Raw genomic sequence first — 105,662 nt, forward strand, 5'->3', positions numbered from 1 at the left:
AGACGCCGGCCGCGCAGCCTGCGACGCCGCGATCGCCGGCACGCCCGACTCAGCCCCAGCGCATGGGTGCAACGGCTGATGCCGATTTCCTGGCCGCAGCCCGCGAACGCACGCGCGCAGACCTGCCCGGCCAGTCCCATGACGCGGGCGACCGCCGCGCGCCGCAATCCAAACTCGGCCGCACCCTGCTCTACACATTGCCGGTCGTGGCGTTGGTCATGCTCTCCGGAGCTGGGGCGCTCCTGATCTGGGAGGCCCTGCAAGGCAATGACGAGCGCGTGGCCGCGGAAGCCGAGGCCGAACGCAGCTTCATCGCCCAGGTCGAGGCCGATCTGTCGGGCTCGGACCCGGCAGCAGCCACGACCGCCGACCCGATCCAGCTTGCGGCCCGCGAACCCGATCCCGCAGGCAGCGCGGGTGAGCCTGCCGCCAGGGCGAGCGGACCTGCGGCGCAGGATGACGGTCCCGGCACCAGCGAGACACAGGCGCCCGTCGCCGAACCGGACCCGGTTCGTCCGCCGACCAACCAGGTCGCCGATGCCACCGGCACCAGCCTGCCGGCCAGCGATCCGGTCGAGCCTGTTCCCGCACCGACCCGCCGACCGGTTGAGACGGCGTCCAATAATCCCGGCCGTATGACGCTCGAAAGCGCGGCAGCCGAGGGCAATCCGGTTGCGCGATACCAACTCGGCATTCGGGCCCTGGAAAACGGCGACGCCGAAACCGCCGCCATCCTGTTGCGCCGCGCCGCTGAACAAGGCGTTCCGGCGGCTCAATATCGCTTCGGCAAGCTTCTGGAGACCGGCGAGGGCGTCGAGATCAATCTCGAGGATGCCCGCCGCTGGACCGAACGCGCCGCCAATGCCGGTCATCGCCGCGCCATGCACAATCTCGGTGTGATGTACTATTATGGCACCGGTGCCGCGCAGAACATGGACACGGCGGCACGCTGGTTCCAGGAGGCCGCCTTGCTTGGTCTGCGCGATTCCCAGTTCAATCTGGCGCTGCTCTACGAGACCGGCGACGGCGTGCCATTGAGCCTGCCCGATGCCTATGCCTGGTTCACCATTGCCGCCAGCGACAGCGATCCGACCGCATCCGAGCGCGCCGCGACCCTGGCCGAAATGATCGAACCCGAAGCCCTTGCGGCAGCCCGTGCCACGGCCGCCGGCTTCACGCCACGGCCGCTCGATGGCGAGGCCAATGGCATTTATGCTGATCTGCCCTGGGAGCGCGTCGCGACAACGGACATGGCGATGGTTCGCCGGGCCCAGGGCTTCCTCTCTGTTCTCGGCTATGGCCCGGGACCGCTTGACGGCGAGATCGGGGATCGAACCCGCAACGCCATCATGGCCTTCGAGGCTGATCAGGGCCTTCCCCGCACCGGACGTGTTGACACCGTTCTCCTTGAACGGCTCGAACGCGCCGCGGCGGGCTGATCCGCGGTGCAGATCTATCTCCCAATCGCGGAAATCTCGGTCAACATCTTCCTTTTGCTCGGATTGGGCCTCGGCGTTGGCTTTCTGTCCGGCATGTTCGGGGTCGGCGGCGGCTTCCTGATGACCCCGCTTCTGATTTTCATCGGTGTGCCACCCGCCGTCGCCGTGTCCACCGGCGCCAACCAGATCATTGCCTCCTCGACATCGGGTGTCTTTCCGCACTGGAAGCGAAAAACCCTGGATCTGAAGATGGGAGTCTTGCTGTTGATCGGCGGCTCCTCGGGCTCGATTGCTGGCGTGCAGCTGTTTGCCCTGCTTCGCGGCATGGGCCAGATCGACCTGATCATCTCACTGAGTTATGTCGGCTTTCTCGGCATCGTCGGCGGGCTGATGATGATCGAAAGCGTTCGCGCGATCATCCGGGCCGCCAATCCTGACAAGTCCGGCGGCCGGCGATCACTGCGCAAACGGGGCTGGATCGACCGCCTGCCCTTCAAGATGCGTTTCCCGGCATCCGGCCTCTACATCTCGGTGATCCCGCCGGTCGCCATCGGCTTCTTTGTCGGCACGCTGGTCGCCATCATGGGCGTGGCCGGCGGCTTCATCATGGTCCCGGCCATGATCTATATGCTGCGCATGCCCACCAATGTGGTCGTCGGCACCTCACTCTTCCAGATTCTCTTCGTCACGGCGCTGACCACCTTCCTGCAAGCGGCCCAGAACCAGACGGTCGACATTCTTCTTGCCCTCCTCCTGACGGTCGGCGGCGTGATCGGCGCCCAGTTCGGAGCCCGGGCCGGACGCAATGTGAAGGCCGAGGAATTGCGGGCCCTGCTCGCCGCACTGGTCCTCGCCGTCTGCCTGAAAATGGGCTGGGACCTGGTCGTGACCCCGTCCGACCTGTTCACCATCCTGCCGCGCGGCGCCGGGGAGGGCTTTTGAGATGATCGCAGCCCTCCTGCTCGCGCTCGGTCTTCAAGGCCAGCCCCAGATCGCCACCGAAGCGCCTGGCATTGTCGCCGCCCTGACCCAGGAAACCGTCGAGATCCGCGAAGATTTCGACGGGGCTGAACTTGTGCTCTACGGGGCCACGCGCGGCCTCACCATCCAGGACGAGATCGTCGTCGTCTTGCGCGGGCCGGGCCGTGATTTGCGGGTGATGCAGAAATCCCGCAGCTTCGGGATCTGGGTCAATTCGGCACCGCTGGAATTCGATGATGTGCCCAGTTATTACGCCATCGCCACATCCCTGCCGCTGGAAACCATTGCGCATCCGGACGAACTGGAACGCAGCGGTATCGGCCTGCAAGCCATGCTGGAAGCCAATGCGAGGGCCATGGAAGCAAGCTGGTTGCTGCGCGCCTCGACCGTGGTTGACGGCGCCGGCGAAACCAACCCGCCCGCAGAGCCCGGCGAGCAGGCCGAACCCCCGGCCCTGATCCGGCAGGACCGCGTCAGTGAGTATCTGGACGCGATCGCCCGGGCCGGGCGGCGCGACGATGTCTTCGCGGAAGCGCAGCGCGGTGTGGAGATTCTTGATGGCGGCCTGTTCCGGGCGACAATCGCGCTGCCGCCGCTGACTCCGGTGGGAAACTATGTGGCCGAAGTCTATCTGTTCCGCGGTGGCCGTCCGATCGCCAGCCGCTCCGCCAGCCTGCGGGTCGAGAAGGCCGGGATTGAGCGCTTCTTCTTCGAATTCGCCCATGACCTGCCCGTGCTGTACGGGCTGTTTTGCGTGCTGATGGCCATGATCGCCGGCTATATCGCAAATCTGGCATTCAATCGGCGGTAGGACCTTTCCGTGGTCTTCCGCGCGCCTAGTTTTGCGGTATGGCCAAGACATTGTCCCTTCCGCTCACGCCGCTCTGGCTCGGCCTCGCCGGCTGGATCCCCTTCTGGATTCCGGTCGCCCTGACCCTGCACGCGGTTCTCACCAACCGCTCGGCGGCGGCGGAGGGCGTTCTCTTCGTCGTCTATGCGGCGATCATTCTCGGTTTTCTGGGCGGGGTCCGGTGGGGGCGGGCCCTCGCGCCGGACCAGGACCCAGCTCAGGATCAGCTAAGGCCGGTCTTCATCCTGTCTGTTCTGCCAAGCCTGGCGGGCCTGGCTGCAGCGCTTCTGCTCTGGCTCGGCCTGCCCCTGGCCGGATTTGCCCTGATCCTTGTCGGCCTCGTGATCCACTGGCGCTGGGATCGCGCCGCCAGCCAACGCGGCGACCTGCCGAGCTGGTATGGCCGATTGCGGGCCATCCTGACGGGTGGCGCGGTCGGCGCGAGCATCCTGATGCTCGCCCTCTACCCGCTGACCTCGTAATTGGTCGCCCTGAAGGCCCGACCGCAGGAAAATGACGCCAGCAAATGGGATTGATCAGCCGGGTCGGGTCCGGGGGCGGTCAGGATGCTGACGCATAGCGATCCGGCACGCAGGACTTTGCGGCGACCGGATAGACCCGCGCCCGCCCCATGACGAGTGCACCGGGTGTTGCACCGAAGCAGCGCGCGAAGGCCGGATCACAGATATTCAGCCCACCTGTATAAGCGCCAAAGGCCGGCATGATCAGCCTTTGACCATCGGTCGCGAAGCAGCGCGCCCTGACCGAGCGCCCCTGCCCGCGCACCTTGGCACAGGGATGAAGATGGCCCGCGATTTCGCCCGGCGCGGCCCCCTCGGTCGGCTCATGACGCAAGACCAGCCCATTGATTTCGAGCGTGTGCCTGACCTCGCCGCCGAATTGCGGTGGTGGCGCGGGATCATGATTGCCCTCAATCCAGACCCAGCGCGAGACACTCGCCACCAGATCGGCCAGGCGTTCGGCATCGGCCCCGTCCATGCGCCGATCGGCCAGACGATCGTGAAAACTATCCCCCAGCGCGATCAGGGATTGCGGCCGGTGGCGACTGATCGCGTCAGCGAGACGGCGCAGAGTGGTGCGGGTGTCATAGGGCGGCAGCATCTGGCCGCCCATGCCGAAGGACGAGCCCTTCTCGAAATGCAGGTCCGAGACAATCAGGGTGTCGCTGTCGGGCAGGATGAGGACACCGTCCGGATCGGCGATGGCACGCGCGCCGGCAAGACTGAAGGCGTGGTCGGTGAGCGCATCAGTCAAGCCGGACGGCCTCCGCAATCAAATCCTCGGCAGCGTCCTCCAGGATGCTGTCATGCCCCTCGCCATAGACCGGTTCCTTGCCGATCTCCAGCATGACCGGCACGGCCAGCGGCGAGATCCGGTCCAGCGGCACATGGGTGACCCGGCCGCGAATGCGCGACAAGGCTTCGCCCAGCCGGCGGATATCCAGCAAGCCGGCCGCCGCATCCTGCCAAGCCGCGCGCAGAAGAATGTGGTCGGGTTCGTGCTCGCGCAACACGTCATAGATGAGGTCGGTCGAGAAGGTGACCTGGCGCCCGGTCTTCTCCTGGCCTGGGAAGCGGCGCTCGATCAGGCCGGCAATCACCGCGCAATTACGGAAAGTGCGTTTCATCAACTGGCTCTCGGCCAGCCAGGCATCAAGGTCATCCCCCATCATGTCTTCGTCAAACAGGGCATCAAAATCGAGGCCGGAGAGGTCACGCAGCCCCCAGACCGAGACGGCGTATTCATTGGCGACAAAGCCCATGGGGCGCAGGCCCAGACGCTCCAGACGCCGGGTCAGCAACATGCCGAGCGTCTGATGGGCCAGGCGTCCCTCGAAGGGGTAGCAGACCAGATGATAGCGGGCCGCACGCGGGAAGGTTTCAACCAGAAGCCCGTCGGCCGCCGGAAGGCGCGAGCGTGCAGCCTGCAGCCTGAGCCAGTCGCCGACCTGGTCCGGCAAACTGTCCCATTGGTCCGGAGTCTGGACCAGCTCCCGCACCCGCGCTGCGAGATAGGTGGAAAGCGGGAACTTGCCCCCCTGGTAGGAGGGAATCTTCGGGTCGGCGTCAGCCGCCCGCACCACGCGCGCCGACATTTCCTCGATGCCGACAAAGCGCAGGACCTGACCGGCAAAGATGAAGGTGTCGCCGGGCGTGAGCTGCTCGACGAACCATTCCTCGATCTGTCCTAGCCGGTGCCCGCCTCGCCCGCGCGCCGACACGACCACGTCCAGCATCGGCGCCTCGACAATCGTGCCGACATTCATGCGATAACGCTGGGCGATTTGCGGCGTACGGGCCAGCCAGCGCCCGTCCTTGCGCTGCACCAGACGACGGAAGCGCTCATAGGTGTTCAGCGCATAGCCGCCGGTCGCGGTGAAATCGAGCACACGATCAAAGGTCTCGCGGTCGAGATGGGCATAGGGCGTGGCGCTGCGCACTTCGTCGAACAGCGCATCCGCGATGAAACCATCACCACAGCCACGTCCCATGATGTGTTGGGCCAGCACGTCAAAGGCTCCCGCACCCAAGGGTTCGCCATCCAGCGCGTTCTCGGCCACGGCCTCGCGCGCGGCCTGGCACTCAAGATGCTCGAAGCGGTTGGTCGGCGCCAGCAGCGCCTTGGAGGGCGCATCAAGCCGGTGATTGGAGCGGCCCAGCCGCTGGATGAGCCGGGAGGAGCCTTTCGGTGCCCCCATCTGCACGACCAGATCGACATCACCCCAGTCAATGCCGAGATCGAGCGTGGAGGTACACACAACCGCCTTGAGCCGCCCCTCGGCCATCGCCTTTTCCACCTTGCGCCGCTGCTCCGGCGACAGCGATCCGTGATGCAGGGCGATCGGAAGATTGTCGGAATTATGCGCCCATAACTCCTGGAAGGTCAGCTCGGCCTGGGAGCGCGTATTGACGAAGACCAGCGCCATTTTCGCGCCCTTGATCCGCTCATAGACGTCAGCCAGGGCATGGCGACCGGAATGACCGGCCCAGGGAATGCGGTCGGACGGATCGAGAATCTCGACCTCCGGCCTGGCCCCCGCCGAACCGCGCACGATGCGGGCGAAGCGGTCCTCGTCGGGTGACTGTGCGACCAGCCAGCGGGCCAGCCCGCCTTCGTCAGCGACAGTGGCAGAGAGTCCGGCCCGCCTTGCTTGCGGCGCCCACTGGCGGATGGTCGCCAGGTCGAGCGAGAGCAGATCTCCGCGCTTTTGCGGCGCGATGGCATGAATCTCGTCAATAATGATGCGTTTGAGATCGCGGAAAAAGGCTTCGGCATTGGCTGTGGCACAGAACAGGGCGAGCTGTTCCGGCGTGGTCAGGAGAATGTCCGGCGGGTGGGCACGCTGGCGCTGCCGCTTGCTGGCGGACGTATCACCGGTGCGGGTCTCGATCCGCAAATCCAGTCCCATTTCTTCGACCGGCATCATGAGATTGCGGGCGACATCCACGGAAAGCGCCTTGAGCGGAGAGATATAGAGGGTGTGAAGCGCGTGCGGTCGATTGCGCCCTGGCTCCAAAGTCGTCGTCGCGAGATCAATCAGGCTGGGCAGGAAGCCGCCCAGCGTCTTGCCGCCCCCGGTCGGCGCAATCAGAAGCGCGTCCTCACCGGCCTCGGCCGCGGCGATCATCTCAAGCTGATGGGGCCGCGCCGCCCAGCCGCGCGTGGCAAACCAGTCGACAAACTGCGGTGGCAGACAGGCAGGGGCAGTCACTGGCGGCATCAACTCTCTTTAGCGGCCCCATGGCGAGGCGCCCCATCTTCATAGGGGGAAGACAGCCCTGAGCGTCCCCCTGCCGGTTATGCCCCGTTTTCGCCATGCTCGCAGGCAAGAGTAGTATTAGCGAGGGAAATTGGGTCATGGTCAACGCCGTCATTGAACGGTTTCAACGGCTTGATGCGGCGTTCAGTGAACGCGCCAGCAAGGGTGAGCGCCTGTATGGCCGCTTCTCCGCACTGGCCTGCATCTCGTCGAGCGAGAGCGCTGAGACCCTGACCGAACGCAGCTTCCAGATTCGCGATCGCATGAATGAAGGCCTGGGCACCTGGCGATCTCCCGGGCGAGCCATGCGCCTTGTCTTCTCCGCCGCCCTCGCCGCCTCCAATCGGTCGGCCGACAACTTCTTTACCGCCCGCGCGGCACTCAATGAACGGCGACGCGAACGGGGTTGCCGCTCGCTAAGCCATGGCGGATCCTGTGCCGCACTCGCATTGGTCGTGGCCGGCGGCGAGGCCAACCAGATCGATAACTTCTTCGACATTCTGGACGAAATCACCCTGCCCTGGTGGCGACGCGTGCCGGCGCGCGAAGATGTATTGGCGGCCGCATTCGCAGCGCTGGGCGACACGCCGGAATATGCGCGCGCCAAGCTGGACAAAGCTCGCCAGGCACTGCGCTCGGCCGGTGTGCCGGGGCATCATGTTGAAGGCGCCGCGCAGGAAATCTGCCTCGGCCCCATCGATCCGGGCGAGCTCGCCGCGGCCTGGACCAGTCTCAACACCGCGGTTCGCGGACGCCCCGTGCTGCGCAACGGCGTTGGCAAGACCGGACTGGCCGTACTCGCTTCGCGTGGCCGCGGGCCGGAAATTGCCGACAAGCTGGTCACCAGTTTCGAAGCCGTTCGCGCCCTGAGACCGCGCCCGTCCGGCCAGGTCGCTGCCCGCCTTGCCATGCGCCTGGCGCAGGCTCAGACCGGCACCAGTCAGCCGCATGCCGCCGCGCGTGATCTTGCCGCCATCCTGGCCGCCCAGGCCGCCGTGATCGCTGCCGTGGCCGGCTCGACTGCCGCTGTCGCGGCCGCGACCTGACGCCAGGCGCGGCTTCCGGCGTGACAGGTGTCGGGGGGGCGCGTTAAGACAGACGAGGCCTGTTTTGAGGCCAGACCGTGTCCGGGGGGGTAGCGGTGCCATTCACGCAATTGAATTCGGACCATATCGTCACCACGCTGGAGCGCCTCGCCGCGCGATCGCGTGACCGGTTCCCGACCGCCAGCTTCAACAATGTCGTCGACGAATTGATCGGCCTGGCCAAGCGCGACCGTCGCCGCAGCCAGCGCCTCTCCCGGCCCTATCTCTTTTTGCGCAGCGGCACGATCATCGCCATCCTGCTCGCCATGGCCGGCCTCGCCTATGTCGGCGAACGCGTCTTCAACTGGGCCCGGGACACCGGGACAGCGGCCGATGTCTTTACCGTGTTCGAGGGGGTCGAGGCCGGTCTGAACATCGTGATCCTGGCTGCGGTGGCGATTTTCACCCTCAGCCGGGTCGAAGAGCGGCTGAAACGATCGCTGGCGCTCGACGACCTGCACGAGCTGCGCTCGGTCGCCCACGTCATCGACATGCACCAGCTGACCAAGGACCCGACAGCGCTCTTGCGGCTGGGCCCGCGCACGACGGCGTCACCGGAACGGGCGATGAGCGAGTTCGAGCTGGGGCGCTATCTCGACTATTGCGCCGAAGCCCTGAGCCTCGCCGGAAAGATCGCGGCGCTTTACGCGCAAAGCTCCCGCGACCCGGTGGTAATCGCCGCGGTCAATGATATCGAAAGCCTGACGTCGAACATGTCGGCCAAGATCTGGCAGAAGATCAATATCGTGCGCGACGCCCAGCCCGCCGCTGTCGAGGCCCCGGCGGAATAGCCGGATAGCCCTTCCCCTTTCACGAAGAAGGGGCTAGGAGCATTTCAGAACTGAATGCCCAGGGGGAAATCCATGAATCCCGAAGATCTCATGAATCCGGAAACGCTCGCCACGCTGGTCGAAACCGCAATCGCGGCCAGCACGAATGTCGTGCTCGCGGCCATTATTCTCATTATCGGCCTCGCGATTGCCGGCTCGGTACGCAAGGCCATCCGCAATGCCGCGCAAAAGAGCGAGCGGATGGACAATACGCTGGGCGCCTTCTTCGGTTCGCTCGCCTATTACGGCATCATGGCGATGGTCGTCATCGCCATGCTCGGCACGTTCGGCATCCCAACGACCAGCTTCGTCGCGACGCTCGGCGCCGCCTCCCTGGCCATTGGTCTCGCCCTGCAGGGCACACTGTCCAACCTGGCTGCCGGCGTCATGATCATTCTTTTCCGCCCCTACCGCCTTGGCGACTGGGTCGAGCTGGCGGGTGTGTCTGGCGCAGTCAAGGAAATCACCCTGTTCACCACAGTCCTGGCCACCGGCGACAACAAGCGGATCATCCTCCCCAATGGCAAGTCCTGGGGCGATACGATCACGAATTACTCGGCCAATCCGACCCGCCGCGTCGATCTCGTCTTCTCGATCGATTATGGCGACGACATCACCAAGGCCCAAGCGGTCATTACGGACGTGTTGTCGGCCGACGCACGGGTGCTCGATGATCCGGCGGTCTTTACAGCCGTCTCGGCACACGGCGAATCCTCGGTCGATATTCTCGCGCGGGCCTGGTGCAATACCGATGACTATTGGGGCGTGCACTTCGACGCGATGAAGAACGTCAAGGAAGCCTTCGACAAGAACGGCATCTCCATTCCCTATCCGCACCGCGTCAATATCGCCCGCAAGGGCTGACGGGGCAGGCAGCGGGGCTTCGGCCCCGATTGCGCCTCATTTGAAGGTAAGCTGGCCTGATGACAGATCGCGACACATCCGCCGGCGGCACACCCGAGCGCAGCACCTTCGTCCAGCGCCTGATCCGTATCGGCTCGACCGACATCATCCGGGTCATCGTCCTGTGTGTGCTGGCCGGCTTTGTACTGGCAGCTTTCCACGTCAACCCGCGCCGCCTCTGGGTCGACTTCTTCGGTACCATTGCCGAGTCCTGGGGGCGTTTCATCGAATTCCTGACCCACTCGGTGGGTTGGGCGATCGAGTATTTCCTGCTCGGCGCTGTTCTGGTCATACCGATCTGGATCGTCTTCCGCGTCCTCGGGGCCTTGCGCAACCGCTAAGCCTTTCAGTTGGTTCTGTTTTGTTAACCAACTTCCTTTGCCGGATAGCAAGAAAGCCTTGCTAGACGGAGGGCGTGAACGCGCTCGCCCCAACCCTGTCCGCCGCCTCGCTGGCGTCGCCTCTCGAGGCCGATCTCGCCTGCAGTGAAGCCCCGCTGCTGCTGGAATCGAACGGGTTTCTCCGCAACATGCTGATCGGCTTGCTGCGCGATGCCGGGGCAAATGACGTCATGCTCGCCAAGCGTGGCGACATGGTGATCGAGCAGATCAGCGAGCGGACGCCCAGCGTGATCATCGCCGGCTGGCATACTCATGACGACCCGAATGAAGATCGGTTGAAGCTGGTACGCGCAATCCGCGAGACCGAGAATGCCGCGTTTCGGGCGACGCCCATCGTCTTCATCTCGCCGCCCCGCTCACGGCGCGAGATTGAACAGGCCCGCGACGCCGGCGTGTCCGAATTCCTGGTCACGCCAATTGCGCCGATCACGCTGCAAGACCGATTGCGTTCGCTTGACGCGAGGCCGCGTCCCTTCGTTGATGTCGCCCGTTTTACCGGACCGGACCGGCGGCGTCGGCCGCGCCGGGCGCATGGCCCCGCCTGCAAGCGCACAGCCGATGTCGAAGCAGAGCTGACCACACCGATGGCGGCCGCCCGGGCTGCTGCCGTCGCATTGGTCAACGAAACCCAGTTGACCGGAGACCGTCTGGCCATGCGCGTCGGTCGATCACTCCAACGCTTTCTCACCATGGTCAGCGACTACACGGAGAGCGAGGCTGAAGTCGTGGAGATGCACCGCGCTGCGCTCGCGCAACTGGTCCGGATGGCGGAGGATGGCAATCCCTTGCGCGAACCGGTGGTCACCGGCCTTGAACAGGTCGTCGCCAAGCGTATGGGTCGCCGCTAAGCCCCCTTCCGGCGAAGCACGCCCTGCCCTATCATGGCGGGAAACCTGTTCAGGACCGCCATGACCGACGATATCCAGTCCCGCCTCGATTCCATCGCTCCGCTGATTGTCACCGGTTCGCCGCATGCGGTCGCGCTTGGCCTGTCGCTGGTCTCGCTGACCCCGGGAGAGGCCGTGATGCAGGCTCGCTATGACGACAGCCTCGTCGGCGATCCGGACGCCGGGACACTGCATGGGGGTGTAATCACGGCATTGCTGGATCACGCCTGCGGCATGGCCGCCTTCGCGGGCTTCGGTGCACGGGACACACCCGCGACACTGGACTTGCGGATCGACTATCTGCGACCGGCGAAACCGGGGCTTGATGTTACCGCCCAGGCCCGGTCCCTGAAATCCCACGGGCTAGTCGCCTTTGTCCGCGCCACCGCCCATGACGGCGACCCCGACGACCCCGTCGCCATCGCCCAGGCCGCCTTCATGATCACCAAGGCCTCCAAAGCTGCCCAGGAACGCGCACGCCGCGCCTATACCGAAGGGCGCATGTCATGAGCCGTGAACTGATCGAAACACTGATGGCTGCGCCCTATGTGGCCCGCTTTGGCGTCCGTCTGGACCAACGTGGCAATGAACTAACCGGCGTGCTGCCCTTCGCGGACCATCTGGTCGGCAACCCCCTCATCCCGGCCCTGCATGGCGGGGCGGTCGGGGCCTTCCTGGAGATTGTCGCGTCCGCGTCGCTGCTGGCCAGCCAACCGCTGGATCGCCTGCCCAAGCCGATCGATGTCGCGATTGATTATCTGCGACCGGCGCGCGCCCAGGACGTCTATGCCCGCGCCATCCTCGCCCGCTCCGGTCGACGCGTCGCCAATGTCCGCGTCGAAGCCTGGCAGAACCGCATCGATGCCCCGGTCGCCACCCTGCACGGACATTTCCTGATTACACCGGCCCGAAGCGAGACCACGGACGCCCCGGCCTGAGCGGTGTCATTCGTCGCACCCATGCTCCCATTGGGCGCACTTTCCTGAACCGGGCTTACACCGGACTTACAAAGCGGACAGTTTCTAAACGCTATCTCTCAAAGGTTTAGGTTAGCGGTCAGAGCGCGGAGAGCTTGCACCAGGCAATCTTCCAATCGTGGTGACGGGTCACAGAGGGGTGACCGGCCACATTGAGGAGACAAGCCCCATGCTTATCACGACACTTGCCGCGCTCACCACGAGCCTGACCTTGACACCCCTGGCGGTGGCCGCCGACGAAACGGTTCCGACCCAGACCGTCCACTTCCACACCGATGAACTCACCAGCGAAGCCGGCTGGGACGCCATCGAGAACCGCATCCGCGTCGCCACCGAGCGGGTCTGCCGTCCGCACGGACTGCGAGGCCTGGTCGCCCAACGCATCCGCCAGGAATGTGTCAACGCGACCTATGCGGACGCCATCGACCAACTCAACCGCGAATATGCCGAAGCCAACAGCCGCTCGGTGGCGGTGGTCATTACCGCGCAATAGACGTGATCCCGGTGAAGCGGGCGACCGCCCTCGGGGCTGGTGCGGTCGCCTGTGACGCCTTGCCCCATCGCCGGAAGCGGCGGTGGGTGCCACACTCTTCCCATGACACAATCCAACGCCATTACGGCTTACTATGATGATCTCTGCCCGATCTGCCGGCATGAGATGAACGCGTATGTGAGCCGGGCTCCGGAGCTGATCCGGCTGCATGGCTGCAATGGCGATCTCCCTGATGACATTGATCGGGACGCGGCCCTGGCCAGCCTGCATGTGCGACTGCCCGATGGGCGCGTCGTGACCGGCTGGTCGGCCTTCCTGGCGATCTGGGACCGGATGCCGACCGAGTGCCGCGGGCTGCGCTGGCTGGCCCGCCTGACCCGGCCCGCCCCGATCCGCATCGTGCTCAACCAGATCTATCTCTGGCTGATCCCGCTTCGACCGCGCGACCGATGCCGCGACGATGTTTGCGAGCGCTCGAGCTAGCATCAATTGCTTCGGCTGACGGGCGGGGACAGCACCACGCTCCAATGCACGGGCGAGCGGCTATTGCGCGGCTTGCCGGGCCGGGCTAGGTGCGGATCATGTCCATTCCGTCCCTCACCCGGCTCGACGTCATCAAACGGGCCTGGCCGCTGGTTTTTGCCAATGCCGCCGTCCCCCTCGCCGGTGTTGCCGACACGTTTGTGCTTGGCCTGTCGGGCGACAAGGCGGATCTTGGCGGCGTGGCCCTGGGCGGCGCGCTCTTCTCGGTCTTTTACTGGAGTTTCTACTTTCTGCGCATGGGGACGACCGGGCTGACAGCCCAGGCCGATGGTGCCGGTGATCGGGCCGAGACCCAGCGCATCCTGCTGCGCGCGCTGGCCATTGCCGGCGCGCTCGGCCTGCTGGTCTTCCTGCTGCGCGACCTCATCGCCCTGGCCGGTTTTGCCATCCTGCAGGGTGAGGCCCGCGTCGAGGACAAGGGGGCCGATTACCTGCTCGCGCGGGCCTGGGGCACACCCGCCGCGCTCGCCTGCTTTGCCCTGTCGGGCTGGTTGATCGGGCTGGGTCGCAATGCCGCGACCCTGGCCATCTATGTCGCATTCAGCGTGATCAATATCGCGCTGGATTTATGGTTCGTGCTCGGCCTCGGTTACGGTCCGGGCGGCGTCGGCGCCGCAACCGCGATCGCGGAATGGGTTGCCCTGCTGATCGGCCTGGCCTTCATGGCCTTCGTGCTGAAACGGCAGTCCGGCTGGGCCCGCGGCGTGCTGGATCGCGCCAAACTGCTCGACCCCGCCGCCATTCGCGAGCTCTTCCAGGTCAATGTGAATTTGATGATCCGGACCTGGTCCCTGGTCATCGGTTTCACCTGGTTCGCCAATGCCGGCGCCCGCCAGGGCACAGCCGCACTGGCCGGCAATCACGTCCTGCTACAGGTCATCTCGGTCTGGGCCTTCGTCCTCGACGCCTTCGCCTTCGTGGCCGAGACCGAGGCCGGCCGCGCTTTTGGTCGTCGATCCGTGCGCGACCTGCGGCGCTCTGTCCAGCTGACCGGGGAGCCCATGCTGATCGCCGGCGGCGCCTTCGCCATCGCGACCTGGCTATTCGGTGAAGCAGCCCTGACCGCCCTGATCGAAGACCCCGAGGCGCGAGCCGCGGCGATCACCTACCTGCCCTGGTGTGCCGTAGTGCCCTTCCTTGGCGCACCGGCCTGGCTGATGGATGGCATTTTCATTGGCACGACGAGCGGCAAGATCCTGCGCAATGCCGGTCTCGCCGCTGTCGTCGTCTATCTGATCGCGGATGCCCTATTGGCGCCGACTTTCGGCAATCACGGTGTCTGGGCGGCCTTCCTGGTCTTCTACCTGGCCCGTGCGGGTGCCCTGATGAGCGCCTATCCGGCCCTCGAGCGCCGACTTCACTCGGCGCCGACAGCCTCGGCCACGGATGCAAACCCGTCGGCCTGAAGGCGTTCCGCCAGGCCGCGCTTGATACGCTGGACCAGACCGGGCCCCTCATAGATCAAACCGGTATAGAGCTGGATCGCATTCGCCCCGGCCCGGATCTTGGCATAGGCCGTCTCGGCGCAGGAGACGCCGCCGACCCCGATAATCGCCATCTCCGGTCCGGCCACCTTGCGGAAGACCCGGACAAGCTCGGTCGAGCGGGCAAAGACCGGGGGTCCGGACAGACCGCCGCCTTCCCCCATCTTGTCGCTGACCAGGCTTTCCGGCCGGGTGATCGTGGTGTTGGCGATGATGATGCCATCCAGCTTGTGACGCCGGATCGCTGCGACCATGACATCGGCTTCGCTGTCATCAATATCCGGCGCAATCTTGAGGAAGACCGGCGCCTTTGCACCCACCGCGGCGACGGCCGCCAGAAGGTCATCCAGCGCACCGGAGGATTGCAGCGTGCGCAGGCCCGGCGTGTTGGGGGACGACACATTGACGGTGAAGAATTGCGCCAGGTCCTGCAGCGCGGTCAGACAGGCCACATAATCCGCGACCCGGTCCTCACTATCGAGATTGGCCCCCAGATTGACCCCGACCACGCCCTTGCGACCGGCGCGTCGCGCCAGGCGCGCCTGGAATAGATCCAGCCCCTGATTGGGAAAGCCCATGCGATTGATGACGGCCTTGTCCTCGTCCAGGCGGAAGATGCGCGGCTTGGGTTTGCCGTCCTGGGCGCGCGGCGTCACCGCGCCGCACTCGACGAAGCCGAAACCGGCCGCCAGCAGCGCGTCAGGCGCTTCAGCATTCTTGTCGAAGCCGGCGGCCAGACCGACCGGATTGGGCAGGTCGAGCCCGGCCAGGCGCGTGTGCAGAATGTCCGGATCCCGGCTGAACTGGCGCGGGCCGAGGCCAAGCTTGAGCCCCTGAACCCCCAGTCGGTGTGCGGTCTCCGGATCGAAACCGTGCAGCAGGCGCGTGGCGAGATCATGGATCATGAACGGCTCTCCAGATCGGCAGGCAGGACCCAGTCCCCCTCCTCATTGCGGCGGACATGGCGCAGGCCGCGTACGGCGCTGGCCGGGATCTCGCCATAGACATGCGGGAACAAGGCCCCGCCGCGCGACTTTTCCCATTTCACCGTCTCACCAAGCGCGGTGAGATCAATCTCGACCAGCAGCAAGCGCTCATGATCATTATAATGCTTGATCAGCGTGCCTTCGACCTGGTCGGCCGCCGACAGATGGATGAAGCCATCGGCGACATCATGCGGGTCACCGGTGAAGCGACCTTCGGCCATCACCTGTGACCAGCGGTCCGGTGTGGCGAGGCGGAATGCGGTTTTCATGGTCATGGGGAGGGCCTAGCGCCCGGGGCGGATTCGGGCAAGCGCGACTCGCGCATGGGACAATTTTCCTATAGCGTTTGGCGCCCATGCTGACCCATGATGACATCTGGCGCGGGATTGATCGCCTGGCCCGGCATGCCCAGACCAGCCCGTCCGGACTGGCCCGACGGGCCGGCCTTGACTCGACCACTTTCAATCCGTCCAAACGTGTCTCTGCAGACGGCAAGAAACCGCGCTGGCCGTCCACCGAAAGCATCGCCAAGGCGTTGGCCGCGGCGCATCTGGACTTTGATGATTTTGCCGGACTGATTTCGGGCAAACCGCGCGGCGGCGCGTTGCCGTCTCGCGGGCTGGCCGATGGCGAGGCCGAGGCGCCCTTCGATGCAGCGGGGTTTCCCGCCGGACCGGACTGGGAGGCCATTCCCTTTCCCGGATTGGGTCCGGACGAGGCGTTCGCCCTGACGGTCGAGGACAGCCGCATGCTGCCGGTCTACCGGCCGGGTGATCGCCTGGTGGTCTCACACACGGCCCCCACGCGGGTGGGCGACCGGGTTGTGGTGCAAAGACGGGATGGGACGCGTTCGGCCTGGACCTTGTCGGAAAAGCTCGTGCAGTCCGTGCGCCTGACGCCGCTCGACCCGATGCAACCCAGTCTGACCCTGCCACTGTCGCAGATCGCGTGGCTGTCGCGGATCGTCTGGGTCAGCCAGTAGCGCCCGTCAACGTTCGAGTCGGGCGTCGGCCCAGGCCGCAGCCGCGCGACGGTTTTCCAGCTGCGCGGCAAATTCTTCCAACTCACCGAGTATGGCGGCATCGAAGGCGTCCCGCGCTTGCAGCTGCCGGGCGCCCTCCACCAATTCGCGGATACGGGCCGTATAGGCCGGCTCGTCGAGAGCCGCGAGCCCGAGCGCCAGGAAGTAGCGCGGCGCCGGGCTTTCCGGGTCCAGCGCGATCGCCTGGGAGTAATAGCCCATGCCGGCCTCAACCGACGCATCGAGCGCGCTCAGGCCGCGCGAACCGCCGCGGCGCGCGACCTCAAGATGCCAGGCGCCCAGCATGCCCAGCGCCCAGGCATTATCCGGCTGGCGGGTCACGACCTCTTCCAGAAGCGAACGCCCGCGCTGCGGCAGGCGCGTCAGATAGGCGCGCCAGCCGCTCATATAGCGGCCGCGAAAACCGAGCGCGCTGGCCAGCCGAAGCCGGGCCTCGACATGATCTTCATCCAGATGCAGCGCATACTCCGCCAGATCGATGGCGCGCTCCGCGAGGGCTTCACGGCCGTCTCCGACATCCTCGACCATCAGCCTGGCGACCAGGGCGCCCGCGGCGAAGGCATAGCCGTCCGCCGTCTCCAGCCGTTGGGCCTCATTGGCAGCCACTTCCCAGGCGCCTTGCTGGTAAGCCGCTTCCGCGTCCGCCTGGTCGGCGCGGGCGGGCGTGGCGATGATGAAAACAAGCAGGAGCGGCGCGAGGAGGAAACGGTTCATGTCTTCACGATAGTGCAGGACTGAAGCCGGGAAAACTGGCAAGCGCGACCATTCGCGCGCTGGCGCTGCTGCCGGATCGGTCTAGGCTTGCCATGATATGGAAGACCTTGCCCGCACAGCCTTCGTCCCGCCCAAGCCGCCCTATGCCAGCTATAGCGGCGTCGGCAAGCTCGAACTGTCTGATTACTGGACCTATTTCCGGGCCATGCAGCGCAATCCGCTGGAGATCTGGGGGGAGCATCATTTCTCCATTCGCCTCGCGCCTTTCCGTTTTCTCGGCCGCTCCAGCCTGATCGTCAGCGACCCGGAGGCGATCCATCACTGCTTCGTCTCCAATGCCGGCAATTACGGTATGAACCCGCTGCGCCAGGCCGTGCTGCGCCCCTTCCTGCGCGACGGCCTTTTGACCGCGGAAGGCGATATCTGGAAGACCGCCCGCAAAGCTGTCTCGCCGGTTTTCACCCCGCGCAAGGTGAACGGGTTCGCGCCGCAGATCCAGGCCGTGTGCGAGAGCGCCATGGCAGCCCTCGCGGCGCGCGACGGCGAGACGATCAGCGTTTCCGACCTGATGGTCGATCTGACGCTGGACGTCTTGATGGAAACGCTTTTCTCGGGCGATGAGGCACTGGACAAGGCCCGCTTCACGCGCGGCATATGTGACTTGCTGGAGATATCCGGCATCCCCCACCCCTTCGACCTGATGCACTTGCCCGGCTGGCTTCCACGGATCGGCCAGGGTCGATCGCGTTCCGTGATCAAGGATTTGCGTGACCAGGTCGGCGCGGTGGCCGCCGCCCGCCGTGCCGCGCCCGCGCCGGAAGAAAGCGGCCGCAGCGCCGACTTCCTGGACCTGCTCCTCAGCGCCGGTCTCGACGATACCGCCGTCATCGACAATCTCCTGACCTTCCTCGCGGCCGGCCACGAGACCACCGCCCGGTCGCTGGCCTGGACGCTCTATCTGCTCTCGCGCGATCCGGCCTCGCTGGCGCGTCTGGAAGCGGAGATCGACGCAGCTCCGCTCGACACCACCGAACCGGCGGATTGGTCACGCCACCTGCCCTTCACCGAAGCCGTGCTGAAGGAGAGCCTGCGCCTCTACCCGTCAGCGCCCATGCTGGCGCGAACATCCAGGGAATGGGATCTGGTGACCGGCCTGCCCGTCCCGGCGGGAACCGATGTCCTGGTCTCGACCTGGCTGTTGCATCGCCAGCGCGATATCTGGGACCAGCCCGATGCCTTCGTGCCGGACCGTTTCATGGGTGAAGCAGCCACCACCATCCCGCGCGATGCCTATCTGCCCTTCGGGCTCGGTCCGCGCGTGTGTATCGGCGCGCGCTTTGCGATGATGGAAATGGTCATCGTCATGGCCTGCTTGGTCCGGCGCCTGCGCTTCGAGTTTGCCGGCGATCGCGACCCGGTTCCGGTCATGCGCATCACCCTGCAGCCGGATACCGACATGCCGATGACGATCCGCCGTCGCTAGCGCTGGAAGCGCAGCCGGATATTCAGGGTCGGCACATTATCGGCACTGCGCGAAAGCTGGTCCAGGAACACACCCTGCGGCGTGTCGACCCGGCTGGTGCCGGACCGGTCACGGCCCGAGCGCAGCGACACACGGAAGAAGGCGGCCTGTCGCACCTCCCATTCCGACCACAAATTCGCATAGACGCCTTCCGACCGGGTCAGCGTATTCACGAGGACCGGGCCAGAGCCCGGCTCACGAACTCCGTCAAAGACATAGATCGTATCGGTCCGGTCCTGCTGCCAACGTGTCGACAGACCGGTACGCCAGGCCGCGGAATGCCGCCACTCACCATTCAGCTCGGCATTCAAGCCATTGTCTTCCTTACGGATCTCGGTGAGCCAGTAATGCATGGCCGGTGCCCGCTCTTCGAGCCGCGCGGACACGACATAGCGCCCATCGGCCCATTCCTGGCGAAGGCCGATCCTGTAATGATAGTCGCGATGCCCGGACGTGGTGCGGGCAAAGCCCTGCAGCGGGTCGAGCCGGTCCGACCAGCGATGCGTGGCCATCCCGTCCAGGCTCAGACCGTCAAAGCCGAAACGGTCGAGCTCGATCTCGAATTCCGCGGTCGCGCGGGCGACATTCTCCGGGCCGATATTGGCCGGGCGAACCTCGCCATCCGCGTCCAGAATGCTGGACACCGGATTATCCGAACGGCGTGTCACGCCCTCGAAGCGCACAAGATCACGCTCGCCGAAACGGCGCTCCAGCGTGACCCGGTTGATCCAGTCACGCGGCGGCTCCAGAGTCGATGCCCCGGCCGTGCTGAGGGCATTGTCCAGATCGGTCGAGGCCAGGAAGAGGCCGAGATCGAGCTGTCCTACCCGCCGCTCGGTGCTCAGGCGCAAGGTCCAGTCGTCTGGCAGGGCCCAGTTAAGATCGGCCCGCGGGGCGATATCGGTGAGGCTCAAGGAGGCCCCGCCCTCGTTGGAACTGTCGAGCGAAAACTGCTCGACGCGACCGCCAAAGGTCGCCGAGACCCGTGAATTGGGAGTCCAGGTCGCCGAGGCGAGGATGGCGGAGCGGGTCTCCTCGACCGCGGCATCATCGCCATCAACCGTCTGGCTCACACCGTCGATCGACGCCGAGGACGACCCTTCCAGCGTATTGCTGGCCCAGGTCAGGCCGGTCTCGACAGCGAGCGCGTCCGTCGGACGCCAGCGCATGTCCGCCCGCGCCGCCGTCTCGCCGGTTTCACGACTGGAAGCCGACTCGCTGACCGACCCGCCGGACACCAGGCTGTCACTGGACACCGCCTCGCCCTGGCGCTGTGTCACCAGACCCGTCAGATCGATCCGGTCGGTCAAGGCATGGCGCCAGCGCGCCGAACCGAAACGCTCAATCGCGTCATAGCGGCCGGCCTCAATGGCGCCGACTTCTGCCGCCGATGCGGGGATCGGCCGGCTGAAATCGTTATTGCGCTCGCTCGACAGGGTCAGTTCGAGATCATTCCGCGGGTCGATCGCGAGGCGGGCCAGGGCCTGCCAGTCGCGGCGCGTCCGGCCTTCCAACTCATCGACCGTGGCCCGGGCAAAGGGCTCGTCCGCCGTCGAGCTGCGGATCTCGGCATAGTCGGTCAGCGTCTCGTCATAGAGGTCGATCCGCGCTTCCAGCTCCAGCGGACCGGTCGACCAGGCGGTGGTCAGCTCGCCCTGGTATTCCTCGCCGCCATCCTCGCGCGGCTCGATCTCGATCCGGCCATCAACACGAGCGGCGCTTGTGCTGCGCGTGACGATGTTGAGCAGTAGCGGATAACCCTGCATGTCGACATCGCGGGCGCCGGGTTCGATCAGCTCGAGCCGGACCACATCCTCGACCCGGATGGCACGGATGCGACCCTCCAGCGATCCGCTGCCCCGGGGCGGGCGTCGGCCATTGATCAGGACATTGCCCTGGGCGCCTGACAGGCCGCGAACATTATCGCCGCCATTGAGGCCGAAGCCGGGCAATTGCCAGACCAGGTCGAGCGCGGTGCGCGGCAGGAATTCGGCGAAAGCGTCGGGCGTGTAGACGGCGACGCCGGTCTCGGCCTCGCTCGCCTGGACTGCCCCGCACGCCAGCGCGGCCAGGCAGACCCCGGCCGCGACGACGCGCCTCGTGCGCTTCACGCTGGTCACTTCATGCTCCTCCGGAACCGTTTGACGCCCGTTTAGGCCTATTTGGTTAGGGAAGTGCGATGAATGACCGGAAATTCCAGTCCAACGTAGAGAAAATTGCAGCGTGTCCTTGCCTCGAAAAACCAGACGCTGCTCAATCCTCGGGATACTGGAAGACGGCGTCGAGACCGACCTTGAAGGCTCGCGCAATCTTGAAGGCCACTTCCAGCGAAGGCGAGTACTTGCCCTGCTCGATGGCGATAATGGTCTGCCGGGTCACGCCAACCTGACGGGCCAGTTCGGCCTGGGTCATCTCGCCGGCATGAAAGCGCAGGGTGCGGATCTCATTGGTGATGGGGGTGGACTTGGCCATGGTCAGACACTCCCGCGATAGGTCAGGAATTTGACAAGACTACTGACGAGGCCGGCCAGCATGGCTCCGACGAACAAGGCATTTGCCGCCCAGAACGGTTCGAATTCCAGGACCAGCAGCATCAGGGCGATGAAGGCCGCGCCATGCATGACATGCCCGCCCCAGGCGTCACCGCGTCGCTCGGCCGCATGGTCACGCTCGTCATCCACGACACCTGCTTCTTCCAGCTCGTTCCGGTTGGAAATGGCAGCGCGGACGATGTCGGCAATCAGGGTGCCCACGAAGACTACGACCGCGATCGCCATCTCGACCTTCCAGGAGACCTCATCGAGAGGTCGACTGAAGACCTGGGGGACGACCCGGATTAGATACCAGCCCAGGGCCAGGATCGTCCCGAGCGCGACGGCGCGGTTCATTCTTTCAAGGAAAGCGGGCATCACACGCCCCTCCGATAATCGATGAACTTGGACACACCCTTGGCCAACTCGCTAGCAACCAGTCCGGCCAAGGCGATATTGGCGATCAGGTGGAAGGGCTGGGCCGTCATGGCCGATCCCATGGCCAGCAGGGTGAAGAGCGCCAGCACGAAACCGCCGCGCTTGTCGCCCCGCATGTCGATCATCCTGTCACGCTCGTCCGCCGCTTCGTCGGCCTCGGACGGCGCCGAGATGGCGATGGCGATGTGCGCGATGATGGAGGCGATGATGATCGCACCGACCGTCATCAGCATTTTCGAATTTGTCAGGTCCAGCGCGACCTCCGGATCCATCGACCGGCTGAACAGGACGTCGGCGGAGCTGGCAAAATACCAGGCATAGACACCCCCGGTCAGGACCAGCATGGCCACATTGCTTTTCTCTCGGAAACCCATGTCAAACACTCCATTCCTTGTGTTTAATATTTTTTACATTGCCACCTATGTAAGCGCCTGCAGACACGGTGTCAAACTTTTCGGACATCATGTCATAGAAAAAGGACCCGAAACTTCGGGCCCTTTCGTATATTCTTTTGAAAATCAGACCCTTGCGAGTACGCCCGCGAGCCCCTGCTCGATCAGTTTGATCGTCTCGGCAACGCCGTAAATGGCGACGAATGACCCGAAACGCGGGCCCTGGGACTGACCCAGCAGGACCTCATAGAGAGCCTGGAACCAATCGCGCAGGTTTTCGAAATCCTGGGTTTTGCCGGCGGCATAGACCTCATCCTGGATCTTCACCGCATCGCGCTCATCACGGTCCATCGCCTTCAGGCGGGTCAGCAGATCCTCCATCGCGGCCCGCTCCATGTCGGAGGGCGCGCGGAATGATTTGGTGGGCTTCACGAAGTCCTGGAAATACTGGACGGCAAATCCGGCGAGCTGGTCGAGCAGCGGATGGCTGGCCGGCGTGGCGCCGTCGACATAGCGCCCGATAAAGCCCCACATCACGTCCGTATTATGCGCCGAAGCGGCCGAGGCGAGATTGAGCATAAGGGCGAAGGAGATCGGCGAGGTATCCGTTGGCGGATTGCCGTCATGAATATGCCAGACCGGGTTTTCCAGCTGCTTGGCCGTGTCCTGGCCAGCATAGGCCGCCAGATGCTGCATATACTCGTCAACCGCCTTGGGAATGACGTCGAAATACAAGCGCTTGGCCGTCTTCGGCTTGACGAAGTTATAATAGGACAGGCTTTCCGCCGGTGCATATTTCAGCCAGTCCTCGACCGAGAGACCATTGCCCTTGGACTTGGAAATCTTCTCGCCCTTCTGGTCCAGGAATAGCTCGTAGACGAATTGCGTCGGCGGCTCGGCGCCAAGGATCTTGCAGATGCGCGAATAGATCGGCGCATTGGTCTGGTGATCCTTGCCGAACATCTCGAAATCGACGCCCAGCGCCGCCCAGCGCATGCCGAAATCCGGCTTCCACTGCAGCTTCACATGACCGCCAGTGACCGGAAGCGTCGTCTCGGTCCCGTCTTCATCGTCAAAGGTGATCGTGCCGGCTGTCGCGTCGACCGCCTTCATCGGCACATAGAGGACCCGACCCGTCTTCGGCGAGATCGGCAGGAAGGGCGAATAGGTCGCCTGGCGTTCCGCCCCCAGCGTCGGCAGCATCACCGCCATGATGTCATCATAGCGTTCCGCAGCCCGGCGGAGCATGGCGTCATAGGCGCCGGACTTGTAGAGCTCGGTCGCCGACTGGAAGCTGTAGGTAAAGCCGAACCCGTCGAGAAAGCCGCGCAGGCGGGCATTCATGTGCGCACCGAAGCTCTCATGCGTGCCGAACGGATCGGGCACCACGGTCAGCGGTTCCTGCAGGTGCTGGTTCAGCATGTCCTGCTGCGGCAGGTTGTCGGGCACTTTGCGCATGCCGTCCATGTCGTCAGAGACACAGATCAGCTGCGGCTCATAGGCGCCGCCGGTCAGCGCGTCGAAGGCGCGCAGCACCATGGTCGTGCGCACAACCTCGCCAAACGTCCCCATATGCGGAAGCCCCGACGGGCCATAGCCGGTCTCGAACACGACCGGCCCGGATTTTCGCCCCAGCTTGTCCAGACGCTTCTTGAGCAGGCGCGCTTGTTCAAACGGCCAGGCTTTCGCGTTTTGGGCAAGATCGGAGACAGACATCCCGGGCAACTTTCTCATCACTGTGAACAGGAGCTCGCGAGGTAGAGGGGAAGCGCAGGATGGTCAAGCGGGCGGGGCTTGGTGGGGGCCTATTCCCTCTCCCTTGGGAGAGGGTCAGGGTGAGGGGGAAATCCCGGTGGCGGTGAGCTGATCCCCCTCATCCGCCCTTCGGGCACCTTCTCCCGGGGGAGAAGGTGTGGGAGCGGCACCCCACACGACGAGCCCGTGACCCAAAAGCCACACCAAGACCCGATCCAACCCCACCGTGTCGATTTCGCCTTGAACGCGAACTCGGACGGCGTCATAAGCCGCCTCCCGTTAACCCCGCCCCGGACCGAGCCCATCGGTTCTGCGCACATGAAGAGACGATCATGAACCCAGTTCAGACCCGATATCGCCTCTCCCGCCCGGTCTATTGGCCGGCAGCGGTTGTGCGCGCGGAGGAAGACGCTTTCACCCGGTAGACTGGCCCCACAGTCCCGGTTGTTGGCCCTCCCGAGCGCCCGCTCGAGGAGGGTTTTTTGTATTCTGCGCTGCCCCTCTCCCCCCGAAAGGCAGCCGGAATGCAAATCCCAGGGAGGGAGTGCGACCCCCGACGCACTCCCTCCCGTCAGGGGCCAACCCGTCGGCGCTAGCGCGCGACCTCGTCGAGCGACCAGCCCGCCTTGCCGCTGAGCTTGCGAGCGAGGAGGTGGATGAGCAGACCGACCGGCCCGAACAGGAAGGTCAGGAGGAGGGCCGGTGTCACGACCCAGCGGCTCAGCCCGATGCGGCGGGCATCGCGGGCAATCCACGCACCGACGAAGAGGTCAAAGACCAGGAAATGCACCCAGCCGGTCAACAGACCGACCGGATGCGAGAACAAGGCCTGCACCGCAGCGAGGCTGGACATGCCGGCTTGAGGGTCAGACTGGCCTGAAATCCCCAGCGTCAGGAAGGTCAGATAGATCGCCGACAGGGTCAGCGGGACCAGGGCCGCATGCACCAATCGCTGGGTCCACACCCAGCCGGGCGCCAGGATGAGCAGGAGCCAGGCCGGCACCACCGAAACATTCAGGACCGTAAACATGGTGTCGTACATGGCGCCTCGCCCTTCTGCTTGATCGCCCGACATCACCCCGATTCGCCCGAAGCACGGATATGGCTTGTTACTGACTGACTGGTCAGTTATAAACACGGTATGATCACACGCCCTGCCCGTCGCCGTCGTCCGGAAGACCGCCCGGACGAGATCCTTGATGCCGCCCTCGCTGTTTTCTCGGCCAAGGGGTTTGCGGCCGCGCGGGTGGAGGACATCGCCCGCGAGGCCGGCCTCTCCAAAGGGGCGGTCTATCTCTACTTCCCGTCCAAGGAAGCGATGCTGAACGGGCTGGTGGAACAATCCGCTGGCCAGCTCGCCAAGGCGGCCGAGCAATTGGTGGCGCTGGGTGCACCCCGGGATGCCGAGGCTGCTTTTCGCAGCCTTCTGCGCATGCTTTTCACGGCCATGAGCGATCCGGACATCAATGCTGCGCCCCGCCTGGTCTTTGCCGAGGCCGGACGTTTTCCGGAGATTGCCGCCCATTATCGCAGCCAGGTCCTCGACGTGGCCCGACGCGCCTTGCGGTCCCTTTTGGCAGCAGGTGTCGAGAGCGGCGCCTTCCGCGATGTCGACGCCGATGCCTTCATGCGCATCACCGCCGGGCCGGGCATCGCGCATATGGCGCTGACCTCGATCTTTCACTTCCCGCCGGACCGGCTGAGTGATCCGGCCGAGATGGCCGACGCCCTCGCCGATATTCTCCTCAATGGCCTCAAGCCGCGAGTTCCCGCCTCATGACCCGTTTTCCCGTGATCGCCGCATGCCTCGCCCTTCCCCTTTGCCTGGCCGCCTGCTCGTCAGAACCGGACGCCACGCTGCACGGCTATGTGGAGGGCGACTTCATCCGCATCGCGCCGCAACAGCCCGGCCTGATCATCAGTACCGCCGCGCAGGAAGGCGGTCCGGTAGCGGCCGGCGATGAGCTCCTGCGCCAGGACGCGACCGCGGAAGTGGCTGCCCTCGCCGCAGCCTCGGCGCGCATCGATGCGGCGACAGCCCGCTATGATGATGCCCTGGCGGGCGCCCGCGATCCGGAGATTGAGGCGGCGCGTGACCAATTGCGCCAGGCCCTCGCCGCCCAAAGCGATGCCGCCCAGGCGCTCGAGCGGAACCAGGCCCTGTTCAGCGACGGCCATATCTCCCAGGCGCGCCTCGACACGGCGCGCGCCGCCGCCGAGACCGCAGATGCGCGGGTCGACGAAATGCGCGCCCGCCTCAATATCGTGCGACTGCCGGCCCGCGCCGACCAGCTACGCGCGCTGCAGGCGGAAATTGCCGCGGCCGAAGCGGAGCGCGACACCGCGCTCCACCGGCTCGACCTGCGCACAATCAGCGCGCCATCAGACGGCCGGATCCATCGACAGCTTCGCTTCGCCGGCGAACAGGCGGGGCCCAGTGCTCCGGTCTATGAAATCCTGCCCACCGATGCCGTGCACGCGCTCGTCTTCATCCCCGAACCGCAATTGGCCAGCCTGCCGGTGGGGACGCGTCTGGCCGTCAACTGTGATGGCTGCGCGGCGGGAATGCGGGTCACCATCGCCACGATTGCCGACGAGGCGGAATTCACCCCGCCCATCCTCTATTCCGACGATGAGCGCGCCCGTCTCGTCTTCCGCGCCGAAGCCCGGTTTGACGGCACGCCGCCACCGCCCGGCACGCCGCTCTTCTTCGAGCCTTTGCCATGAGCGAGGCGCTCGCCATTGATGTGAGCGGGTTGAGCAAGTCCTTCGGCGGCACCAAGGTCGTGGACGGTTTCGACATGCAGGTCCCGCCGGGCAAGATTTATGGGTTTCTGGGCCCCAACGGGTCCGGAAAGACGACCACGATCCGCATGATGTGCGGCCTGTTGCGGCCCGATGAAGGCGGCGGCACGGCGCTGGGCCTCGACATCCTCCGTCAGAGCCGGGAGATCAAGGCGCGGGTGGGCTATATGACCCAGCGCTTCTCGCTCTATGGCGATCTCACAGTGCGCGAAAACCTGACCTTTATGGCGCGCCTGCACGCCCTGCCAAAGGTCCGCGATGTGGTCGAACAGGCGCTCGAGACCTACGACCTCGCCCCGCGCGCCAAACAGCTCGCCGCCAATCTGTCCGGCGGCTGGAAACAGCGCCTCGCGCTTGCCGCCGCCTCGCTGCACGAGCCGGGCCTGCTCCTGCTGGACGAGCCGACCGCGGGGGTCGATCCGAAGGCCCGACGCGATTTCTGGGATCGCATCCGGCGTCTGGCGCGGCAAGGTGTGACCGTGCTGGTCTCGACCCATTACATGGATGAGGCGGTCCAGTGTGACAACATCACCTTCATCGCCTATGGCCGCAAACTGATCGATGCGCCCGCCAGCGAAATTCCCGACCGCATCGGCCTCAAGACAATCCGCATTGAAGGCCAGGGCCTGCAACCCGTCTATGACGCGCTGGAGCATGCGGAGGGGGTGGATCAGATCGCCCGCTTCGGCGCCGCGCTGCATGTCTCGGGGCGCGATGAATCCGCGCTGGACGCCGCCATCGCCTGCTATCGCGATCAGGACGGGCTGACAGTCACTACCGCCAAGACCGGGCTGGAAGAGGCCTTTATCTGGTTGATGACCGGCGCCGAGGACAATTTCAGATGAAGGGCCTCTCCCGCATCCTCGCCATTCTGGGCAAGGAATTCATCCAAATGCTGCGCGACCGGCTGACCTTCGGCATGATGGTCGGCATTCCGGTCATGCAGCTCCTCCTGTTCGGCTATGCCATCAACACCGATCCGCGCCATCTGCCGACCCTGGTCGAGATGGGCGATAATGGCCCGGCCAGCCGCGCCATCCTGCAAGCGATGGAGACCTCGGACTATTTCGACCTGATCGGGACGGTCGCGTCGGGTGCCGCGGTGGAGAATGCCATGCGTGATGGCGAGGCGGTCTTCATCGTGACTATTCCGCCCGGTTTCGAACGCGCCCTGGCGCGCGGGGAGCGGCCGCAAATCCTGCTCGATGTCGACGCCACCGACCCGGTGGCCGCCGGGGCTGGCAGCAGCGCCTTCCCGACCATCGTCCAGCAGGCGCTCGCCCCTCTGCTGGGCGAGATGGCGCCGCCCGTCGAGACGATCATCCACCGGCGCTATAATCCGGCCGGACGGACGGCGCTCAATATCGTGCCCGGTCTGCTCGGCATCATCCTGACCATGACCATGGCGATGATGACGTCGATGGCGCTGACCCGCGAAGCCGAGCGCGGCACGCTGGAGGCCCTGCTATCGACCCCGACCCGGCCGCATGAAGTGATGATCGGCAAGATCACGCCCTATGTCGTGGCCGGCTTCATCCAGGTGGCGATCATGCTGGCGGGAGCGCGCTTCCTGTTCAGCGTGCCCTTTCTCGGCTCGCCGCCAGCCTTCCTCATTGCCGTCTCGCTCTTCATCCTGGTCAATCTGGCGCTGGGCTTTTTGTTCTCGACCGTGGCGCGCAGTCAGATGCAGGCCATGCAGCTGACCTTCTTCGCCTTCCTGCCCTCCATCCTCCTGTCCGGCTTCATGTTCCCCTTCGCCGCCATGCCGCACTGGGCCCAGATGATCGGCCAGGCCATCCCGGCCACGCATTTCATCCGGGCGGTACGCGCGATCATGCTGAAAGGGGCCGGGCTGGATCATGTCTGGCCACAAATCTGGCCGCTGATGATCATCTTCGCCGTGATCGCGACGGTGGCGATGCTGCGCTACCGACAGACACTGGATTGAGGAAGAGATCAGTCCGCCCACTCATCATCGAAAATGCTCTCAATGGGTTCGCCGAACAGGCGAGCCAGTTTGAAGGCGAGCGGCAGGGACGGGTCGTACTTGCCGGTCTCCAGCGCGTTGACGGTCTGGCGGGAGACATCGAGCCGTTCGGCCAGGGCCTGCTGACTCCACCCCTTCTCGCCGCGCAAGTCCTTGAGCCGGTTCTTCATCGCACCTGGACCTGCTGGACGGCGGCCGCAAGCGAGTGCACGACGGCCGCCAATGGAAACAGCATGGTCATGTTGAGCGGTTCCATGATGCCGTAGATCTCGGCCACCCCGAAGATCGCGCTGAACAGGAGCATTGCCAGCATCGCAATCGCCGCGGCGCGGACCTGCATGCGGGCCAGCATCTCGTCGATCGAGCGGACATAGCGAATAACTTCATAGCCATAGATGAGGAGCGGGAGACAGGTCAGCGCCACCAGCGGCCAGGCCGAAACCGCATCCCATCCATTCAGGGACGGGTTCACCAGCTTGTCGATCGCAACCAGGATCGCGGTGAAGGCGATCATCGCCACAAAAGTGCGCAAGAAATAGCGCCGGGCTACCGAGTTCTGTTTTTCACTCGCACTCATGACACATCCTTGTCGCGGCCGCTGAACAGAAGGGTGAAGATCCGGGCGATCGCCATCACGCCGAGAATGAAAACCGTCAGGCCGGCCATTTTCATTTCCGGGGACAGGCCCGCAATCACATCCCGCACCATGTCAATCGAGGGCCCGATCATGCCGGCCAGGAATATGGTCGGCAGGAAGACCACGGCGAACAGGGCCAGGGAGACCAGGCTGGGCGGATCTCCGGCATCGCCGAAATCCTTCATCCACTCGCGCATTGTCATGAGAACCTCCTTCAGGTCTGTAAAGTGACCTTGACTATATGGAGTAAAGGAAACTTGTCGTCAAGGGTGCTTTACAAAAACAGGCATAAAGAAAGGCGCCCGGTCGCCCCGAGCGCCTTTCCCAATTCGTGTCAGATGCGCCTACTCGGCAGGCTCATCCACCTTGTTCGGCTGCTTGGTCACCCGCAGATAGGGCTTGATCTTGTTGTAGCCAGCCGGAAAAAGCGCGTCGGCTTCGGCGTCCGAGATGGACGGGACCACGATCACGTCCTGGCCGTCTTCCCAATTGACCGGCGTCGCCACCTTGTAGCCGTCGGTCAGTTGCAGGCTGTCGATCAGGCGCAGCACTTCATTGAAGTTCCGGCCGGCGCTAGGCGGATAGGTGAAGGTGGCGCGGATCTTCTTGTTCGGGTCGATGATATAGACCGAACGCACCGTCAGCTTGGGATCGGCATTGGGGTGGATCATCGAATAGAGCCCGGACACGGAGCGATCCGTGTCGGCGATGATCGGGAAATTCATGCGGACATTCTGGGTTTCCTCGATGTCCTTGATCCAGCCCTTATGGTCCTCGACGCTGTCGACCGAAAGCGCAATCGCCTTGGCGCCACGCCTGGCGAACTCATCCTTCAGTCTGGCGGTGAAACCCAGCTCGGTGGTGCAGACCGGCGTGTAGTCAGCCGGATGGGAGAAGAAGATCACCCAATCATCACCGATCCAGTCGTGGAAACTGATCGGACCGTCACTTGTCTCGGCTTGGAAATTCGGGGCGATATCGCCCAACAGCAGACCCATGTCTTTCTCCTCGGTTCAAAACGCGATGAAACTGGCCTAGGAGTAGGTGCGCCTTGTCCGCCGGGAGTTCAAGTCCCGCTCCGGCCGGTGCAACCGAATGTGAACCAGCCGGCCACGGATCCAGCGAGCGGACACCATGACTGCCACCCTCATCCTGATGCGACATGCCAAGGCCGTGGACCGGCTCGAAGCCGAGGACGATTTTCAGCGCGGCCTGACCGCGCGGGGACGCAGCGATGCGGCCGATGCGGCGGACGCCCTGAGCGCAGCCGGGCTGAAAGCCGACATCGCCCTCGTCTCGCCGGCCTGGCGCACCCGCCAGACCTATGACCAGCTCCTGCCGCAACTCGGCGCTCCACAATTGGAGGACCCGATGGTCCTCTATCACGCCTCCACCGATATGCTGGAGCGCGCCACCCGCGATGTGCTGGCGCCCAACCGCACCATTCTTCTGGTCGGGCATAATCCGGGCATTGGCGGATTTTCACACAAGCTGGCCCAACGGTGCAACGCGACACGCCGATTGCCCGCCGGTTACCCCACCGCGACCGCCTGCGTCTTCGAACTGGCCGATTGCGACCTGGAGCAGCCCAGCCTGGTGACCTGCATCAATCCCAGGGCGTAGAGCGTCGCGACTCGCCTTATAAGTGCATTCATGCTTTCCTGCCCGCAATACGGGTGACGGGGGAGGTGCGTGATGGCCTTGCTGGACGGCGAGACGGAACTGGCGCGACAGGCGGAGAATGCCGGGCGACCACGTTGGCGGCCCCTCGGCGGGCGGGCCTTTCGGCCGACCCGGGTCGCAGCGCCACCGCCTAGCCTGGCCCGGATATGGAGCGAAACCGCCGCCCTTGGCTTGCCCCGGCGCGCGCCCGAGATGAGCGCCTTTGGGCCGGTCTCTCGCAAGGCCGGGCGGATCGGTCTGGCCGCACTCGCGGTCTCGGCGGTGATTGGCGCCTTGCTGCCCGGCCCTGCGCTGGCTGTGGCAAGCCTGGCTTGCTGCAGCCTGTTCACAGCCCTCATCGTCCTGCGCATCGGCGCGATAAGTCTGGCACCGGAATGGATGCAGGGCCCCGCCTGTGCGGACCAGGACCTCCCGACAGCCACTGTCATGGTCGCGCTCTATCGGGAAGCCGCGGTCCTGCCGCAACTGGCCGCCTCGCTCGCTGCCATTGATTATCCGCGCGATCGCATCGCCTTCAAGCTGGTACTCGAGGCCGATGACAAGGCCACGATCGACACGGCGCGCGGACTGGCCCTGGATGACCGCTTCGAGATCGTCATTGTCCCGCCAGGCGAACCCCGGACCAAGCCGCGCGCCCTCAATTACGCCCTGCGCCTGTGCCGCAGCGAGCTGGTCACCGTGCATGATGCCGAGGACCACCCGCATCCCGACCAGTTGCGGCGGGCGGCGGAAGTCTTCCGCGTCGCCGATCCGCGCCTGGCCTGCCTGCAGGCGCCGCTGAACTGGTATAATCGCCACGAAACCTGGCTGACGCGGCAATTCGCGCTGGAATACGCCGCCCATTTCCACGCTCTCCTGCCGCTCTATCAGCGACTGGGCTGGCCACTGCCCCTGGGCGGGACCAGCAATCATTTCCGGCGCGACGCCCTGCTGGCCCTGGGTGGCTGGGACGCCTGGAATGTCACCGAGGACGCCGATCTCGGCCTGCGTCTGCACGCGGCCGGTTGTCATTGCGGCCTGATCGAGCCCCTGACCGAGGAGGAAGCACCGCTTCGTCTGTCACCCTGGATCAAACAACGGACACGCTGGATCAAGGGCTACGCCCAGACCATCGCCGTTCTGCTCGCCAATCCTCGGACACCCTGGCGCCGCGTCTGGCCTGGCGTGCTGGTGCTGGGCGGCGCTGCAGCCTCGGCCCTTTTACACGCCCCGCTCAGCCTGATCTGTCTGGGTGCCCTGCTTCTCAACCCGTCCGCGACCGTGGCAGCCCTGCCCGCACTCGCCTTCATGGCGGTCGGTTATGCCAGCGCAATCGCCTGTGCCGCGGTCGCCGTGCGCCGCGCCGGTTTGCCTTTGAGGCGCCGCGACCTCGCCGCCATGCCGGCCTATTGGCTGCTGCAGACACTTGCAGCCTTGCGTGCGCTGCGCCAACTCATCCTCGATCCGCATCACTGGGAGAAGACGGAGCACGGCGTCAGCGCCTTGACCGGACCATCATGTATCTCGGCCTCACCTCGACCCTTGTCGGACTCGCCCTGTGCGTCGGTCTCTTCCTGCTCGCGCGCTGGCGGGCCGGTCAGCCCGTCCGCCCGGAAAAGGGCCCCCGCCTCATCCCCTGGACCCTGATCGCGATCATCACGGCCGCGCTCTTTATTGCCCTGCTGGTCCACCTGGTCGAACTCGCCGGCGTCGATCCGTCCGAGCTGCGTCCGCGACGCTTCTAGCCCTCCCCCGAACAGGGGGTGCCGCTGCGAGGCGGAGCGGGTATCCTGACCATCAGGGCAGGCCCGCTGCGAAAGGGAGAGCTCGCCATGGCCAAGAAGGGACAAATCAGTCGCCGTTCATTCCTGACCCGCATTGGCGGTATCGGCCTGACCAGCGGCGCGGCAGCCCTGGTCAGCGGTTGTGTGACACAGGGCCCCGGCTATACCGGCTTCACCGACACCGATTACGGACGCTATGCCGACCGGGCCGGCTATGGCCGCGGCGTGCGCCGGGCTCCGACACCCGCGTCGTCAAATCGCCGCATCACGGATGCTGATACCGGTGATCGCGTCGGCCAGGGCCAGGGCGGGCGTCGCGGCAGTTGCACAGACAGCGATACACGGGCCAACAGCAACCGAGCCGACCCCACAGGCGGCGGACGCCGTTGCTGACATCAATCTCGTTCATCTGGCGACTGGAGCGGGTGAAGGGAATCGAACCCTCGTCGTAAGCTTGGGAAGCTTCTGCTCTACCATTGAGCTACACCCGCCTTGAACTCATTCTACACGGAGCGGTGCATCGGGCGGAAGCGCGCATTTGCAGTCGTGCGCCACAAAAAAGGGCCGGCAATTGCCGGCCCTTCCTCGCGGGTTTCAAGCCATCCGTCAGTTCGCGTCCGGCGGATTATGCTCGAACAGGAAACGTTCGAGATTGGTGTAGAGCTCGCGCACATTGTCCACCGTCATCCGGTAGGACTGGTGCGGCCCATCCTCGATTGCCACCAGCTCGTAAGGCTTGCCGGCAGCATCCATGGCTTCGGCCATGATCTCAGCCTGTTCGAACGGAACGATCAGGTCGTCCGTACCATGCACCAGCATGAGCGGGGCCTGGACATCCTCGGCATTCAGCGCCGGCGAGATCCGGGTGATGTACTCGGTCTCACTGCGCCAGTCGCCGATATACTCCGCCCAATAGGTCACGGACGCGCCACCGAAACGGCCCGTCTCGTAATTCATCATGGAGAAGACATCCGACACCGGTGCGCCGGCGATGATGCAGCGATAGAGTTCCGGCGTCAGTGTAGCGCCGGCCAGGGCCGCGTACCCGCCATAGGACCAACCAAAGAGGCAAACGCGGTCTCGATCCGCGACTCCGCTCTCCACCAAGTGGTGCACGGCATCGGAGACATCGTCCTGCATGGACCGACCCCATTCGCCATGCGCCATGGTGATGAAGTTGCGACCGAAGCCGTCAGACCCGCGGAATTGCGGCTGGAAGACCGCATAGCCGCGCGACGCCAGGAATTGCGCCCACGGATCGAAGCCGTAGAAGTCCCGCGCCTGCGGACCACCATGCGGCAGCATCACCAGCGGCAGGTCACTCGCTTCGCGGCCCGGCGGCAGAGTGAGATAGCCGAACAGCTCCAGGCCATCGCGGGCTTCGAAATGCACAATCTCGACCGGCGCGACCGATTCATCCGGGATTCGGTCATAGGCGCCGGCGAGGAAAGCCATTTCCCCACTTTGGCGATCGAGCAGATAATAGCTCCGGCTGGTCTGGCCACCGCTGATGGAAATGATCACGCGGCGGAACTCCTGGTCCCAGCTCGAGATCGAGACATTGGAATCCGGAAAGAAACCTTCCAGTTGCGACTGGATGCCGGCGAAGGTCTCGTCGAAATACTCGACGTGCTGGCGTTCCTCATTCCAGCTTACCCCGATGATGGCATTGGTGCGCCAATCACGAATGAAGCTGCCGACATCGGCCAGATCAGATTGCACGACCGGGCCTTCAATCTCATTGGTCTCGAAGTTGAAGCGGAATACCGCCGAGCGATCTTCATTCACGCGCGAGGTGAAATAGCCGTACTGGCCGGTCGCATCGAGACCCGCCATATTGGTCATGCGCCCGGTCCACCGGTCAGACCGGCGCGCACCGAAGCGGAAACGCTCGCGGGTCAGGTTTTCGTTATAGACACGCTCCCAACCGGATCCATCAAGATTGGCCCAGAGCTCAAACTCGCCATCATCATTCGTGTAGCGAACGACAGGTTCATTGTCCGCGTTCAGGATATAATTATATCCACCCTCGCCGATGAAAATGCGGCGACGGGCGCGATCACGCGAAAACTCCTGGCGGAACAGGCCAACCGCCTGCTCCACACTGTCGCCACCGACGCGCGAGCCCCGATTGTCCTGCAGGACTGCCAGCCAGACGAGCATCGAATCCGGATCGGAGATGTCGCGATTTGCCAGGGAGGCGTACTGGTTCAGCTCCCAGTTCCGGCTACCGTCAGCGCGAATGATATAAGTGCGGAAGACATCCGCCCGCTCACCCATGGATGCGATATCCCGGCGCTCGGAATAGGTCGCCAGCAAATTCTCGTCATTCGCCCAGGAGACAGCCGCCAAAACCTGATCGTCACCGCCATCAATGACCTGCGGCGCTTCACCGACCAGGGAATAGACAACGATGGAGCGCTCGGCGCGGCTCTCACCGGAAATGAAGACAATGCGCTCGCCATTCGGCGAGAGGCTGACCGACGTCATGTTCGACATCGCCGCATAATCATCGATTGATGGCACCTGCGGCTGCGCATGCGCGGTCCCGACCGCCATGAGCAGCATTGTCACGAGGCCTAACAAACGGGCCATACTCCCCTCCCTTACCAAAACCCCACCAAAGGGTAACAGAAGGGTAAGATTTAGCCTCGCGACGCCACAATCAAGGGGAAAACCCAGAAACCCGCCGCTATTCGCTTGTGAAGAATTTCGACAGCTTCAGACTCTGGGCCTGGTAATTCGACGCGACCTGCCCATAGGCGGTCTTCGGCATGGCCAGCATGGGCTCGTAGACCAGACGGGCAATCGGCTGGCCATGCTCCAGGATGAAGGGCACATCGCGACCGCGCACTTCCAGAACCGCACGGGCGCCGACGCCACCCGCCTCGGCCGTGCCGAAGCCCGGATCGAAGAAACCGGCATAATGGGCGCGGAACTCACCGATTTCCGTGGCGATGGGCGCCATTTCTGCCGCCTCGCCGCGTCCGATCTCGACCGCCTCGCGTGAGGCCAGGATGTAGAACTCGCCCGGATCCAGGATCAGGCGACGATCCGGTGCGCGCAGGGGTTCCCAGAACCGGCTGGCCGCATGGCCGCCGATTTTCGCCAGATCAACGAGACCGGAATGACGCCGGGCGCGATAGCCGACAATCCCGTCATTGAAGCCCGCCAGATCAACGCTCACCGTCACTTCGCGCAGCGTCTCGTGGGCACCCTGGCGGAAGCGGATCTGGCTCAGCCGGTCACCCTCGCGGGCCAGGATGGAGAAGGTGCACGGCGAGATTTCCGCATAGAGCGGACCGTCATATCCGACCGGCGCCTGGTCGAAGGCGATGCCATGATCGGTGATGACGCGGGTAAAGACATCGATCCGCCCGGTCGAACTCTTCGGATTCATTGCCGCTGTCAGGCCCGCGGGCAATTTGAGCCCTTCCTGCAGCGGCGCGAGATAGACACAGCCGGTCTCGAGTACGGCACCGGCGCGCAGATCAACCGTGTGCATAACGAGATCATCATCAAGACGCTCCGCCACAGTCCGGTCAGGTCCAGGCAGGAAACTCGCCCGCAGACGCCAGGCCTTGCTGCCCAGGCGCAGATCGATACTGGCCGGCTGGACCTGTCCCTCGGCCAGCGGCGCGTCCGACGTCAGGATGCCACGCCGGACAAGGGCGGCGAGGTGATGATCGGGGAGGATTCCGGTGTCAGCCATGGGTCACGCTCAGCCTGTCTTGGAGAGGCAGATGTCCAACATCCCGCGCGCCCTGTCCAGCGATGCTGACCGTGGGGGTTGAGCCGCCCTGCGCGCAGGTTGATGATAGCCAGCTTGAATTGGCGGCCGGACCCGGACTTGCGGGAAGGCCACAGGGGCATCCCATGTATGAGCACGAAAGTGGCGGAGTGCGGATCAGTGTCAGCCCGGATTATCTCGAAGACGAGAGCACGCCGGAAGAAGGCCGCTATGTCTGGGCCTATACGATCGAGATCGAAAATACCGGCGAACAGCCGGTCCAGCTGATCGCCCGCAAATGGGTCATTACCGATGCCAATGGACACACAGAACATGTCCAGGGCATGGGCGTGATCGGCGAGCAGCCGGTAATCGAGCCGGGCGAGCGTTTCCGCTATACATCCGGCGCGCCTCTGCCGACCCCGTCCGGCTTCATGAGTGGCAGTTATGAGATGCGCCGCGGCGATGGCGAGAGCTTTGCCGCCACCATTCCCGGCTTCTCGCTGGACCGCCCTTCGGACCGTCTCTGGTTGCACTGATCGCGTGACTGCGTCCAAATGACGGCCCCCATTCAGGAAATCATGCGCCCGTGACCCAGGCCCTGCGGCAAGTCCTCTTCATGATCGGCATGATGATCACCGTCCTCGCGGTGACCATGCTGGCGCCCGCCCTGGTCGATTTTGCCGCGGGTGAGCATGAGAGCGCGACCGCCTTCATCCTGTCCGCTGTGATCGGCGTCTTCGTCGGCGGAGCCGTGACGCTGGGCACACGCGGGCCGGTCGGCGACATGCCGCCACGGGGTGCCTTTGTGCTGATCGTCGGCGCCTGGCTCAGCCTGGCGCTGTGTGCGGCGCTGCCGCTGCGACTGTCCGGCCAGGAGCTGAACTGGACGGATGCGATCTTCGAAGCCATCTCCGGCCTGACCACGACCGGCGCCACCGTCATTACCGGGCTCGACTTCCGGCCGCCCGGCCTGCTGCTCTGGCGCGCCATCCTGCAATGGATTGGCGGCATCGGGATTATCGTCACCGCGATGGCCTTCTGGCCCATGCTGGGCATTGGCGGGATGCAGCTCTTCCAGCTGGAAACGGGCGACAAGTCGGACAAGGTCCTGCCGCGAGCGACCCAGATCGCGGCGGGTATTACAGTGATCTATGTCACGCTCACCGTGGCCTGCTGCGTCGCCTACATGGCCGTGGGCATGTCCTGGCTGGACGCGTTGTGTCATGCCATGTCCACGGTTTCGACCGGCGGCTTCTCGACCTCCGATGGCTCCATGGGGACCTATTTCGGTCTCGGGGCCGACATGATCGGCACGGTCTTCATCATCCTCGCCTCCCTGCCCTTCGGCGCCTATCTGCTTGCCGCCCGGGGGCGCTTTCACGGCTTCTGGCGGGACGCGCAGGTTCGCGGTTTCATGCTGGTCATCCTGATTGCGGCGCTGGGACTGACCGCCCTGCTGCTGGCCCAGGGCATGGAAAATGGCAATGGTGAAGCCTGGCGCCATGCCAGCTTCAATGCCGTATCGATCATCACCGGAACCGGGTTCGCGACCACGGATTACGGGCTTTGGGGGCCGCTCGCCCAGGCCAGCTTTTTCGTTTTCATGTTCATCGGCGGGTGTGCTGGCTCGACCACATGCTCGATCAAGATTTTCCGCTTCCAGGTCGCCGGTACCGCCATTCGCCGCTACCTCGCACGCCTGTTGCAGCCCAATGCCGTCATCCCGATGTTCTATAATGGTCGCCCTGTGTCGGAAGGCATCCTCCACTCCGTGCTGGGCTTTTTCTTCGTCTTCTTTGCGGTTTATGCGGTCTCGGCCGCTGTCCTGTCCGCCATGGGGCTGGACCTGATCACGGCCTTGTCGGGCGCCAGCGCCACCTTGACCAATACCGGGCCCGGCCTCGGTTCCATCATCGGTCCCTCGGGCACATTCGAGCCGCTGTCCGACCCGGTCAAATGGGTGCTGACCGCGAATATGTTCATTGGTCGGCTCGAGGTCCTGGCCGTGCTGATCCTGCTCAGCCCGCGCTTCTGGCGCGCCTAGGCGGCGGCGAGAATAACACGGTTTCGACCGGCATCCTTGGCCTCGTAGAGCGCCGTATCCGCCTGCTTGAACAGGCGCGTCAGGGAGGGCTCAACGCCTTTCACTTCAACCAGTCCCGCCGAGATGGTGACGGGGATCGGCTTGCCGTTCAGCACATAGGGTGTGTCCTCGACGGCCTGCCTGGCTCGCTCGGCAATATCGCTGGCGCTGGCCGGTGAGCTGGCGTGAATAAGGGCCACGAATTCCTCGCCGCCGAGACGTGCGACATGGTCTGTATCCCGGATAGCGCGGCTCAGCACTTGCGCCACATGTTGAAGTACGGCGTCGCCCACATCATGGCCATGCGTGTCGTTGACGTGTTTGAAATGATCCACATCAAAGACGGCGAGCGCGGACTTGCGGTCAGCCTCGGCCTCTCCGCCGAGGGCGCGATGAACCAGGGCTTCGAAAGCGCGACGATTGGGCAAGCCAGTCAAATGATCGGTCAGCGCGGCCTTGCGCAGCACGGATGCGGAGTGCCCGGCAGAGAGCAGGACAAAGCCGAAGACCAGATTGGTCTCCACAACCATCAGCGAGAGGATACCGAGCGCCACCATCTGGTTCGGTGCCAGCACGCTGGGCATGTCCGGATCGAACAGGAGGACACCGACGGAGATCACAGCGAGCGACCCCACGAAGTAGTAGATCGTATAGCGCAGCAGGCGCACACCCAGATTGCCGTCGCGCCGACCGATCACCGACAGATAGGACAGCATCAGCAGGTTGGGGACAATGACAGCGACCCCGAAAACGGCGAATCGGAGCGCTGCACTGTCCACACCCCAGGTGAAGGCAGGAAATCCCAGCACGACCACAGCCGCCAGTGCGCCCAATTGCCAGCGCGGCACGCGGCGCCCGGCAAAGCGGGCCACGCCTTCGAGCATGATGATAAAGCCGCCGGCGGCCATCATGTCGCCCAACACAATGCCGAGGACATCCGGTACGACGCCGCGCAAGGAGATCAGACCCAGGCCAATGCCATGCGTTGCGGTCGCGGCCAGCCACCAGCGCGGGCCATCCTTGTTCTGCTGAATCGCCGCATTCACCGCATGGATGAACACACCGGCCAGAATGACCGGCACAATAGCCAGAATGAGCGTTTTCGAGTCCATGACGCGTGGTATCCGCTTCCCCAATCAGGCTGGACTTTCCACCTCAGGCCTTACCGGAGCGTTGTCATGCGCCAAGAAGTTATGCTGCACCGCAACGCCAAAGCGCTGATTCCGCTTACGATCCGGACGTCGCGCCGTCCACATCCTTCGGATCGAACCTCCAGTCGCGATTGCAATACTCACAGGTCATCACGATGGCCCCGTCAGATTCCATTGCAGCCCGGTCATCGGCGGGGAAGGACGCAATGATGCGGCGCAAACGCTCACGTTCACAGGAACAGCGCCTGGTGACGGTCGCCGGCGCGAGCAGGCGAACACCGTCCTCGTTGAAGAGACGATAAAGCAGACCGCCGGCGGACAGATCGGGGTCAAGCAGCTCGGCATCCTCGACGGTTTCAAACAGGGCCCGGGCATGATCCCAGTCCTCTTGGGCCGAGCCGCGGGCCTCGTCGCTGGCGACTGACTGCAACAGTGCGCCGCCGCCGCGCCATTGCCGCGCCTCGTCGCCAGACCAGATTTCGCCGATCGCACAGCGCAATCGGGTCGGGGTCTGTTCGGACTGACGAAAATAGGTTTCGGCCACCTGGCTCAGGTTTTCGCCCTCGAGCGCCACCACGCCTTGATATTGATCCATGTCCGGACCGTGGTCGATGGTCATGGCGAAGGAGCCACGGCCCAGGAGGCTGGCCATCATCGCCTCGGGTGCTGGCGGATCGGTCAGCACCGCCTCGACCGCTTCGCGATCCATTGAGGCGAAGCCGCGCACCCCTTCACCGGTGACATATTCGGCCACCAGGAAGCGGACGGGTCCGTCGCCCTGGGCCTGCACAATCAGACGACCGTCGAACTTCAGCGCGTCCCCGACCAGCGTGGTGACGAGCACCGCTTCGCCCAGCAGTCGGGCCACCGGCTCAGGATAATCATGGGCCGACAGGATGTCGTCCAGGACCGAGCCGAGCCGGGTGACCCGCCCACGCACCGTGCGGCCTTCGATCTGAAAGCCGGCAACGATATTGTCGTGTTCTCCGAGCGGGTCACTCACAACTCAAATCCTCGTCGTCTGGCAGGCCTGTTGATCAGGCGATCGGCTGAAGGGCGGCCAGCGCCTCGTCGAGCACCGCGACCGCTTCGCTGGCGTCATCCTTGGTGATGATCAGCGGCGGCGCCATGCGCGAGACATTATCGCCCGCTGCACCGATCAGCAGATGGCGATCGCGAGCCAGACCTGCAAGCTTCTTGGGATCGTAACCCGGCTTCAGCTTCACGCCGATCAGCAGGCCCTTGCCGCGGACTTCCTCGATCTTGTCGCCATGGCGATCCATCAGGCCGTGCAATTGCTGGGTCAGGTAATTGGAGACGTCGACGACCTGCTCCATGAAGCCGTCCGCGGTCAGCTCGTCGAAAACGACATTGCCGACCGCCATGGCCAGCGGGCCACCGCCATAGGTCGAGCCGTGCGTGCCGACGACCATGCCTTCAGCCGCTGCTTCCGTCGCCAGGCAGGCGCCCATCGGGAAGCCGCCACCGATACCCTTGGCCGCCGCCATGATGTCCGGCTCGGCGCCCTCGACCCATTGATGGGCGAAGAGCTTGCCGGTGCGTCCGGCGCCGGACTGCACTTCATCATAGATCAGCAGGAGACCGTGCTCGTCGCACAGCTCGCGCAGACCACGCAGGCATTGTTCCGGAACAGCGCGTACGCCACCCTCGCCCTGGACCGGCTCGATGCAGATCGCCGCGGTCTCTTCGGAGATGGCCGCCTTCAGTGCCTCATGATCACCGAACTCGACCTGGTCGAAACCTTCCATTGCCGGACCGAAACCCTCGAGATATTTCGGATTGCCGCCGGCATTGATCGCGCCATAGGTGCGGCCGTGGAAGGCACCGGTGAAGGTGATGATGCGGTAGCGCTGCGGATTGCCGTTCACATAGTGATAGCGACGCGCGGTCTTGAGCGCACACTCCATCGCCTCGGCGCCGGAATTGGTGAAGAAAACACGGTCTGCAAAGGTTGCCTTGGTCAGCTTGTCGGCCAGTTCGACGCCGGCCGGGACCTTGAACATGTTGGACAGGTGCCAGAGCTTGCCGGCCTGCTCGTTGAGCGCCGCCACCGCCTTGGGGTGGGCATGGCCCAGACAATTCACCGCAATGCCCGAAATGAAGTCGAGATACCCGTCGCCATCGGCCGTGAACAGGCGCGGACCCTTGCCATGGTCAAAGACCAGATCCGGCGGGGCATAGGTATCCATCATCGGTGCGGGCATGTCGTTTCCTCCTGAAGTGTCCGGCTGGATTGTCCGGCCCTGTCTTGATGCGGGCCTTGTCTCTCCTCTAGGCCGCCGCGATCAGCTCTTCAAGCGCCAGCCTGCATGCAGCAGCGCATAGCTGAGCGCCCCCAGTGCAAGGTTGATCACGGCCAGCAGGACAACGCCGATCAGGAGATTGCCGTCCGCATGGCCGGTGAAGCCATAGCGAAAACCGTCAATCATGTAGAAGAAGGGGTTGAAATGACTGATCGTCGCCAGCGGCCCGGGCAAATTGGTTATCGAGTAGAACGTCCCCGACAGGAAGGTCAGCGGCGTAATGACGAAGGTCGTGACGGCAGCCATGTGGTCGAACTTCTCGGCCCACAACCCGCCGACGATGCCGATCATGGACAACATCGCGGCGGCGCTGATGCCGAAATAGAGCACCGCCCACCAGTGAACCGGCACCACATTGATGAAGGGGATGAGCGTAACCGCAGTCACCGCCGCGACCAGGATGCCCCGGGTCATCGCGCCCCCGGTGAAGGCGAGAAATAATTCCAGCGCCGACAGCGGCGGCATCAGGAAATCGACCGTATTGCCCTGCACCTTGGAGACCAGGATGGACGAGCCGGAATTGGCGAAGGCATTATTGAGCAGGCCCATCAGGATCAGGCCCGGCGCGAGGAACTCCGCGAAGGGTATGCCGCCAACATCACCGCGGCGCGCGCCGATCGCGACGGCAAAGACGGTCATGTAAAGCAGCGTCGTGGCGACCGGTGCGAGCACGGTCTGCATGCCGACCTTCAAGAATCGGCGCACTTCCTTCTTGTACAAGGTCCACAAACCCAAGGCATTGAAAAGACCGAACTTCTTGGGCTGTGGAAAATCTGTTAAGGCGGCGTTACTCATATCGAATTACCCTTAATTTCCCGGTAACCATCTGCGTTAACGATTGGGGGTGCAAGTGAGCTTTCCACAGGTATGACCAGAACCCGATCTTGTGGCTTCAGTTCGCGTAGGTACAATATCTAGTGTAATTAAACATGCATTGAGCAATGCGCAGTTTACCATCATCAAGGTGAGCAAGCGCATCCCAGACGGGAGACAAGGGCGATGGCTTGGACTGACGAACGCGTAGAAGAACTCAAGAAACTCTGGTCGGAAGGCCTGAGCGCGAGTCAGATTGCAAAACAGCTCGGTGGTGTGACTCGCAATGCCGTTATTGGCAAGGTCCACCGCCTGGGTTTGTCAGGTCGCGCGACCCCGTCGCGTCCGGCCCGTCGCACGGCCAAACCTTCCCGTCCGCGCCCAACAACGGCGTCCACCGCCCCGGCCCGCACTGTTGCGCGCCCTTCCCCCTCAGCGCCTCCGGCTGCCGCGCCGGCGCCGGTGGAGCCAGCCGTCCTGCCTTCCGGTGAGTTTGCCACCGTGCTGACGCTCCGCGAAAGCATGTGCAAATGGCCAATCGGTGATCCGGCCCAGTCGGAATTCCGCTTCTGCGGCCGCAAGACCGACACCGGTCAGGCCTATTGCAACGCCCACTCTGACCTGGCCTACCAGCCGAGCCAGAAGCGTCGTCGTCGCAATTCCGACGCCTCGGCCGCCCTCGACGCGATTGCTGCCACGCGTCGCTATAATTTCTGACCCGACCCTCACCCAGGTACCGGGACAGACAATGACCGCCTCGTTCTCGAGGCGGTCATTTTTTTGCGCCAACGCGTATCGCGGACATCGTCTCACGCCGGACGAAATCGAATTCCCGACAGCCTCTTAAAGGCTTACGCAAATACTCAAAACTGTCAGACCGCAAAACTTGGAATGACCTCAAGTTTGCGCATAATAGATGCGAACTGCTGAGGAGGTCATTGTGAAAGCCAAGTCTGAGAACAGCACGCTGAATAGAATCTACAACTTGACCGGAAATCCCGAAGAGTGCGTGGAAGCTTACAAGGAGTGGGCCGACAACTACGAGAAGGATACCGTCGACGAAATGGGCTATGTCGCGCCTGCCATCGTAGCCGAAAAGCTTGCCAGTCTGGCCCGGCTCGATGGCAAGACGGTCCTGGATGCCGGTTGTGGCACCGGCCTGGCCGGGGTCGAGCTGGCCGAACGCGCAAGCGCCTTGATCGACGGCATGGACATTTCCCCCGACATGCTGGCCCTGGCTCGCAAGAAGGGCGCCTATGAGGATTTGCGCACGGCCGACATGACCGGACCGCTGGACTACAAGACCGATCAGTATGACGCGGTCATGTGCGTCGGCACATTCACCCACGCCCATGTCGGCCCGAAGGGTTTTGATGAACTTGTCCGCATCACCCGTCCCGGCGGGCTTGTGGTCGCGACGGTGCACGAAGATGTCTGGGACGCCGACAACTATCTCGACCACCTCAAGGCCATCGACGCGTCCGGCGCAGCGGCCTTGAAGGAATATGACGTGGCACCCTATCACCTGCACGAATGTCGGCTCGTGATCCTGGAAGCACGTTAGGGCGCAAGCGTCGCCATCCTCACGGATGGACAGGCCGCCGGACCCGCAGGTATTCCATAGCTAACGCCTATGGAATACCTCAGATACTGGTATTCGAAACTTTCATGCTGCCGCCCCATCTCCCGGGCATCAAAACTTGGGAGAACACGCATGAAATACCTGTCCGCCGCGACCGGCCTTGCCCTCGCAGTCTCAGTCTCTGCCCTCGCGACTGCCGAGGAGTGGAGCTATCACGGTGACACCGGACCGGGTTACTGGGGCTCGCTGAGTGAAGACTTCGCCGTCTGCTCGGTCGGCACCCAACAAAGCCCGATCGACCTGGCCGGAGCTATTTCCGCCAGCGGCGCGGCGCCTGCGCTCATGATGAACTCGATCTCCGATGTCCAGGTCAGCCGCAATGCGCACGGGGTGACCTACAGCGCTGAGAGCGTGGACGCAGGCCTGACACTCAACGGCATCGACTTCACCCTGCTGCAATTCCATTTCCACGCCCGCTCCGAGCACCATATCAATGGTGAGGACTTCCCGCTGGAAGTTCATTTCGTGACCGCCTCGGAAGATGGCGCGCTCGCCGTTGTCGGCGTGATGTTCGAGGAGGGTGATGCGCACCCTGATCTCGACGCGCTTTGGGCGGCCATTCCGGCCGAGAACGAGTCCGGCGAAGGCCCCGACAGCCTGTCGCTCGAGCGCTTCATCCCGGCAGACGAACCGGTCTTCCGCTATGAAGGTTCGCTGACCACCCCGCCCTGCTCGGAGATTGTCAGCTGGACCGTCTTCCCGACACCGATCGAAGCCTCGGCCGAGCAAATCCAGGCCTTCACGGATCTGGTCGAGGACAATGCCCGCCCGGTTTTGCCGGCGCATCGCCGATACGTCTTGCTGTCGGACTGATCCGGTCTCACCCGCCCAATGCGACAGGGCCCGACCAAGCGGTCGGGCCCTTTTCATTGAGCGCTCTTCAGGTCTTAACCGGCTCAGTCGCTTGCCACGCTGCGCCGACGCCAATCGTGCTGACAATACAGATCGGCATCATAGGCTTTCAACAGCGGGTCGAGTGTCGCCACCAGACCGTCCAGTGTCTCCGGCGGTAGAAAGCATACCAGCGCCGCCTGGCGGCCCGCATCGACAATATGGCCGCTTCGATTCCACTGATTGTCGCCCTGCCGCCCGCGCGCAAGTGGACGAACGGTCCAATGGGTCGCTCCGGCTTCAGCAAGGCAGGTCTCGAATTTGGGCATGTGAACTTCATCGGCCAGGATTTCAACCCGGCAGATCGCTTGCCAATCCGTCATGATCAGGCCTCCAGCAGGCGGCCGGCCAACCAGGCATAAACCGGGATGCCGACCAGTAGGTTGAATGGGAAGGTTACGCCGAGTGACAATGTCAGGGACAGGGCGGCCTTTGCTTGGGGAAGGGCGAGGCGCATGGCGGCGGGTACAGCGATGTAGGACGCCGAGGCGGCTAACGTCATCAGCAAGGCACCATCGCCTGGTGCAAGCCCGATCAACCGGCTGACCCCAAGCGCAATCGCCGCTCCGATAGCGGGCATGTAAAGCCCGAAACCAATCAGCGGCCAGCGCAGCAGGTCACGATGCTGGACCAGTCCGCGTCCCGCGATCAAACCCATATCCAGCAGGAAAAGACAGAGCACCCCGCGGAAGATATCGACGAAGAAAGGCTCGACCGTGGCCATCCCCGCCGGCCCGCTGATCCAGCCGATTGCGAAGGCACCGAGAAGAAGAAGGATCGACCCATTGGTGAATGCCTCGCGCACCAGAGTCAGCGACACGCCCCCCTCGGCCTTGCCCGGACTGGCCAATGCCCGCCCGGCGAGCATCAATCCGGTCAGGATGGCAGGGGCTTCCATCGCTGCTGCCACCGCCACCATATAGCCGCCACCCGGCTGATCGAGCGCGGCGCCCGCATCCTTGGCAGCGATGAATGTCACGATTGAGATCGAGCCGTAATGGGCCGCAATGGCCGCCGCGTCGACCCGATCCACGCCCGTCGTGGCCCGCAGAAGTCCAAAACCGATCAGCGGCAAGCCGGCAGACAGGATGACGCCAGCGCAGAGCAACAGGATCAGTGAGGACGGATCTGTCACCGCCATTTCCGCACCGCCCTTGAAGCCGATCGCCATCACCAGGTAGAGCGACAACCCCTTGGCGACCGCCTCGGGTATGGCCAGATCGGAGCGAACAATCGCCGCCAGCAGCCCCAGCACGAAAAACAGGACAGCCGGTGAAAACAGGGTCGTCCCGGCCAGACTTAGCCAATCCATTGCCTACTCCTTGCGTCGCTTTGCGGGGCTCTCAAAAGGAGGGGCCCGGCCAGCGGATTGCGGGGACACGCAGAGCTGGCCGGGCCTACCGGTCTTCGGCGGGCCGGTGCGAGGGGGCCCGTATGACGCCGTCGACCGGCCGTGTTGCGCCAGGATCATGACAGGGGACGATCAGGCAGGACTTGATTAGCGCGACCAAAACGATAGCTAAAAGATAAGAAAATTATCTCGGGAATAGGGATTGGCTATAGATGCGTCCGACACTACGACAGCTGCAATATCTTGTCGCAACAGCCGATACCGGCCGTTTCTCGGACGCCGCCGAACAGCTGCATGTCAGTCAGCCCAGCCTGTCTGCCCAAATCGCCGAAGCCGAGGCCCATCTCGGTGCGACGGTGTTTGAACGTGGCCGCCACGGCGCAAGGGTGACACCGCTGGGCGCGGAGATCGTGCGGCGGGCGCGCTATGTCCTGCGGCAAATGGAAGATATGCAATCCATCGCGCGCAGCGGCGGCCTGGGACTTTACGGCCGCGTCCGGATGGGTGTCCTGCCGACGATCGGCCCCTACCTGCTGCCGCGCGCGACCGGCGCATTGCATCGTGACTTCCCGGACCTGCGACTCTCTATCCGCGAGGAATCCACCGTCGAACTCCAGGAAAAGCTGGCCGATGGCCGGATGGACGTCCTGATTTCGACGCCGGAGGACCATGCCCCAACCGAATCCGCCCACCTATTCCGCGAAAGCCTGTGGATCGCTGTCCCGAGCGATGATCCGCTGGCACAGGACACAGCACCGCTTGACCTGAAGGCCCTGGCCGATCGGCCAATCCTGACCCTCGGAATGGGGCATCGCCTGACGAGCCTCGTCTCGGAGCTGGCCCATGCTGCGGGAGGCTTCGTGTCGACCGATTATGAGGGAACCAGTCTCGACGCCATCCGGCACATGGCCGCGCTCGGCGCCGGCGTCGCCGTCCTGCCGCAGCTCTATGTCACCTGCGAAGCGCGACGCGATGATGTTCTGGTCTACCGCCGCATCAGCGCGCCCATGGCCGAGCGGAATATTGCACTGGTTTGGCGGCAAGGGTCGCCGCTACACGACGGGTTCCTGCAACTGGCCGAAGCGCTGCGCCTGGCCGCCAACTCTATACTGGAGACGCGCCACGGAAAGACCCGCTGATCCTCAGGCATTCACGTCGAAGGCGTAGCCGGCGGAGCGCACCGTGCGGATCGGATCGCGCTCTTCCTTGTTGTTCAGCGCCTTGCGCAGGCGGCCGACATGCACATCGACCGTGCGCGCCTCGACATAGACATCCGAGCCCCAGACGGCGTCGAGCAATTGCTCGCGCGAGAAGACCCGTCCGGGATGCTGCATGAGATAGTCGAGCAGGCGGAATTCGGTCGGGCCGAGATGGATTTCCCGGTCCGCGCGGCGGACCCGATGGGCGACCCGGTCCATGGTGATGTCGCCGGCCTCGATCACATCCTCGGCCAGACCCGGGCGGATACGGCGCAGAACGGCGCGAATTCGTGCGAAGAGCTCGGTCATCGAAAAGGGTTTGACGACATAGTCATCGGCGCCGGTATCCAGCCCGCGCACCCGATCGGTTTCCTCACCGCGCGCCGTCAGCATGATGATCGGCACATTGGCAGTTTCCTGCCGTCCGCGCAGGCGGCGGCAGACCTCGATGCCCGACACTTTCGGCAGCATCCAGTCGACCAGGACGAGATCCGGCGTCGATTCCTCAGCCTGGATCAGCGCCTCTTCGCCATCGCGGGCGACCGCAACCGTATAGCCCTCTTTCTCCAGATTGTACTGAAGCAGGGTGGCCAGCGCATCTTCATCTTCAACGACAAGGACTTGGGGATTCATCGATCGGCTCCGGGCTATCGATCAGCAACAACGTCAGTGCGAGGTGTCTTCCACCAATGGTGACGCTGTCACCATGAAATGGACGGCTTCCGCGATATTGGTGGCGTGATCGCCAATGCGTTCGAGATTCTTGGCGACGAAGAGGATGTGGACGCCCGGTCCGACCAGGCCGGAATCCTCGGTCATCGACATCAGCATTTCCCGGACCAGCGTATTGTAGCGCTCATCCACCTCGTCGTCGGAATGCCAGACCCGCACAGCCGGCTCGACATCAGCCGAGGACAAGGCGTCCAGCACTTCACGCAATTGCTTGATGACAATCGCGCCCAGACGCTCGACCTGCTGGGTCAGCGAAACCGGCGCATAGCCGGCCAGGTCGCCGGCGCGATAGGCGATATTCTTGGCCAGATCACCAACACGCTCGAGGTCGGTGGCGATCTTGAGCGCAGATATGGTCATGCGCAGATCCGTGGCGAGCGGCTGGCGCAAGGCGAAAAGGCGCAGGACGCGTTTTTCGATATCGACCTGCAGCGCATTGACCTGCGCCTCACGCGCCTTGATGTCGGGCTTTACACTCGCATCGCGCCGGACGACGGCAGAGATAGCCTTCTCCAGCTGCGTCTCGACGAGCCCGCCCATCCGGGCCAGGTCGTCGGCAAGCTGATCGAGTTCCTCGCCATAAGCGGTGACGATGTGGGCAGTTCTGGAAAGCGCCATTGACTGGCCCTCCTCTCGATGAACGCCGCGGTCTAGCCGAAGCGTCCGGTGATGTAGTCTTGCGTGCGGGTGTCGCGCGGATTGGTGAAAATGTCCTCGGTCGGCCCGTATTCGACGAGGTTGCCCATGTGGAAGAAGGCGGTTTGCTGGGAAACCCGCGCCGCCTGCTGCATCGAGTGGGTGACAATGATGATGCAGTAATTTTCGCGCAGCTCGTCAATCAATTCCTCGATCCGTGCCGTGGCGATCGGATCGAGGGCGGAGCAGGGCTCATCCATCAGGATGACTTCCGGATTGACCGCAATGGCACGGGCGATGACCAGGCGCTGCTGCTGCCCGCCCGACAGGCTGGTCCCGGGATGATTGAGCCGGTCCGACACTTCCTCCCAGAGCCCGGCCTTGCGCAGGGCGTTCTCGACGATCTCGTCAAGTTCCGGACGGGTCAGGGCAAGGCCGTGAATGCGCGGTCCATAGGCGACATTGTCATAGATCGATTTGGGGAAGGGATTCGGCTTCTGGAAGACCATGCCGACACTGGCCCGCAACACGACCGGGTCGATCGACTTGTCGTTGATCTCCTGCCCGTCAATCGTCAGCGAGCCGCCGACCTTGGCGCCATCAATCGTGTCATTCATGCGATTGAGGCAGCGCAGGAAGGTCGACTTGCCACAGCCTGACGGACCGATGAAGGCCGTGACCGAACGATCCGGAATCTCGATCGAGACATCATGCAGCGCCTGCTTGCCGGAATAGCTCACGGTCACGTCGCGTGCGACGACCTTGATCGGCAGCTCAGCGGCTGGATTGGGGGAGGTATCAGTCATGAAACTACCATCTCCGCTCGAAGCGACGGCGCAGATAGATGGCCAAGGCATTGAAGCCGATCATCAGCGCGAGAAGAACAAGGATTGCGGCGGCGGTGCGAGCCTCGAAGGCCCGTTCGGCACCGTCCGACCACAGGAAAATCTGCACCGGCATGACCGTTGCCGGTTCGGTAAAGCCTTCCAGCCCGAGCGTCGGCGCGTCGGCGATGAAGGCGACCATGCCGATCATCAGCAGCGGCGCCGTCTCGCCCATGGCCTGGGCCAGGCCGATAATGGCACCGGTGAGGATGCCGGGTGCCGCCAGCGGCAAGACATGATGGAAGACGGTCTGGGTTCGTGAAGCGCCAACGGCCAGGGCCGCCTGGCGGATGGATTGGGGTACCGCCTTGAGCGCGGCACGGGTAGCAATGATCACGGTCGGCAGCGTCATCAGGGACAGGACCAGACCACCCACCAGCGGCGCCGATCGCGGCAGGCCGAAGGCATTGATGAAGACAGCCAGTCCGAGCAGACCGAACACGATCGACGGAACCGCAGCGAGATTGTTGATATTGACCTCGATCAGCGCGGTGAACCGGTTCTTCGGGGCGTATTCCTCGAGATAGAGCGCGGTGAAGACACCGATCGGCACCGAGATGATGATGGTGATGATCATCGTCAGGATGGAGCCGTAAAGCGCGCCCTTCACACCGGCCAGCTCGGGTTCCCGGCTGTCCGCATTGGCAAAGAGATAGGTATTGAAGGTCGAGCTGATGGCCCCGCGCTCTTCCAGCGCCCGCGTCCAGACGATCAGCTGATCCGAGACGCGGCGGCGTTCGACCGGCGTATCGATGACCTGGATCGACCAGGCGTTCTCGGCTTCGACGCTGTCGCCGCCGAGCAGATATTCCCCGGTCCCGCCGGCCCCGTTGCGGGCCAGGCTGGCAAGCCGGACCGTGCGACCTTCGCTTTCAACCAGAATGCTGGGCAAACTATTGTCGAGTTCGATCGGTCCGGCGTCGATCTCGAGCCGCGCACGAATGTCCGCTGCCTGGCGACGATTGAGGTCGGCGTCGTAAAGCATGTCTTCTGCTTCAGTGCCGCTCAACTCCTGCGCCCGTTCGGTCAGACGATCAGCCTCCGTCTCCAGCAAGGTCGCGCGAGCCCGCAGCGTGCGGGCAATTTCAGCGGCGAGGTCACGAAAGTCTGTCGCCGTGGACCGCACAACAACGCCAGCATCGGACGGCTCAAGGCTGAGCGTGCCCTGCGGCTGGAAACTGCGCTCCTCGACCAGCAAACCCTTGAGATAGAGGTCAAGGTCATCGGCAAGCGGCATGGTGAAACGGTGTTGCGTCCCGATCAGGCCCGGATCCTCAAGCACCTCATCCATCAGGCGGGTCGCGTTGAGGGCAGTATAGAGGCTGAACAAATTGCGCAGCTCGCGGCGACCGGTCACTTCGGGAAATTCGGTGCGGATCGCGTTTTGCAGGACACGGCTATAGCTGCCCCGGCGCAATGAGTCCTCGCTGCGCTCGCCGGACGGATCGACCAGCTCTTCGTCCAGGTCGACCGTCAATTCCAGCTCGTTGACCGTGAAAGCCGGCAATCCGCCGGAGACAATCGAGCTCAGCAGGATGACCAGGATGCCGACGGCTGCGGCGACGGCGGCCAGGCCAGCCGCGCGAAAGCGAAGCTCGGCCCGATAGCGTGCGCCGAGATTCTTGCTGACGGCGGTCCGGATCGGCGAGATGTCGGGCGTATCAGTCATATTTTTCCCGGTATCTTTGCACAACGCGCAGGGCGATGACGTTCATCACCAGGGTGATGACGAAGAGGACCAGGCCCAGCGCGAAGGCGGACAGGGTCTTGGGACTGTCGAATTCCTGGTCACCGGTCAGCAGCATCACGATCTGGACCGTGATCGTGGTGACCGATTCCAACGGATTGGCGGTCAGATTTGCGCCCTGTCCGGCCGCCATGACCACAATCATGGTTTCGCCAACAGCGCGTGACACGGCCAGCAGGATGGCACCGACGATGCCGGGCAGCGCGGCGGGGATGATCACGCGCCCGATCGTCTCCGATTTGGTCGCGCCCATGGCGTAGGAGCCGTCGCGCAGGGATTGCGGCACGGAATTGATCACATCATCGCTGAGCGAGGAGATGAAGGGGATGATCATCACCCCCATGACCAGGCCGGCCGAAAGCGCGCTCTGGGTCACCACATCGTCGATGCCGATCATGGCGAAGAAGCCGCGAATGGCGGGCCCGACAGTCAGGAGGGCAAAGAAACCATAGACCACGGTGGGCACACCGGCGAGAATTTCCAGAACCGGCTTGGCGGTCAGCCGGAAGCGCGGCCCGGCATATTCCGAGAGATAGATGGCCGAGAGCAGACCGATGGGCACAGCCACAATCATCGCGATCACGGTGATCATCGCCGTGCCGGCAAAAAGCGGCACCGCCCCGAAGGCACCGGACTGGCCGACCTGGTCGGCCCGCAAGGCAATCTGCGGCGACCATTGAAGGCCGAACAGGAATTCGGTCAGCGGTACGGTCGAGAAGAATCGAAGGCTTTCAAACAGAAGCGAAAACACGATGCCGATCGTCGTCATGATGGCTATGACGGAAGACAGGAAGAGCATGGCCGTAACCAGGCTCTCGACATGATTGCGGGCCCGGAAGGCTGCGGCGACCTGCCCGCGAGTCCGAATCAATCCGCCAAAGGCGATGGCGATGGCTATGCCGGCGACCAGATTGCGAATCTGGTCGGCATGGCGGCGCATGACCGCGGCTGCAGCATCCAGCTCGGGGCTGGCGCGGCTGGCGAGACCATCGGTCGCGATCCGCCTCGCGTCGGAAAGGAATAGCTGGCGCCGCTCGCGCGGCGCATGCGCGAGCTCGAAGCCCGCCAGGGCGCGAACCGATGCCCCCGCTTCCGCCGCTTCGTCCGAAACACCATCTCGCAGCTCGGCCCGCCGCCCAAGCCGTGCGTCTTCAGCCGTTGCGAGCTGGTTGACCAGATCGGTCTGTTCACTTTGCAACGCTTCCAGGCGCGCCGGGTCGCGATCACTGCCGCTTGCGCTGCGCAGATCTGCCATGGCCTCGGCAACGCCGTCAGCCCGATCGCGCAGAACGGCCAGCGTCTCCGCCAGAGCCAGGGTTTCGGTGTCGGCTTCCAAAGCCGTCTCAAAACTCGCCGTGAGCGCGGCCGCGTCGCGGCGCAACTCCATGGCGGTGAGCCGATCAACAAGACCGCTGCCGAACATGCCGTAGGCGGCAAGCAGGATGAAGGCCGGCAGTCCAGTCCAGATCGCGACGTAATAGCCATGGAAATTGGGCAGGGAGTGCAACCGCGCCGTCGCGCCGGAGACCGCGGAGATCGCCCGCGATCGGCCGACATAGAAGCCGCCGGCCAGCATCACGATGATCGCAAGTGCGACTATGGCGATAATGGACATGCAATTCCCCTCGGCTCGCCGATCGGTGGTCCGTTTCCTCGTGCACCGAGTCGCTTGGTACTAGTACGCCCGTTGCGGGCCCCGTTTATGACAACCAGGCTACAGTTTTGTGACAACGACCGGTTTGCATGCAGGGAATATCAAACAAGGGGGCCAAATACCTGATTATTCGATATATTTTTGCGAAGATTGCGGCATTGGCAGAAATACACTGAAGACCGATCCGGCGCCCGGCAGGCTCTCGACCGTGAAGCCGCCGCGATGCCGGTTGATGATGTGCTTGACGATGGCCAGCCCCAGGCCCGTGCCCTCGCGCGGACCACTCTTTTGACCATCAACACGATAGAAGCGCTCGGACAGGCGCGGCAAATTGCGCCGCTCGATACCCTGACCGCCATCGCGGATCCGGACCGCCATGAAACGGTCGCCCGGCTCCGAAGCGGGTGCGGCAAGGGTCAGGCGACTGGCTTCGGGACCAAGCATCAGGCCCGGCCGCTCCGCCTGGTCGCGGGTCAGATTGGCGGACAAGCGAATCTCGACCGTCGAACCGGCCGCCGAATACTTGATCGCATTTTCGACCAGATTCATCACCACTTCGAGCAACTGATCACGATCACCAACCGCCAGTGCCGGCTCCACTTGCATGTCGAGTTCGATCGATTTCTCGGTCAGCTGTGGCCGCAACACATCCACCACATCCTCGACAATCGAGCCCAGGTCCGCAGTGCTGCTGGGCGGGACATGCTCGTCCATCTCGACCCGAGACAGGGACAGAAGATCGTTGATCAGGCGCTGCATCCGTTCCGTCTGATCAAACATGATCGCCAGAAAGCGGTCCCGCGCGTCCGGGTCGTCCTTGGCATGACCGCGCAACGTCTCGATGAAACCGGCAAGCGACGCCAAGGGCGTTCGAAGTTCGTGGCTGGCATTGGCCAGGAAGTCGGCCCGCATGCGGTCAGCCCGCTTGATTGAGGTCTCATCCGAGAGCACCAGCATGGCCCGCCAGGGCTGGGACGGATCCTTGCGCGATGCGAGCGGCGCCACATGGGCGCGAACATGGCTCTCGACCGGCGCCATCATCGAGTATTCGACCGGCTCCACGGCCTGGCCCCGCAAGGCCGCACTGACCGCCTCCAGAACCTGTGGCTGGCGCAGAACCGCCGACAAGTGTCCGGTGGCCATTCCAAGGCCCAGGAAGTCGCGTGCGGCCGGATTGGCAATCTCGATACGTCCGCCCGCCCCGATCAGGAGGACGGGAATCGGCAAGTGCTCAAGCATGACCTTTGCGCGCTGGGCTTCATCGCCATCATCGCCATCGCGCTCGCGCAGGGCCTGGTTTTCAGGTGCCGGATTGAGCGTCGTACTGATTGTGAGATAATAGAAGGTGGAGAGCGCGGCGATCGTGGCTATGGCGACGACCGTTTCCAGAAAGCCCAGTTCACCGAACAGCCAGAACAGCACAAGCACCACGCTGCCCAGTGCCGCAACGGCAGCCGTATCTCGGCGCCGGATGCGGATCAACGGCGCGTCGGAAGCCCTTTTATTGCTCAAGTTTTAGTCGCCTTCAGGCCGATCTTGGGTCATGAAGCCACCAACCGGGCCGGGGCTGGTGTCTCAGCTGCACGCCTTCTAGCCCGATTTGCATCCAAAAGACGAGCCTGCGGCATCAAAGCTGTAAAGGCAGACTTGGCACATCACGAATTTCGAGAGAGTTTTCATGCCATTCGCTAATCATTTAGTGTTTTTCGATAAAAATCTGTTGACTTTCGCTATGCCCTTTCTAGGATGCCGGTCTAATCAGGATCAAGACGTGCGGGGACAACGCATGGCAAAACGTTTGCTAGTAATCGCCACAGCACTGGCCACCGCCTCCTGCAGCTCGCTGCAGGCTTTCGAGACGCGGGAATTCGGGTCTGACGGGGTTCTCCCCTCGGCGCCATCTTCCTGGTCTGCGGGCAATGGTGACGCCGGTGCGGAACTGGCCCGTGACTGGGTCGCTTCCATGCAGGATGAGCGCCTGGCCGCGCTGATCGACGAAGCCTTCGACGGCAATCCGTCGCTGGCCCAGTCCTTGGCGCGGTATCATGGCGCGGTTGCGGCGGCCCGTATTGACGGTGCGCGCTACCTGCCCTCCCTGGACGGGAGTTTGGGCTATCAGCGCACCCAGCCGAATGTCGGTTCGGGTTCGGACAGTTTCGGACTTGACCTTTCAGCGTCCTGGGAAACCGATCTGTGGGGTGCACTGCGTGACAATGCGCGCGCCAGCGGCCTCAACGCAGAAGCCGCGGCAGAAGATGTCCGCGCGAGCCAATTGTCGGTCGCCGGCCTGGTCGCCAAGGGCTGGTTCTCGCTGATCGAGGCCCGCCTGCAGACCGAGCTGGCCGAACGTGACGTGGCCACCCGCCAGAATTCGCTCAACCTGACCGAACGCCGCTTCGCCCGCGGTCTCGTGCGCAGCTCGGATGTGCGCACTGCGCGCAGCGCCCTGGCGTCGTCGCAAGCGGCCCTGGCCTCGCGCCAGCGCTCCGAAGCCGCATCGGCCCGCAGCCTCGAAACCCTTCTCGGCCGCTATCCGTCCGCCACGCTGACACCGGAGCATGACTTTCCGGAGTTCGGCGCGATTGGCGGTCTTGGCACGCCGATCGACATGCTCAACCGCCGCCCGGATGTCCGTGCTGCCGAGAATCGGCTGAGCGCAGCCGGTTTCCAGGCCGACGCCGCGGCCAAGGCACTCATTCCCAGCCTCTCCCTGCGTGGGTCGTCCGGAACGGGCGGGGTTGATGTCTCCGACATGTTCGACCTCGATACCCTGGTCTCCAGCATCACGGCCTCGCTGGTTGCACCGATTTTCGACGGCGGTCGCCTGATCGCGCAGCGCGACCAGGTCTATGCCACGGCCGAAGGACTGGTCGCGAGCTATATCGCGACGGTCCTGACGGCCTGGCAGGAATCGGAAAACGCCATCCACGCCGACGCCATTCTCGCCCAGCGGGTCGAGAATCTGCAGCAGGCGTATGAAGAAGCCGCCGCCGCCGAGGACCTTGTGGTCCGCGAGTACTCACGTGGCGTATCGACCATTTTCGAACTGCTGACCGCCCAGTCACGGCGCATCAGCGCAGAAAGCCAATACATCTCGGCACGTCGCGAACGCGCGACCAATCGTGTCGATCTTTATCTCGCCCTCGCCGGCGATTTCTCCGCGGCCCAGTCCGCAGACCCGGCCGCGCACACAGGAGAATAATTATGGGCAAGCTCATCGGACGCTTTTTGATCATTGGCGTTGTTTTCGTTCTCGGCTTTGGCGTCATCTTCACGCTCTTCGGTACCCAGGAGCAGCCGGAACGGGCCAATGCAGCCCCCCGCCCGGTCGCGGTTTTTGTTGACGAGGCCCGCCTCGACACAGTGGCCCTTCAGGTCACCTCCCAGGGCGAAGCCCGGCCGCGCACACAGATCAGCCTGGTCCCGCAGGTTGCCGGCCGCATTACCTATGTGAACCCGGACTTCATCGAGGGCGGCTTCTTCGAAGCCGGCGAAACCCTCGTCCAGATCGATGATGCCGACTACCGTCTCGCCGTGACCCGTGCCTCGGCCCAGGTCGCCCAGGCGGAACAGGCCCTGGCTCGCGAACGGGCGGAATCCGAACTGGCCGCAAGCGAGTGGGAGGAACTGGGTGAGGGCGAAGCTTCGTCCCTGACGCTGCGCGAGCCGCAACTCGCAGAAGCCCGCGCCCAACTGGCAGCAGCCGAAGCCTCGCTTCAGTCGGCCCGCCTGGACCTGGCACGGACGCGCATCTCCGCGCCTTTCAGCGGTCGTGTCCGCGCCAAGAATGCCGATCTCGGCCAGTATGTGTCTCCGGGCACGCCGCTGGGTGAAGTCTTCTCGACCGACGCGGTTCTGGTGCGCCTGCCGCTGACCGATCACGAACTGGGCCTGCTGGGTATTCCGATTGCCTACAACGCCGCTGGCGGTCCGGGCATGCCGGTGGAGCTCAGCGCGACCCTGGCCGGTCGTCCGCAAGTCTGGCAGGGCCATATCACCCGCACGGACAGCGCCATCGATCCGCAGACCCGCGTGCTCTATGCCATCGCCGAAGTCATGGATCCCTATGGCGAAGGCGCCGGTGATGGCACGCCGCTGGCCGTCGGCCTCTTCGTGACCGCCAGCATCACTGGCCGCAATGTCGAGAATGCCTACGTCCTGCCGCGCTCCGCGCTGCGTGGCCAGAGCAATGTCTATGTTGCCGAAGAAGGCGGAACGCTCTCTGTGCGCACGGTCGAGGTCATCGACTCCAACGCCCAGGAAGTCATCGTCTCGTCCGGCGTGCGTGGCGGCGAAATGGTCGTCACCTCGCCGATCCGGGGTGCCAGCGACGGCATGCGCATCCAGACCTTCGGGGCGGATGGCGAAATGATCGCGGCCTATTCGGCAACCTATGACGACCAAGCAGCCGACGAACCGGCCGAAGAAGGCCTGGCAGAAACCGAGACCGGCGAAGCCGACAGCGACGCTGTCGCGAGCGCTGGCTAAGCGACCGAACCAGACGGAGGACAACGGCGATGACCGATCCCAACACCACTCATGAAGAAGCCCCGCGGGGCGGCATTGTCGGCTGGTGGGCACGGAATACCGTCGCCGCCAACCTGGTCATGATCATCGCCGTTGTTGGCGGTTTCATCGGCTATAACTCGCTCAACCGCGAGGTCTTCCCGACCGTCTCGGTGAACGGTGCCAGCGTCTCCGTGGCCTGGCCCGGCGCCTCCCCGCAAGAGGTCGAAGAACAGATCATCGTGCGGATCGAGGAAGCGCTGTCCGACATGGACGGCATCGAGACGATCACCTCCACCGCCCGCGAAGGCGGCGGCAATATCAATATCGAGGGCAAGCGCTCGGTCGATGTCGGCGAGTTCATCGACGCCATCAAGCTGGAAGTCGATTCCGTCAACAACTTGCCGCAATCGGCCTTCCGCCCTGTGGTAACGCCGTGGCGCTCACAGGATCAGGTCGTCGGTTTTGCCGTTCACGGCAGCGCCGAACGACGTGATTTGCAGGCCATTGGCCGCGAGATCCGCGACGAGGTTGCCCAGCTGCCTGGCGCCTCCATCGTCAATATGTGGGCAACGCGCGGCGAGGAGGTCTCGATCGAGGTCTCCGAGGAAAACCTGCGCCGCTATGACCTGACCTTTGACGAGATCGTTCGCGCTGTGCGCTCAAGCTCGCTCAATGCCTCGGCCGGCAGCGTCCGGACGGAGCTGGGCGATGTCAGCATCACCTCGCGCCAGCTGGCCGATACAGCCCCGGAATTCGAGGAAATCATCATCCGTCAGACCTCGGATGGCGGCACGCTGCGCGTCAGCGATGTGGCCCAGGTCACGGATGGCTTCTCGGACTTCAACCTGGAAGCGACCTATAATGGCGAGTCCATGGTGCTGGTCGTGGTGGAGACCTCGCCGAATATCGACGTCGTCGACACCTCGCAGCAGGTTCGCGACTATATCGACCGCAAGCGCCTGGAATTGCCCGATGGCGTCCACCTCTCGCTGTGGTGGGACAATTCGGAAATGTATACGGGCCGCATGGAAACGATCGCCAATTCCGCCCTGTTCGGTGGATTGCTGGTTCTGATCGTTCTCTTTCTTTTCCTGCGCCCCATCGTTGCTTTCTGGGTCACCATCGGGATTTTCGTCGCCTTCGGCGGTGCCTTCCTGATCCTGCCCATGATGGGCGTGACCTTGAACATGCTGTCGCTGTTCGCCTTCCTGCTGGTGATCGGTATCGTCGTCGATGATGCCATCGTGGTCGGCGAGAATATCTATGACAGGGTGGAACGGGGCGAACCCGGCCTGACGGCGTCGATCGTCGGCACCCAAATGGTGGCCAAGCCGGTCATTTTCGCGGTCATCACGACGATCATGATGTTCTCGCCCTGGATGTTGCTGACCGGTCCGGAAGTCCAGTTCACCCGCCAGATCTCGCTTGTCGTGATCGCGGCCCTGGCCTTCTCGCTGATCGAGTCTCTGCTCATCCTGCCGGCTCACCTCTCGCACATGAAGCCGCAAACGAATACGGGCTTCTTTGGCCCGCTGATTGCGATGCAGCGCGCCATTGCCGGCACGCTTCTCAGCTTTGCCCGAGGCGTCTATCGCCCGGTCGCCAAGGCGTGTATCCGCAATCGTTATGCGACCTTCTTCGGCTTCTTCCTGATCTTCGTGATCTCCATCTCGCTGATGATGACCAACCGCGTCGGATCGGTCTTCATGCCGCAGATCGAGAATGAGACGATCCAGACCTCGATCACGCTGGCCGAGGGCACGCCCTGGGGTCGGACCGAGCAGGTCCGTCAGCAACTCGACCGCGCCCAGGACGAAGCGCTCCGCTATTACCGCGAGCAATTCCCCGGCGAAGTCGACATGATCGAAAGCCGCTCGACCCTGGCCACGGATGGTCGCATCCGCGCCTGGATCACGCTGGCAGATCCGGAAGATCGCCCGGGCAACCTGCCGACTTCGGAAGTCGCCGCACAGATCCGCGAATTCCTGGGTCCGATCCCGGATGCCGAGGAAATCCGCCTCGACTCGACCATCAATAATGGTGGCAATGGCATGCGTTTCGCCCTCTCCGGTCAGAATCTGGACGAGTTGCGGGCCGCCGCCGATGACCTGAAGGAACAACTGCGCAGCTATGACACCCTGTATGATGTCGTCGACAGCATGCAGACCTCGACCGAGGAATTGCAGGTCCGCCTGCGTCCGAACGCCCAGGCGCTCGGCCTGACCCTCGCCGATGTCACCAATCAGGTGCGGCAGTCCTTCTACGGTGTCGAAGCCCAACGCCTGCCGCGTGACGGTCAGGACGTACGGGTCATGATCCGCCTCGACGAAGCCTCGCGCCGGTCGCTGGATACTTTCCGCGATATCCGCATCCGCACCGCCGACGGACGTGAAGTGCCGCTGGCCGCGGTCGCCGAGGCCGACTTTGCACCGGGCCTGAACCGGATCAATCGTCGCAATGGCATGCGCACCATCACGGTGAGCGCTGAATTGTCAGACCCGGCCGCGCGCGGCGACATCACGACGGCGCTGAGCGAGAATTACTGGCAGACCTTCGAGGCCCGCTTCCCGCACGTTTCCCGTGACGAGATCGGCCAGGCCGAAGGCGAACGCGAATTCATGGCGGAAGTCATGGTCCTGCTCGCCTTTGCCCTGATCTCGATGTACCTGCTGCTGGCGATCGCCTTCCGCTCCTACTTCCAGCCGATCGTGATCATGATCGCCATCCCGTTCTCGCTGACCGGCGCCATCTTCGGACATTATCTGTTCGACATGCCGATCGCCCTCTTCTCCTATTTCGGGGTCGGGGCGGCAGCGGGCGTTGTCATCAATGACAATCTGGTGCTGATCGACTTCGTGAACCGGCTGCGCGCCAATGGCGTCGGGGCCTTCCAGGCCCTGGTCGATGCCGGCGTGCAGCGCTTCCGCCCGATCCTGCTGACCTCGGTCACCACCTTCCTCGGTATCTTCCCGATGATGGCCGAGCGCTCGACGCAGGCGGAATTCCTCAAGCCAATGGTTGTCGCCCTGGGCTTCGCGGTCATCTTCGCCCTCTTCCTGACGCTGATCATGGTTCCGGCCATGTACGCGATCGGGGTCGACATCGCCCGCTTCTTCCGGATGGTGTGGACCGGCAAGAAACAGCCCGCCCTGGGTGAGCATTACACCGACACCGACTTCGCCCATGGCGAGCAGGCAGGTCATCTCGACCACTCACCTGCCGAATAATTGGCCTCAAGGCGCCCCGCGTTGTATCTAGCGCGGGGCGTTTTTGCGTCCTGGACTAAAAAACAAGGGGATCAAAGAATGAAAAAGCTCTTGCTGAGCACCGCCGTTCTGGCGCTTACCGCAGCCTGCCAACCGGCCGAGGCACCGAGCGAGACGGCCCAGACCGAAACCCAGGCGACCGCTATGACGGGCAGCCCGGAAATCGGCAGCTGGGGTTTCGACCTTGAGGGCATGGATACCGACGTCGTCGCCGGTAATGATTTCTATCGCTACGCCAACGGCACCTGGCTCGACACAACTCAGATCCCGTCCGACCGCTCGAATTATGGCATGTTCACCGTGCTCGCGATCGAGGCCGAGGAACAGGTCCAGGACATCATTCTCGAGCTCGCCGCTCAGGATGCGGCCAACGGCACGATCGAACAAAAGGTCGGCGATCTCTATGGCAGCTGGATGGACACCTCGACCATCGACCAGCTCGGCCTCGCTCCGGCTCAACCCTATCTCGACGAGATCGCAGCCGCCGAGACGCATGACGACATCAATGCGCTGTTCGCGACCATCCACCACCAGTCGCCCTATGGCGTCGGCATCATCCCCGATCCAGCCGACACTACACGCTACACGGTTTTCGTCGGCCAGGCCGGTCTCGGCCTGCCGGATCGCGATTTCTACCTGGAAGAAGACAATCAGAGCTACCGCGATGCTTATCTCGCCTTCATCGAGCAGATTTTCGATCTGGCCGGCATGGAAGACGGCGCATCCAAGGCCCAGGCCATTTTCGACCTGGAAATGCGGATCGCCGAGACGCATTGGAGCCAGGAAGACAGCCGCGACATCCAGAAGATCTACAATCCCATGCCGATGGACCAGCTCGCCGCCCTCGCGCCGCAGCTGAATTTTGATGCCGGCATGGAACAGCTCGGCCTCGACGGTGTCGCCACCTATCTCGTCGCCCAGCCGAGCGCGATTGAAGCGGCCGGCCAGATCTTCGAGGAGACGCCAGTCGATGTCTGGCAGGACTACATGACCTTCCACTACATCCGCTCCAATGCCGGTGCCCTGCCGGAGGCTTTCGACGCGGCCAACTTCGCCATGTTCGGCACCACGCTGAACGGGATCGAGGAGCAACGCCCACGTGATCGCCGCGGCGTCAACCTTGTCGGTGGCCAGCTCGGCGAAGCCGTTGGACAGGTTTATGTCGAACGTCATTTCCCGCCGGAATCCAAAACCGCCATGGAAGAGCTGGTGGCCAATCTGGTCACGGCCTTTGAAGGCCGGTTGGAAGCGCTGGAATGGATGGATGACGCGACCCGTGCCAACGCGTTGCAAAAGCTGTCCACCTTTGAGCCGCGCATCGGTTATCCGGATGAATGGCAGGACTATTCCGCCCTCGAAGTCCGGTCGGACGATCTGTTCGGCAATTTGACGCGCCTCGCGGAATTCCAGTGGGCTGAACAACTCGCTGACCTTGAAGGGCCGGTCGATCGCGACGCCTGGCCTTACCCGCCGCAGACGGTCAATGCGTCCTACAACCCGCTGATGAACCAGATCACCTTCCCGGCCGGCATCCTGCAGGCGCCCTTCTTCGATCCGCATGCTGATGCGGCGATCAATTACGGTGCCATTGGCGCGGTGATTGGCCACGAAATCGGCCACGGCTTCGATGATCAGGGTCGCCGCTTCGATTATGACGGCTCGATCCGAGACTGGTGGACTGAAGAGACCAATGAGCGTTTCGAGTCCCGGGCCGACCGCCTCGGCGCCCAGTATTCCGGCTATTCACCGGTTGAAGGGCGTTTCGTGAATGGCGAATTCACGATGGGCGAGAATATCGGAGACCTCGGCGGTCTCCAGATGGCCTTCACCGCCTATCAGCATCATCTCGATTCCTGCTGTGACGGCCAGGCGCCGGTCATTGACGGCTTCACGGGCGAGCAGCGCTTCTTCCTGGCCTGGGCCCAGGTCTGGCGTCGCCTCTACCGCAGAGACAATCTGATCAACCGTCTCGCCACCGACCCGCACAGCCCGTCGCAATACCGGACCAATGGTGTCGTGCGGAATCTCGATGCCTGGTACGAGGCCTTCGGTGTGACCGAGGACAATGACCTCTACCTGCCGCCGGAAGAACGCGTCTCCATCTGGTAGGGTTGATCCTGAACTGATGAAGCGGCCCGGCAGCCATGTCGGGCCGTATTCATTACAGGGCTGTAAGAGACGGTGCCGGTGTATTGCGCCCCGGCCTCAGCGCACTAGTGTTTCCGCCAACGATTTTGCTCTTAGGGGAAACACCATGAAAAAGCTTCTGCTGACCAGCGCCTGCGTGGCTCTGATGGCGGCCTGCTCGCCGAGCGGCGAGACGCCGGAAGCCGCCAATGACACCGATACGTCCGTTTCGGGCGAGACCGGGGCTACCGCGTCCGCGACGGTTGTCGGCGACCCGTCTGCCGGTGACCCGCGCCTCGGCAGCTGGGGCATCGAGACCCAGTATGTCGACACCACGGTTCATCCGGGTGACGACTTCAACCGCTATGTGAATGGCGGCTGGCTCGACTCGGTCGAGATGCCGCAGGGCTTCTCGCGCTTCGGATCCTTCACCGAGCTTTTCCTGCTCTCCGAAGAGCGTATCAACGGCATTATCGAGGAAGCCAGCTCGGCCGATGCAGCCGCCGGCGAACCTCAGCAGCAGATCGGCGACCTCTACGCGGCCTACATGGATCAGGAAACGCTCGAGGCCCGCGGGTTCGAGCCGGCCCAGCCGATGATCGATCGCATCGCGGAGGCCAGCAGCCATGACGACATCGCAACCCTGATGGGTGTGCCCGGTACGGCTTCGATCTTCGGCGCCGGCGTGACCCGCGACCAGGGCAACCCGGATCGCTACATCGTCGGTGTCAGCCAGAGCGGGCTCGGCCTGCCGACCCGCGATTACTATCTCGAGGAAACCGATCGCTACCAGGCGTTCCGCGACGCCTATGTCGAATACATCGCCGACACATTCGGCTTCATCGGCATGGACGGTGGCGCAGAGCGTGCCCAGCGCATTCTCGATCTGGAAACCGCCTTTGCCGAGGTCCACTGGACGCGCGAGGAAAGCCGCGACCGGACCCGCACCTATAATCTCATGACGACGGAAGAGCTGGCCTCCAGCGCACCGGGATTCAACTGGACCGCCTTCATGGATGCGCTCGACTTCGCGGACCAGACCGAAGTCGTGATCCGTCAGGACACAGCCATCCAGTCGCTGGCGACCCTGTTCACCGAAGTGCCGGTCGAGACCTGGCAGGACTGGCTGACCTTCCGCTACCTGTCGAGCAATCGCGGCTCGCTGACGCCGGCCTTCTACGAGCGCTCCTTCGATTTCTACAATCGCACCCTGTCGGGTGTTGAAGAGCCGCGACCGCTGGAATCGCGGGCCATTCAGTATGTCAACGGCGCGATGGGCATGGCGCTCGGCCAGATCTATGTCGAGCAATACTTCCCGCCGGAATACAAAGAGCAGATGGAAGTCCTCGTCGATTATCTCGGCATGGCCCTGCGCGAACGTCTCGAAACGCTCGACTGGATGGACGAGGAGACCCGTGCCGGCGCGATCGAAAAATTCGAGAACTTCACACCCAAAATCGGCTATCCCGATCAGTGGCCGGATTATTCCTCGATCGAGATCCGTCCTGACGACCTGTTCGGCAATTCCGAACGCATCGCGGAGTGGTTCCGGGCGGATAGCCGGGAACGCCTGCGTGGTCCGATCCGCGATTGGGAATGGGGCATGTCTCCGCAGACGGTGAATGCCTATTATTCCCCCACCGCGAACGAGATCGTTTTCCCCGCAGCCATCCTGCAGGGTCCCTTCTTTGACCCCTATGCCGACCCGGCCGTCAATTTCGGGGGTATCGGTGCGGTGATCGGTCACGAAATGGGCCATGGCTTTGACGACCAGGGCAGCCGCTCTGACGGCGACGGCGTGCTCCGTGACTGGTGGACCGAGCTGAGCCGCGGCAATTTCGACGAGCGCACGGACCAGCTGGCGGCCCAGTACAGCGAGTTCTCGCCGATCGAGGGTGAATTCGTGAATGGTCGCTTGTCGCTGGGTGAAAACATCGGTGATGTCGGCGGCCTGTCCATGGCCTACCGCGCCTACCAGCTCTACCTCGCCGACCATGGCGGGGAAGCCCCGGTCCTGGACGGTTTCACCGGCGACCAGCGTTTCTACATGGCCTGGGGTCAGGTCTGGCGGAACCTCTACACCGAGCAGGCGCTTGTCCGCCAACTCCGCCAGGGGCCGCACTCCCCGGCGCAGTACCGGATCAATGGCGCCCTGCGCAACCAGGACGCCTGGTATGAAGCCTTCGGCGTGACCGAGGATCACGAGCTCTATCTGGCCCGGGAAGAGCGCGTCTCGATCTGGTAGGGTTCAACCCAATTCAATGCAGCGGCCCGGCGGAAACGCCGGGCCGTTTTGCATTGCGCAAGCTTAATCAAATCCCCATCGCGGCGATGACCGGCCGATTCCAATTTATGGCGTCTGAAACCGTAACCTCGGGGGTTCACCATGAAATCCATCTTGCGCGCCGGCGTGGCCGGCCTCGCCCTGTCCATCGCCGCCATCTCGCCCGGTCTCGCCCAGGATGCCCTTTTGGGTGACTGGGGCGTCGAGACCCAGCATGTCAGCGACACGCTGGCACCGGGCGACGACTTTTTCCGCTACGTCAATGAAGGCTGGCTCGAGACGACCGAGATCCCGGCCGGCTTTTCGTCCTACACCGCCTTCCACGAACTCTACCTTCAGTCCGAGGAACGCATTGAGGGCATTATCCGCGACAGCGCGGCCGCCAATGCGCCGGCCGGCACACTGGCGCAGCAGGTCGGCGATCTCTACGCCTCCTACATGAATGTCGAGGCCATCAATGCCGCTGGCATCGACCCGGTCCGCCCCGGCCTGGCGCCGATCAATGAGGCCGAAACGCATGAGGATATCGCCGCGGTGATGGGCCAGCTGGGCTATGCCTCCATCTTCGGCACCTCGGTCCAGCGCAATGAAGGCGATCCCAGCCACTACATCCTTTACCTCAACCAGGGCGGGCTGCACCTGCCCACGCGGGACTACTACCTGCTCGAAGATGATCGCTTCGTGGAGTATCGCGAGGCCTATCGCGCCTATATCGCCGATGTGTTCGGCTTCCTCGGGCTCGCGGATGGCGAAGCGCGCGCCGACCGCATCATCGCGCTCGAGACGGCCATGGCGGAGACCCATTGGACACCGGCCCAGACGCGCGACCGCGTCGCCACCTATAATCCGGCAAGCCTCGAGGAGGTCCGCGCACTCGGCGCCGGCTTTGACTGGGATGCCTTCTTCGAGACCGCCGATTATGCCGACCAGGAGAATTTCATCGTCTCCCAGACCTCGGCCATCGAGGGCCTCGCGGCCGTCTTTGCCGAGACGCCGGTCGAGACCTGGCGCGATTATCTGACCTTCAGCTATGTCAATTCGAACACCAATCTGCTGTCGGAAGAGATCTATAATCGCTCCTTCGACTTCTGGGGCCGGACCCTGGGCGGGGCGCAGGAACCGCGTCCCCGCGATCGCCGCGCCATCCAGTTCGTCAATGGCAATCTGGGCCAGGCCATCGGCCAGATCTATGTCGATCAATACTTCCCGCCAGACCACAAGGCCCAGATGGAAGAGCTGGTCGACTATCTGCGCCGCGCCCTCACCGAGCGTATCGAAACGCTGGAATGGATGGATGACGCAACCCGGGCCGAAGCGCTCGACAAGCTCGACAAATTCCTGCCCAAGATCGGATATCCGGACGTCTGGCCGGACTATTCCGACATCGAGATCCGCCCCGATGACCTGTTCGGCAATGCCTGGCGCATCAATGCCTGGTTCCGCGCCGACAGCCGGGCCCGCCTGCGCGGACCGATCCGAGACTGGGAATGGGGCATGTCACCGCAAACGGTGAACGCCTACTACAATTCCACCGGCAACCAGATCGTCTTCCCGGCCGCCATCCTGCAGCCGCCCTTCTTCGACCCCAACGCCGATCCGGCCGTCAATTTCGGCGGCATCGGTGCCGTGATCGGTCACGAGATCGGCCATGGTTTCGACGACCAGGGCAGTCAGTCGGACGGTGATGGCGTGCTGCGCAATTGGTGGACCGATGCCAGCCGCGAGCAATTCGATGCCCGCACCGATCAGATTGTCGCCCAGTATGGCGCGTTCTCACCCATTGAAGGCATGAATGTCGATGGTGAGCTGACCCTGGGTGAAAATATCGGCGATATCGGCGGCCTCTCCATGGCCTATCGCGCCTACCAGATGTATCTGGCCGACCATGGCGAAGCGGCTCCGGAAATGGATGGCTTCACTGGTGACCAGCGCTTCTTCATGTCCTGGGCCCAAGTCTGGCGCGTGATCCAGCTGGATGACGCGGCGCGCAGTCAACTCCTCTCCGACCCGCACAGCCCCGGCCAGTACCGTGCCAATGGCGTCGTTCGCAATATGGACGCCTGGTATGAGGCTTTCGGTGTCACCGAGGACAATGACCTCTACCTGCCGCCGGAGGAGCGCGTCTCCATCTGGTAGGATAGGTCCAGCGACCGGTGAAACGGCCCGGCGGGAACGTCGGGCCGTTTTGCGTCCACACCTTGCCAAGCCATCGCAAACCGCCTCCAATCCCGACCGGGGAAAGTCCACCGGGGGAATATCCATGGAAGCCGAAGCCGCGCCGCTGTTCAGCAATGATGCCATTGTCATGGGCCTGTTGGCCGTCCTGCTCGGGGCGGTCTTCTGGACTTCCGGCCTGGACAACAAGCTGACCAAGGGCTTCTACCGGATCTTCCCGCCCCTTCTGCTGTGCTATTTCCTGCCTTCGCTTCTGAACCTCTTCAACATTGTCGACCCGGAAGCCTCGCAGACCTATTTCGTCGCCTCGCGCTATCTCCTGCCGGCGGCGCTGGTTCTCTTGACCATGTCGGCCGACCTGCCGGCGACCTTCAAGCTGGGACCCAAGGCGCTGATCATGTTCTTCACCGGCACGATCGGCGTGGTGATCGGTGGGCCGATCGCCCTCTTCATCGCCAGCATCCTTTTCCCCGACCTGATCGGCGTGACCGGCCCGGATGCGGTCTGGCGCGGCATGGCGACGGTGGCCGGCACCTGGATCGGCGGCGGCGCCAACCAGGCGGCGATGTATGAATTCTTCGGTGTCGGCAACGAGGTCTATTCGGCCTGGATCGCGGTCGACATCATCGTCGCCAATATCTGGATGGCCTTCCTCCTGCTCGGCGTCGCCAATGCCAAGCGGATCGACAAGGCGCTCAAGGCCGATTCCAGCGCCGTCGATGCCCTGCGCGAGAAGGCCGAGGGCTTTGAAAAGACCAATGCCCGGATTCCCGAGCTGAAGGATTTGATGATCATCCTCGGCTTCGGGCTGGGGGCGATGGGCCTGTCGCACATTGTCGCGGATATCATGGGCCCGTGGATCGGCGCCAACTACCCGGGCCTGGCCGATCTGGGCCTCAATTCCGGTTTCTTCTGGTTGATGCTGTCGGCCACCATCATCGGGGTTGCCCTGTCCTTCACAAAGGCCAGGCAGCTCACCGGCGTCGGTTCGATGAAAGTCGGCTCGGTCTTCATTTACGTCCTGGTCGCGACGATCGGGATGCGGATGGATATCACCGCGATCTTCCGCAACACGGAATTTTTCCTGATCGGCCTCATCTGGATGCTGGTCCATGTCGGCCTGTTGCTACTGGTCGCCTGGCTGATCAAGGCGCCGACCTTTTTCATCGCGGTCGGCTCGAAGGCCAATATCGGCGGCGCCGCCTCGGCGCCGGTCGTGGCGGCTGCCTTCCACCCGTCACTGGCCCCGGTGGGCGTCCTGCTGGCCGTGGTCGGCTACATCGTCGGGACCTGGGCTGCCATGATGACCGGCTACATCATGATGTTCATGATGGGGGCGTCCATTTAGCGTGGAGAACGAAGTGGATGGCCCGCTTTTCGCCTGAGAGTTGAAAGTGACCGCAAAGACGGATTATTTCTTAACGATACCCCTCGCTTCCGTTAACGTTGGTTAATCAGGGCGAGTCTGCAGGGCGCGTCCTCCGACAATTCCAAGGGGGGATTCAGGATGAAAAAGCAACTCTTGTGCGCCAGTGCCGTCGCACTGCTTACAGCCACCGCCGCGCATGCGGGTGACCAGGAATGGTTCCCGCCGGACCCGCCCGCGACCGCGGCGACCGGTGAATGTTATGCGCGCGTTCGCATCGCGCCGGAATACGATACCTATTCCGAGCAGATCACCACGCAGGACTCCTATGAGCGCTACGATGTGGCGCCGCCGCGCCTGCGCGAGGAGTACCGCGAATACATCTCGCGTGAAGCCGGCATGCGCTACATTGTGCACGAGCCCGTCTACGAGACGGTGACCGAGACCGTCCAGATCCGCCCGGCCTATGTCGAGTATGAAGTCGTACCCGCCGTCCATGACACGGTGACCGAAACCATCCTCGTACGTGAACCGCGCATGGTCTGGCGTCGCGGCTATGTGCCGGGCGCGTCGATGACGCGCTTCGACAGCGAGACCGGTGAAGTCTGGTGCCTGGTTGAAGAGGCCGGCGAATACCAGACCGTGACCCGCAATATCGTGGTCCAGCCAGCCAATATCCGCGAGATCAGCCATCCGGCGGAATACGCCCAGATCACACGCGATGTGCTGGTCCAGGAAGCCCGCATCGAGGAAATCCCGATCGCCGAGGAACGCGACACCTATCGCATCCAGGTCGTCGATCAGCACGCCACGGTCGACAGCCATGTCATTCCGGTCGAGACGCAGACCGTGACCCGCTACTCGCTGCGCTCGGAAGAGCGTTGGGAATGGCGTCTGGTGGATTGCGAGGAGATCAATCTGCCGGGCCACAACCCGCCGACCAGCACGGAAATCCCGCCGGTCGCCTCGCGTCAGTCCGCGCCGTCGAGCCAGGGCAATACCTATCTCTACGGGACCGACATGTCGGCCGACTCCAATACCTATTCCGAGGAAGTGCCGGTCGCCCAGGCGTCGTACAGCCACTCATCCTCGCGCAGCACGCGCCGCAGCACGCGTCGCAATCGCTAGCAGGCAAGCTGGACAGCGGGCTCAGCCCCGCCACAATGAAACGGCGCGGAGCAATCCGCGCCGTTTTCTTGTGTGCGCCAACCGGGGAGAGCGCGTGTCTGATTTCATGATTGGCTATGGCAGCCTGCTCAGCAGCTATAGCCGCCGCACCTATTCCGGGATCGAGACGCCGGTCCGTCCGATTGTCGCCACGGGCTGGCGACGCGGCTGGACGGTTCGCTATGGCGACGAGGCCGCCACCTATGCCGGCGTGCGCCATGCGGCGGGCCACCACCTGCACGCAGCCCTGGTCCCGACCGAGATCACGCCGGAGCTGCGCCACCGGGAACGGGGCTATGTCTTCACCGAAGTCGACCCCGCCAGCGTTTATCCCGATGACGCGGATGATACGCCCCTCCCCCCCGGTCGCTACTGGATCGTGGTCAATCGCTCACAAGTCCGCGCGGATGCCGACCACCCCATCCCGCAGACCTATGTCGACACCTGCCTGTCCGGTTGTCTGGAAACTGGCGGCGAGGCCCGCGCGCGAGCTTTTATCCAGGCGACGGAGTTATGGGATTCACCGTGGATCGATGATCGCGACCGCGCCAACCCGCTCTATCCACGCCGGACGCCGCTCTCGCACGACGACCGCGCGCGGGTGGATGCGTTGCTGGACGGCTGCGGCGTCTTGAAATACCGGCGCCCGGCTTGACCTGGATCAGGCATTGACGAGGCGAACATCGCGCGGATCCAGGTGCGCCTCACGAAAGACCCGAACCATGTCCCGCGCGGCCCGGAAAGGCGCGTTGAAGCGGTCCTCGGGATCTGCCTCTGGCATGTCGGCCTCAACCGGGCAGGCCTGCCCGGCAGGCTGAAGCAAGCTGGCCGGCCAGACGGGCTGGGCGTCAACCGGGTCGCCAGCCCATTTCCAGGCCCCGGTGCGGGCATCATGGTCATAAAAGCCGGCGAACAATTCCGCATGTTCGGCCAGGAAACAGACCGCATCGATCAGATAATTGATCTCGGCCTCCGACATCACCCAATGCAGGCTGACCCGACACCAGCCCGGGCGCGCGCCGACATCACCCGCCAGAACGCGGGAGCGGATCGACTGGGTGGTGGCGTCATCAATGCCCAGAAGGTGATGACCATAGGGCCCGGCGCAGGAACAGCCGGCGCGCGACTGGATGCCGAACAGGTCATTGAGCAGCAAGGTGACCAACCGCGGTTCGATCACGTCACCGGCCTCGGTACGCAGATTGAACGCGACGATTCCAAGGCGTGACTCCGGCAGTTGTGGGCCGAGCACATCGATCCGTGAATGGTCGCACCAGCGCATGAATGCCGCGTCGAGCGCGGCATGCTCTCGCTCCACAATCGCTTCAGAGCCAATCTCGGCCTGTATCTGCAGCGCCAGGGCTGCGCGTACCAGCTGCGGCAGGCCCGGCGTCCCGGCCCGTTCGCGCGCTTCAATGCCGTCCAGGAAATCATGTCCGTCCTGCCAGACATAACGCACCGTTCCACCGGCACTCTGGGTCGGCGGCAAGTCGCGGCGATAGAGGCGCTCATTGAAGACGAGAATTCCGCAGGCGCCGGGGCCGCCAAGGAATTTGTGCGGCGAGAAATAGACCGCATCAATCGACGCGTCCGGATCCAGCTCCGGGTGCATGTCGATGCGCTGATAGGGCGCGCTGGCCGCGCAATCGAGACAGAGGATGGCATCATGGGCGTGCAGGCAGTGCGCCAGCCCGGCTATGTCCGTTCGCACACCGGTGACATTCGACGCCGCCGAGAAGGCCCCGATCTTGCGCCAGCCGTCAAAGCGCGGATCGGTCAGCGCCGCTTCCAGCGCCGCCATATCGATCCCGCCGGCCGGATCAAGCCCGATTGTGACGACTTCGGCCAGGCTGTCCCGCCAGCTCAGCTCATTGGAGTGATGTTCATAAGGACCAACGAAGACGACCGTCTTCACGGCCGGGCCTGCGCCAACACCGAGGGCGTCGCGGCTGGCGGGCGCCACGGCCAGGCCCAGGATCTCCTGCAATTTGTGGATCGCACCGGTCGCACCGGCTGCACAGGGCAAAAGGCAGTCATCAGAAGCGGCATTGACCGCTTTGCGGATCACCATCTCGGCCTCACGCATCCAGCGATTGCTGGCCCGGCCGGTCGCACTGTCCTCGCTGTGCGGATTGGCATAATCCGCCATCAGGCGTTCAATCTGGCGCTCGACCTGGGTGAGCGCCCGACCGGACGCAGTGTAATCGGCATAAAGAAAGGGCTTCAGGCCAAAAGGCGTCGCCAGCATCCGGTCAGCGCCGATCAGCCCATTGCGGATAGCGGCAAGACGGTCGGACGATTTGGACATGCGAGCCTCCGGCAGTTGAGGCGCTATAAAAACATCGTCCTGTGAGATATTTTCACCAATATCCGACCGTGATACAGATAGGCGTTAGTGATTTTCACCATTCAGGATCAAAAATATGGTGTTCGACGACCATGATCGCCGCCTGCTTCGGGCCGTCCAGAAGGATTCCGACCGGACGGTGCAGGAATTGGCTGACCTGATCGGGCTGAGCGCGACCCCGACCGCCCGGCGCCTGAAGCGGCTCGCAGAAGCGGGCGTCATTCGCAAGCATGTTGCCTTGCTGGACCCGGAAGCGCTTGACCTCCAGGCGACCCTTTTCGTCACCGTGCGCACCAGCCATCATGACGCGGCCTGGCTGAAACGATTTGCCGAAGGCGTGGCGCGCATGCCCGAAGTGGTCGAGTTTTATCGGCTGAGCGGGGATATCGATTATCTGATCAAGCTGTGCCTGCCGGATGTGCGCGCCTATGACGAGGCCTACAAGAAACTGATCGCGATTGCGCCCCTGTCCGATGTCAGTGCCAGTTTCGCCATGGAGGCGATCAAGAACACCACCGAATTGCCGGTCTGACGCAAAACTTCACCTCCACCCTTGCACGACCCGGCGTGGTCCTTGAAGCTGCCCCCTTTCCTGCCAGATGCCCGAATGATGAGACGCCATGTCCACGCAAATGCCCACACCGTCCGGCACTGACAGCTATCGCAATGTCGCGGCCATCGTCATCGCGTTGGCCATCCTGCAGACCGCGACCGGCGCGCTCTCGGTTGTCGGCCCGCTCACTCTGGTGTCGCAAGGTGCCGGACCGCTCAAGATCGGCGCCATCGTCTCGTCCTATGCGCTGGGCTTTTTGCTCGGCGCACGCCTTGCCCCGCGCGAGATCATGCAGATCGGTCATATCCGGGCGATCGCCGGTTTTGCCGCAGCCGCGTCGCTGGGTGCCGCGGCGCTCTATGTCAGCGGCGCCATGGCCTGGTGGATGCTGATCCAGTTCATCATCGGTGTGTCGGTCGCCGGCTTCCTGGCCTCCGGTGAGAGCTGGATCGCCGATGCCGCCCCCAGCCAGAGTCGCGGCGCCATCCTCGGCTTCTACCTGGTCACCTCGAAGCTTGGCTTCATGGCCGGCCCCTTCCTCGTCGCCGGCGCCCCGGCGGGGACGGCAACAGGTTTCCTGATCGTCGCCGCGCTGCTGACGGCCAGCCTCATCCCTGTCTGCGCTACCCGGCGCGCCGAGCCAGCAGCACCCACCACCCAGCCCTTCAGCCCGGTCAAGATCTGGAATTTTGCCCCCTCGGCGATCATCGCCGCCACGATATCCGGCATGGTCTCCGGCGCCGTTCTGCAACTCTACGCCGTCTACATCCAGGACTTCGCCGCCGACAGCGTCACCCAGACCGCCGCCCTGTTCAATGCGGCGATGATCGGCGGTTCGGTGATTGCCACCTGGCCGGCCGGCATCCTGTCCGACCGGATTGATCGCCGCATGGTGATCGCCGGCCTGGCCCTGACGGCCGGGGCGGCAGCCCTGGTCCTGGCGCTGTTCACCGGCCTCCTCCCGCGCATCGGCATTTTCGCCGTCGCTGCGCTCTGGGGTGCCGGCGCCCTGTCCTATTACGGCGTGGCCGTCGCCCATGCCGCCGATCGCGCTCCGGACGGGCAAGCGACCAGCACCATGTCCGGCATTCTGATGGTCTGGGCGCTCGGCTCCATGGCCGGGCCGCTGGTCGCCTCCGCGGTCATGAGCCTGACCGGCCCATCCGGCCTGTTCTTCTTTGCGGCCGTGGCCCTCTTCTCCCTGACCGGCCTGATGCTGATCCGCCGTTCCGGCACGGCACCGGTCCGCGAGGAAGACAAGAGCGATTTCGAACCGACGGCCACCACTTCGGTCTCGGTCGTCGAATTGACCGACCATGCCGAAGAGGATGCCGACTGGTCTGAGAGCCAGGAAGCGGAATTCGAGGATGCGAGCTGGCGTGACTGACACGACGCCCGAGCGGGCCGACAAGAGTACAGCCTATATCCAACTGCGATTTGCACAATAATGCCGCTTTCAACGATTCTGCACTTTCAGTATTTGAAACTTCATTGAGGTGACACGCAGAAATCACAAGCAAATAAAATTGGAATTCACTTAAATATTTTTGATTTTCTACCGCAATTTATACAAGCGATATATTTTTATAACAGCCCCGGCACTTGATTCCGGCGCTGTGATCACTATTCCTCTACCACGTTAATTTTTGGCGCCGGATGAACTGCGCCCGCAACAATGGAGACTTTCCGCTTGATGAAACATGGTCACCGCCCCAGCCGCGTCGCGGCTTATGTCGCCGAGTCCGTCAATGTGCAGCAATTGCAAACCGCGACGGACGCCCTCGCCCGTCACAATCGCCGGGCCGTCCTCGTGTCCGGACAGCAGTCGCTGCTGCGCGGCAAGAATGGCACTGCGGAGATCAATTTCGCCGTCGCGGAAACCGTCGCCGATATCGATGAGAGCGGGTATGATGCGCTCGTCCTGCTCGAGGACGCGGCCACGCAGTCCGAGAGCGCGACAGCCCTGTCCAAGCTCTTCGCCGACAAGGGCAAACCAGTGATCGCCCTGCGTGGAAGCGCGGCCATCGTCGCCGCCATGGCCGGAGCCGGACCCCAGTCCGACACCACCTCGGCGGCGCTCATCGACGGCCAGCTCTATGCCAGCGATGATGATGACAGTGACTGGAAAATCATCGACGCCGTTGCCGGACGCATGGCCCGCGAGGCGGTGCCAGCCTGACCGGTCGAACGCTGTACAACATGAAAGAGGCCGGATGCACGCATCCGGCCTCTTTTTTTGGCGCGTGACAGGGATTGGTCCGGTCAGCGGCTATAGGTGAGCACAACCCATTGCTTGGTCCGGTCCGCCGGCGAGAGCGGGCTGCCACTTCCCTGGAAGTCAGCGAACTGCACGGACAGGCCGACATTGCGAGGCAGGTCAAAATTGACCCAGGCGTCCCACTCGCGGCCCAGGCCATCGCCCGTTCGCTGGGCCGTAAAGTGGCGATGCACCGCGCCCACTTCCCAGGCCGTCACAAAACCATGGCCGGTTTCGGCGCCATAGGTCCCGCCAAAACGCAAGTCCTCCAGCCCGTCGGCGGTCGACTGCGCACCGCCGCCACTGAACGCATCAGCCCAGCCATGAAAGCCATGGCCCGAGCCAAGCGGCGTGGCAATCGTGCTCACGCCATCGCCTTCCAGCACATCATAGCCGATCATCAGGCTGGCACCGGAACCGCTGACCCGCGCTTCAAAGCTGGCAAAGTCGAGCGAAAAGTCGGCGGTCGATGAGCCATAGTCAGTCTGCCGCGCCAGCATCGCCGAATAGTCCAGCCGCGCCTCGCCGAGCGGCAAGGCGCCGGTCAACCGTCCGCCCACCGTCATGTTCGACCGATCCTGCGGCGCTGACGGGTCTGTCAGATCGATAAGATAGGCAAAGCCTTCAAGAGACGCCGCGTCATTGACCCGATATCCGAGATTGAGCAAATGACTGTCGCTCTGCCAGTCAAAATCATCGCCCGGTCCGCGAAGCACCCGATCATGGTAGACATAGCTGGCTGACCAGGCGGTCTCCCGAAGATCAATACGGACGGCGTCATGGGAATTGCGATCCTGACGCCAGGCCGGTGAACCGATGAAGCGATTGCCGTTGAAGGACAGGAGCTGCCGCCCGACCGTCACGCTCACCTGCTCGCTGGCCGCCCAGCTCAGCTGAAGGCGGTTGAGTTCGGTGATGTCGTCATCCTTGATGGTGGCGAACGCGCTGCGCCCATTGAGGCCGGAATTGTAATCATCCGACCCCAGCGCAACGACAGTCTCGCCTTCGACAAGGAAGGTGAAGCCACGCCAGGTCGCCGATTGCCAGCCCAGGCGCGTCCGGATCGTCGTCGCGGTCGCGTCCAGCTTGCCGGTCTGCTCGACCGTCTCGTGGCGCGCGCGAACATCCAGGATCAGCGTGCCGGGCGCGTCATCTGCCTGCGCGACCGGCACGACCAGGAAGCCGGCGACAAGCCACCCCATTCCCGCAAAGCATTGGTTTTTCATCGATGATACTCCTGCTCACGCTGCGCGAATCTTGGTGAGGAATTCGTCGAACTCCGCCTTCCAGGCCTCATGGCGGCTCGCCATCTCCCTGGAAGCCGTGAGCACCGAGTGCGACACCTGATCAGTCTGGCGCGTGAATTCTGCCACCTTGTCGACATCCTGCGAGGCGCTGCTGGTTCCGTCCTGCGCACGCTGCGCCGACTGCGCGATCTCGCTGGTGGCAACACGCTGTTGCTCAATGGCCGAGGCCGAGGCCACCGCCAGCTCACCGAGCTGGGCGACCGCTTCCAGCGCTTTCGCCGACGAGGCCGTACAGGCTTCAGCGGAGGACTGGATATTGTTGATCTTCTCGGCAATCTGCTGGGTCGCGCCTGTCGTCTGTTCGGCCAGGGCCTTCACTTCCGATGCGACAACGGCAAAACCCTTGCCCGCCTCTCCGGCCCGCGCCGCCTCGATCGTGGCATTGAGCGCCAGGAGATTGGTCTGCGAGGCGATCGTGTCAATCAGATCAACAATGGCGCCGATGGCGTCGGCGGACTCGGCGAGCTGACCGATGACTTCGGCGCTGGTTCCGGTTTCGTGACCGGCTTCCTGCGACAACTCGCTGGTCCGCGTGACCTGGGTTGAGACTTCGCTGATCGAAGCCGCCAGCTCTTCTGACGCCGCCGCCACAGCCTGCACGCTGGACGCCGCATTGGAGGCGGCACCGCGGGCGGAATTCGACAAGCTCGCCGCTTCGCCGGATGTGGACTGCATCTGGGTTGCCGATGCTGACAATTGCTCGGAGGCCGCCATGACACTGGCAAGGAGTTCGCTCGAGGCGCGCTCGAACTTGATCACAGCCTCTTCGCGGGCCTGGTGTCGACGGGCTTTTTCCTCAGCCTCGGCCTGCTCCCGCTCGCGAACCGCGTCAGCCGCACTGAGCGCATCCTGGAGCGTGGAGGTCGCCCGTGCCAGATCCCCGAACTCGTCTGTGCGCTCCGTGCCGATGATCTCGACATTGCGGCGGCCTTCCGCCAGAGCCCCCACAATGTCCCGCGTCTTGACCACGGATTGCCGGATCGTCCCGCCAATCATTCGGGTCAGCACGAAGAGGCCGGCAGAAGCGACGATTATCGCGACAATTCCGGCCCAGAATGTCATGCCCGCCATGCGGTCGAGTTCGACCCAGGCCGCATCGAGGTCTGCCTGGGCCCCGTCACGCACCGTCTCGATCTGGGTGTCCATGCGATCATCAAACCCGGCGAGGGCGTCGACAAAGCGCGAGACAGCCGGCGCATCCATGCTGGCCACATTGCGGGCCGCATCGCTGATCAGCGCATTCAGCCCCGAATAGTCCGCGCGGACGCCGGCCAGCGCCGAGAGATAGCGCTCCCGCGTGACGATGGCCTCAGCCTCGGCCAGCGAAACCTCGAAATCACCCAGATTGCCCAAGGCCGCATCAATCCGGTCGGCGGCCGGTTCGGCGGCCATCAGATAGGTATCGCGCAGGAGGGAGGTCAGATCCTTTTCAAGCGTGTTCGCCGCCATCAGGGAAAGGGTGGCATGACGCGCCGTTTCATCGATCTCGGTGACGGCATTTCGGAGCAGGCCGTTGGTCACGACATAGGCCAGCAGGAGGCCAACCGAGACGGCGGCCAAAAGGGAGAGGCGGGCTTTCAGGGACAGGGTATACAGACGATCGGACATGGGCGGGTTCTTTTCAGTTCATTCCGGGCTATCAGCCCCCAGAAAGCGCCGAGAAAGTTAACCACACCCTGCCACCCAGCCTTCGGTAAGCGACTGAAAGATAATATTTTATACCCGGTCGCCTTGCACAGATTTGTCGAACGGAGTTCACGCATCGCGCCACTGAGCCTCACCACCTGCGAGGGCAGGTGGACTGGTAACATGATACCGAATTCAGGTGATGACCGTGTCTGGCATGTCGAGGCACCGCTCCCGGACAGGCGCAAGAACACAGTCCGAAACCGGCCGCATTGCACAGCGCATGTTCAACGCAGCAGGCTCAAAGAGAAAAATGGCGCACCTTGCGGGCTCGAGTTAAATCCCCACAGCCCTGAGCGCGTTCCATGTGAGCATCGACCCCGGCGCCGAAGGCAGCGACAGGCTCGGGTCGAGCGGAGCGGGAACAAGGGAAGAAATGGCGCACCGGGGAGGATTCGAACCCCCGACCCCTAGATTCGTAGTCTAGTGCTCTATCCAACTGAGCTACCGGTGCAGGCCGTATGGCTTCGAGGTCTCAGCCCCGAAGAGGCGCGGAACCTAGCCTCGGCTTTGGGGGATGGCAAGTCCCCGATTGCGGCAAATGCACCGACTTGTGCAGCGCCGCTCAACGCGCCGGCCGACGGGCAGCGTGAACGCCCCGTGCGACCGCTCGGGCGAGGCAATCGGCAGCGGCAGACCCGAGTCGGGCAAGATGGGCTTCACCGCCCTCGCCCAGTGGTCTGGCTGCGGTCGACATCGCGAAAACAACGTCTCCGTCAAAAGGAGTGTGAACCGGTCGAATGGCGCGGGCAAGACCGTCCTGGGCCATGATGGCGAGGCGCTGGGCCTGGGCCGGCGACAGCGCAATATCGGTCGCGACCACGGCAATCGTTGTGTTCTCGCGCGGACCGGGCTGCATCTTGGCGGCGCCCCAGTCTTCCGGGTTTGCACGCCAGCCTGTGGGCGGGCGCGCACCGCCGAACTCGCCATCAATCTCGTAGGGCCAGGCCCAGTAGACATCATCGGCGCCAGGCAAGGTGACCGAGCCGAAACTATTGACACAGACCAGCGCCGCAACGCGCCCGCCCTCACCCGCAAGGTCGAGACTGGCCGTACCGGTTCCGCCTGCGTGCAATCCGGCACGAGCGCCATGACCAGCCCCGAAAGCGCCCAGTTCGACCGTCTCGCTCACCGCGTCTAGGGCCGCCTTGCCGAGCGCGCGATAGGGCGGCGCCTCGCCCCAGGCCTTGTCGCCACCATTGGCCAGATCATAGAGGATGGCGGACGGCACGACCGGCGACCGCGGTACGCCGGGCATGTCAAACAGGGCAAAACCGTCGCCGCGTGCGCCCAGCGCTGCGGCAACACCGTCCGCGGCGGCCAGCCCGTAGGAGGAGCCGCCGGACAGGACAATCGCATCGACCGCATCGACCAGGGTGTGGCTGGCCAGGGCATCGGTCTCACGCGTGCCGGGACCACCGCCACGCACATCGACGGCGCAGACGGCGCGCTGGTCCGGCAGGATGACGGTCACACCCGTCTTCACCGCCGCGTCATGAACCTGGCCCACACGCAGACCGGCAATATCGGTCAGGCTGTTTCGCGGTGCTGGCATTGACATGTCCGGCCTCTTATCTGTGAGTTACGGGTCCAGTCTGACCGGACATTGTTGAGGGGCAAGTTAGATGCTGCGTTTCCTGTTCGCCACCACCGCGCTCGCGGGTGGGCTTTTCCTTGCCAGTTGTTCCGGGGCCGACGAGACCGCACCACCGCCCAATACCGACACCAGCATCGAAACAGAAGTCGCAGGCACGAGCGGACCCGCCATGGTTGCCGCCGCCAATCCCCATGCCGTGGAAGCCGGGCTGGAGGCCTTGCGCGCCGGCGGTGATGCGATCGATGCGGCCATCGCCGTGCAAAGCGTTCTGGGCCTGGTCGAACCACAAAGTTCCGGTCTCGGCGGTGGCGCCTTCCTGCTGTATTTCGACGCCCAGTCCGGCGACCTGACGGTCTATGACGGACGCGAAACGGCACCCGCAAGCGCGGGGCCCGACCTCTTCCTCGACGAGAATGGCCAGACTCTGGGCTTCGGTGAATCCGTGCTCTCAGGCCATTCCATCGGCGTGCCCGGGGCGGTTGCGATGCTGGCCATGGCGCATGGGGATCATGGTGTTCTGGACTGGGCTGACGGTTTTGACGCGGCCACAGGGCTGGCCGAAGACGGGTTCGAGATTTCACCGCGCCTCGCCCGCTTCCTCGTCGCAATGGCGCCCCGCGGCCCGCTCGATGAATGGCCGGCGTCTCGCGACTACTTTTTCACCGATGACGGCACACCGCTTCCCGCCGGGCATCTTTTGCGCAATCCCGCCTATGCGGAGACCACCCGTGCGCTCGCCGCCGATTGGCGCGCGCTCTATGAAGGCCCCCTGGCGGCCGCAATTATTGAGGCCGTGCAGGACGAACCGCGCCCGGGCGGGCTGACCCTGACAGACCTGGCCAGCTACCAGGCCGTACGCCGCGACGCGATCTGCCGCGATTATCGCGAATGGACCGTGTGTGGCGCTCCACCGCCCGCCTCCGGCGGAATCACGGTCAACGAGATTCTCGGCCTGCTGGAACCCTATGACCTGTCCGCGACCGGACCGGAAACAGTCGAAGGCTGGCGCCGTTTCATCGAAGCCAGCCGCCTCGCCTATGCCGATCGCGATGCATATGTTGCCGACGCGGATTTCGTGACCGTTCCGGTCGCCGGCTTGCTCGACGCAGACTATATCGCCGAACGCTCGCGCGGTATTCAGCGCACGACTGCCCTGCCAACATCAACGCCGGGCATCCCCGACGGAATCGACGCGCCCGGCGCGGACGCGACACCGGATTCGCCCGGCACCAGCCATTTCGTCATCGTCGACAGTGATGGCGATGTGGTGTCGATGACGACGACGGTGGAAAGCGTGTTCGGCAGCCACCGCATGGCCGGCGGCTTTTTCCTGAATAACCAGCTGACCGACTTCTCCCGCTCCCCGACCGATGCCGGTGGTGCGCTGGTGCCGAATGCACCGGAAGGTGGCAAACGCCCCCGCTCCTCCATGTCACCGACCATTGTTTTCGACCGGGATGGTGAGTTTGTCCTGGCAACGGGATCGCCCGGCGGTTCCTCGATCATTGCCTATACGGCCAAGACCCTGGTCGGCATGCTCGATTGGGGGCTGACTCCGCAGGAGGCGATCGAGCTGCCGAATGTGGTCGCCCGTGGCGACATTGTCCGCATCGAGGACGGGATGGATGCCGAAATCGTATCCGGTCTGCGGAATCTGGGCTTCACCCTCGACGCCAATCGCGGCGAGAATTCCGGCCTGCACATTGTCCGTCGGCTGGAAGATGGCACGCTGATCGGCGGGGCCGACCCGCGCCGGGAAGGCCAGGCCCGTCAGCCCTGACGCGTCTTTGATGGTGCTGCTGGCAGGCTGACAGCGAAAATCGTACCGTCGTCGCCGGTCGCCACCAGCTCCACATCGCCGCCATGGGCGCGTGCGAGCTCGCGCGCAATTGAAAGACCGAGCCCGCTGCCGCCGCGACGGGTTGATCCGCTAAAGGGTTGGAACAGACGCTCACGCGCCTTGGGCGGCACGCCGGGGCCGGTATCGGAAATCTCGATCCGGATTTCGCCAACGCTGGCGTCAGGATCAAGTGGCGGCACGGGCACGGCGCGCGCGGACAGGCGCCGTCTCTCGGATCCGGCCTGCATGGCCTGGATCGCATTGCGGCACAGATTGAGGAAGAGCCGGTGGGCCTGGTCCGGATCGGCATCGAGCACAATCTCCTCGCCGATATCATTGACCCAGTCGACATCGCCCTCCGCGAGGATGGCATCGCCGGCGACTTCCTCGAGCAGGGCTCGTGCCGGAATAGTCTGGCGCACCGGCGCACTTTCCTCGGCCCGGCCGAATTCCAGCGTCGCCTCGCACAGGCGCACGCCGCGATCGACCGCGCGGACCAGCCGCTCGCCCATGCCGCGGACCCGATCATCGGCGTCCATGGCCAGGCGGTCCGAGACGAGTTGGGCACTGGCCAGGACATTGCGCAGGTCATGATTGATCTTGGCCACAGCGCCGCCCAGCGCGGCAAGACGCTCGCGCTGAAGCAGGGCCTGACGCACATCCGCCTGCATGCGCGCGAGTTCGTGCTCGGCCTGACCGATCTCGTTACGGCCCTCACCCGGACGGATCATCCGGCCCGGATCAGCAGGGTCCTCGCGGAAATAGGTCATCGCCCCGGCGAGGCGCCGCATCGGGCGCACGAAGAGGAAGAAGAGCGCGCAATACAAAACCGCCCCGACCACAAAGGCGGCGAGGCCGGCATAGACCAGAAGGCGTCGGGAGAAATCACGCAAGGCAGCATGCAGGGGTGCTTCGCGCACAATGACATCGATCAGCTCGTCCGGCGCCCCCATCGGGTGGGCGCGGATTCGCAGGAGCCGGTTATCATCCGCGGTGAGCGTTTCGACCGTGTCGCGGATATGGGTCCACCAACTGGCCTTGCGCAGATCGCTTTCGACCAGGCCTTCGCCGATCGGGCCGGAATAGAGGACGAGCTCATTCATGCCGTCGCGCACACGCGCCACTGCGACGGCGTCAGCGCCCATCAGGAGGGCGCGCACCTCTTCCTCACCCAGTGCCCCGCCCGGCGCCACATCGGCCGCCAGTGCGGCCAGGTGCGCCGCTTCGGCGCGATCCGTCATCCATTGCAGGCGGAAACTCGCGGCGGCCGGGAAATAGACCAGCACCAGGCCGACCGTGACCAGTCCCAGCGTGACCATCAAGAGCTGGGCCCGCAGATTATCAAATACGCCGGGCGACGGCGTATCTGGCGGGCGAGCATCGTCGCGGGAGGGCGGGAAATCGGCAGGCATTGTCTAACGCCGATAGCCTAGTGCGTTTTGCCCGGCAAGGCGCGCGCCTTTCTCCACCGCCGCCACCGGCGCCAGAGAAGGGGCGCCAGAGCCAGCGGAATGATCATCAGCAGGGGCACAAGGACTTGCACCTGCAGGAGGTCGGCCGGCCCCGGCAAGGCGTCCATTTCGGTGAGCGAGCCCAGTCCGGCCCCAAAGCCGGCATAGAGGATAATCGAAGGCAGGGAGCCGATCAGCGTCCCCAGCGCCAGCTCCCTCATCGACACCTGCGACAGCCCGGCGGCCAGATTGACCCCGAAATAGGGGAGCGGCAGCAGTCGCAAAAGGATGACATAGGTCAGCTGGTCGCGCTCAAAGCCCGCCGCCAGTTTTCTGTAACGCTCCCGCAGCCGGGCCCGCCGGGACTCGCCGGCCAGAAAGCGCACGAGGAGAACCGTATTGACGGCGCCCAGTGTCAGCCCCGCCATCGCTACCGGGATAGCCCAGACCTGACCGAGCACGAATCCCGCCGCGATGGTCAGCCAGAGCGCGCCAGGCAGCGCCAGGCTCGCCAACAGGATGTAGATCAGGGTGCAAACAAGAATGGCCAGCGCAAAATGGTTGGCGACCGCCTCCTGCGTCAGACCCCGGCTTTCACGCAGCCAGACCAGAAGCTCGAGCAGGCTAGTCCCCGACAGCAAAAGCCCCGCAAAAACAATCAGCAGCACAATCAGAATGACACGACGCAGCCAAAGCTGACCAGTGGAGGCCTGCGCGGGCGGCATTTGCGGTGGTTGGTCTGCGGCATTTGGCATGTCATTCTCCTGCTCAGTGAGGGGCATGAAGCCTTGACGCCGCCGCTTCAAGCGCGTAATTGCCGCCGCTCTCGAATTAACGCCAATGGAGCGCGACCGTGAAACGTACATTTCAGCCGTCCAAGCTCGTCCGCAAGCGCCGGCACGGCTTCCGTGCGCGCATGGCGACGAAATCCGGCCGTCAAATCCTGGCTCGTCGCCGGGCCAAGGGCCGCAAGCGTCTGTCCGCCTAGGGACGATGTCAGCGCCGCTTCCTGCCGTTAAACGGCTGAAAACGCGGCGCCAGTTTTTGCACGCCGCAAAAGGCAAAAAAGCCGTCCGATCGGGCGTGGTCATCCAGGCCCGCTCGCGAGGCGGCTCTTTGCATGTCAGGCCGGATGAAATCGGCGCCGGCTTCACCGCCACACGCAAGATCGGCGGTGCCGTCATCCGTAATCGGGCCAAGCGCCGGTTACGGGAGATTGCCCGGCTGCTACTCCCCCTCCACGGACAGCCCGGCATTGACTATGTATTCATCGCACGTGCGAGCACGCCCTCCCGGGACTGGTCGCGCTTGATGGGGGAAGTCGAAAGCGCCTTGAAGGACCTGGCCAAGGGTCAACCGCAGGGCGATCGCGAACACAAAGCGCAAGAGGCCTGAGTTTTCATGGGCGAAGATCAACGCAACCTGTTTATCGCACTGGGCCTGATCCTGGTGATCCTGACCGGATACCAGATGTTCGTGATGGGCCCGGCCGAGGAAGAGCGCCGCGCCGAGCGTGAAGCCGCCCTGGAAGCCGCTGGCGAAGACATAGTCGATCCCGACCTCCCAGCCTCCTCACTGGAACCGGCAGCCCCGACGACGGTTGATCGCGAAACCGCCCTGACCGGCAATGCGCGCGTCACAATTGATGCGCCGGCCGTGCTCGGATCACTCTCGCTCACCGGTGCCCGCCTCGACGATATCCGCCTGCGGCGTCACACCGAAACGATCGACGATGACACGCCGGTCGCACTGCTCAACCCGATCGGTAGCGATCATGTCTTCTACGCCCGCGATGGCTGGACCTCGGGCACGCCCGGCTTCACCGATCTGCCGGGCGGCTCAACCGAGTGGACCCTGGCCTCGGGCTCGACCCTGACGCCGGATACACCGATCACCCTGACCTATGACAGCCCGTCCGGCCTCGCCTTCCGGCGCGTGATCTCGGTCGACGACAACTACCTCTTCACCCTGACCGACACGGTCACCAATAATTCCGGCGAGGAAGTTGAACTCTCCCGCTACGGCCTGGTGCGCCATGAAGGTCGCCCGGAAGACGAAACCCGCAATATGGCCATTTTCGAGGGCGCGCTTGCGGTCGTTGAGGGCGCCATGACGCGCACCAGTTTCGGCAAGCTGGAAGACGGCGACCAGACCGAGGTAAGCGGCACTGGCGGCTGGGTCAGCATCACACAGCGCTACTGGATGGCGGCGGCAGTTCCCGATCAGGACCGGCCCTTCACCGCACGCTTCCGCACGATTGAGCGCGGCGAGACCGATGCCTTCGAGGCCAGCTATGTCGAACAGGCAATCGCGGTCCCGAGCGGTGAAAGCCTGTCCTCGACCACGCGCATTTTCGCCGGCGCCAAGGAAATGGACGTGCTCCAGCAAGTCCAGAACGAGGTCGGCATCGAGCGTTTCGACATGGCCATCAATTGGGGCTGGCTGTGGTTCCTCACACGCCCCTTTGTCTGGTTGCTGACGATGCTGGAAGGCGCGCTCGGCCAGTTCGGTCTCGCCATTCTGGCCCTGACCCTGATGGTCAAGATCGTCATGTTCCCGCTGGCCAATCGCGCCTATGCCTCGATGGCGAAGATGAAGGCCGTGCAGCCGAAAATGGCCGAGCTCAAGGAGCGCTATGCGGCTGACCAGCAAAAGCAGCAGCAAGCGCTGATGGAGCTGTACAAGACCGAGAAGATCAATCCGCTCGCCGGTTGTCTGCCCATCCTGCCGCAGATTCCGATCTTCTTCGCGCTCTACCAGACCTTGTTCAACGCCATTGAAATGCGTCATGCGCCCTTCTTCGGCTGGATCCGCGACCTCTCGGCCGCCGACCCGACCAATATCTGGAATCTGTTCGGCCTCATCCCCTACGACCCGTCCGGCCTGTGGCTGATCGGCGGTGTACTGGGCATCGGCGCCTGGCCGATCATCATGGGTTTGACCATGGCCGCGCAGCAGGCGCTCAACCCGCCGCCGCCGGACCCGATGCAGGCGCGTATCTTCGCCTTCCTGCCGATCGTCTTCACCTTCATCCTGGCCCCGTTCGCGGCCGGACTGGTGATCTACTGGGCCTGGAACAACTTCCTCTCCGTGCTGCAGCAATACATCATCATGCGGCGCCACGGGAATGAGACCCAGGTCGACAAGCTGGTCGCCCGCCTCATGAAGCGTGGCGGAGGGGACGAGTCCTGACCGACGGTAGCGACGAGCTGGATACCGGCCTCGGGCGGCGCTTCTTCGCGCGACCCTGCACCTTCCTGATGGGTGCGGTGGCGCTGGATCACCTGCCCGAGCCGGACAAGATCGAAATCGCCTTTGCCGGCCGCTCGAATGTCGGCAAGTCCTCGCTGATCAATGCGCTGACCAACCAGAAGAATCTCGCCCGTGCCTCGGGTGAGCCGGGTCGCACGCGCGAACTGAATTTTTTCGAAGTTGCCGACAGCGATCTGCGCATCGTCGACCTGCCGGGCTATGGCTATGCCAAGGCACCCAAGCCGGTGGTCGAGAAATGGACCCGCCTGACCAAGGCCTTCCTGCGTGGCCGCGTCAATCTCAAGCGCGTCTACCTGCTGATCGACAGCCGTCATGGCCTCAAGGAGGTCGACCTGAAAATCATGGACGTCTTCGACGAAGCCGCCGTGAGTTACCAGGTCGTGCTGACCAAGACCGACAAGATCAAGCCACCGGCGGTTGTTCGTCTGATCGCCGAGACCGGCGAGAAGATCGCCAAACGCCCGGCCGCCTTCCCGCGCGTCATCGCGACCTCGTCGGCCAAGCAGGATGGCGTTGATCAGCTGCGGGCGGAGATTGTCGCCCTGCTGCCCGACATGGGATGACAGGCGCATGCTGCGTTTCCTGATCCCGACCCTTCTGGCCCTGCCCCTTCTTCTGACCACGACGAGCGGTCGCGCTGACGCGGCCGAGCTGTGCAATGAGACCAGCTATATCGTCGAGGCGGCAACCGCCTGGCCGGTCGAAGGTGGTGTCGCCATTGAAGGCTGGACCCGGCTTCGCCCCGGCGATTGCGCGACGGTCGCCGATGATGTCGATCTCGATGGCGACCAGCCGATTTTCTACTACGCCAAATCCTCCATCGCCTATCTCGGCGGCGTACGGGAATGGCGAGGCACGGTCCCGCTCTGCGTTGATGAGGCCGATTTCGAAGTCGTCGCCAATACCCGCTGCGCCTCGCTCGGCATGGCCTCGCGCGACTTTTTCATCCGCGAAGGCGAGGACCGCGAACGCACCGTCTTCGTTGAACCGGCGGATTTCGGAAACCGCGCCGCTGTCGCGGGCATACAACGCCTCCTGCAATCAGCCGGCTACCCGATCAATGGTGTAGATGGGCTGGACGGGCGTTCCACACGGCGCGCGATCACCCGTTTTCTCAGCGATGTCGAATTGTCGGGGCGTCCAGGTGATGAAGGGCTGATCGATGCGCTGGAAGCGCGTGCGCTGGAACGCAACGCGGCCAGTGGCATGACGGTCTGCAACGAAGCCGACGGGGATATCGCCGTCGCCATCGGACACCAGGTCGGTTCGATCTGGCAATCGCGGGGCTGGTGGCGGATCCATGCCGGTGAATGCGCCCGGGTTCTCGCGGCACGCCTGGAAACAACCAACACGCTCTATTTTGCCGAACGGATCAATACATCCGGGCGACGCGGCTTGATCCAGGGTGACGAAACCTTCTGCATCGCCCCGGCCCGTTTTGTTGCCGAGGGCCGCACCGATTGCGCCGAACGCGGCTACACCTCCGCTGATTTCCGGCGCATTCCGGCGCCCACCGATGGTGGCGTCCGGGTGACGCTGGGCGAGAGCGATTTCCGGAGGCCATGACATGGCCGATCTGAGGCATATCACCCATTGGGTCTTCGACCTCGACAACACGCTCTACCCGTCCGACGCACCGATCATGACCCAGGTCGACCGGCGCATGACGGCGTATGTGGCACGGTTGCTCGACCTGCCGCACGACGAAGCCCGGAAAGTCCAGAAGGCCTACTGGCATGACTACGGCACGACGCTGAACGGGCTGATGGCGAATCATGCGGTGGATATGCGCGAATTCCTCGACTTCGTGCACGATGTCGATCCGACGGTGATCACGCCCCATCCCGAATTGGCATCGCGCATTGAGGCCTTGCCCGGCAAACGCCTCGTCTACACCAATGGGTCGCTCAGCCATGCCGAGAACATTCTCGGCCATATGGGCCTCAGCCATCTCTTTGACGATATCTTCGATGTCGAGGCCTCGGGCTTCCAGCCCAAGCCGCACCAGGCCGGCTTTGACAGCTTCGTCAGCAAGTTCGACCTGCCAGTCCCGGAGTCGATCTTCTTCGAGGACAGTGTCCGCAATCTGAAGACCGCGCACGCCATGGGCTTCACAACCGTCCTCGTCCGCGCCAAACATGGCCCGCGCGACGAGGAAAGCGCCGCGCCCGACGAACATCCCGACCATGTCCACCACGCCGTGGACTGCCTGCCGACCTTTCTGGGCACCATCCGCACTGCCGCAACACCGGACGATGACACATGACCGACACCGCCCTCATCACCACGATCGAGACTGCCTGGGATAATCGCGACAGCGTCTCTGCGGAGACAACCGGCGAGGTTCGCGAGGCGGTTGAGACCGCGATCAATCTGCTCGATAGCGGCCAGGCGCGGGTTGCCTCGCGTGAGGGCAATGGCGACTGGGTCGTGCATCAATGGCTGAAGAAGGCCGTCCTGCTCGGCTTCCGTCTCAATCCGATGGGTCTGGTCGATGGCGGTGTCGCCGGCTCACAATGGTGGGACAAGGTCCCGTCCAAGTTCGAAGGCTGGGGCGAGGCCGAGTTCAAGGCCGCCGGTTTCCGCGCCGTGCCACCCTGCGCCGTGCGCCGCGGCTCCTTCATCGCGCCGGGTGCGGTCCTGATGCCGTCCTACGTCAATCTCGGCGCCTATGTCGATGAAGGCACGATGGTCGACACCTGGTCGACGGTCGGCTCCTGCGCGCAGATCGGCAAGAATGTGCATATTTCCGGCGGTGTCGGCATTGGCGGCGTCCTGGAGCCGCTCCAGGCCGGACCGGTCATCATCGAGGATGATGTCTTCATCGGCGCCCGTTCAGAGGTCGCCGAAGGTGTGATCGTGCGCCAGGGCGCCGTGATCTCGATGGGCGTCTTCCTCGGCCAGTCGACCAAGATCGTCGACCGCGCAACCGGCGAGATCACGCGCGGCGAGATCCCGTCCTATGCCGTGGTTGTCCCGGGCACCCTGCCCGACCCGAAGGGCGGACCGTCGCTGGCCTGCGCCGTCATCGTCAAGCGCGTCGATGCCCAGACCCGCTCGAAGACCGCCATCAACGACTTGCTGCGCTAATCAGCCGCCAGCCAGGCCTCGATCCCGCGCGCGGCGGCGAGGCCGGTGGCGAAGCTGGCCTGCAGAAGATAGCCGCCGGTCGGGGCATCCCAGTCGAGCATTTCGCCGGCCGCGAAGATGCCCGGCATCGCATTCAACATGAAGTGCGCGTCCACGGCCGCGCGGGCAATACCACCCGCCGAGGATATGGCGCGATCCAGCCCGCGCTGGCCGGTCACTATCAGCGGCACGGCCTTGATCAGCGCGGCGAGCGCCTGCGGGTCGCGCGGCAGTTCCGTCACCGCATCCCGCAGGACCGAGATGGCCTGCGGGCTGAGCCCCGCCTTGCGCAGCGTATTGGTCAGGGATTGCCCCTTGCGGGCACGCCCCAGCCATTGCGCCAGATCGTCCCGGTCTCGATGCGGTTTGAGATCGAGGAACAGCGTCACCGCCTCCCCCGCTGCCAAGCCCTCGCGGATCGGCCCGGACAGGGCATAGACCGCCCCGCCTTCCAGCCCGTAGCGCGCGATCATCGCCTCTCCAGCGACGCGCTCATCGCCGAGTGTGAGGGCAATCGTCTTGAGCGGGGCGCCGGCAAAACGGTTTTTGGTAATCGGGCTCCAGGCCATTTCAACGCCGCAATTGGAAGCCGAGAAGGGCACGGTTTCGACGCCTTTTTCTGCCAAGCGCTCCGCCCAGCTGCCATCCGAGCCCAGACGCGGCCAGCTGGCCCCGCCAAGGGCGAGCAAAACGGCATCCGGCTGAACGCATTTTGGCCCGTCCGGCGTGTCAAAAGCCAGCGCTCCGGCCTCGTCCCAGCCGGTCCAGTGATGGCGCACATGCAGGGTGACCCCCAATGCCTCGAGCCGGGCCCGCCAGGCCCGCAGCAGCGGCGAGGCTTTCATCGCTTCGGGGAAAACGCGTCCGGACGAGCCGACGAAAGTCGCCTGGCCAAGGCCTTCGCACCAGGCGCGCAACGCCTCGGGATCATGTTGCAGGATCACCGGACCGAGCCAGTCACCCGCCTCGCGATATCGACCGAGAAAACCAGGCAGCGGCTCTGAATGGGTGAGGTTCAACCCGCCCCGTCCGGCCATCAGGAATTTGCGGCCCGGCGTTGGCATGCGCTCATAGACCTCGACTGTGTGGCCGATGGTGGCGAGGTGTTCGGCCGCGATCAGCCCGGACGGGCCGGCACCGATAATGGCGATGTGTTTGGGGGCAATGCATGACATCCCCCCTGTCTAGCGCGCGCCGCACCGATCCGCCATCACGCCGACATCGACGCTGCGCTGATCCGCCGCTACCGCTTTGCGGTCGAATCTGGTCACATGGCACACACATCAATTGAGGGGCGCGCCATGAGCGACGACATGACCAAGGACAAGCCGGCTGCCAAGGACCCGACCGCACCCTATGGCTCGGCCGACAATCCGTCGGAATTCGACATCCTGCACCGCATGAGCTCGGACGAACCCTATTTCATCGTCCGGGGCGGCGATCCGCTGTCCGACGCCCTGGTCGAGCTGCACGCCTATATCGGGGCCGGCCAGTCGGGTGCCGCGCACGACACGCTGGAGCGCATCCTGGCACTGACCTCGCAGAAGCCACCGCGCCCGGTCGGCTCGCCGAAATATCGCGAGACCTTCAAGATCTCGGTCTCGATGGAACGCTATCGCGAGACCCACGGTCGCTCGCACTAGCCGCAACAGGATCGATCATGGACCCGACCATCCAGATCCGCCGTGGCCATGCGGCGGATCATGATGTTCTGGGCGAAATCATGTATGACGCGGTCCGCAAAGGGCCGAGCCGCTATACGCCAGAGCAACAGGCCGCGTGGGTGCCGGAACCGCGCAAGGGCGAGGACTGGGACAAGCGTCTGGCCAGCCAGACCGTCTTCATCGCCGAGGCGGCCGGTCTGGCCGTCGGCTTCATGACGCTTGCGGCGCCCGACTATGTCGACTTCGCCTTTATCCGGCCAGACTGGCAGGGCAAGGGCGTGTTCCGGACCTTGCATGACGCCGTTGAACAAGAAGCCCGCCGAACTGGCCAGACACGCCTGTACGTCCATGCCAGCCTGATGGCACAGCCAGCCTTCTCGGCGATGGGCTATTCAGTGATCGCGCCGGAAGAGGTCACGCTGCGAGGGGCCCAATTCAAGCGCTTCGAGATGGAAAAGTCGCTGACCGGCTAGATCGGTGACCCATCCTTGCGCGTGAACACGCCGGGGCCGGAATAGCGGCCGGGACGGGCTTCCAGATCAATGTCGGGATAATGGGCGCCGTCCGCGTCCAGCCGAGAGCCGACAACCATGAAGACGCAATCCGCCTCCGACCGGTTGATCAGGCAATGCCCATTGGCCTCACCGGCGGGGAAACCGGCACAATCACCCGCCCCCATCGGCGTCTCGCCCTCATCCGTCACCAGCATGGCCTCGCCCTCGACCAGCCAGACAAATTCATCCTCATGCGTGTGCCAGTGACGCTGGGCCGACCAGGCGCCCGGCTTCAGGCGGACCAGATTGACCCCGAATTGCGAAAGTCCGGCCGCATTGGTCAGACGGCGTACGACGCGGCCGTCCACAACGTCGGCAAACTCCGGCGGATAACCGGAACCGCCGGTTTCCGCGATATCAGCGAGCGAGAATTTCGGCATGGCTGCGTCCTTGATCTGGCTTGGTAGAGCGAACTGGCTATGTTTCCCATATGAGCACAACCGACGATCTCGCCAACCCATTGCCACTGGCCCAGGCCCTGATCCGGCGCCCGTCGATCACGCCGGCCGATGCCGGTGCGCTGGACGAGCTGCAAGCGGCGCTGGAGCAGCTGGGCTTTGCCTGCCGACGCTACCCGTTCGGCGAGGTCGACAATCTCTATGCGCGGCGTGGCAAGGCCTCGCCCTGCTTTCTGTTTGCCGGCCACACCGATGTGGTGCCGCCGGGCGCGGAGGATGACTGGCAAAAGCCGCCCTTCGGCGCCGACGCCGGTGAAGACGGCTTTCTGTGGGGACGCGGCGCCGCGGACATGAAGGGCGCGATCGCGGCCATGGTCGCGTCGGTCCGGCGTTATCTGGATGAAGCTGGCGAGCCGGACGGATCGATTGCCTTCCTGATCACCGGCGATGAAGAGGGCCCGGCCATCAACGGCACCAAGGCCGTTCTCAAAGCGCTCGCGGATGAGGGTGAGACATTCGATCATTGCCTCGTGGGTGAGCCGACCAATCCGAACGCGCTGGGCGACACGATCAAATCCGGTCGGCGCGGCTCGCTCAATTGCACCCTCACCGTCACCGGTCGCCAGGGCCATGTCGCCTATCCCGAGCGCGCGGAGAATCCGATCCCGCCCCTGCTCGACCTGCTCGGCCGCCTGCTGGCCCGCAAGCTGGATGACGGCGTCTCGCCCTTCCAGCCCTCCAATCTGGAAGTGACCTCGGTCGATGTCGGCAATCCGACCACCAATGTCATTCCCGCAAGCGCCACCGCACGCTTCAATATCCGCTTCAACATCGCCCATAGCGGCGACGCCCTGAGCGAGTGGATCCGGGAGGAAGCGACGCTCGTCGACTTCAATTTCGATGGCCATATCGATGTCGATATTCATGTCACGGGAGAAGCCTTCCTGACCCCGGCCGGCCCCTTCACCACCCTGTTGCAGGACAGCGTGGAGGCGGAGACAGGACGTCGCCCGGCCCTGACCACGGGCGGCGGCACCAGCGATGCCCGCTTTATCCAGCTCTATGCGCCGGTCGCCGAATTCGGCCTGGTCGGCGCCACCATGCACCAGGTCGATGAGCGCGTGGCGATCAGCGATATCGAGACCCTGACCCGGATCTATACCCGCATCCTGGACGGTTATTTCCGGAGCCCGCCCGCATGATCCGGCTGATTGCAGAAGGCTGGCTGGGCATGCAGGGCGCTTTGCGTCTCCTGACCTTCCGCAAGGGCGGGGAGGCCTGTTTCAACGTCTCGATGGAGGGTTTCTGGCGCTCTTTCGGCGGCATGCTCTTCGCCCTACCCCTGGTCATGCTGATTCATCTCGAGCGCAATTATCTGGGCGTGTCCGTCGACGCTGCGACCTATTTCTCGATCTTCTTCGCGACCTGGATCAGCTTTCCCATCGCCGCGGGCGTCGCGGTCACCATCGTCGGCGCCCAACACCGCTTCCTCCCCTGGGTGATCCTCCACAATTGGGGGGTGGTCTGGCTCTACTGCGTGATCGCGGCCATCTGGTCATTGCAGGTGATCGGGGTGATCAATGCCGAGCTCCGCGACTTCCTCTTCTTCCTGTATGGCTATCTGCGCATACTTGTTCACTGGCGCATCGCCTATGTGACGCTGGGCCTGCCGACAATCACCTCGGCCTTCACGGCTGCGGTACCCGCCCTGGTTTCTTTCATCGTTCTGGTTGGAATCAGTCAGGCACTCGCTGCGACGCCGGCAGGAAGCTAGCCCGCGTCGGAATAATCGACGGCAGTCAGATAGAGGCCATCCGCCGGAGCAACCGGGCCGCACCGGCTGCGGTCCGCCGCGTCCAGGGCCCGTTCGAAGTCCCGGGCCGACCACTTGCCGGTCCCGACCTCGACCAGGGAGCCGACCATGGACCGGACCTGGCGGTGCAGGAAGGAGCGGGCCGAACAGGTCAGCTGCACTTCTTCGCCATAGCGAGAGACCGAGACGGCATCAATCGTCTTCACCGGGCTCTCGGCCTGGCACTGGGAGTCCCGGAATGTCGTGAAATCATGCTGACCGAGAAGGGTCTGGGCCGCGTGATGCATGGCCTCGGCGTCCAGCTTGCGTTTCACCCGCCAAACCTGGCCCCTGTCCAGGGTTAGCGGCGCCCGGCGGTCAATCATGCGGTAAAGATAGTGCCGCTGGGTGGCCGAGAAACGGGCATGAAACGCCTCGCTCACCGGCTCGACCTCGATCACCGCGATCGGATCCGGCTTGAGATGAAAATTGATCGCGTCGCGGACCTTGTCGGTTGAGAGGTCCTTTGTGAGATCGAGGTGCGCGACCTGGGCCAGGGCATGCACACCACTATCCGTCCGCCCTGCGCCATAGACGAGAACCGGCGCGCCATCGAGCCTTTCCGCTGCCCGCTCCAGGCTCTCCTGGATGGATGGCGCATTGTCCTGACGCTGCCAGCCGGCAAAGGGGCGGCCGTCATACTCGATGGTGATCTTGTAGCGCGGCATCAGCCCAGCACCGTCCCGGCCGGAACATGATTGCCATTGAGGAAAGCCGCGGCATCCATGGCGCCCTTGCCCTCGCGCTGCAGTCGGGTCAACGACAACGCCCCCTCGCCGCACGCGACAGTCATGCCCTCCAGAACAGTCCCGGGTGCGCCGCCGCCCTCAACCGCTTCGGCCATCAAGACCTTGGTCCGGACCGGTCCCTTCTCGGTCGGCAGCTCGAACCAGGCGCCCGGGAATGGCGAAAGGCCACGGATATGGGCCGACAACTCAGCTGCCGGGCGCGCCCAGTCGATCCGCGCCTCCGCGGTTGAGATCTTCTTCGCGTAGGTGGCGCCTTCTTCGGACTGCGGCACGGCCTCCAGCGAGCCTCGCTCCAGCGCTGACAGGGCGCGCGGCCACATCAGGGCACCGGCATCGCGCAGCTTGTCGTGCAGCGTGGCCGAGGTTTCGTTCGGCGCAATGCGCACAGTCTCCGAGAGCAGGATCGGCCCGGTATCCAGACCGGCCTCCATCTGCTGAAGCTGAACACCGGTCAATTCATCACCCGCCATGATCGCGCGCTGGATCGGTGCCGCCCCGCGCCAACGGGGCAGTAGAGAGGCGTGCAGATTCAGACAGCCCAGGCGCGGTGCATCCAGCGCGGCTTGCGGGAGAATCTGGCCATAGGCGACGACGGCGGCCAGATCGAGATCCAAGCTGGCAAAGTCTTCGATCACGTCCGGGTCGCGAAAGCTGTCCGGCGTCGAGACCGGGATACCCAGCACTTCGGCGAGTTGGTGGACCGGCGTCTTCTGCTCGGACTGGCCCCGCCCCCGGCGACGCGGCGGCTGGGTATAGACCCGCGCGACCTCATGGCCGGCGGCAGCGATTTCAGCGAGAGAGCGCGCCGCGAAATCCGGCGTCCCCATGAAGGCAAGGCGTAAGGTCATGGCGCGGGTTTGAGCGCGAACAAGGCCCTGTCGTCAAGGCGGTTTGCGCTTATTCCGCGCCCCAAGGCGGCGGCGGCGCCTCGACCGGCGTGGTCAGGTCAAAGACCGCCTCGAAATGACGGTCGGGCCGGTCCAGTGCGTAGGTGAAGCTCGTATCGGTCAGCGTGATGGACCAGACATTGGCCATGGACACCGCAATCCCCTCGCGATCAAACAGGATGCGAGAGAACTGGTCGGCGGGGAATTCGGCCCGCGTCTCGGTGGGCGCGGTGATCGTCATCCCGCCATATTGTGTCAGCACGTCCTCACTGCCGTCTTCGTGACGATGATCGTGCTTGAGCTGGAGGCCGGCCGCTTCTCGCGTGATGACCCAGGTCCGCGAGCGATCCTCACCGACATGCAGCGGGACGCGGATTTCCGAGGAGGAACATTCACGCACATGCATGGTCAAGACCTGTGACGCCCAGTCGGCGTCGCGCGGGTCGTCACTGACGACCTCACCTTCGAACGCCTGGCCACAAAGCGTTGACAAGCGGTCGAACAGATCGACCTCGGTCGCTGGCCGCTCGCTCGAACAGGCCGCAAGGGCCAACGGCACGGTTATCAGGACTGCCAGACGCATGAATCACTCCTCAAACTGCAAGCAACCTGCCTGATCGCTTCCAAGTTGGAAACAAGCTCTTTCGTCTGCCGCCATGGCGCGAGCCGCGAAAATCCCTATCTTCTTGGACACGCTCCGATGAGCACAAGACAGGACCGCGTATCATGACTGCGACCGACACCCTCACCAAGACGCGCCGGATCACCAAGGTTTCGCGCGGACTGCCGACCTCGGACGGGGCTGGCGTCAAGCTCACGCGTATGTTGGGGCATCGCGGCCTGATGGATCTCGACCCCTTCCTGATGCTCGACCAGATCCGCTCGGACGACAGTGCCGACTATATGGCCGGCTTTCCGAACCACCCGCATCGCGGCTTTGAGACCGTGACCATCATGCTCGATGGCAAGATGCGTCATGGCGACAATAAGGGTCATGCCGGCGTGATTGAAGGTGGCGGCATCCAGTGGATGACGGCCGGCCGCGGTATCGTGCACTCGGAGATTCCCGAGCAAGACAATGGCCGCCTCTGGGGCTTCCAGCTCTGGGTCAACCTGCCCGGCGAACTGAAGATGACCGATCCCGGCTATCAGGAATTCGACAAGAGCGAGATTCCGGTCGAGACCCGCCCGGGTGCCAGCCTGCGTGTGCTCGCCGGATCCAGCTCGACCGGCGTCACCGGCCCGGCGAAATCCGTCGCCATCCAGCCGACCCTGATTGACATCGTGCTCGAGCCCGGCGCCACGCTGGAAGAGGATATCGATCCGGATCACACCGCCTTCATCGCGGTCTACAAGGGTTCGGTCTCGTCCGGCGAGGGCCGTGTCGATGACCCCGATCTCGGCGTGCTGGAAGACGGCGACCGGATTGAGCTCAAGGCCGGACCGCAAGGCGCCAGCCTGCTTCTGGTGGCCGGAAAGCCGATCAATGAACCGGTCGCCCGCTACGGCCCCTTCGTGATGAATACCGAGGCCGAGCTGCACCAGGCCGTGCGCGATTTCCAGGCCGGCAAGTTCTGATCCTTCTCCCCCCGGACCTGCCCGGCGCGAATGCCGGGCGGGGCCTACTCCCTCCCCAGCTATCAAATCGGAGAGATCCATGGGTCTGCTCGTCGACGGCAAATGGCATGATACCTGGTATGACACCGACAAGTCCGGCGGGCGTTTCGAACGCTCGGAAGCCCAGTTGCGCAATTGGGTGACACCGGATGGATCGGCCGGGCCGACCGGGCGTGACGGGTTCAAAGCCGAGCCGGGCCGCTATCATCTCTATGTCTCCTATGCCTGCCCCTGGGCCCATCGCACCCTGATCTATCGGGCGCTGAAAGGCCTGGAAGACATGATCCCGGTCTCGGTGGTGCACTGGCACATGGCCGAACAGGGCTGGACCTTTACGAGCGATGAGGACGGGATTGTCGGCGATCGGCTTCAGGGCAAGGATCTGATGTATCAGGTCTATCTGGAGTCCGAGCCGGATTATTCCGGCCGCGTCACCGTCCCCGTCCTGTGGGACAGGAAGACCAACCGTATCGTCTCCAATGAGAGCGCCGAGATCATTCGCATGTTCAATTCGGCCTTTGATGGCGTCGGCGCGAAGCCGGGCGATTATTATCCGGCCGACAAGCGGGCCGGGATCGACGCCCTCAATGACCGCATCTACGAGACGGTGAATAATGGCGTCTACCGCTCAGGGTTTGCCACCACCCAGACAGCCTATGAGGAGGCGGTTTTCCCGCTGTTTGAAACCCTCGACCATCTGGAAGACTTGCTGGGCAAGACCCGCTATCTGACCGGCGGCACGCCGACCGAGGCGGACTGGCGCCTCCTGCCGACCCTCCTGCGCTTTGACCTGGTCTATTTCGGGCATTTCAAATGCAATCTGAGGCGGCTCGTCGACTACCCCAATCTCTGGGCCTATACGCGCGATCTCTACCAGCAGCCTGGCATCGCGCAGACCTGCAATTTCGAGCATGCCCAGAAGCATTACTATGCCAGCCACGGCAGTATCAATCCGACCGGAATCGTGCCGGCGGGGCCGATGATCAATTTTGCGGAGCCGCACGGGCGCGGCCAGGGCTAGATCAGGCCGCGTCGCGGTCCTTGGACTTCTCGACCTTCTTCACCTTCTGGACCGCGCGCTGGCGTTTCAGGCGGGAGAGATAGTCGATGAAGAGCACGCCTTCGAGATGGTCCATCTCGTGCTGGATGCAGACCGCGAACATGTCCTCGGCGATCTCCTCGCATTCATTCCCGTCATAATCGAGATACTGGATGCGGATCCGGTCCGGACGCTCGACCTCGTCGAAGACGGTCGGCACGGACAGGCAGCCCTCTTCATAGGGCTTCAGCGAGTCAGACGGGTCGGACAGGACCGGATTGACGAAATAGCGCGGTTGCGGCGCCTCGTCGCGACCGGCCAGATCCATCACGATGACACGCTTGGGCACACCGACCTGGATGGCCGCCAGACCGATGCCGTCAGCGCCATACATGGTCTGCAGCATGTCATCCATCAGCTGGCGGAGATCATCATCAACCTTCTCAACAGGTTGCGACACCTCTTTGAGGATGGGATCGGGAACAGTGCGGATTTCAAGAACAGCCATGGCCCCTAGATAGTCGCGCCAGCTTAAAGGATCAAGAATCGACCGCTTCCGGCGCTGTCAGAGCAGGCTTGGACGTGTCGTCGGTGTCAGCCTCCTCGGCGCCAGCCGCATCAAGATACTCGGCCGGCAGGGATTTGCGGGCATTGGCGCCAAGGGATTTGAGCATCTCCGTCTGGCGCACCAGATTCCCGCGTCCCTCGACCAGCTTGCCCTTGGCCGCCGCCCAGGCATCCTTGGCGCCATCGATCCGCTTGCCCACCGTTTCCAGGTCACCGACAAAGCCCTCGAACTTGTCATAGAGCGCACCGGCGCGGTCGGCGATATCGATCGCGTGACGGTTCTGACGGTCGATCGTCCACAGATTGCCGACCGTCCGCATGGCCATCATCAGCGTGGTCGGCGTCGCGATCATGACATTGCGATCCCAAGCATAACTCGACAATTCGGGATCATTCTGCAGGGCCAGCGAGGCGGCCCCCTCCAGCGGAATGAACATGAGGGTGAAATTCACGCCCTCATAGAGCTTGGCGTAATCCTTGTCGCCGAGCGCCTTGATATGCGCGCGCACCGAGGCGAGATGTTGTTTCAGCGCGGCATTGCGGGCCTCGTCATCCTCGGCATTCACACACCGTTCGAAAGCGGTGAGCGAGACCTTGGAATCGATGACCAGCTGGTGTTCGCCCGGCATTTTCACGATCACGTCGGGACGCAGCAGCGCGCCTTCTTCATTACGCTCGGTCGACTGGGTGACGTAGTGCTCATTCTCGCGCAGACCGGCGCGTTCGAGGATGCTGGCCAGCACCATCTCGCCCCAATCGCCCTGCACCTTGGACGAGGACCGCAATGCATTGGCGAGCTTCTGGGCGTCCTCGGACATGCGCGACGCGTCCTTGCGCACGGTTTCCATCAATTGCTTGATCTCGCCGGCATGGCCGTGACGCTCCTTGGCGTCGGTCTCGACCTTGGTGCGGAATTCGGTCAATTGCTCGCGCAGGGGCTTGAGCAGGGTTTGCAGGTTTTCCGTGCTCTGCTTGTTCAGCTCGGCGCCGGAGGCCTTGAGAATGTCGTTCGCGGTCAGCTTGAACTGCTCGCTCAGACGCTCGCGGGCCTTCTCCAGCTCGGCGAGCTTCTCGCCATGATGACGCTGGGCCGCCTCATGCTCGGTCTTCAGGGCTTCATGGCGGGCATTCAGGCTGTTGCGCTCCTCCGTGACCGTTTCAAGCTTGCTGCGAAGACTGTCCCGTTCCTCGGTGACGCCCTCGAGACGGGCCAGGGCTTCGCGGGCCGAAGCGAGCGCCACAGCCCCCTCCTCCTGACGCGCACGCCAGTCATCGCGCTCTTCGCGCAACCGTTCGACTTCCGGGTCCGATCCGGTTTCGGTCGCCGCGCCACGGGGGCGAAGCCAGACGAAAAGCATCACGGCGAGCAGGAGGGCCATGCCCGCAAGGACGAGCCAGGTTTCCGGTGAAATATCGCTGAGGGTCACGGTGTCTGTCGCCTTCCTGATTGCGGGCCATTCTGGATGAGTCGGGTCGCAGCGGCCAGCTGGGCAACCGCCTTCACCCACAGCTTGGCATGCGCCGCGGACAAAAGCAGTCACCCCACCCGAGACGAACCGGCAAAACGGCCCGCCATTTGCTTGAACAGGGCTGAACGTGTCGGGAGGGACAACGTGCGGACGCAAATCGTTTCAATCGAGGACATTTCCGCGAAGCAGATCGTGCAGTGGAACACATGGGCGTGCCCGAATGGCAAGCTCATCAGCCCCTATTTCCGCTTCGAGTTTGCCGAAATTGTCGCCCGGGCCCGCCCGGACGTGCGTGTTGCGGTGATCGAGAAAGAGGGTGAGACAATCGGCTTCTTCCCGCACCACACCGCCCATGGCGGCATTGTCCGCCCGATCGGCGCGCCGATGAGCGATTATCAGGGCGTGATTGCGGCCGATCCGGGCCGCATTGCCCGCAAGGCACTGGTCCGGGCCGCTGGCGGCTCTGCCCTCGTCTTTGACAATTGGCATGATGTGAGCACGGAAGACGACGCGTCGACGCACAGCCATGTCGCCGATCTCGGCGATGACGGCGCTGCCTTTCTCGAGAGCCGCAAGGCGCTCCACAAGGACCATTTCAAGAAAGCCGCCCGCCGCGCCCGCGCTGCGGAACGCGATTTCGGGCCGCTTCGCGTCACCCTGGGTGATCCTGACGGGGCCGCCTTCCGCGCTCTCGCCGAGTGGAAGCAGAAGCAGTACCGCGATACCGGCAAGCTCAATGTCTTCGGCATTGACTGGGTCCAGCTTGTCCTCGGCGATCTGCGCCGCCGCGAGGGCCAGGAATTTTCCGGCCTGACCGCCGCGCTGTGGTTCGGTGACCGCCTGGCCGCGGTCGAATTCGGCCTTGTCGGTGCGGACATCTACCATTCCTGGTTCCCGGCCTATGACCCGGAGCTTTCGCGCTATTCACCCGGTCTGCTTTTGCTGCACGGGCTGATGGAGCAAGCTCCCGAGCGCGGCTTGCAGCGTATCGATCTGGGTAGTGGCGGCGATCACTACAAGAAATACTACGCCAATGCAGCCGTACCGCTGGCCAGCGGGCGCAATCTGGCGCCGGGCCTTGCCGCGCTGGGAATTCGCACCTGGGAACTGGCCGAACACGCGGTTGAGCGGGTGCCGGGCAAGGTCGGCGCCCTGCCGGGCCGCCTGCGTCGCCGCTGGGCCCAGGTCAGCGCCTTCCAACCGCGACTGGCGCCACGTCTTGCAAGCTTTGCGGGATCCATTGCGCTTTAACGACGTTTCCTGAATCTGCACATCGTGATGCCGACGGCCCTGCGGACGGCGCGGAACTCGGCTAGTCTTGTCACCGGGCCTGTTGCAGAGAGGGAAAGCATGAAGCGCATTGTCACAGCTCTGGCTGCCATGATCGCCGTGGCATCAAACGGCATGGCGCAATCCACCCTGTTCGAAACCCGGCAAGCTGACTTCACGGTCGAAACAGTTGCCGGCGGCCTGGAACATCCCTGGTCGATCGCCTTCATGCCGGATGGGAACATGCTGGTTTCCGAACGCGCCGGACGCTTGCGTCTGATCGAGGATGGGGCGCTGCGCGACGCGCCGGTTACCGGCCTTCCCGACATTTTGGCGCTGCAGCAAGGCGGCCTGCTCGGCTTGGCCCTGCACCCTGATTTCGAGACAAACCGGCTGGTTTATTTCGCCTTCTCCGAGGGACGCCGGGATCGCAATCACACCGCGCTGGCGCGCGGTCGCCTGACCGAGGATGCCACCGCCCTCGAGGTCGTCGAGACATTGTTTCATGCCAATATCGACAAGGATCGGGGCCTGCATTTTGGTGGCCGCATCGTCTTCCTTGGGGACGGGACCCTGTTGCTGACGCTCGGCGATGGCGGCCTGTACCGCCAGGACGCGCAGAATCTCGGCAATCACCTGGGCACGATTATCCGCCTGAATGATGATGGCAGCGTCCCGTTCGACAATGCCTTTGTCTCGCTGAGTGGTGCGCTGCCGGAGATCCATTCCTATGGCCACCGCAATGTCCAGGGGATTGCCATCAATCCGCAGACCGGCACCGTCTGGGCGCACGAGCATGGCGCGCGCGGTGGCGACGAGATCAACCGTATCGAGGCCGGGCTCAATTATGGCTGGCCGCTGATCACCTATGGCGTCAATTACGATGGCACGCCGATTTCCGACTCCACCCATGGTGACGGACTGGAACAGCCCATCTGGTACTGGGACCCGTCCATCGCGCCCTCCGGCCTCACCTTCTACACCGGCGAAGCCTTCGAGGACTGGCACGGGGACGCCTTCATCGGCGGGCTTGTCAGCCGGCGGCTCGTGCGCCTGGAAGTTGAGGGTGACCGCGTCATAGCCACCGAGAACCTGCTCGAGGATTTCGGCGCCCGGATACGCGATGTCGCCAGCGGTCCCGACGGATATCTCTATCTGCTGACCGATGCTCCCGACGGCGAAGTACTGCGTCTGACGCCGGTCATTCCCTGACCGACAGCCCGCCGCGCATCAGCCGCGAAAGTCGGTCAGCTTGCGCCCCTCGGCGATATTGCGCAGCAGATAGACGACCGGCGTATCGAAGGCGGCAACCATCAATTTGACCAGGACCTGGCCCAGGATCAGACTGCCGATGACGGGCCATGTCTGGAGGCCGGCGAAAGCGACCGAGATGAAGATCGTGCTGTTGACGATCTGCGACGCCATGGTCGAGATATTATTGCGCAGCCAGAGCCGGTTCTTGCCAGCATCGCGCTCCCTGAGATGATGGAAAATCAGCACATCGGCCAAGGCACTCACACCGAACGCCACCATGCCCGCGAAATTGGTCCGGTTTCCGGAGGCGAAAACCTGGACGAAGGCGTCCTGCTGGGTCTCCGACCAATTGCCGCCGACCGTAATGAAGGGGATCACGTCTTCCGCATACATCGCATAGAGCAGCAGGATCAGGATGAGGACACGCATCAGCACGCCGGTTACGACGACGCACAAGGCATAGCCTCGCCCCCAGACTTCCGAGATCACGTCGGTGGCCAGATAGGTCAGCCCGAAGGCGAGCGTGCCGGCCGGCACCAGAACCGTCAGCGGTCCAAAATGGAAGGCCTGGATCTTCACGGCGGTGATGGCGGCAAGGACGAGCGACACCATGAACAAGCCTGTACAGAAGAACAGGATGAAGGCGCGACGTGTCACCCGGTCGGTCGGCATGTCACGCGCAGTCGTGTGCGGCGGTGTGTCCACGTCCCTCTCCCCGAAAGCCCGGATTCGAGGATAGTGCGATTTGCCGTCATGAATAGGAAAATTCGGAAAACACCGGAGTGTTCAGACGCTTGAGCGGCTGCGGAAGGCTGCGGCGAGCGTCCCGTCATCAAGATAATCGAGTTCACCACCCACCGGCACGCCGCGGGCCAGGGAGGTTATCGAGACCGAACAATCCACCATCCGGTCAGCGAGATAGTGCGCGGTCGTCTGGCCATCGACCGTGGCGTTGAGGGCGAGGACAATCTCGCTGACCTCCTCGCGCGCGGCGCGTTCGACCAACTTGCCGATATTGAGGTCTTCGGGACGCACGCCATCGAGCGCCGAGAGCACACCGCCGAGGACATGATAGCGGCCCTTGAACGCCCCGGCCCGCTCCAGCGCCCACAGATCGCCAACCGTCTCGACCACGCAGATGGCGCTATCCAGCCGGTTGGGGGCCGCACAGACCGTGCATGGATCGGCAACATCCAGATTGCCGCATTCACCGCAAGCCCGGATCTTGTCGGCGGCATCGGCCAGGGCATCCGCCAGCGGGCGCATCAAGGCGTCCTTCTTGCCCAGCAGATGCAGCGCCGCCCGCCGCGCCGAGCGCGGGCCGAGGCCCGGCAGCTTGGCCAGCAGGGTGATCAGGCGTTCAATTTCAGGACCGGCGGAGGCGGATTTCATCGACAGGCCGGGCGCTAGAAGGGCATCTGCATGCCGGGCGGCAATTGCAGGCCACCCGCCGCTTCCTTCATGACCTCCTGCTGAGCCGCCTCACCCTTGCGGCGGGCATCGGCATGGGCCGCCTTGAGCAGGTCCTCGAGGATTTCAGGTTCGTCCGGATCCATGACACTCTTGTCGAGCTCGACCGAGACCATATCGCCCTTGGCGGTGAGCACGACCTTGACCAGACCGGCCCCGGCTTCACCCGTGACCTGGGTCTCGTCGAGCCGGGCCTGGGCCTCGGTCATTTTCTCTTGCATGGCCTGCGCCTGTTTCATCAGGCCCATCAGGTCCTTCATGCGCGTTTCTCCGTTGTGTCGGTGTTGCTGGTGTCATCCTGCGGCTCGGGATCCCGCACGGCGACAATCTCGGCGCCGGGGAAGAGTCGCAGGGCTTCGGTGACCGCCGGGTCGCGGCGTGCGTCCTCGAGCCGTTCAGCCTTCAGGCGCTGCTTGCGCTCATGCCAGGTCTCGCCGCCCTTCAATCCGGCATCGGCCAGGATCATCCAGCGCTCACCGGTCCATTCCAGAAGGCGGCGCGACAGGCGCTGGGCGAGGTCGCGCGGCGCATCCTCGAGCGGCTGGAAGCTGAAGGAGCCGGGCTTGAAGGCGGCCGGACGGACATAGCGTTCCATGTCCGATTGCAGGGCGATATCACGCTTCTCGCGCAACATGCCCATCAAGGCTTCCCAGGTCTGGGGTCCGGAGATCGCCGGCGCATCCTGCTCCACGGAGCTCGCGGCTTCGGGCTCGTTGAGCGCGCGATGCGGGGCGACCGGCTCGGCCGGCGCGGCGGCCGGCTCAGGCTTTCCCGGCGCCTCCGGGGCAGC

General features: G+C 63.8%; 102 protein-coding genes, 2 tRNA genes and 1 pseudogene. 57 read left to right on the forward strand and 48 right to left on the reverse strand.

The window, feature by feature from the left end; genetic code table 11:
• The 4 genes from Q0X62_RS12920 to Q0X62_RS12935 form a co-directional block, all read left to right on the forward strand.
• The coding region (locus tag Q0X62_RS12920; RefSeq protein ID WP_297736506.1) for a peptidoglycan-binding protein at positions 1 to 1,439 on the forward strand (1,439 nt) is incomplete at its 5' end.
• 6 nt (positions 1,440 to 1,445) lie between these two features.
• A complete protein-coding gene (locus Q0X62_RS12925) occupies positions 1,446 to 2,381 on the forward strand; it encodes a sulfite exporter TauE/SafE family protein (protein WP_297736509.1) in 936 nt (311 codons plus the stop codon).
• A 1-nt stretch (position 2,382) separates the two neighbouring features.
• Complete coding sequence (locus tag Q0X62_RS12930; protein ID WP_297736512.1) at positions 2,383 to 3,231, forward strand: TIGR02186 family protein; 849 nt, start codon at positions 2,383 to 2,385, stop codon at positions 3,229 to 3,231.
• 38 nt (positions 3,232 to 3,269) lie between these two features.
• Complete coding sequence (locus Q0X62_RS12935) at positions 3,270 to 3,752, forward strand: DUF3429 domain-containing protein (RefSeq protein WP_297736515.1); 483 nt, start codon at positions 3,270 to 3,272, stop codon at positions 3,750 to 3,752.
• 79 nt (positions 3,753 to 3,831) lie between these two features.
• Here the strand turns inward: Q0X62_RS12935 and pdeM are convergent, their stop codons facing one another.
• Both pdeM and Q0X62_RS12945 read right to left on the reverse strand, forming a co-directional pair.
• Positions 3,832 to 4,545, reverse strand: coding sequence for a ligase-associated DNA damage response endonuclease PdeM (gene pdeM / locus Q0X62_RS12940; RefSeq protein ID WP_297736517.1), 714 nt, complete (start codon positions 4,543 to 4,545; stop codon positions 3,832 to 3,834).
• Positions 4,538 to 7,012 carry a ligase-associated DNA damage response DEXH box helicase gene (locus Q0X62_RS12945; RefSeq protein WP_297736520.1) on the reverse strand — a complete coding sequence of 825 codons (2,475 nt, stop codon included), beginning with the start codon at positions 7,010 to 7,012 and terminating at the stop codon, positions 4,538 to 4,540. The genes pdeM and Q0X62_RS12945 overlap by 8 nt, the downstream gene beginning before the upstream one ends.
• Before the next feature lie 137 nt (positions 7,013 to 7,149).
• Here Q0X62_RS12945 and Q0X62_RS12950 point away from each other — a divergent pair, with 137 nt between their 5' ends.
• From Q0X62_RS12950 to Q0X62_RS12995, 10 genes are all read left to right on the forward strand, one after another.
• Positions 7,150 to 8,097 (forward strand): hypothetical protein, encoded by a 948-nt coding sequence (locus Q0X62_RS12950; RefSeq protein ID WP_297736523.1) that lies wholly within the window; start codon positions 7,150 to 7,152, stop codon positions 8,095 to 8,097.
• A 95-nt stretch (positions 8,098 to 8,192) separates the two neighbouring features.
• Positions 8,193 to 8,927: a hypothetical protein gene (locus tag Q0X62_RS12955; protein WP_297736526.1), complete on the forward strand. Its 735-nt coding sequence runs from the start codon at positions 8,193 to 8,195 to the stop codon at positions 8,925 to 8,927.
• Positions 8,928 to 8,999: 72 nt separating this feature from the next.
• Positions 9,000 to 9,830: a mechanosensitive ion channel domain-containing protein gene (locus Q0X62_RS12960; RefSeq protein ID WP_297736529.1), complete on the forward strand. Its 831-nt coding sequence runs from the start codon at positions 9,000 to 9,002 to the stop codon at positions 9,828 to 9,830.
• Positions 9,831 to 9,889: 59 nt separating this feature from the next.
• Positions 9,890 to 10,210 (forward strand): DUF6460 domain-containing protein, encoded by a 321-nt coding sequence (locus Q0X62_RS12965; protein WP_297736532.1) that lies wholly within the window; start codon positions 9,890 to 9,892, stop codon positions 10,208 to 10,210.
• A gap of 74 nt (positions 10,211 to 10,284) precedes the next feature.
• Positions 10,285 to 11,118 (forward strand): hypothetical protein, encoded by an 834-nt coding sequence (locus tag Q0X62_RS12970; RefSeq protein WP_297736534.1) that lies wholly within the window; start codon positions 10,285 to 10,287, stop codon positions 11,116 to 11,118.
• Between the two features lie 60 nt (positions 11,119 to 11,178).
• A complete protein-coding gene (locus tag Q0X62_RS12975; RefSeq protein WP_297736537.1) occupies positions 11,179 to 11,667 on the forward strand; it encodes a PaaI family thioesterase in 489 nt (162 codons plus the stop codon).
• Positions 11,664 to 12,095 carry a PaaI family thioesterase gene (locus Q0X62_RS12980; RefSeq protein ID WP_297736540.1) on the forward strand — a complete coding sequence of 144 codons (432 nt, stop codon included), beginning with the start codon at positions 11,664 to 11,666 and terminating at the stop codon, positions 12,093 to 12,095. Before Q0X62_RS12975 ends, Q0X62_RS12980 begins: the two co-directional genes overlap by 4 nt.
• 208 nt (positions 12,096 to 12,303) lie before the next feature.
• Positions 12,304 to 12,627 carry a UrcA family protein gene (locus Q0X62_RS12985; RefSeq protein ID WP_297736544.1) on the forward strand — a complete coding sequence of 108 codons (324 nt, stop codon included), beginning with the start codon at positions 12,304 to 12,306 and terminating at the stop codon, positions 12,625 to 12,627.
• Between the two features lie 102 nt (positions 12,628 to 12,729).
• Positions 12,730 to 13,110 carry a thiol-disulfide oxidoreductase DCC family protein gene (locus Q0X62_RS12990; protein ID WP_297736549.1) on the forward strand — a complete coding sequence of 127 codons (381 nt, stop codon included), beginning with the start codon at positions 12,730 to 12,732 and terminating at the stop codon, positions 13,108 to 13,110.
• Between the two features lie 98 nt (positions 13,111 to 13,208).
• A complete protein-coding gene (locus tag Q0X62_RS12995; protein ID WP_297736551.1) occupies positions 13,209 to 14,576 on the forward strand; it encodes an MATE family efflux transporter in 1,368 nt (455 codons plus the stop codon).
• Here the strand turns inward: Q0X62_RS12995 and Q0X62_RS13000 are convergent.
• Together Q0X62_RS13000 and Q0X62_RS13005 are read right to left on the reverse strand one after the other, a co-directional pair.
• Positions 14,528 to 15,559, reverse strand: coding sequence for a quinone-dependent dihydroorotate dehydrogenase (locus tag Q0X62_RS13000; RefSeq protein ID WP_297736554.1), 1,032 nt, complete (start codon positions 15,557 to 15,559; stop codon positions 14,528 to 14,530). The two genes, Q0X62_RS12995 and Q0X62_RS13000, sit on opposite strands and share 49 nt — an antisense overlap.
• A complete protein-coding gene (locus Q0X62_RS13005) occupies positions 15,556 to 15,915 on the reverse strand; it encodes a DUF952 domain-containing protein (RefSeq protein WP_297736556.1) in 360 nt (119 codons plus the stop codon). Before Q0X62_RS13005 ends, Q0X62_RS13000 begins: the two co-directional genes overlap by 4 nt.
• Before the next feature lie 80 nt (positions 15,916 to 15,995).
• Between Q0X62_RS13005 and Q0X62_RS13010 the strand changes: the two genes are divergently transcribed.
• Positions 15,996 to 16,622, forward strand: a complete 627-nt coding sequence (locus tag Q0X62_RS13010; protein WP_297736560.1) for a helix-turn-helix transcriptional regulator — start codon at positions 15,996 to 15,998, stop codon at positions 16,620 to 16,622.
• Between the two features lie 6 nt (positions 16,623 to 16,628).
• On the opposite strand, the gene Q0X62_RS13015 is transcribed toward Q0X62_RS13010, so the two are convergent.
• Positions 16,629 to 17,396: a hypothetical protein gene (locus Q0X62_RS13015; protein WP_297736563.1), complete on the reverse strand. Its 768-nt coding sequence runs from the start codon at positions 17,394 to 17,396 to the stop codon at positions 16,629 to 16,631.
• 97 nt (positions 17,397 to 17,493) lie between these two features.
• Here Q0X62_RS13015 and Q0X62_RS13020 point away from each other — a divergent pair, with 97 nt between their 5' ends.
• A complete protein-coding gene (locus Q0X62_RS13020; protein ID WP_297736566.1) occupies positions 17,494 to 18,879 on the forward strand; it encodes a cytochrome P450 in 1,386 nt (461 codons plus the stop codon).
• Here the strand turns inward: Q0X62_RS13020 and Q0X62_RS13025 are convergent.
• The 6 genes from Q0X62_RS13025 to Q0X62_RS13050 form a co-directional block, all read right to left on the reverse strand.
• Positions 18,876 to 21,029, reverse strand: a complete 2,154-nt coding sequence (locus Q0X62_RS13025; protein ID WP_297736571.1) for a TonB-dependent siderophore receptor — start codon at positions 21,027 to 21,029, stop codon at positions 18,876 to 18,878. The genes Q0X62_RS13020 and Q0X62_RS13025 overlap by 4 nt on opposite strands.
• Before the next feature lie 142 nt (positions 21,030 to 21,171).
• Positions 21,172 to 21,390, reverse strand: a complete 219-nt coding sequence (locus Q0X62_RS13030; protein ID WP_297736574.1) for a helix-turn-helix transcriptional regulator — start codon at positions 21,388 to 21,390, stop codon at positions 21,172 to 21,174.
• A gap of 2 nt (positions 21,391 to 21,392) precedes the next feature.
• A complete protein-coding gene (locus tag Q0X62_RS13035) occupies positions 21,393 to 21,827 on the reverse strand; it encodes a hypothetical protein (RefSeq protein WP_297736577.1) in 435 nt (144 codons plus the stop codon).
• A complete protein-coding gene (locus Q0X62_RS13040; protein WP_297736580.1) occupies positions 21,827 to 22,261 on the reverse strand; it encodes a hypothetical protein in 435 nt (144 codons plus the stop codon). Before Q0X62_RS13040 ends, Q0X62_RS13035 begins: the two co-directional genes overlap by 1 nt.
• Positions 22,262 to 22,405: 144 nt before the next feature.
• Entirely contained in the window at positions 22,406 to 23,995 is a 1,590-nt protein-coding gene (locus tag Q0X62_RS13045; RefSeq protein ID WP_297736583.1) for a lysine--tRNA ligase, read from the reverse strand.
• A 631-nt stretch (positions 23,996 to 24,626) separates the two neighbouring features.
• The gene (locus tag Q0X62_RS13050) at positions 24,627 to 25,076 is read right to left on the reverse strand and encodes an ABA4-like family protein (protein WP_297736586.1); all 450 of its coding nucleotides are present in this window, start codon (positions 25,074 to 25,076) and stop codon (positions 24,627 to 24,629) included.
• Between the two features lie 99 nt (positions 25,077 to 25,175).
• Between Q0X62_RS13050 and Q0X62_RS13055 the strand changes: the two genes are divergently transcribed.
• Genes Q0X62_RS13055 through Q0X62_RS13070 form a run of 4 tightly spaced genes read left to right on the forward strand, consistent with a single transcriptional unit; the run spans position 25,176 to position 28,787 of the window.
• On the forward strand, positions 25,176 to 25,814 hold the full coding sequence (locus Q0X62_RS13055) for a TetR/AcrR family transcriptional regulator (protein ID WP_297736589.1): 639 nt from the start codon (positions 25,176 to 25,178) through the stop codon (positions 25,812 to 25,814).
• Positions 25,811 to 26,761: an HlyD family efflux transporter periplasmic adaptor subunit gene (locus Q0X62_RS13060; protein ID WP_297736592.1), complete on the forward strand. Its 951-nt coding sequence runs from the start codon at positions 25,811 to 25,813 to the stop codon at positions 26,759 to 26,761. The genes Q0X62_RS13055 and Q0X62_RS13060 overlap by 4 nt, the downstream gene beginning before the upstream one ends.
• Entirely contained in the window at positions 26,758 to 27,684 is a 927-nt protein-coding gene (locus tag Q0X62_RS13065; protein WP_297736595.1) for an ABC transporter ATP-binding protein, read from the forward strand. Before Q0X62_RS13060 ends, Q0X62_RS13065 begins: the two co-directional genes overlap by 4 nt.
• Positions 27,681 to 28,787 carry an ABC transporter permease gene (locus Q0X62_RS13070; RefSeq protein WP_297736598.1) on the forward strand — a complete coding sequence of 369 codons (1,107 nt, stop codon included), beginning with the start codon at positions 27,681 to 27,683 and terminating at the stop codon, positions 28,785 to 28,787. The genes Q0X62_RS13065 and Q0X62_RS13070 overlap by 4 nt, the downstream gene beginning before the upstream one ends.
• A gap of 8 nt (positions 28,788 to 28,795) precedes the next feature.
• Here Q0X62_RS13070 and Q0X62_RS13075 read toward each other — a convergent pair whose 3' ends face one another.
• The 4 genes from Q0X62_RS13075 to Q0X62_RS13090 form a co-directional block, all read right to left on the reverse strand.
• Complete coding sequence (locus tag Q0X62_RS13075) at positions 28,796 to 28,996, reverse strand: helix-turn-helix transcriptional regulator (protein ID WP_297736601.1); 201 nt, start codon at positions 28,994 to 28,996, stop codon at positions 28,796 to 28,798.
• On the reverse strand, positions 28,993 to 29,403 hold the full coding sequence (locus Q0X62_RS13080) for a hypothetical protein (RefSeq protein ID WP_297736605.1): 411 nt from the start codon (positions 29,401 to 29,403) through the stop codon (positions 28,993 to 28,995). Before Q0X62_RS13080 ends, Q0X62_RS13075 begins: the two co-directional genes overlap by 4 nt.
• Positions 29,400 to 29,666, reverse strand: a complete 267-nt coding sequence (locus tag Q0X62_RS13085; RefSeq protein WP_297736607.1) for a hypothetical protein — start codon at positions 29,664 to 29,666, stop codon at positions 29,400 to 29,402. Before Q0X62_RS13085 ends, Q0X62_RS13080 begins: the two co-directional genes overlap by 4 nt.
• A 141-nt stretch (positions 29,667 to 29,807) precedes the next feature.
• Entirely contained in the window at positions 29,808 to 30,461 is a 654-nt protein-coding gene (locus Q0X62_RS13090) for a peroxiredoxin (protein ID WP_297736610.1), read from the reverse strand.
• Between the two features lie 136 nt (positions 30,462 to 30,597).
• Between Q0X62_RS13090 and Q0X62_RS13095 the strand changes: the two genes are divergently transcribed.
• The 3 genes from Q0X62_RS13095 to Q0X62_RS13105 all read left to right on the forward strand — a co-directional run bounded on the left by Q0X62_RS13095 (position 30,598) and on the right by Q0X62_RS13105 (position 33,302).
• Positions 30,598 to 31,086: a histidine phosphatase family protein gene (locus Q0X62_RS13095; RefSeq protein WP_297736613.1), complete on the forward strand. Its 489-nt coding sequence runs from the start codon at positions 30,598 to 30,600 to the stop codon at positions 31,084 to 31,086.
• A gap of 72 nt (positions 31,087 to 31,158) precedes the next feature.
• Positions 31,159 to 32,772, forward strand: coding sequence for a glycosyltransferase (locus Q0X62_RS13100; protein WP_297736615.1), 1,614 nt, complete (start codon positions 31,159 to 31,161; stop codon positions 32,770 to 32,772).
• Positions 32,773 to 32,957: 185 nt separating this feature from the next.
• On the forward strand, positions 32,958 to 33,302 hold the full coding sequence (locus Q0X62_RS13105; RefSeq protein WP_297736618.1) for a hypothetical protein: 345 nt from the start codon (positions 32,958 to 32,960) through the stop codon (positions 33,300 to 33,302).
• A 24-nt stretch (positions 33,303 to 33,326) separates the two neighbouring features.
• Here the strand turns inward: Q0X62_RS13105 and Q0X62_RS13110 are convergent.
• The 3 genes from Q0X62_RS13110 to Q0X62_RS13120 all read right to left on the reverse strand — a co-directional run bounded on the left by Q0X62_RS13110 (position 33,327) and on the right by Q0X62_RS13120 (position 36,621).
• Positions 33,327 to 33,400: transfer RNA gene (locus Q0X62_RS13110), tRNA-Gly, on the reverse strand.
• Between the two features lie 115 nt (positions 33,401 to 33,515).
• A complete protein-coding gene (locus Q0X62_RS13115; RefSeq protein ID WP_297736621.1) occupies positions 33,516 to 35,504 on the reverse strand; it encodes a S9 family peptidase in 1,989 nt (662 codons plus the stop codon).
• 97 nt (positions 35,505 to 35,601) lie between these two features.
• Positions 35,602 to 36,621: a 2'-deoxycytidine 5'-triphosphate deaminase gene (locus Q0X62_RS13120; protein WP_297736624.1), complete on the reverse strand. Its 1,020-nt coding sequence runs from the start codon at positions 36,619 to 36,621 to the stop codon at positions 35,602 to 35,604.
• A 164-nt stretch (positions 36,622 to 36,785) separates the two neighbouring features.
• Between Q0X62_RS13120 and apaG the strand changes: the two genes are divergently transcribed.
• A complete protein-coding gene (apaG, locus tag Q0X62_RS13125; protein ID WP_297736627.1) occupies positions 36,786 to 37,178 on the forward strand; it encodes a Co2+/Mg2+ efflux protein ApaG in 393 nt (130 codons plus the stop codon).
• Positions 37,179 to 37,228: 50 nt separating this feature from the next.
• On the forward strand, positions 37,229 to 38,686 hold the full coding sequence (locus Q0X62_RS13130) for a TrkH family potassium uptake protein (protein ID WP_297736630.1): 1,458 nt from the start codon (positions 37,229 to 37,231) through the stop codon (positions 38,684 to 38,686).
• Here the strand turns inward: Q0X62_RS13130 and Q0X62_RS13135 are convergent.
• From Q0X62_RS13135 to Q0X62_RS13150, 4 genes are all read right to left on the reverse strand, one after another.
• Complete coding sequence (locus tag Q0X62_RS13135) at positions 38,683 to 39,837, reverse strand: diguanylate cyclase (RefSeq protein ID WP_297736633.1); 1,155 nt, start codon at positions 39,835 to 39,837, stop codon at positions 38,683 to 38,685. The genes Q0X62_RS13130 and Q0X62_RS13135 overlap by 4 nt on opposite strands.
• A 115-nt stretch (positions 39,838 to 39,952) precedes the next feature.
• The gene (locus tag Q0X62_RS13140; protein WP_297736636.1) at positions 39,953 to 40,879 is read right to left on the reverse strand and encodes an Hsp33 family molecular chaperone; all 927 of its coding nucleotides are present in this window, start codon (positions 40,877 to 40,879) and stop codon (positions 39,953 to 39,955) included.
• 34 nt (positions 40,880 to 40,913) lie between these two features.
• Complete coding sequence (locus Q0X62_RS13145; RefSeq protein ID WP_297736639.1) at positions 40,914 to 42,101, reverse strand: aspartate aminotransferase family protein; 1,188 nt, start codon at positions 42,099 to 42,101, stop codon at positions 40,914 to 40,916.
• An 81-nt stretch (positions 42,102 to 42,182) separates the two neighbouring features.
• Positions 42,183 to 42,995: an ABC transporter permease gene (locus Q0X62_RS13150; protein ID WP_297736642.1), complete on the reverse strand. Its 813-nt coding sequence runs from the start codon at positions 42,993 to 42,995 to the stop codon at positions 42,183 to 42,185.
• A 204-nt stretch (positions 42,996 to 43,199) separates the two neighbouring features.
• On the opposite strand from Q0X62_RS13150, the gene Q0X62_RS13155 reads away from it, so the two are divergent.
• The 3 genes from Q0X62_RS13155 (at position 43,200) to Q0X62_RS13165 (ending at position 45,468) form a co-directional block, all read left to right on the forward strand.
• Positions 43,200 to 43,730, forward strand: coding sequence for a GcrA family cell cycle regulator (locus tag Q0X62_RS13155; RefSeq protein ID WP_297736645.1), 531 nt, complete (start codon positions 43,200 to 43,202; stop codon positions 43,728 to 43,730).
• A 223-nt stretch (positions 43,731 to 43,953) separates the two neighbouring features.
• On the forward strand, positions 43,954 to 44,577 hold the full coding sequence (locus tag Q0X62_RS13160; RefSeq protein WP_297736648.1) for a class I SAM-dependent methyltransferase: 624 nt from the start codon (positions 43,954 to 43,956) through the stop codon (positions 44,575 to 44,577).
• 150 nt (positions 44,578 to 44,727) lie between these two features.
• Positions 44,728 to 45,468: a carbonic anhydrase gene (locus Q0X62_RS13165; protein WP_297736651.1), complete on the forward strand. Its 741-nt coding sequence runs from the start codon at positions 44,728 to 44,730 to the stop codon at positions 45,466 to 45,468.
• An 83-nt stretch (positions 45,469 to 45,551) separates the two neighbouring features.
• Here the strand turns inward: Q0X62_RS13165 and Q0X62_RS13170 are convergent, their stop codons facing one another.
• On the reverse strand, positions 45,552 to 45,869 hold the full coding sequence (locus Q0X62_RS13170; RefSeq protein WP_297736654.1) for a hypothetical protein: 318 nt from the start codon (positions 45,867 to 45,869) through the stop codon (positions 45,552 to 45,554).
• 2 nt (positions 45,870 to 45,871) lie between these two features.
• A complete protein-coding gene (locus tag Q0X62_RS13175; protein ID WP_297736657.1) occupies positions 45,872 to 46,858 on the reverse strand; it encodes a sodium-dependent bicarbonate transport family permease in 987 nt (328 codons plus the stop codon).
• A gap of 251 nt (positions 46,859 to 47,109) precedes the next feature.
• Here Q0X62_RS13175 and Q0X62_RS13180 point away from each other — a divergent pair, with 251 nt between their 5' ends.
• Positions 47,110 to 48,036 carry a hydrogen peroxide-inducible genes activator gene (locus Q0X62_RS13180; RefSeq protein ID WP_297736659.1) on the forward strand — a complete coding sequence of 309 codons (927 nt, stop codon included), beginning with the start codon at positions 47,110 to 47,112 and terminating at the stop codon, positions 48,034 to 48,036.
• A gap of 3 nt (positions 48,037 to 48,039) precedes the next feature.
• Here Q0X62_RS13180 and phoB read toward each other — a convergent pair whose 3' ends face one another.
• The 6 genes from phoB to Q0X62_RS13210 form a co-directional block, all read right to left on the reverse strand.
• Positions 48,040 to 48,729 (reverse strand): phosphate regulon transcriptional regulator PhoB, encoded by a 690-nt coding sequence (gene phoB / locus Q0X62_RS13185; protein WP_297736662.1) that lies wholly within the window; start codon positions 48,727 to 48,729, stop codon positions 48,040 to 48,042.
• A gap of 33 nt (positions 48,730 to 48,762) precedes the next feature.
• Positions 48,763 to 49,446 carry a phosphate signaling complex protein PhoU gene (phoU, locus tag Q0X62_RS13190; protein WP_297736664.1) on the reverse strand — a complete coding sequence of 228 codons (684 nt, stop codon included), beginning with the start codon at positions 49,444 to 49,446 and terminating at the stop codon, positions 48,763 to 48,765.
• 32 nt (positions 49,447 to 49,478) lie between these two features.
• Positions 49,479 to 50,270 carry a phosphate ABC transporter ATP-binding protein PstB gene (gene pstB / locus Q0X62_RS13195; RefSeq protein WP_297736667.1) on the reverse strand — a complete coding sequence of 264 codons (792 nt, stop codon included), beginning with the start codon at positions 50,268 to 50,270 and terminating at the stop codon, positions 49,479 to 49,481.
• Between the two features lie 4 nt (positions 50,271 to 50,274).
• Entirely contained in the window at positions 50,275 to 52,017 is a 1,743-nt protein-coding gene (gene pstA / locus Q0X62_RS13200) for a phosphate ABC transporter permease PstA (RefSeq protein WP_297736670.1), read from the reverse strand.
• Positions 52,010 to 53,710, reverse strand: coding sequence for a phosphate ABC transporter permease subunit PstC (gene pstC, locus Q0X62_RS13205; protein WP_297736673.1), 1,701 nt, complete (start codon positions 53,708 to 53,710; stop codon positions 52,010 to 52,012). Before pstC ends, pstA begins: the two co-directional genes overlap by 8 nt.
• A gap of 165 nt (positions 53,711 to 53,875) precedes the next feature.
• On the reverse strand, positions 53,876 to 55,261 hold the full coding sequence (locus Q0X62_RS13210; protein WP_297736676.1) for an ATP-binding protein: 1,386 nt from the start codon (positions 55,259 to 55,261) through the stop codon (positions 53,876 to 53,878).
• Positions 55,262 to 55,535: 274 nt separating this feature from the next.
• Between Q0X62_RS13210 and Q0X62_RS13215 the strand changes: the two genes are divergently transcribed.
• The 9 genes from Q0X62_RS13215 to Q0X62_RS13255 all read left to right on the forward strand — a co-directional run bounded on the left by Q0X62_RS13215 (position 55,536) and on the right by Q0X62_RS13255 (position 71,298).
• Positions 55,536 to 56,951, forward strand: a complete 1,416-nt coding sequence (locus Q0X62_RS13215; protein WP_297736679.1) for an efflux transporter outer membrane subunit — start codon at positions 55,536 to 55,538, stop codon at positions 56,949 to 56,951.
• Between the two features lie 2 nt (positions 56,952 to 56,953).
• A complete protein-coding gene (locus Q0X62_RS13220) occupies positions 56,954 to 58,237 on the forward strand; it encodes an efflux RND transporter periplasmic adaptor subunit (RefSeq protein WP_297736683.1) in 1,284 nt (427 codons plus the stop codon).
• A gap of 29 nt (positions 58,238 to 58,266) precedes the next feature.
• Positions 58,267 to 61,485, forward strand: coding sequence for an efflux RND transporter permease subunit (locus Q0X62_RS13225; RefSeq protein ID WP_297736685.1), 3,219 nt, complete (start codon positions 58,267 to 58,269; stop codon positions 61,483 to 61,485).
• Positions 61,486 to 61,563: 78 nt separating this feature from the next.
• Entirely contained in the window at positions 61,564 to 63,633 is a 2,070-nt protein-coding gene (locus Q0X62_RS13230; RefSeq protein ID WP_297736688.1) for a M13 family metallopeptidase, read from the forward strand.
• 145 nt (positions 63,634 to 63,778) lie between these two features.
• Complete coding sequence (locus Q0X62_RS13235; protein ID WP_297736691.1) at positions 63,779 to 65,896, forward strand: M13 family metallopeptidase; 2,118 nt, start codon at positions 63,779 to 63,781, stop codon at positions 65,894 to 65,896.
• A 141-nt stretch (positions 65,897 to 66,037) separates the two neighbouring features.
• Positions 66,038 to 68,071, forward strand: a complete 2,034-nt coding sequence (locus Q0X62_RS13240) for a M13 family metallopeptidase (RefSeq protein ID WP_297736694.1) — start codon at positions 66,038 to 66,040, stop codon at positions 68,069 to 68,071.
• A 124-nt stretch (positions 68,072 to 68,195) separates the two neighbouring features.
• Positions 68,196 to 69,458, forward strand: a complete 1,263-nt coding sequence (locus Q0X62_RS13245) for a DUF819 family protein (protein WP_297736697.1) — start codon at positions 68,196 to 68,198, stop codon at positions 69,456 to 69,458.
• A gap of 159 nt (positions 69,459 to 69,617) precedes the next feature.
• Positions 69,618 to 70,604 (forward strand): hypothetical protein, encoded by a 987-nt coding sequence (locus tag Q0X62_RS13250; RefSeq protein ID WP_297736699.1) that lies wholly within the window; start codon positions 69,618 to 69,620, stop codon positions 70,602 to 70,604.
• Between the two features lie 94 nt (positions 70,605 to 70,698).
• Positions 70,699 to 71,298 (forward strand): hypothetical protein, encoded by a 600-nt coding sequence (locus tag Q0X62_RS13255; protein WP_297736702.1) that lies wholly within the window; start codon positions 70,699 to 70,701, stop codon positions 71,296 to 71,298.
• A 6-nt stretch (positions 71,299 to 71,304) separates the two neighbouring features.
• On the opposite strand, the gene Q0X62_RS13260 is transcribed toward Q0X62_RS13255, so the two are convergent.
• Entirely contained in the window at positions 71,305 to 72,951 is a 1,647-nt protein-coding gene (locus tag Q0X62_RS13260; protein WP_297736704.1) for an aminotransferase class V-fold PLP-dependent enzyme, read from the reverse strand.
• A gap of 115 nt (positions 72,952 to 73,066) precedes the next feature.
• On the opposite strand from Q0X62_RS13260, the gene Q0X62_RS13265 reads away from it, so the two are divergent.
• The 3 genes from Q0X62_RS13265 (at position 73,067) to Q0X62_RS13275 (ending at position 75,722) form a co-directional block, all read left to right on the forward strand.
• Positions 73,067 to 73,522 (forward strand): Lrp/AsnC family transcriptional regulator, encoded by a 456-nt coding sequence (locus Q0X62_RS13265; protein ID WP_297736707.1) that lies wholly within the window; start codon positions 73,067 to 73,069, stop codon positions 73,520 to 73,522.
• An 88-nt stretch (positions 73,523 to 73,610) separates the two neighbouring features.
• Positions 73,611 to 74,930: an MFS transporter gene (locus Q0X62_RS13270; protein WP_297736710.1), complete on the forward strand. Its 1,320-nt coding sequence runs from the start codon at positions 73,611 to 73,613 to the stop codon at positions 74,928 to 74,930.
• Between the two features lie 306 nt (positions 74,931 to 75,236).
• On the forward strand, positions 75,237 to 75,722 hold the full coding sequence (locus Q0X62_RS13275; protein WP_297736713.1) for a DJ-1/PfpI family protein: 486 nt from the start codon (positions 75,237 to 75,239) through the stop codon (positions 75,720 to 75,722).
• Positions 75,723 to 75,805: 83 nt separating this feature from the next.
• On the opposite strand, the gene Q0X62_RS13280 is transcribed toward Q0X62_RS13275, so the two are convergent.
• The 4 genes from Q0X62_RS13280 to Q0X62_RS13295 form a co-directional block, all read right to left on the reverse strand.
• On the reverse strand, positions 75,806 to 77,026 hold the full coding sequence (locus Q0X62_RS13280; RefSeq protein WP_297736716.1) for an alginate export family protein: 1,221 nt from the start codon (positions 77,024 to 77,026) through the stop codon (positions 75,806 to 75,808).
• Between the two features lie 15 nt (positions 77,027 to 77,041).
• A complete protein-coding gene (locus tag Q0X62_RS13285; RefSeq protein ID WP_297736719.1) occupies positions 77,042 to 78,715 on the reverse strand; it encodes a methyl-accepting chemotaxis protein in 1,674 nt (557 codons plus the stop codon).
• A gap of 455 nt (positions 78,716 to 79,170) precedes the next feature.
• Positions 79,171 to 79,247: transfer RNA gene (locus Q0X62_RS13290), tRNA-Arg, on the reverse strand.
• 111 nt (positions 79,248 to 79,358) lie between these two features.
• Positions 79,359 to 80,354: a P1 family peptidase gene (locus Q0X62_RS13295; RefSeq protein WP_366946161.1), complete on the reverse strand. Its 996-nt coding sequence runs from the start codon at positions 80,352 to 80,354 to the stop codon at positions 79,359 to 79,361.
• 64 nt (positions 80,355 to 80,418) lie between these two features.
• On the opposite strand from Q0X62_RS13295, the gene ggt reads away from it, so the two are divergent.
• Positions 80,419 to 82,170 carry a gamma-glutamyltransferase gene (gene ggt, locus Q0X62_RS13300; protein ID WP_297736725.1) on the forward strand — a complete coding sequence of 584 codons (1,752 nt, stop codon included), beginning with the start codon at positions 80,419 to 80,421 and terminating at the stop codon, positions 82,168 to 82,170.
• On the opposite strand, the gene Q0X62_RS13305 is transcribed toward ggt, so the two are convergent.
• A complete protein-coding gene (locus Q0X62_RS13305; RefSeq protein ID WP_297736728.1) occupies positions 82,161 to 83,642 on the reverse strand; it encodes a HAMP domain-containing sensor histidine kinase in 1,482 nt (493 codons plus the stop codon). The two genes, ggt and Q0X62_RS13305, sit on opposite strands and share 10 nt — an antisense overlap.
• A gap of 17 nt (positions 83,643 to 83,659) precedes the next feature.
• On the reverse strand, positions 83,660 to 84,436 hold the full coding sequence (locus Q0X62_RS13310; RefSeq protein ID WP_297736730.1) for a VTT domain-containing protein: 777 nt from the start codon (positions 84,434 to 84,436) through the stop codon (positions 83,660 to 83,662).
• A 98-nt stretch (positions 84,437 to 84,534) separates the two neighbouring features.
• Between Q0X62_RS13310 and rpmH the strand changes: the two genes are divergently transcribed.
• The 7 genes from rpmH (at position 84,535) to dapD (ending at position 90,044) form a co-directional block, all read left to right on the forward strand.
• Complete coding sequence (rpmH, locus tag Q0X62_RS13315; RefSeq protein ID WP_297736733.1) at positions 84,535 to 84,669, forward strand: 50S ribosomal protein L34; 135 nt, start codon at positions 84,535 to 84,537, stop codon at positions 84,667 to 84,669.
• 5 nt (positions 84,670 to 84,674) lie between these two features.
• Entirely contained in the window at positions 84,675 to 85,076 is a 402-nt protein-coding gene (locus Q0X62_RS13320) for a ribonuclease P protein component (RefSeq protein ID WP_297736736.1), read from the forward strand.
• A 6-nt stretch (positions 85,077 to 85,082) separates the two neighbouring features.
• Positions 85,083 to 86,873 carry a membrane protein insertase YidC gene (gene yidC / locus Q0X62_RS13325; RefSeq protein ID WP_297736739.1) on the forward strand — a complete coding sequence of 597 codons (1,791 nt, stop codon included), beginning with the start codon at positions 85,083 to 85,085 and terminating at the stop codon, positions 86,871 to 86,873.
• 68 nt (positions 86,874 to 86,941) lie between these two features.
• Complete coding sequence (yihA, locus tag Q0X62_RS13330; protein ID WP_297736742.1) at positions 86,942 to 87,517, forward strand: ribosome biogenesis GTP-binding protein YihA/YsxC; 576 nt, start codon at positions 86,942 to 86,944, stop codon at positions 87,515 to 87,517.
• Positions 87,518 to 87,524: 7 nt separating this feature from the next.
• A complete protein-coding gene (locus Q0X62_RS13335) occupies positions 87,525 to 88,520 on the forward strand; it encodes a DUF1036 domain-containing protein (protein WP_297736745.1) in 996 nt (331 codons plus the stop codon).
• 1 nt (position 88,521) lies between these two features.
• Positions 88,522 to 89,220, forward strand: a complete 699-nt coding sequence (locus tag Q0X62_RS13340) for a pyrimidine 5'-nucleotidase (protein ID WP_297736748.1) — start codon at positions 88,522 to 88,524, stop codon at positions 89,218 to 89,220.
• A complete protein-coding gene (gene dapD, locus Q0X62_RS13345) occupies positions 89,217 to 90,044 on the forward strand; it encodes a 2,3,4,5-tetrahydropyridine-2,6-dicarboxylate N-succinyltransferase (protein WP_297736751.1) in 828 nt (275 codons plus the stop codon). Before Q0X62_RS13340 ends, dapD begins: the two co-directional genes overlap by 4 nt.
• Here the strand turns inward: dapD and Q0X62_RS13350 are convergent.
• Positions 90,041 to 91,258, reverse strand: a complete 1,218-nt coding sequence (locus Q0X62_RS13350; protein ID WP_297736754.1) for a TIGR03862 family flavoprotein — start codon at positions 91,256 to 91,258, stop codon at positions 90,041 to 90,043. The genes dapD and Q0X62_RS13350 overlap by 4 nt on opposite strands.
• Positions 91,259 to 91,384: 126 nt before the next feature.
• Between Q0X62_RS13350 and Q0X62_RS13355 the strand changes: the two genes are divergently transcribed.
• Both Q0X62_RS13355 and Q0X62_RS13360 read left to right on the forward strand, forming a co-directional pair.
• Positions 91,385 to 91,726: an aspartate decarboxylase gene (locus Q0X62_RS13355; RefSeq protein WP_297736757.1), complete on the forward strand. Its 342-nt coding sequence runs from the start codon at positions 91,385 to 91,387 to the stop codon at positions 91,724 to 91,726.
• Between the two features lie 17 nt (positions 91,727 to 91,743).
• Positions 91,744 to 92,220 (forward strand): GNAT family N-acetyltransferase, encoded by a 477-nt coding sequence (locus Q0X62_RS13360; RefSeq protein WP_297736760.1) that lies wholly within the window; start codon positions 91,744 to 91,746, stop codon positions 92,218 to 92,220.
• Here the strand turns inward: Q0X62_RS13360 and Q0X62_RS13365 are convergent.
• Positions 92,217 to 92,681: a cupin domain-containing protein gene (locus Q0X62_RS13365; protein ID WP_297736764.1), complete on the reverse strand. Its 465-nt coding sequence runs from the start codon at positions 92,679 to 92,681 to the stop codon at positions 92,217 to 92,219. The genes Q0X62_RS13360 and Q0X62_RS13365 overlap by 4 nt on opposite strands.
• Before the next feature lie 50 nt (positions 92,682 to 92,731).
• On the opposite strand from Q0X62_RS13365, the gene dapE reads away from it, so the two are divergent.
• Both dapE and Q0X62_RS13375 read left to right on the forward strand, forming a co-directional pair.
• Complete coding sequence (gene dapE / locus Q0X62_RS13370) at positions 92,732 to 93,901, forward strand: succinyl-diaminopimelate desuccinylase (protein ID WP_297736766.1); 1,170 nt, start codon at positions 92,732 to 92,734, stop codon at positions 93,899 to 93,901.
• Positions 93,898 to 94,473 (forward strand): hypothetical protein, encoded by a 576-nt coding sequence (locus Q0X62_RS13375; protein WP_297736769.1) that lies wholly within the window; start codon positions 93,898 to 93,900, stop codon positions 94,471 to 94,473. Before dapE ends, Q0X62_RS13375 begins: the two co-directional genes overlap by 4 nt.
• Here Q0X62_RS13375 and truA read toward each other — a convergent pair.
• From truA to Q0X62_RS13390, 3 genes are read right to left on the reverse strand one after another with little or no spacing between them, the layout of a single operon-like run.
• Positions 94,470 to 95,219: a tRNA pseudouridine(38-40) synthase TruA gene (gene truA / locus Q0X62_RS13380; RefSeq protein ID WP_297736772.1), complete on the reverse strand. Its 750-nt coding sequence runs from the start codon at positions 95,217 to 95,219 to the stop codon at positions 94,470 to 94,472. The two genes, Q0X62_RS13375 and truA, sit on opposite strands and share 4 nt — an antisense overlap.
• Complete coding sequence (gene fmt, locus Q0X62_RS13385; protein ID WP_297736775.1) at positions 95,219 to 96,148, reverse strand: methionyl-tRNA formyltransferase; 930 nt, start codon at positions 96,146 to 96,148, stop codon at positions 95,219 to 95,221. Before fmt ends, truA begins: the two co-directional genes overlap by 1 nt.
• Before the next feature lie 49 nt (positions 96,149 to 96,197).
• Positions 96,198 to 96,770 (reverse strand): hypothetical protein, encoded by a 573-nt coding sequence (locus Q0X62_RS13390; protein ID WP_297736778.1) that lies wholly within the window; start codon positions 96,768 to 96,770, stop codon positions 96,198 to 96,200.
• A 143-nt stretch (positions 96,771 to 96,913) separates the two neighbouring features.
• Here Q0X62_RS13390 and Q0X62_RS13395 point away from each other — a divergent pair, with 143 nt between their 5' ends.
• The gene (locus tag Q0X62_RS13395) at positions 96,914 to 97,765 is read left to right on the forward strand and encodes a pirin family protein (protein ID WP_297736781.1); all 852 of its coding nucleotides are present in this window, start codon (positions 96,914 to 96,916) and stop codon (positions 97,763 to 97,765) included.
• Between the two features lie 79 nt (positions 97,766 to 97,844).
• Positions 97,845 to 98,825 (forward strand): glutathione S-transferase family protein, encoded by a 981-nt coding sequence (locus Q0X62_RS13400; RefSeq protein WP_297736783.1) that lies wholly within the window; start codon positions 97,845 to 97,847, stop codon positions 98,823 to 98,825.
• Position 98,826: 1 nt separating this feature from the next.
• On the opposite strand, the gene def is transcribed toward Q0X62_RS13400, so the two are convergent.
• Both def and rmuC read right to left on the reverse strand, forming a co-directional pair.
• Positions 98,827 to 99,351: a peptide deformylase gene (gene def / locus Q0X62_RS13405; protein WP_297736786.1), complete on the reverse strand. Its 525-nt coding sequence runs from the start codon at positions 99,349 to 99,351 to the stop codon at positions 98,827 to 98,829.
• 31 nt (positions 99,352 to 99,382) lie between these two features.
• Positions 99,383 to 100,837, reverse strand: coding sequence for a DNA recombination protein RmuC (gene rmuC, locus Q0X62_RS13410; RefSeq protein WP_297736789.1), 1,455 nt, complete (start codon positions 100,835 to 100,837; stop codon positions 99,383 to 99,385).
• Positions 100,838 to 101,023: 186 nt separating this feature from the next.
• Between rmuC and Q0X62_RS13415 the strand changes: the two genes are divergently transcribed.
• Together Q0X62_RS13415 and Q0X62_RS13420 are read left to right on the forward strand one after the other, a co-directional pair.
• Positions 101,024 to 102,130, forward strand: a complete 1,107-nt coding sequence (locus Q0X62_RS13415) for a GNAT family N-acetyltransferase (protein WP_297736791.1) — start codon at positions 101,024 to 101,026, stop codon at positions 102,128 to 102,130.
• A 99-nt stretch (positions 102,131 to 102,229) separates the two neighbouring features.
• Positions 102,230 to 103,360: a PQQ-dependent sugar dehydrogenase gene (locus Q0X62_RS13420; protein WP_297736794.1), complete on the forward strand. Its 1,131-nt coding sequence runs from the start codon at positions 102,230 to 102,232 to the stop codon at positions 103,358 to 103,360.
• An 18-nt stretch (positions 103,361 to 103,378) separates the two neighbouring features.
• On the opposite strand, the gene Q0X62_RS13425 is transcribed toward Q0X62_RS13420, so the two are convergent.
• The 4 genes and pseudogenes from Q0X62_RS13425 to Q0X62_RS13440 form a co-directional block, all read right to left on the reverse strand.
• Positions 103,379 to 104,107 carry a queuosine precursor transporter gene (locus Q0X62_RS13425; RefSeq protein ID WP_297736797.1) on the reverse strand — a complete coding sequence of 243 codons (729 nt, stop codon included), beginning with the start codon at positions 104,105 to 104,107 and terminating at the stop codon, positions 103,379 to 103,381.
• Positions 104,108 to 104,188: 81 nt separating this feature from the next.
• Positions 104,189 to 104,794, reverse strand: a complete 606-nt coding sequence (gene recR, locus Q0X62_RS13430) for a recombination mediator RecR (RefSeq protein ID WP_297736799.1) — start codon at positions 104,792 to 104,794, stop codon at positions 104,189 to 104,191.
• Between the two features lie 14 nt (positions 104,795 to 104,808).
• The gene (locus Q0X62_RS13435; protein ID WP_297736801.1) at positions 104,809 to 105,132 is read right to left on the reverse strand and encodes a YbaB/EbfC family nucleoid-associated protein; all 324 of its coding nucleotides are present in this window, start codon (positions 105,130 to 105,132) and stop codon (positions 104,809 to 104,811) included.
• Positions 105,129 to 105,662, reverse strand: a pseudogene (locus Q0X62_RS13440) (DNA polymerase III subunit gamma/tau); the annotation flags it as partial. The pseudogene Q0X62_RS13440 and the gene Q0X62_RS13435, both read right to left, overlap by 4 nt.

Origin of the sequence: uncultured Maricaulis sp. (assembly GCF_947259345.1) — a bacterium.
Taxonomy (GTDB): Bacteria; Pseudomonadota; Alphaproteobacteria; order Caulobacterales; family Maricaulaceae; genus Maricaulis.

Excerpts from the sequence above, each read along its gene's own strand:
- Q0X62_RS12930 (WP_297736512.1), top strand. The coding sequence starts at position 2,383 with ATGATCGCAGCCCTCCTGCTCGCGCTCGGTCTTCAAGGCCAGCCCCAG.
- Q0X62_RS12935 (WP_297736515.1), top strand. The coding sequence starts at position 3,270 with ATGGCCAAGACATTGTCCCTTCCGCTCACGCCGCTCTGGCTCGGCCTC.
- Q0X62_RS12945 (WP_297736520.1), bottom strand. The coding sequence starts at position 7,012 with ATGCCGCCAGTGACTGCCCCTGCCTGTCTGCCACCGCAGTTTGTCGAC.
- Q0X62_RS12950 (WP_297736523.1), top strand. The coding sequence starts at position 7,150 with ATGGTCAACGCCGTCATTGAACGGTTTCAACGGCTTGATGCGGCGTTC.
- Q0X62_RS12960 (WP_297736529.1), top strand. The coding sequence starts at position 9,000 with ATGAATCCCGAAGATCTCATGAATCCGGAAACGCTCGCCACGCTGGTC.
- Q0X62_RS12965 (WP_297736532.1), top strand. The coding sequence starts at position 9,890 with ATGACAGATCGCGACACATCCGCCGGCGGCACACCCGAGCGCAGCACC.
- Q0X62_RS12975 (WP_297736537.1), top strand. The coding sequence starts at position 11,179 with ATGACCGACGATATCCAGTCCCGCCTCGATTCCATCGCTCCGCTGATT.
- Q0X62_RS12980 (WP_297736540.1), top strand. The coding sequence starts at position 11,664 with ATGAGCCGTGAACTGATCGAAACACTGATGGCTGCGCCCTATGTGGCC.
- Q0X62_RS12985 (WP_297736544.1), top strand. The coding sequence starts at position 12,304 with ATGCTTATCACGACACTTGCCGCGCTCACCACGAGCCTGACCTTGACA.
- Q0X62_RS12990 (WP_297736549.1), top strand. The coding sequence starts at position 12,730 with ATGACACAATCCAACGCCATTACGGCTTACTATGATGATCTCTGCCCG.
- Q0X62_RS12995 (WP_297736551.1), top strand. The coding sequence starts at position 13,209 with ATGTCCATTCCGTCCCTCACCCGGCTCGACGTCATCAAACGGGCCTGG.
- Q0X62_RS13000 (WP_297736554.1), bottom strand. The coding sequence starts at position 15,559 with ATGATCCATGATCTCGCCACGCGCCTGCTGCACGGTTTCGATCCGGAG.
- Q0X62_RS13005 (WP_297736556.1), bottom strand. The coding sequence starts at position 15,915 with ATGACCATGAAAACCGCATTCCGCCTCGCCACACCGGACCGCTGGTCA.
- Q0X62_RS13010 (WP_297736560.1), top strand. The coding sequence starts at position 15,996 with ATGCTGACCCATGATGACATCTGGCGCGGGATTGATCGCCTGGCCCGG.
- Q0X62_RS13015 (WP_297736563.1), bottom strand. The coding sequence starts at position 17,396 with ATGAACCGTTTCCTCCTCGCGCCGCTCCTGCTTGTTTTCATCATCGCC.
- Q0X62_RS13020 (WP_297736566.1), top strand. The coding sequence starts at position 17,494 with ATGGAAGACCTTGCCCGCACAGCCTTCGTCCCGCCCAAGCCGCCCTAT.
- Q0X62_RS13030 (WP_297736574.1), bottom strand. The coding sequence starts at position 21,390 with ATGGCCAAGTCCACCCCCATCACCAATGAGATCCGCACCCTGCGCTTT.
- Q0X62_RS13035 (WP_297736577.1), bottom strand. The coding sequence starts at position 21,827 with ATGCCCGCTTTCCTTGAAAGAATGAACCGCGCCGTCGCGCTCGGGACG.
- Q0X62_RS13040 (WP_297736580.1), bottom strand. The coding sequence starts at position 22,261 with ATGGGTTTCCGAGAGAAAAGCAATGTGGCCATGCTGGTCCTGACCGGG.
- Q0X62_RS13045 (WP_297736583.1), bottom strand. The coding sequence starts at position 23,995 with ATGTCTGTCTCCGATCTTGCCCAAAACGCGAAAGCCTGGCCGTTTGAA.
- Q0X62_RS13050 (WP_297736586.1), bottom strand. The coding sequence starts at position 25,076 with ATGTACGACACCATGTTTACGGTCCTGAATGTTTCGGTGGTGCCGGCC.
- Q0X62_RS13055 (WP_297736589.1), top strand. The coding sequence starts at position 25,176 with ATGATCACACGCCCTGCCCGTCGCCGTCGTCCGGAAGACCGCCCGGAC.
- Q0X62_RS13060 (WP_297736592.1), top strand. The coding sequence starts at position 25,811 with ATGACCCGTTTTCCCGTGATCGCCGCATGCCTCGCCCTTCCCCTTTGC.
- Q0X62_RS13065 (WP_297736595.1), top strand. The coding sequence starts at position 26,758 with ATGAGCGAGGCGCTCGCCATTGATGTGAGCGGGTTGAGCAAGTCCTTC.
- Q0X62_RS13070 (WP_297736598.1), top strand. The coding sequence starts at position 27,681 with ATGAAGGGCCTCTCCCGCATCCTCGCCATTCTGGGCAAGGAATTCATC.
- Q0X62_RS13075 (WP_297736601.1), bottom strand. The coding sequence starts at position 28,996 with ATGAAGAACCGGCTCAAGGACTTGCGCGGCGAGAAGGGGTGGAGTCAG.
- Q0X62_RS13080 (WP_297736605.1), bottom strand. The coding sequence starts at position 29,403 with ATGAGTGCGAGTGAAAAACAGAACTCGGTAGCCCGGCGCTATTTCTTG.
- Q0X62_RS13085 (WP_297736607.1), bottom strand. The coding sequence starts at position 29,666 with ATGACAATGCGCGAGTGGATGAAGGATTTCGGCGATGCCGGAGATCCG.
- Q0X62_RS13090 (WP_297736610.1), bottom strand. The coding sequence starts at position 30,461 with ATGGGTCTGCTGTTGGGCGATATCGCCCCGAATTTCCAAGCCGAGACA.
- Q0X62_RS13095 (WP_297736613.1), top strand. The coding sequence starts at position 30,598 with ATGACTGCCACCCTCATCCTGATGCGACATGCCAAGGCCGTGGACCGG.
- Q0X62_RS13100 (WP_297736615.1), top strand. The coding sequence starts at position 31,159 with ATGGCCTTGCTGGACGGCGAGACGGAACTGGCGCGACAGGCGGAGAAT.
- Q0X62_RS13105 (WP_297736618.1), top strand. The coding sequence starts at position 32,958 with ATGGCCAAGAAGGGACAAATCAGTCGCCGTTCATTCCTGACCCGCATT.
- Q0X62_RS13115 (WP_297736621.1), bottom strand. The coding sequence starts at position 35,504 with ATGGCCCGTTTGTTAGGCCTCGTGACAATGCTGCTCATGGCGGTCGGG.
- Q0X62_RS13120 (WP_297736624.1), bottom strand. The coding sequence starts at position 36,621 with ATGGCTGACACCGGAATCCTCCCCGATCATCACCTCGCCGCCCTTGTC.
- apaG (WP_297736627.1), top strand. The coding sequence starts at position 36,786 with ATGTATGAGCACGAAAGTGGCGGAGTGCGGATCAGTGTCAGCCCGGAT.
- Q0X62_RS13135 (WP_297736633.1), bottom strand. The coding sequence starts at position 39,837 with ATGGACTCGAAAACGCTCATTCTGGCTATTGTGCCGGTCATTCTGGCC.
- Q0X62_RS13145 (WP_297736639.1), bottom strand. The coding sequence starts at position 42,101 with ATGCCCGCACCGATGATGGATACCTATGCCCCGCCGGATCTGGTCTTT.
- Q0X62_RS13150 (WP_297736642.1), bottom strand. The coding sequence starts at position 42,995 with ATGAGTAACGCCGCCTTAACAGATTTTCCACAGCCCAAGAAGTTCGGT.
- Q0X62_RS13155 (WP_297736645.1), top strand. The coding sequence starts at position 43,200 with ATGGCTTGGACTGACGAACGCGTAGAAGAACTCAAGAAACTCTGGTCG.
- Q0X62_RS13165 (WP_297736651.1), top strand. The coding sequence starts at position 44,728 with ATGAAATACCTGTCCGCCGCGACCGGCCTTGCCCTCGCAGTCTCAGTC.
- Q0X62_RS13170 (WP_297736654.1), bottom strand. The coding sequence starts at position 45,869 with ATGACGGATTGGCAAGCGATCTGCCGGGTTGAAATCCTGGCCGATGAA.
- Q0X62_RS13175 (WP_297736657.1), bottom strand. The coding sequence starts at position 46,858 with ATGGATTGGCTAAGTCTGGCCGGGACGACCCTGTTTTCACCGGCTGTC.
- Q0X62_RS13180 (WP_297736659.1), top strand. The coding sequence starts at position 47,110 with ATGCGTCCGACACTACGACAGCTGCAATATCTTGTCGCAACAGCCGAT.
- phoB (WP_297736662.1), bottom strand. The coding sequence starts at position 48,729 with ATGAATCCCCAAGTCCTTGTCGTTGAAGATGAAGATGCGCTGGCCACC.
- phoU (WP_297736664.1), bottom strand. The coding sequence starts at position 49,446 with ATGGCGCTTTCCAGAACTGCCCACATCGTCACCGCTTATGGCGAGGAA.
- pstB (WP_297736667.1), bottom strand. The coding sequence starts at position 50,270 with ATGACTGATACCTCCCCCAATCCAGCCGCTGAGCTGCCGATCAAGGTC.
- pstA (WP_297736670.1), bottom strand. The coding sequence starts at position 52,017 with ATGACTGATACGCCCGACATCTCGCCGATCCGGACCGCCGTCAGCAAG.
- pstC (WP_297736673.1), bottom strand. The coding sequence starts at position 53,710 with ATGTCCATTATCGCCATAGTCGCACTTGCGATCATCGTGATGCTGGCC.
- Q0X62_RS13215 (WP_297736679.1), top strand. The coding sequence starts at position 55,536 with ATGGCAAAACGTTTGCTAGTAATCGCCACAGCACTGGCCACCGCCTCC.
- Q0X62_RS13220 (WP_297736683.1), top strand. The coding sequence starts at position 56,954 with ATGGGCAAGCTCATCGGACGCTTTTTGATCATTGGCGTTGTTTTCGTT.
- Q0X62_RS13225 (WP_297736685.1), top strand. The coding sequence starts at position 58,267 with ATGACCGATCCCAACACCACTCATGAAGAAGCCCCGCGGGGCGGCATT.
- Q0X62_RS13230 (WP_297736688.1), top strand. The coding sequence starts at position 61,564 with ATGAAAAAGCTCTTGCTGAGCACCGCCGTTCTGGCGCTTACCGCAGCC.
- Q0X62_RS13235 (WP_297736691.1), top strand. The coding sequence starts at position 63,779 with ATGAAAAAGCTTCTGCTGACCAGCGCCTGCGTGGCTCTGATGGCGGCC.
- Q0X62_RS13240 (WP_297736694.1), top strand. The coding sequence starts at position 66,038 with ATGAAATCCATCTTGCGCGCCGGCGTGGCCGGCCTCGCCCTGTCCATC.
- Q0X62_RS13245 (WP_297736697.1), top strand. The coding sequence starts at position 68,196 with ATGGAAGCCGAAGCCGCGCCGCTGTTCAGCAATGATGCCATTGTCATG.
- Q0X62_RS13250 (WP_297736699.1), top strand. The coding sequence starts at position 69,618 with ATGAAAAAGCAACTCTTGTGCGCCAGTGCCGTCGCACTGCTTACAGCC.
- Q0X62_RS13260 (WP_297736704.1), bottom strand. The coding sequence starts at position 72,951 with ATGTCCAAATCGTCCGACCGTCTTGCCGCTATCCGCAATGGGCTGATC.
- Q0X62_RS13265 (WP_297736707.1), top strand. The coding sequence starts at position 73,067 with ATGGTGTTCGACGACCATGATCGCCGCCTGCTTCGGGCCGTCCAGAAG.
- Q0X62_RS13270 (WP_297736710.1), top strand. The coding sequence starts at position 73,611 with ATGTCCACGCAAATGCCCACACCGTCCGGCACTGACAGCTATCGCAAT.
- Q0X62_RS13275 (WP_297736713.1), top strand. The coding sequence starts at position 75,237 with ATGAAACATGGTCACCGCCCCAGCCGCGTCGCGGCTTATGTCGCCGAG.
- Q0X62_RS13280 (WP_297736716.1), bottom strand. The coding sequence starts at position 77,026 with ATGAAAAACCAATGCTTTGCGGGAATGGGGTGGCTTGTCGCCGGCTTC.
- Q0X62_RS13285 (WP_297736719.1), bottom strand. The coding sequence starts at position 78,715 with ATGTCCGATCGTCTGTATACCCTGTCCCTGAAAGCCCGCCTCTCCCTT.
- Q0X62_RS13295 (WP_366946161.1), bottom strand. The coding sequence starts at position 80,354 with ATGTCAATGCCAGCACCGCGAAACAGCCTGACCGATATTGCCGGTCTG.
- ggt (WP_297736725.1), top strand. The coding sequence starts at position 80,419 with ATGCTGCGTTTCCTGTTCGCCACCACCGCGCTCGCGGGTGGGCTTTTC.
- Q0X62_RS13305 (WP_297736728.1), bottom strand. The coding sequence starts at position 83,642 with ATGCCTGCCGATTTCCCGCCCTCCCGCGACGATGCTCGCCCGCCAGAT.
- Q0X62_RS13310 (WP_297736730.1), bottom strand. The coding sequence starts at position 84,436 with ATGCCAAATGCCGCAGACCAACCACCGCAAATGCCGCCCGCGCAGGCC.
- Q0X62_RS13320 (WP_297736736.1), top strand. The coding sequence starts at position 84,675 with ATGTCAGCGCCGCTTCCTGCCGTTAAACGGCTGAAAACGCGGCGCCAG.
- yidC (WP_297736739.1), top strand. The coding sequence starts at position 85,083 with ATGGGCGAAGATCAACGCAACCTGTTTATCGCACTGGGCCTGATCCTG.
- yihA (WP_297736742.1), top strand. The coding sequence starts at position 86,942 with ATGGGTGCGGTGGCGCTGGATCACCTGCCCGAGCCGGACAAGATCGAA.
- Q0X62_RS13335 (WP_297736745.1), top strand. The coding sequence starts at position 87,525 with ATGCTGCGTTTCCTGATCCCGACCCTTCTGGCCCTGCCCCTTCTTCTG.
- Q0X62_RS13340 (WP_297736748.1), top strand. The coding sequence starts at position 88,522 with ATGGCCGATCTGAGGCATATCACCCATTGGGTCTTCGACCTCGACAAC.
- dapD (WP_297736751.1), top strand. The coding sequence starts at position 89,217 with ATGACCGACACCGCCCTCATCACCACGATCGAGACTGCCTGGGATAAT.
- Q0X62_RS13350 (WP_297736754.1), bottom strand. The coding sequence starts at position 91,258 with ATGTCATGCATTGCCCCCAAACACATCGCCATTATCGGTGCCGGCCCG.
- Q0X62_RS13355 (WP_297736757.1), top strand. The coding sequence starts at position 91,385 with ATGAGCGACGACATGACCAAGGACAAGCCGGCTGCCAAGGACCCGACC.
- Q0X62_RS13360 (WP_297736760.1), top strand. The coding sequence starts at position 91,744 with ATGGACCCGACCATCCAGATCCGCCGTGGCCATGCGGCGGATCATGAT.
- Q0X62_RS13365 (WP_297736764.1), bottom strand. The coding sequence starts at position 92,681 with ATGCCGAAATTCTCGCTCGCTGATATCGCGGAAACCGGCGGTTCCGGT.
- dapE (WP_297736766.1), top strand. The coding sequence starts at position 92,732 with ATGAGCACAACCGACGATCTCGCCAACCCATTGCCACTGGCCCAGGCC.
- Q0X62_RS13375 (WP_297736769.1), top strand. The coding sequence starts at position 93,898 with ATGATCCGGCTGATTGCAGAAGGCTGGCTGGGCATGCAGGGCGCTTTG.
- truA (WP_297736772.1), bottom strand. The coding sequence starts at position 95,219 with ATGCCGCGCTACAAGATCACCATCGAGTATGACGGCCGCCCCTTTGCC.
- fmt (WP_297736775.1), bottom strand. The coding sequence starts at position 96,148 with ATGACCTTACGCCTTGCCTTCATGGGGACGCCGGATTTCGCGGCGCGC.
- Q0X62_RS13390 (WP_297736778.1), bottom strand. The coding sequence starts at position 96,770 with ATGCGTCTGGCAGTCCTGATAACCGTGCCGTTGGCCCTTGCGGCCTGT.
- Q0X62_RS13395 (WP_297736781.1), top strand. The coding sequence starts at position 96,914 with ATGACTGCGACCGACACCCTCACCAAGACGCGCCGGATCACCAAGGTT.
- Q0X62_RS13400 (WP_297736783.1), top strand. The coding sequence starts at position 97,845 with ATGGGTCTGCTCGTCGACGGCAAATGGCATGATACCTGGTATGACACC.
- def (WP_297736786.1), bottom strand. The coding sequence starts at position 99,351 with ATGGCTGTTCTTGAAATCCGCACTGTTCCCGATCCCATCCTCAAAGAG.
- Q0X62_RS13420 (WP_297736794.1), top strand. The coding sequence starts at position 102,230 with ATGAAGCGCATTGTCACAGCTCTGGCTGCCATGATCGCCGTGGCATCA.
- recR (WP_297736799.1), bottom strand. The coding sequence starts at position 104,794 with ATGAAATCCGCCTCCGCCGGTCCTGAAATTGAACGCCTGATCACCCTG.
- Q0X62_RS13435 (WP_297736801.1), bottom strand. The coding sequence starts at position 105,132 with ATGAAGGACCTGATGGGCCTGATGAAACAGGCGCAGGCCATGCAAGAG.